Here is a 115,343-nt window from a genome sequence, read left to right as displayed (position 1 = left end):
GTTAATCTCGATCCTAAGGATCCTATTGAAGTGAGTTACCGCAAGAAAGTGGGAGACAGGCCTACAGGAAAAGATCATCCTGAATTGCTGAAGATGATGTGGTCTCATGGCCATAACCATACCATTGTCAATGGAGTGAGCCGTATTGGTTATATGTCGGGAGGAGAATCTGCGCTATGGAGAGATGAGGATTTTGCACAAACTTTTGTGGATAAGGCCAGTGCTTTTATCAAGCAGGATTCTGATAAGCCGTTTTTTATGTATTTTGCCACTCATGATATTCATGTGCCACGAATTGCCAATGAACGCTTTCAAGGAGCGACTGAGTTTGGTCCGCGAGGCGATGTAATTGTTCAGTTGGATTGGACAATCGGAGAATTGGTGAAATTATTGAAAGCAGAAGGGATGGATAAAAACACCATGATTATTTTCTCTAGTGATAATGGTCCTGTATTGGACGATGGTTATGTAGATCAGGCCAGAGAGCTGGTGGGGGACCATCAGCCAGGTGGTGAGCTGCGGGGTGGTAAGTATAGTGCATTTGAGGCAGGAACTCGTGTTCCTTTTATTGTGAAATGGCCTGCAGAAATTCAGCCAGGAACTATTTCAAATGCTTTATTCAGTCAAGTAGATTTATTAGGGTCTATGGCAGCCTATTTGGATGTGGTATACGATACCAGTCAGGCAGCAGACACAGAAAATGCATGGGAAAGTTTGGTTGGAAAGGATAAAGAAGGCAGATATGGCCTAGTACAGGAAGCCTTGTTCAGCAACCTGGCTTATGTGAGAAGAGATGGGTACAAATATATCCCAGCCAACAATGGCCCAGACATGGTGCCTTGGGGACCAATCATTGAAACTGGATTCTCCAAAGAGGATCAGCTGTTTGATGTAAAAATTGATCCAGCTGAAAACAATGAGGTTTCTGAAGAGTTTCCTGAGGTAATGGAGGAAATGAAAAAGGAGCTAAATGAGATAATTAATAAATGATATAAAAAGACCTGGTTTTTCCAGGTCTTTTTGTTGGTAGATGATAAAAAAGTATGCAATCAAGTAATTATTGATGGAACAAAAGGTAGAGGTTTTAGGTAAATTGCGCTAACTTCTTAAAATAATCAACCTAAAAAAATGGATATATTAAAGTGTAGGTTTTTTATGATAGTCTTGGTTTTTATTGCTACAAGCTGTAAAAATCAATCGACAGAAAGTGAGAAAGTAGAGGTTACTCCTCCGAACATCATTTATATTTTGGCAGATGATATGGGCTTTGGAGATTTGGGAGCCAATAACCCTGATAGTAAGATCCCAACTCCTCATCTTGACCAATTGGCAAAGGAAGGAATGCGTTTTACAGATGCACATACTTCTTCTGCTGTGTGTACCCCCACTCGGTACGGTATTTTGACAGGTAGATACAATTGGCGATCAACCTTGAAAAAAGGAGTGTTGGGTGGGTATAGTAAACCTTTGATTGATACAACCAGAGCAACGGTGGCTTCCATGCTCAGTGCGCATGGTTATCATACTGCATTTATAGGCAAGTGGCACCTTAGCTGGAACTGGGGGAAAGACACTGCTGGAAAAGTGGACTTCAGCTTGCCGGTGACCCATACCCCAAACGACAATGGCTTTGACTATGCTTACGGTCATGTGGCATCTTTGGATATCCCACCGTATGTTTATGTGGAAAATGGAAAAGTGACAGCAGTTCCGACAGATTCTACCCAAAGTAAGGATAAGTATGGTTGGTGGAGAAAAGGAATGACAGGGCCTGATTTTAAGCATGAGGATGTTACGCCTAATTTTTTCAGGAGAGGCATCCAATATGTCAAAGAAAGAGCACATGCTGGAAAGCCATTTTTCCTTTACTTGCCATTGCCTTCTCCGCATACCCCTATTTTACCTTCACAGGAGTACCAAGGCAAAAGTGGCTTAAACCCTTATGGGGATTTTGTCATGATGATCGATGATTATATGGGACAATTAATGGCTGCAGTAAAAGAAGCGGGCATTGAAGAAAATACCATGATTGTTTTTACCAGTGACAATGGCTGTTCTCCCGCTGCAAGAATTGAAGAGTTAACAGCAAAAGGACATTATCCAAATGGCATTTACAGAGGACATAAAGCGGACATTTTTGAAGGGGGACATCGCGTTCCTTTCATCGTAAAGTGGCCCAAAACAATCAAAGCTTCCTCTGTTAGTGATCAAACCATTTGTACGACAGACTTGATGGCCACGTGTGCTGACCTGATAGGGTATAAGCTAAAAGACAATGAAGGAGAAGACAGTTACAGCATGCTGCCATTGTTTCATGGTGAAACCTTGGAAGGGGATTTCCGAGAGGCAACAGTCCATCATTCCATTAACGGAAGCTTTGCCATTAGGAAAGGAGAATGGAAGCTGGCCATGACGGCAGGTTCCGGTGGTTGGAGTTTTCCGACACCGGCTCAAGTGGCCCAGCAGGACAGCTTACCGAAAGTGCAGCTGTTCAATCTGAAAGATGACCCGAAAGAAGAAAAGAACCTTCAGGCAGAGTTTCCGGAAAAGGTTGGTGAACTTCGAGCGCTTTTGACAAAATACATTGAGTCTGGAAGAAGTACGCCTGGCCAACCTCAATCCAATGATGGGGAGGAAGTTTGGGAACAACTGTGGTGGATGCAAGAATCTGAATAATTACCTATGAAATTTATATCCCTAGATCTTTTAAAAGCAGCTTTAATTAGCTCTTGTTTACTTCAATTTTCATGTGCTGAAAAAAGGCAGCAAGAAGAACCCAGACGCCCGAATATCATATATGTGTTGGCCGATGACATGGGCATTGGTGATATCCAAGCATTTTACCCCGAAGGGAAAATAGCCACGCCAAACCTTGATCAAATGGCTGCAGATGGGATGCGTTTTACAGATGCCCATACATCATCTGCTGTTTGTACGCCCACACGGTACAGCATTTTAACTGGACGTTATAACTGGCGCTCTAGATTAAAAGAAGGAGTCTTGTGGAGTGATGACAAAGGATTGATAGACACTTCAAGAACTACAGTACCCTCTCTGCTGAAGGACCATGGCTACCATACTGCTTATTTAGGGAAGTGGCATTTGGGTTGGAACTGGGGGCATGATGAGGAAGGAAATATAGACTTTACCAAAGAAGTAACCCATAACCCAAATGACAATGGTTTTGACTATGCTTATGGACATGTGGCTTCATTGGATATTCCACCTTATGTGTATGTGGAAAATGGAAAGGTGACAGCAATTCCCACCGACTCGACAGAAAGCAAAGACAAATATGGTTGGTGGAGAAAGGGTATGACAGCTCCTGATTTTGAGCATGAAGATGTAACGCCAAATTTCTTTAGAAGATCGATTGCCTATGTGAAGGAAAGAGCAAAGACAGATCAGCCCTTTTTTCTTTATTTGGCACTCCCTTCCCCACACTCTCCAATTCTTCCATCGGAAAAATGGCAAGGCAAAAGTGGGTTGAATCCTTATGGTGACTTTGTGATGATGATTGATGATTATATGGGACAGTTGATTTCCGCGGTAAATGAATCGGGAATAGAAGATGATACCATGATCATATTTGTGACGGATAATGGCTGTGCCCCAGCTTCTAAAATTGATGAACTGATAGAAGCAGGGCATCATCCAAGCGGGATTTACCGCGGTCATAAGGCAGATATCTACGAAGGAGGCCACCGTGTGCCGTTTATAGTCAAGTGGCCTAAGACGGTCAAAGCTGGAAGTGTCAGCGAACAGACCATCTGTACCACTGATTTATTGGCCACCTGTGCAGCCTTGGTTGGTTATGAATTGAAGGACAATGAGGGCGAGGACAGCTATAATATCCTGCCTCTGCTACAAGGTGAGACTTTAAAAGAAGAGTTTCGTGAAGCAACCGTCCATCACTCAGTGAATGGCTCCTTTGCGATTCGAAAAGGAGAATGGAAATTGATTATGTGTGGAGGATCAGGAGGATGGAGTTACCCAACTCCTCAAGAAGTTGCAGAAATGGATTCTTTACCACCAGTTCAGCTGTATAATATGAAAGAAGACCCTTCCGAAACCAAGAACCTTGAGGCGGAACATCCAGAAAAAGTACAGGAGCTTCAGGAACTTTTGACAAAATATGTTTTGGAGGGTAGAAGTACACCAGGAATTGCTCAGGAAAATGATGGGGAGAAGAAGTGGAAGCAACTTTGGTGGATTGACTAAAGCGAGTGGAATGGCGTTAACTCTAAAATTATTCAAATGACAGGAAAGTTATTTAAAATAAGTGTATTACATGTGTTGTGCATGATCATGAGCTGGGGAGGGCATGCCAAGGATTATTATGTCCATCCTACTAAGGGAAAGGATACCAATTCCGGTTCCAGCCAATCCACTGCACTCCAAAGTTTGGACAAGATCAATAGCTTGAGATTAGAAGCTGGCGACAGGGTTTTATTGGCCGCTGGTGAAGTATTTCAAGGCGCCATTAGCTTAAAAGGTGTAAAAGGTACAAAGCAATCTCCAATCGTTTTTCATTCCTTCCCTTGGGAGGGGTCAAAGAGTGATAAGGCCGTGATCAATGCGAAAAGCCAAGATGCAGGAATATTACTGAAGGACTGCTCTTGGATAAGCATTAAAGGTTTGGAAATCCAAGCAGATGGTTTTGATGAAGGTATTGAGCAAAATGCAAAAATGCGCTGTGGGATTTTGGTGACAAACCAAGAAGCTGAAAAAGTACAGGGTATCGAAATTGATAACGTTTTTATCCATGATGTATTTTTTGCTAATCCAGGAATTAGTCGCGGAGAGAATGAAATAAAAACAGCAAATGGTACCCAAGCATATGGCTGGGGGATCAGGGTCATCAATAGTAACCCAGATCTGATGATTCAGGAGGTGAAGATCAGTAACTGTAAGGTTGAAAATGTAGCGCACACAGGCATCAAACTAACCGGAAAAAATCACAATATCCAGCAAGTCAAAATCAGCAATAATGAGGTGAGCCGACCGGGAGGGCCCGGGATTCAAATGTCCGGGGTGCGCTTTGTTCATGTATTGAACAATATTGTGCAATACTCAGGAAGTCCAGATGATAGCAGAAAGTGGGGGCGAGGTAGCGGACTTTGGACTTGGGGATCTTCACAGGTGATGATCGAGCACAATCAGTTTATGCATGCCAATGGGCCCGCAGATTCTGCTGGGGCGCATATAGACTTCAATTGTGACAATGTGGTCATGCAATACAACTTCAGTGCTTTTAATGCTGGAGGTTTTTGTGAGATTTTAGGAAATAATTTTAATTGTTCCTACCGCTTTAATATCAGTGTCAATGATGGACACAGAGACAAAGGTGTGGCTGGAGCTTTTCAGGAAGGGAAAATATTTTGGCTAAGCGGCTATCAGGGTGAGAAAGCCAGAAAGGGGCCTATTAATTCCTATTTCTACAATAACACCATCTATGTAAGTAAAGACCATACGGCCAAAATAGCCATTGAGAATAACTCCAGTGGGATTTTGATCGCCAATAATATCTTCTGTATCGAAGGGGAAAGCAAATATGTATTGGGAGATCAGTACAACCCTGATGATGGGAAGGGTAATGTAAGCTTGGAAAATGTGACTTTTGAAAACAATCTCTTCTATGACAAGAACAATTGGCCAAAAGAAGCCATGATTTACGACCAATCTCCGATTTATGGAAATCCCCAATTTGCCAATGCAGGAGGAGAAAAACCATCAGATTATATCCCTTCCAACACGAATTTGGTAAAGCAAGGGATTGAAGTAAAAAGAATAGAAGGAGATCCTTTTGGTTTGGTTAGAGGCTTGCAAATGAAGACCGATTTTCTAGGACAAGAAATAAACGGGATCAATTTTATTGGTGCAATAAAGCCTGAGTGATATTATTGACATCTGTACTTGTTAATTATCCCCCTCCTTGTACTTGTAAGTTAAAGACTTTATAACTTTGAAAGGTTATTATTGCGGGGAGGTCGACACAGCTGCGGGGCGGGGGTGGCCTTGTGGGAAGAAGCTTTAGCTGTGTCTTGATTTTTCTTTGCTTCGTTTCTTTTCATCTAAGGAAAAGAAATGAAGAGTAAAGCCTAGGAAACAGACTTAATTGCTAGAAAAATCATTTTCAATTGCCAATATTTAAAAACAATAATTTTTCAAAATATACAACTAGTTTAAGAAGTAGTAACAACTAAAAATTAGATAGATTTGATCAATAAAGAACTAAAGATTACACTATTGAGCGTAACCCTTTTAACACTGTGTGTTTCCACAAGTAAAGGTCAAGACTCGCTGAGTTTATCAAAGTACATTCAGCCTGCTAGACAAGAAAATATTTTCAAGACAGAAGGATACTATAATTGGGGCGGATCAGTGGTGAAAGGAGAAGATGGCAAATACCATCTCTTTTATTCCAGATGGCCAAAGTCAACCCAATTTTCCGGTTGGATGGTTTATTCAGAAATAGCCCATGCAGTGTCCGACCAGCCTACTGGTCCTTGGGAATATAAAGAAACAGTGCTAGAAGGTAGGGGGAAAGGTTATTGGGATGCCATCACTGCTCATAACCCGAAAATTAAGTGTTTCGAAGGAAAGTTTTACTTATACTATATTTCGACCAATTTGGGAGAAAATGAGGATTATACAGAAGATGATTTAAGAGAGATCAGCCATTCTCGCATGAGTCATCCGGGCAGGAAAGCTGCCAGATCAAACCAACGAACCGGGGTTGCTGTGGCTACATCCTTGAACGGACCATGGATCAGACAAAACCAGCCATTGATAGAGCCATCAGGCCCAATCACTACTTTAACCGTCAACCCGGCTGTTGATCAAGGTAAGGATGATCGCTATTATATGATTGTCAAAGGGGACAAACCCAATGAAACCAGGTTTATTCGAAATCAAGCGATGGCCATTAGCGATCACCCTGATGGTCCATACGAGATTCAACCTGACCCAGTAATTGATTATATTGATACCGAGGATATGTCACTTTGGTTTGATGAAAGCAGGAGTAGGTATTACGGAATATTTCATACTCCTGAAGGATTTATTGGCCTGGTGAGTTCAGTGGATGGGGTGAAATGGAAGAAAGCTTCTGAATATCAGGTAATGCCAAAAGAGATCAAAATGGAAGACGGATCAATCCTTAAGCCTGATCGCCTTGAACGCCCTTTTGTCTATGAAGAAAATGGAAAAGTAATCATGTTGGGCTTGGCAGCCAAGCAAGGAAATGACTCTTTTGTGATAACTATTCCTTTAAAATATTAAACTTCCCATACTTAATTTGCCTCCTTAAGCTCGGAAATAAATTACGATTTTAGATTACGGAAGAAATTTGGATATCGTTTGAGTCAAAAAGCTTGAAGATAAGGATGAAATGCAAAAATAGTATGGATATTGGTTGAATAATATAGTGCATATGCCCTTATTTTTAACTTACTTGCCATCATCTAAATTATTGTAGGGTTAAAATTTTACAATCATTTAATGGGTTTTAATTAGGGTTTGTAAGGTAAAAATCCCCGAGATTTATGTCTCGGGGATTTTTTTGTGAAAACTTGAGTAGATCATTTTGGGGTAAACAATATATTGGTCCCAAGACGGATTGTTTGATCCCTTATTTTGTTGGTTTTATATGTATATCCTCAATTTTACCAGTAAAGATTAAAAGCGAAGTGAATAGGATTTTTTGATAAAAGTATCAACTGCTTTGGTCTTTAGACCACTTGAGCAAAGGATTTATGGTTTCTGGTATCATAGCGAGGAATCAGATGTCCAACAATATCTTATCTATATCCCTTAAGAATTCCTAAAATACATAGGTAGATTCGCCTTACAGATATTGAGCATCCGTTTTCCCGTCAGAATTGTTGACTTGGAAATATCCACTCACTAGGATCCTTCCTACTCCCGATAAAGTAGTAGCAAAGCTAGGGTAAAGCTATATCAAAGCTGGGGTAAAGCTGGGGTAAAGTTGGGGTAAAGCTGGGTTAAAGTAGACCTTAGAGCATATTTCTCAGAATTTGCAACCAAAAACCATCTCCCGTTGGCCCGTCAGTTGCACTGCGGGACTACTAGAACTGAGTCTCCGACTCACCATTTCTCGATATTATTGAAAATATTTAAAATATCGATTTAGCAATTTTATAAAATGTATTATTTTATAAAATACCATCAAATTGCTCTAATTTTTTGATTAAATGAGAGCTGTTGGTTATTATAATTACTATATTGCTCAGATAGTTATGGTAATTATTCGTGATGATTGCTAGGACTCAAATATTGCCTTTCTTGGGATTACCTTAGAAAAAAGAGACCTCAGGGTCTTTTTTTTGGGATCTAAATAGGCCTTTAGGCCTTTTGTGTGAGGCTTTTGAATTTTCAACAGTGGACTAACCTTAAACAATATACTATGAAATCTAAATTTTACCTTTTAGCGATTTCGCTAATCTGCTGGACGACCATGTCCTTTGGCCGCCAGCAAACTGATTTTGATTTAATCATTGATCAGGTCTTTGATGATTTTCAAGCTGGTACATCCACTTCTTCCCTAGACGCCAACGTGGGAAATTTGTTAAATACCCTGGATACAGCTGGGTACTGGTCGAACATTGATTATTCTTCGAACAGTCAAACGGCCTGGGAACCTGTTTATCATTTTAATAGATTGAGCGAGATGGCCAAGGCTTATTCTCGTGAAGGCAGTGCCTATTATGGTGATACTCTGCTTAAGTCCCGTATCATTAAAGCTTCGGAATACTGGTTGAACCTTAGTCCCCAGCCCAGTAGTACCAATTGGTTCTACAGAACAATTACTATACCCAATGCTGTGGGAAGGATGTTGGTATGCTTTAGAAAATCCCCTGAAGGAATTTCTCAATCTTTGGAAAATGACTTGATAAATCTTATGACCAAAGGAGTTTCACTTTATAATGCTCCATCAAAGAATGGATCCAACCGTACTGATGTAGGCCAGCACTATATCATTCGAGGATGTTTGACAGAGAATCAAACTTTACTACAAAATGCCATTGACTTTATTGGGGAATCAATAGTGATAGCTAATGGTGAAGGAATTCAGGCAGACGGGTCTTATGCGGCACACGGTCAGCAACTTTACATATATGGATATGGTCTTGAGTTTATTCAGGGAATCAGAAATATAGCCATTTATGTGGCGGGGACCCAATATCAGATCGCTCCGGAAAAAATAGCCATTTTCTCGAATTTTGTAAGAAATGGTTTTATTAAAACCTCAAGGGGCAAATATGTGGACTTTAATGTTTTTGGTAGAGGGGTTTCTAGACCTAATACAGGAAGGGCCAATACCTCTCAGGTAAGCAAGGTGAAGCTTTTCGACCTACCTGCCTATACCTCTTTTTACGATACCGTGATTAGTCGAATGAATGGAAGTGAAGATCCGTCTTTTGGGGTTCAAGCTGAACATTTTAACTATTGGAATACAGACTATGCCGTCCATCACCGACCTGGTTATATGTTTGGTCTCAGGACTGTTTCGACTCGAACAATGAAATCTGAGATGGGGAATGGAGAGAATTTGAAAGGTACCTATTTAACGGAAGGAGCTACCTACATTGCGGTGAACGGTGATGAGTATTACAATATTTTTCCAGCTTGGGAATGGAATAAAGTGCCAGGTACAACAGTTCCGGAAATAACCAATTATCCCACTAGGTCATCTTGGGGCACCAATCCAGGTAAGTCGGCCTTTGTGGGTGGAGTTTCTGACGGAAAGTATGGCGCCAATGTCTTTGCCATGGATGATTATAATACCCAAGCCAAAAAGGCATGGTTTTTCTTTGATGATGAGATCGTGTGTCTGGGAGCAGGGATTAGCTCTTCAGCAAGTCAAAAGATCAACACGACTATGAACCAATCCTTATTGGATGGAGATGTGGTGGTTTCTGAATCAGGATCAATACAAACTTTATCTGAAGGACTTCACAATTATAGTAGCGGTTTGGACTGGGTATGGCATGATTCTGTAGCATACCTGTTTCCTCAAGGTGGAAATATCCGCTTAAGTAATGATGTCCAGACAGGTAATTCCTATGATATCAACCATAGTTATTATTCTAGTAATGACCCGATCAGCAAAGATGTGTTTAAGTTATGGATCGATCATGGCCTGTCTCCATCGAATGACCATTATGAATATATAGTAGTACCAGGAATGAACAGTGCTGCTGCGATGTCCAGCTATGATGATAGCAATATCGTCGTTTTGGCCAATACCGACTCTGTTCAGGTGGTAAAACATGCTGCTTTGGATATCTGGCAGTTGGCCTTTTACAAAGCAGGGATTTTTGAAGCTGAAGGTGTAAAAGTGAAGGTGGACAAACCTTTGGTTTTGCAGCTTAAAGGAGTGTCTTCTGGGGAGGTTGAGGTGTTTGCTGCTGAACCAACCCAAAGTGCTGGCATATCTGCCCGTATTGGTCTGGAGGCAGATGGATTTGATGGCATGAAAATGTTGGACCTGGAATTTCCTTCAGGCTTAATGGCGGGAAGTACCGTGTCAGGAACCATTGATAATAATTCACCCGATTATGAAGAGATAGAAATTCCCCTTGGCTCAATCGCGATAGCGGATGCTTATGTGAGAGGAGGTTCATATGAATCGGATAATTTCCCCACGGGAACCCTAGTAGTAAAAAAAGGAAATAATGCCTATGACAGGGAATCCTATATTAAGTTTGATATCAGTGATCTTCCAAGCAATACAGACAGTGTTTGGGTGAGATTGTATGTGAAATTTGCCAATACCACAGTGACGGATACCAATTGGGAGTTTTATACGGTGGAAGACAGTACTTGGTCAGAAACAGGCATCACCTATTTGAACAAACCAGCAGGAATTACAAAGATCGGAGAAGTTCAGGGAATGCCAGCGGGCAGCTATGTTCAGCTAGATGCTTCAAGTGCGGTTATGGCTGCTAAGTCAGCAGGGAATAGTACTTTTTCTCTCAAAATAATCTCTACAGTGCTAGGGGGAGAAACTGATGGGCAGTTTGCTTCAAGAGAAGAAACCGATGTTTACAAAAAACCTCAACTGATCATTAAGGAAGCGGAAGAAGTAGTCATCCCTGCCGGAGTTGAAGCGGTTGCAGATGCTTTTGTACGGGGTGGTGAATATGAGAACAATAATTATCCAACACAGGACTTATACGTAAAGCACGGTAATGGAGCATATGATAGAGAATCTTATTTGAAGTTTGATTTAAGTGAGTTGCCTAGCGCATTGGACAGTGTACAGCTGAGGATGTATGTCACCACAGGGGGAACAGAAGTAACCTCTACAATTTGGGAAGTCTTTTCGGTGCTGGATACAACCTGGACTGAAACAGGTATAACGTACGCGACCAAGCCAGAATCTGGTGTCAAAATTGGGGAGATCCAAGGCGCTACCACTGGAAGTTATATCCATTTAACCATTACAGATTCATTGTTGCAAGAAATCGCTGTGGGTCAGTGGTTATCTCTAAAAATGACTTCAACCGTGTTAGGTGGGCAAACGGACGGTAGGTTTTCACCTAGAGAGGATGCAAATCCGGATTTTAGACCACAACTGATTCCTTATGGTACTGAACCAGAAGAAGAACCAGAAGAGCCAGAAGTAATACTTCCTTTAGGTGTAGAGGCTATAGCAGATGCATTTGTAAGAGGGGGTACTTATGAAAACACCAATTATCCTACTGAAAACCTGTATGTAAAACAAGCCAATGGGGCTTATGAAAGGGAGGCATACCTGAAGTTTGACTTAAGTGAATTGCCAAGCATGCTGGATAGTGTTCAATTGAGGATGTATGTGCAAAGTGCCAATACGGATGTGACCAATACCAATTGGGCGTTTCATGCGGTAAGTGATACTACTTGGACAGAAACTAGCCTTACTTATGCCACAAAGCCTAGTGGAAATGTATTGCTTGGGGAGGTTTCTGGTATTGGAGGAGGAAACTATGTTTACCTGACTATCAGTGACTCTTTATTGCAGGAAGTTTCTTTAGGTAATTGGCTTTCAGTAAAAGTCACCTCAACAGCTTTTGGAGGGAACATAGACGTAAGGTTTACGCCAAGGGAACATGAAACGGCAGAGTTTAGACCTCAACTGATTCCATTTGTTTCAGAAGAAGAGAGCGAAGTAGCCACTCCAAGTGAGGAGTTGACTGCAAAAAGTCCCAAAGGTTTGGTGGGAAAAGATTTACCTAATAACAAAGTGTTGCTCTATCCTAATCCTTTAGTAGGTATGGCCACTGTCAAAACTGAATTGCCTTTCCATTCCCTGGTTATCCGCGACCATAGAGGAGAAGTGATGTTGGAGGAAACTGGTCTAAATACCAATATTTATGAATTAAATCTCAGTGGATTCAAAAATGGGATGTATTACCTGATGATTATAGGAGAGGATTTCGTGGAAACCAAAAAGGCCATTAAAAGAAATTAAAGAGCAATAACTCGAGCATGGTTGAAATAAAGGAGGTTGATGTTTTCATCAACCTCTTTGCATTTATAATAACCAAAATCTATTTCCGCATATTAAAACGGAAAGATGGGACAATGCACCAAAATGATCATTTTGATTAAGAGATCAATTACTTAGATCCTCGGACTTCGTACATCATGCCACTTGAGCAAAGGGTTTTAGGTTATTGGAATAAAGGCAGGAAACAATATTTTCAAATCACCTTAGCCAATTACTTCCAAAAACGATATAATATCCCCAACTGTCTGGACCTTTGGCTACATCAACTCCCATTCTTAAGCCAAACTTTCTTGCCAAGAGATATCGAAATCCTGTTCCCACATTGTACACCAATTTTTCATCTCCAAATTCTTGAAATCCATCAAACGCTTTTGCTAGTCCTCCAAAGGCCATGATACTCCACCTTTGATTCAGGTCAAACCTGTTTTCCATTTCAGTAGTTGTGATTTGATTGTTCTGGTACCTGGCTGCTGGCACTCCCCTTAAATTTACGCTTGGCAACTCATAGAAAGGCGGATCGTTAAAAACCTGTTGGTACTCTGCCCGGATGCCCATGACCCATTTTGGATTGATGGGGAGGTATTTGTAGAGGCCTGCCTCCAGCTCCGTATAGTTAAAGTCGCTAAAGATAAATTCATTGGATACAGAAAACATCACCCTGGACATGGTGCCTTTATTTGGAGAAAACACATTGTCTCTGGTGTCATAAATTAGGACCGGAGAGAGTTTTGAGATATTGCCTTTAAAATCTTCAGGTTGGATGGACTCTGGTATCGACTCAAAATGGGGATTGACTTTTACACTGCTAAATCGGTAATTTAAGCCTACTGAAAAATCACTATCTCCTATTTTTTTAGTGGCTTCAATAAATACGGGCAGGGATTTAAAAGTGAAAGCAAACTCTTTTTCTCCAATCAATGGGACTTCCCTGTATAATGAAATATTGATATGGTAATAGAAAAGGCCATACCTGAGCTTTAGTCCTTTGTTGGTAATATTCTTGGTTTGTATTCCTCCCAGAATCCAGCTGTTGTTGGCGGTGTATCCCCCAAAGCCCGCGGTGATGTTAGGCGGAGCTCCCGCTACAGGAGTCAAGAAGGCCAAGCCCAATAAGCCACCAAAACCGCCCACAGCTGGTTCTGTGATCAAACTTGGAAAGGGAACAAAGCCGTGAGCGTTGATGACCCAATCACTTAGATCAAATTGGCCATCTAGTGAGTCCTTAAAGTAAGGCTTCATGTTCTCCTGCCCAAATAGCCTAGAGCTTAGAAGGAATAGGATAAACAGAAGAAAAATCGAGCGTTTCAAATTTCAATAACTTAAAAGAGCGACTGAATGGAAAAACTATTTTGAGGCAATGGGACTATTTGATTTCACCGATGAAGGGTAATTCCTCTTGCATGGCACTCCTAATGGTGGAATGGATGTAGTCGTCTAATTGTAAGAATTTTGCGGCATCAATGGCGGAGGTGGCTTTTTTGAATTTCTTGTAATAGCTGGCATGAAGCTTATCTCTTTTAAGGGTGTTTTGAAGGGTTCTTTTGGCCAGATCATCAGCGGTTTCTTCATCGAGGGATTCGTATTTTTCCAGGTACTCTTCCATCAGCAAAATACGTTCGCGTGCGATAGCCTTTCTGTTCTCTTCATAGGCTTGATAAACAGTCCAGAAAGATGGAGAAACAGATTCAGGAAGATCCATGTAGGCATCGATCAGTTTCTTTTTATCCATGCCAAATTCGGCCTGAATCAGTTGGAGTTCATCATCCTCTGATACTTGAGCTTGGGAGAAGAAAGGAGCAAATAGTACAAATGCGAATAGTAAGCGTTTAAGGTTTTTCATTTTTGATGTGGTTTTGTTTGAGGCAATTTACAAAGTGAGTGCAGTGAAGTAAGACCAGCCATTTTTAGGATTGCCAATAATGATGGAATGTTGGCAAATATTATGAGACTTCAATCTAAAAGGTAAGGGGATCAATCAGATGGGGTATTTTTTAGGACAAATGTATAGGATTCGAAAGACTGTGGGTTATATGAATACTATTTTAACGAATGACACGAAAATATTACCTTATATTGATTTCGTTTTGCTTCTTTTTGTTTTCGTTTTATATATTTCAAGATCATTGGAAACTTTGCAGTAATGATGATTTATTAATGCTCTTTGTCTTTTGTGACTTAAATATCCAGTAGATACATCTAAAACGAAATCAATGTCAAAGGGAAGTTCGCAAACTTATGAAAATCACCTAGCCAGATTCGAGGCTCGCTCAAATGTAGCGAAGGGCTTGAATGGTGCGGAGGATATCCTGATCTGGCAGAAGTTTAAAGATGGGGATGAGAGCGCATTCGTCTATATCTATAACACCTATTTTGAAGATTTGTGTCATTTTGGGGTCCAATATGCGCAATTGCCAATTGTCGAAGATTGTATTCAGGATATGTTCGTTAGCTTAAGGGGAAAAAGGGGACAATTACCCGATATCAAACATGCTATAAGGTTGTATTTATTTCAGGCATTAAAAAGAAGGATTCTCAATGTGCTCAAGAAAAAGAAACCTATGTTTTCTGATGATTTGTCCCAATACCCTTTTGAAGTGATTCCTCCTCATGAATCTCTATTGATCATCAATCAATCTCAGAAAGATAAGTTAAGCCGACTTGATCAAGCCTTAAGAGGGCTTAATGAGAAACAGCGAGAAGTGGTTTACTATTTTTTTTATAAGGGGATGAGTTATGAGGAGGTACAAAATATGATGGGCTATGATCATGTAAAGTCAGCAAGGAATATGGTGTACAGGATAATAAAAAGCCTACAAAAGGTTTTTGTAATGGTAGTTTTGTGCTGGCCTTTATAGACCTTCTTCTAGGTTGATTTAAACCTCACTTTTATTAGAATGTTAATTTATTTTTATTTTTTCACTTTCACGTGATGTCATTTTGGTGATAGGCTTGTCTATGGAGTAAAGGACAAGTAACATTGAAAGACAGTAATTACAATATCGATTATTTCTTATCTAATAAATACTTTGTGAGTTGGGTAAAAAAACCAACTGAAGAAAGTGATATTTTTTGGCAAAGATGGTTGAAGAACCATCCAGAAAGCCATGAGGAGTTTAAAAAAGCACAGGCAATTATATTGCGCATCAACTTCCAAGGAGATCAGCGAATAGGGGAGCGTAAGGAGGAATTGTTGGATTTAATACTTCGGGAAAGGAAAAGCCAACATTATGTAGAAGGAGAAAGTAAAAAGACTTTGGTTTTAAAACTTCTGCCAACACTCTTTCGCTTAGCAGCTGCTTGTGTGGTGGTTATTTTGATGGCGACCTATCTATTTTCTGAGTTTCCGGTTAAAAATTATCCCGGAGAAGTCCAAACAGTTGCTTTTAGAACGAAGAGCAATCCTAAGGGACAAAAAAGTATTTTTTTTCTCCCTGATAAAACAAAGGTGATTTTAAATGCCGCAAGTCAAATCAGTTTTCCAGAGGAATTTAATGCCAATTCACGCGAGGTGTTTTTGGAGGGAGAGGCCTTTTTTGATGTGACACATGATGCCAATAGAAAATTTTTGGTAAGGTCCGGAGAGGTGGTTACGGAGGTCCATGGCACCGCTTTCAATGTACAGGCCTATTCAGGAGAACCAGTAAGTATAGCGCTTCAGCGGGGTTTGGTTTCGGTATATCCGGCCTTAGCTGGTCAGCCAACCATTCCTCAATACTTGAAACCTGGAGAAATGATCACGGTATCGAAAGACTTCGAGACTGCGGTAATAAGTCAATTTGATTTTGAGGAAATGCTAGGATGGCAAGAAGGTAAGTTGGTGTTTAAAAGGGCCACCATGGAAACATTGATCAAAAGACTAGAGAGGTGGTTTGATGTTGAAATTGAAGTGGAAGGAAAGGTTAAAGATTCGTGGAAAATCAATGGCATATTTAAGAATGAGAATCTGGTAAATGTGCTAGAGGGAGTGAGGTATGCCAGAAACATCGACTATCAAATTAATGGAAATAAGGTGACTATTAGAATAAAAAACAATCAATAAATAATCATAAACCACTTACACTATGAAACAAAATGTACCAAAGGGCAAGAGCCTTTTTTGTAGAAGTGTGCTTATACTTCTGTTGATTACGATCACAGGGGGGAGCCATATGGTAAATGCTGCAGCCAGAGCCCAGGGAGGATTGGATATGGATGAGGTATTTATCTCTCTTCATAAGCAGAACAGTGCCTTGAAGGATGTCTTTGAGGAAATCGAATCAAAAACTGACTTTCATTTTTTCTATGATGAAAAAGTGATTGACATCACCAAAAAACTTAACCTTGATAAAGAGAATGGTTCCCTGACGGATGTTTTACGGGAGATATCAAAGGAAGCAGATTTAAAATTCCGTCAGATTAATTATGTCATCAATGTCAATAATAGAGCGGTTAATGAAAATCATGAATTGATTAAAATAGCCCAAACAGTCAAGGGACAGATTACCTCTACCAACGAGCCTCAGGGCATACCAGGGGTGACAGTTCGTGTGAAGGGAGGAAATACGGGAACAGTGACAGATATTGATGGAAAGTTTACCATTGAAGTGCCGGATGGAAGTGCCGTTTTAGTCATAAGTTCCATTGGTTATAAAACAACCGAAGTGACTGTAGGCGATCAAACTATAATTGATGTAAAACTTGAAGAGGACACCCAAGCACTGGATGAAGTGGTGGTAGTTGGATACGGTACCCAAAAGAAAGTAAATCTCACGGGAGCTGTGAGCCAGGTAACTTCTGAAATGCTTGAAAATCGTCCAGTGGCCAATATAGGGCAAGCCCTCCAAGGAACTATTGCAAATTTAAATGTAGGGATTTCAAATGGTAGCCCTAATACCGTACCCTCCTTTAATGTTCGTGGGGGAACTTCATTTTCAGGTGGCTCTTTTCAAACAGGAAGCCCACTTATATTGGTGGATGGGGTAGAAATGGACATCAATCAGCTCAATCCTGAGGATATTGAAAGTGTATCAGTTTTGAAGGATGCAGCGTCAGCAGCGATTTACGGGGCACGAGCTGCTTATGGGGTAATGCTCGTGACGACTAAGAAAGGTGCAAAAACAGAGGGAACCAAAATTACCTACAGCAATGCATTCCAATGGAACAAGCCTTCAGCTGTGCCTGATTTATTAGATGCCAGAACCATTCAGGAAGCGGCCATTAAATCAGTGGAGCTCCAGAACCAAACGCCTTCTTCTGATATGTATGAGAAGTTGGAAAATATTGAAAGGTACATGGCTAATCCTGATACTGAGCTGCCTTACTACATGGATGCAGGTGACAATATCATATGGGTTGGCAACACCCGCCCTTATGAGCAAGCCCTTAAAGATTACACACCAATGCAAAAGCATAACCTTAATCTGTCTGGAGGAACTAAGAAAAGCTCTTATTATGCTTCCTTGGGGTATCAAGGGCAAGAAGGTCTCTATAAGATCAATACCGATCAATTCAAACGTTATAACATGATGCTAAATGTGACCAATGAGGTTTCAGATTGGTTCTCTGTAGACTTTAGGTCATCATATAGCCAATCAAATTATACAGAGCCGGTCAGTCCTGCCGGAAAAGGTGGATGGTGGACGGCCATGTCTCAAGAGCCTGGAAGGAATGTAAATATGCCCATGTTGACTCCGGCATCGTCTCCAGTAGGAGAGATGTACACGGATAATATCCTATCATTTATGGACTACGGATCCAGAAATGACGAAACCAAAGAGCATATACTATTGGGGATTGCACCAACAGTACACTTGCTGAAAGGATGGGATTTAAAAGCCAATATTTCTTATAAATCATACAACTTCCGGAGAAAGCAAATTATTCCGGAATTAGAAAGAATTGAAAATAGATGGGATGCCCCTACCACAGTGCATACCAACCCCAGCTCTGTTCAGAGATGGAATCAGCACTCTGATCAATTTACGATCAATGTGTTTTCAGATTATTCTTTGGCCGTGGATAGACATGAATTTTATATCCTTGGAGGGTTTAATCAGGAATCTTACAAATATGAATATTTGGGAGGTAGGGGAGAACAATTGCTGACGCCAAATGTTCCAGTAATAAGCCAAACATTGGGCAATGAATACGCTTATGATAGTGAGTCTGACTGGGCAATCAGAGGAGCTTTCTACAGATTTACTTATAATTATGATAACCGATATCTTTTGGAATCAAATGGTCGGTATGATGGAACCTCACGTTTTCCAACTGACAGTCGGTTTAGGTTTTTTCCTTCTCTTTCAGGAGCATGGAGGATTTCGGAAGAGGATTGGGCTTCTGCCATCAAACCTGCGGTCAATGAGTTAAAACTAAGGGCTTCTTATGGTAGTCTTGGAAATCAAAATGTAAGTAATTACATCTATATCCCTTCTTATGGCACCACGGCTGAAGTGAGTTATCTTTTTGATGGAAATCGTCCGGTGGGGATTACTCCTCCTGGTTTAGTGGATGCAGATTTGACTTGGGAAACCGCCACTACTATAGATTTTGGGTTCGATGTATCCATGTTTAATAAGCTGGATGTCTCTTTTGATTGGTATCAAAGAACTACATCAGATATCTTGGTAGATGGAGATAAGTTTCCGGCGGTACTGGGAACGAGTGCGCCGACCAAAAATTCCGGAGAAATGAAGACGACTGGCTGGGAAGTGACGGCCAAGTGGAGAGACCAACTTCAGAATGGAATACGCTATGATATAGCTTTAAATCTTTCAGATTATTCCAGTGAAATAACGAAGTTTGATGGAAATCCCAATAATCTTTTAAGTGGACTTTATGTAGGCCAGTCCATGGGGGAAATTTGGGGATATCAGACGGTAGGTTTATTTCAGACGCAAGAACAAATTGATAATGCCCCCAGTCAAGAACTTATCAATTCTGGTTTATGGTATCCCGGTGATGTTCAATACACCGATCTCAACCAGGATGGAGAAGTAGGTCCTGGTGCAAGTACATTAGATGATTCAGGAGATCGAAAGATTATTGGTAATAGTACACCTAGTTACCAGTTTGGGTTGAATATGAACGCTTTTTGGAAGGGCTTTGACCTGAATATATTCTTCCAAGGTGTTGGTAAAAGGGATGTTTGGATCGGGAATAATCTTTTTTGGGGAGGTATCGCAGGAGGAACCGGAACATATGAGGTTTACAATGACTCATGGGCACCGGAAAGAACAGATGCATACTTTCCAGCATATCGTTCAAGCAGTTCCAACAGACAAACCCAAACGAGGTATTTACAAGACGCTTCTTACATCAGGCTAAAGAATTTAACACTAGGGTATACCTTGCCTACAAACCTGACGGATCAAATCAGTTTGGACAAAGTAAGGGTTTATACTTCTGCTTATAACATTTGGGAAGCAACCAGCGTGCCTGATACATTTGATCCAGAGGCATTGAGCGGGGCTTATCCTATGCTTCGTTCTATAGCTGCAGGATTACAAATCACATTTTAATCTTCAAAAGATCTATCATGAAAAAAATATATATAACAATAGCTTGTCTTATAGGACTTCTTTCCGGTTGTAACGATGAGTTTATGGAAAGATACCCTTTAGATCAAATTAGTGATGAAAACTTCTGGAAAACCGAACAGGATTTAGAATTGTATTGCAATAGTTTTTATTCAACCTATATTACAGGTTTTGGGTCTGGCTGGGGTACCAGTACCGTTTCTCCTTATGGTTACAATGAAGCGATTGCTTATGGAGATGTCATTTCCGATAACGGCGCTCCTCAGACCTATTCTAAGGTTGCCGCTGATCAATATAACGGCCATATTTCTGGTGGTAGTGGTAGTGGCGGATGGAACTGGAGTAATATCAGAGATTTGAATTATTTCTTGGATAATTACCAGAGAGGGGATGTAGCTACTGAGGTTCGCAATGTCTATGCTGGTGAGATCTATTTCTTTAAAGCATGGGACTATTTCAAAAAAGTCAAAACATTTGGAGATGTGCCTTGGTTGACACACGTCGTTCAAACTAACTCACCAGAGTTACTGGCACCAAGAACTCCTAGGGAAGAGGTAATGGATTCAGTGATCTATATCCTCGATAAAGCGATCAGTTATTTGCCAGAAAAAGGTGCTGAAAAAACAGATCGTTTGAATAAGGACATGGCATTACACCTTAAGAGTAGAATATGTCTTTATGAGGGAACTTATAGAAAGTACCATTCTGAGTTAGGGCTTGATGGAACGGAATTCCTAAAAGAAGCAGCGGCGGCATCTGAACAGTTAATGGATGGACGTTATAGTCTTTATAGTACGGGTGATATTGATAATGATTATAATGATTTTTTTGCTACCTATAGCTATGATGGGAATCCAGAGGTGATACTATGGAAGGAATACGCCGCAGATCTCAATCTTGGGGTGGCTTTTAGCAGATATTATGCCCAGAATTTGCGCCATCAGCATGGCGCAACCAGATCTTTGGTGGACGAGTACCTTTGTGTTGATGGTCAGCCCATTTCTGAAAGTGATTTGTTTTTGGGTAAAAGTTCCATTCAAACCGAAATGCAAAACCGAGATCCTCGCTTGAGCCAAACGATTGCCAACTTCGGTACTTATAATTTACAGGCCGGCGTTCAAGGAGCCAATAATGCCCCACTTCCTAATATTCCTGGACTTAGCGGAAATAAATGCCCAACAGGTTACCGGGTAGCAAAATGGTTCTTAAACGACCCAGCTGACTGGGATAGAGTAACCAATGGAATGCAAGCAGCCATTGTTTTTAGATACGCAGAAACGTTATTGAACTATGCTGAAGCCAAATATGAACTTGGTGAACTCAACCAGACAGTATTGGATGAAACCATAAACTTGATCAGGGCACGGGTAAATATGCCACCATTGGTCATGGGAGCTATTTCGGCAGATCCTATAATGGAGTCAAATTATGCCACTTATTGTAGCTACATGCCTGAGCCAGTATTGCGAGAAATTCGAAGAGAACGCCGTGTGGAACTGGCATTTGAGAGCTTTAGATGGGATGATTTGATGCGTTGGAAAGCAGGACGATTTTTGGAGATACCAGTAGAAGGAATCAAGTTTGTCCAAGAACAATTCCCGGGAGTGGAAATTGGTAAAGATGTTTTCTTGAGCGAAGAAGGGTATATCCTACCTTATTTTGAGACACTTCCAAATGGAAGGGCTTTTGATGAGGAAAAGCAATATTTGTTCCCCATTCCAATTGAAGATTTGGTGTTGAACCCCAATTTGGACCAAAACCCAGGCTGGGAGTCTAACTAAGATTTCTTCACTGAGCCAATTACTGAATTTTTGAATGGTAATTTCAAGAGAGGGGACTTTTTGCTCCCTCCCTTGAAATTATATGGCTAGTTATAAATGTCTAATCCATTGAATATTAGTGTGTATTGTGAAAAATAATTCAAATTTACTACTTAGGTTGCCAGCAGCGTTAATTCATTGTGTGAAATTCATTCCTTCAGTTTTGTTAATAAGCAGCATTAGAGTACTTGGATATAATTGGCTTCTTATAGCAACTCTACTATGCTGTTTTGCCAATCAAGGGTATGCACAAGGTAGAAATGAGATCTCTTTTAATGAAGGATGGCGATTCAAAAAGGGGGCGAATGATTATCAGAAAGATATAGGCTTTTTGGACGAAAAATGGGAAAAAGTCACTGTTCCTCATACCTATAATAGAGAGGATATGCAATTGGGCAAGGACTTTTATACTGGTGATGGTTTTTATAAAAAAGATTTTTTTGTAGCCGATTCTTTACGCAATAGGCGCTTGTTTATTCGGTTTGAAGGGGTAGGCTCAGTGGCAGAGGTTTATGTCAATGGTCGATTTTTGGGAGAGCACAAGGGCAGCTTTTCTGCTTTTGCATTGGAGCTGACCCATTCAGTCAATTATGGTGAAGAAAATAGCATTTTGGTCAAAGCAAATAATGTGGCCAGGCCAGATGTCATTCCGATTAATCATTTTTTGTTTCCATTATATGGAGGGATTTATAGACCTGTTTCTCTGATTGTCACAGATAAAGTGAATATAAAAGTTACTGACCACGCTTCACAAGGTATTTACATTACTCAAAACAATGTCTCCGCCAAGCAAGCCCATGTCAAGATCAAAGCTAAATTGGAAAACCAAGGCAAAGAGATAAGGTCAATGGAGTTGGTGACAGAAATTAAGGACGCAGAAGGAAAGTCAATAAAGAAGGCCTCAGAAAAGGTGCCAATTAGCCCTCAAGGGGAGACATTGAAAGAGCAGGAGCTTGTCCTCAAAAGACCGCATCTTTGGCAAGGGGTAAAAGATCCCTATCTCTATTCCGTAACCGTTTCTTTGGTTGATAATGGTAAAGTTCTAGATGACGTGACCCAGCCTTTAGGTCTAAGAAAAGTGGAAGTGAAAGCAGGAGAAGGGTTTTTTTTGAATGATCGACCCTATCCGATGTATGGAGTGACACGTCATCAGGATCGTTGGGCTTTTGGAAATGCTTTGACCCATGCCCAACATTTGGAAGATATGATGCTGATCAAGGAAATTGGTGCCACGACCATCAGACTGGCCCATTATCAGCAGGCAGAAGATATGTATGCTTTGGCAGATAGCCTGGGTTTTTTGATTTGGGCTGAAATTCCCTTTATCAATAGAAGTTCAGGTGAAGAGACTGAGAATGCCAAACAGCAAATGACCGAACTGATCCGACAAAACTTCAATCATCCCTCAATATATATATGGGGCATTCATAATGAGGTATATTCAAAGACACCTGATGAGCATGTAGCAGTTTTATCAAGAGAGCTGAATGATATTGCCAAAACCAATGACCCCGATCGACTTACAGGAGCGGTAAGTGGTTATGGGGAAATGGATCGGCCAGCCAATCTTGCCGGGGATGTGCAAGGTATGAACCGTTATTATGGTTGGTATGAGGGAGAGATAGGTGACCTGGAGCAATGGGTAAGTGGATTGGAAAATAAATATCCCGATCATATTGTGATGCTAACTGAATATGGGGCGGATGGTAATATGGATCAGGGAGCTGAAATGTTACCTGAGAACAGAAACCCTGTTAGTGGGAAGTTCTTTCCGGAAAATTACCAGACAGAAACGCATATCCAGCAATGGGCTATCATAGAAGATCACCCTTATATTACGGCCTCTTATTTATGGAACATGTTTGAGTTTGCGGTACCGATGTGGAATCGTGGAGGAGTCAATGCGAGAAATCTTAAAGGCTTGATCACCTTTGACAGGAAAAGGAAGAAGGATAGTTTCTATTGGTATAAGGCCAATTGGAACCCAGCGCCCATGATCTATCTGGCTAATAGAAGAGATAACAAACGTACAGCTTCAAGTACAGTAGTGCAGGTTTTTACCAATCTTGATGCAGTTAAACTTTATGTAAATGGAGCATTAGTGGAAAAGAAATTAGAAGGAGTAAATGAACACCATTGGCTTTACAATATACAGCTTACAAAAGGAGAAAACATCATCAAAGCGGAAGGAGTAAGCGAAACGGGTGAAGTACTCTTGGATGAAATAAGATGGAAATTAAATTAAATAGAATTTAAAGATATAAACACATGAAAAGCATTTTACGTGGTGCCGTATTGGCAGTAACATTGACTGGTGCAGGACTAGGTTCAGTAATAGCCCAAAAAGCACCGGACAATACACCTAGAACCTCAATAGCCTTGGAGCATGGATCTCATCGATTGGGAAAAAGAACTGATGAGATGATGCAGACATGGAGAAATTATGGTCTGGGGCAATTTATCCATTGGGGCTTATACGCCATTCCAGGTGGGCATTGGGAAGGGAAGTATTATGGAGGAGCAGCAGAGTGGATTCGTTCTTGGAAGGATATGCCCAATGAGGCATATGATGAATTGTACAAGGAATTTGACCCTCAAAATTTTGACCCAAGAGCTTGGGCAAAACAAGCCAAATCCTTGGGAGCAAAGTATATGATCATTACTACAAAACACCATGATGGATTTTGCTTATGGCCAAGTGAATACACCGATTATGACGTGACCAATTCACCCTATGGCAAGGACATCATTGGTCCGTTAGTGGAGGCCTATGATGCGGAAGGGATTGATGTGTACCTCTATTTTTCTGTAATGGACTGGAATCACCTTGGGTACAGGAGTAAATTGGAGACAGAGGAAGACAGGGAAGCATACGAGGGCTTCAAAGAGTTCACTAGAAATCAACTTTTGGAACTTTTGGATTTGTATCCCACCACAAAAGGCTTATGGTTTGATGGTACTTGGGATGCGGCATGGAAGGAACAGGCCGCTTTTGCAGATAAGCTGGAAACAGAAATGAGAGAAAAAATACCGGGCTTGATCATTGGAAGCCGCTTTCGCCCGGATGATTATGGTAATCGACATTTTGATAGCAATGGCGACCTGATGGGGGATTACGAACAAGGCTGGGAACGAAAACTGCCAGAAACCTTTGAAGATACCAAAGGAAATGATTGGGACTGTGTGATGACCGTGCCGGAAAACCAATGGGGATACCATTCCGATTGGAGAGGCCATGTGAAAACCAGTTTTGAACTGATTGAGATGTTGGTAAAGTCAGTTTCATTGAATGGAAACTTTGTGATGAACTTCGGCCCAGACGGACAAGGTTCGATTCGGGAAGAAGAAACCAAACTGGCAGCTGAAATAGGAGACTGGATGGACGTAAACCATGAAGCCATATATGGCTGTGGTTACCTTGATTGGAAAAAGCAGGATTGGGGATATTATACCAAAAATAGAGAAACCGGAAAGGTCTACATGGTTGTGTTTAATAGACCTTTGAATGGGGCTTTAAGGGTGAAAACACCTTCAAAAATTGGATTGGAAAAAGTATATTCTTTGAAGGAGCCTAGTGTTACTTATGAGCCAGAAGAAGTTCATAAAGATGAGTACTTCATCCATCTCAAAGAAAGTAAAACGTCTAAGGGCCCCGTAGTAATCGTCATTGAGCCGACAAAGGAAAAGCAGCAAGAGGGCACTGAATATCAGAAAGCGAAAACTTGATTGAAACTGGACATCAGCCTCAGTTTCGATTGAGGTTGATGTCATTGTTTTAGGTCAATTGGTCTTTTTTTGATTGACCCTAAGCGCAAAGAGGTAAGGATAATTGTATAATTTATATTTTTTTAAGTAATAATTGTTGGAGACACGTTTTTTTTAAGTAATTAACTTACTTAATTGCTTTATAAGCATTATTTTTCAAGATCATCTCCAGCTTTAATAAAGTAATCAGATTAGAATCTTTGCGGGTAAATTTCGACGATATTGAAATAATTGAAAAACTAAGGGGTGGAATCGTATCTGCTTACCGGGAGATTTTTGATAGGTATTACAGTGGACTTTGTCACTTTGCCCATAAATACCTAGGGGATAAAGATGATGCTGAGGACGTAGTACAGGAGACATTTATGGTCTTATGGGACAAAAGGGAAGAGTTTCAGTCTTTACCAACGGTGAAGAGTTTTCTCTACACGGTGACGAAAAATAAATGCATCAATCTCTTGAGTGTAAGCTCAAATAGAAAGCGGATTCTAGAAGGAGATTATTTGTTTTCCCAGCAATTTTTTGAAGAAAATGTAGTGGAGGAAGAAATGTATAGGGCATTATACAAATCCATAGAAAAGCTCCCAGAACAATCCCAGAAAATCGTCCGGCTTAACCTTAAAGGCATGAAGAACCAAGAAATAGCAGATCAGCTTGGGATTTCTTTGAATACCGTGAAAACATTAAAAAAGAGTGCTTATAAGGCTATTCGATCTGACATGCTGATCTGGTTTTTGGCAATAGTGATGAATCAAGTGGTAAGCTGATGGAAGTGTGTTGAAATGAAGTTATGAGCTTGCGTAAGATACTGCAAAATCAAATAATCACATTTTTTTAAAACTTTTTTAACAATTTGGTCACCCGTTTTTTTTGGTTACTTGTTTTATATACAAAATAAAGCAAAACTATGAAGGAACTTTTCGAGGTGGCTCGTATTGTCCTCAAACATAAGTTAGGTAATAACAATAAGCCCAATGATAAAGAGCTTTTGTTTTTGGAAGATTGGCTTAAAAAATCTGAAGAGAACAGGATCTTATATGCAAAGCTTCAGGAAAAGTCTGTCGAGGAACTCTTGGAAAGAGAGCAGTTGGCAATCAACCAGCAAAATGGGTGGGAAAGATTGGAAGCCTACGCTCGCAGCAGGAAGTCAACGAAGTCCCCGAAATCCCAGTGGGTTAAATGGGCGGCTGTTCTATTGATTCCCTTGGCTGTAGGTATTGTCCTCTTTTCATTACTTCGTCCCGATGCCGATGAAGTCATAAGCCCGGGAAGCAATGGGGCCATGTTGACCCTGAGCAATGGAGAGAAGGTAAACTTGGAAGAGCTTGATAATATAGCCGCACTTGAAGGGGGGGTGCTGTCTAAAGAGTCGGATAAGCTGGTTTATACAGATGATTACAGTGATAATAAAGAAAAGGTTTTTAACACTGTGGAAACTTCAATAGGAAAGGAGTTTGGGTTAAAGCTCTCTGATGGAACAGAAGTGTACCTTAATCCGCTAACCAAAATGACCTTTCCTATCGCTTTTGATAAAAAGGAACGGATGGTTGAGCTTTCTGGAGAGGCTTTTTTTAAAGTGAGTCATGATGCCTCTCGTCCCTTCTATGTGACGGTGGATGGTATGAAAGTCCAGGTTTTGGGAACCTCCTTTAGTGTAAGGTCATATGAGGATGAGGGATTTGCTGAGACGGTTTTGGTGGAAGGAAAAGTGAAAATTGTGGATGAAAGGGGAGTAGAGCAAGCATTGCTAACCCCAGACCACAAGGTGGTTTTGGATAAATCAATAGGCTCATTTGATGTCTCAGAAGTAGACGCCAAGCGCGCTACCTCATGGGTGGAAGGATTCTACTTTTTTGAGGATGCCACCTTAGAGGATATTTTGAAGGACCTCTCCAGGTGGTATGAGTTTGAAGTTGTATACGACCGCCCAGAACTAAGGGATCAACGCTTTGAAGGGTACATTAACAAATACGAGGAATTAGACCCCGTGTTAAAAATAATAGAACATACGAATCACATAAAAATAGAAAAGAATGGAAAAACCTTGATCGTGAAGTAAAAAAAGGGTGTCGATTGCGGCAACAATCTCCACCCTGAAATGTCAAACAACAGTTCAACAAACCACTAACAATTTATGAAGAAAAATTTAAAGAGATATCTCTTAAGGGGATATTTATGGCCAAAAGTCATGAAACTCACTGCAATCCTGACACTCGCCCTGTGTTTTAACTTGTCCGCTGCTTCCATTTCTCAGACCCTTAAGGATTTGAATTATGAGAAAGTAGAATTGAAAAAACTGATTAGGGAAATCGAGAAACAAACGAACTACAAATTCTTTTACAACCTGAATGATGTACGGACCATCAAAGACCTGACCGTAAAAGAGGAGGTTATCTCGGTAGAGGACCTTCTTGAGAAACAACTGAAACAAACACCCTTAACTTTTGAGATTATAGATGAAACAATTGTACTAAAGCACAAAACCAATCATTCACAAAACTCAACTTCACTTTCGAGCCAAAACGGTCTTACAATTTTTAGTCGTGACATGGAAGAAATCTCCGGCGTGGTAACCGATGAAGGTGGAGAACCCCTGCCGGGAGTAATTGTTCAGCTGAAAGGTGCCAGTCAAGCCAATGTGACGGATGCCGATGGTAGGTACAAAGTGCTGGTTCCGGATTCTGATGCCATTTTGGTCTTTCGACTATTGGGCTTTGAAACCCAAGAAATTCCAGTGGGCAACCAACAAAAGATCAATGTAAAGCTAAAGATCAGTGTAACGGGGATGGAAGAGTTCATCGTTACGGGGGTCGTAGAAAGGGACAAGGAGAGCTTTACAGGTGCAGCTTCTTCTTTTACTGGCGCTGACCTAAAGCAAATTACCAATGGAAACGCGGTAGAGGCTTTGAAAACATTGGATCCTTCCGTAGTGATCTTTGAAAACAACCAATTCGGTTCCAATCCCAATGTCATGCCCAATATCGAGGTGAGAGGGAAGACCAGTATTTCTACCAGTGAACTTCGTGATGAATTTGGTTCTGATCCCAACCAGCCGCTGTTTATCCTGGATGGATTTGAAACTACTTTACAGACTATCGTGGATTTGGATATTAATAGGATCAAGTCCATCACTATTCTGAAAGATGCTGCTTCCACTGCCCTTTACGGTTCTGTAGCGGCCAATGGTGTCATTGTGGTCGAAACCAAAAGACCGGAAGTGGGTAAGATCATGCTGTCTTACACGGGAGATTATCGTGTAAATGCTCCTGACTTGAGCGTTTATAATATGATGAATGCTGCTGAGAAGCTGGAGTTTGAAAGACTTTCTGGAAGGTATGACTATTACTCAATAGACCCTGAATTTCAATTGCCCCTTGATGAGTTATACAATCAGCGGCTTGCCGAAGTAAGAAGAGGGGTGGATACTTATTGGCTTTCTGAGCCGACCCAAGTAGGCTTCACCAATTCCCATACGCTTTATGCAGATGGCGGGTCTGATGAATTGCGCTTTGGAGTCTCTGCCAATTACAGAAATGTTCAGGGAGTGATGAAAGGCTCAGGACGTGAAACTTGGCAAGGATCCGTGGATATCAATTACCGAAAAGGAAAAATCAATATCAGCAACAAGCTTTTTGTCAATGGATATTTAGCTACTGAGTCACCTTATGGAAATTTCTCTACGTTTGTCAATGCAAACCCATATTTCAGAAAGTACAATGAAGATGGTGGGGTGGACAAATACCTGGAAGAGGGGCTTGTAAGTGGACTGGTTGTTTATCCTAAAACGGGTGTGCCCAATCCACTTTATAATGCCTTGTTGGAGAATCAATATGATGAAACACGCAACCTGAATGTGCAGAATAACCTGCAGTTAAGGTACAATATCAGCCCTTCTTTTAGAATCCAGGCCATGACGCAGATTCTGGGAGCTAAAAACGAAAGCGAGGCTTTTGCCAATCCACTGAATACGGAGTTTGATGGTGTAGATATATTGAAGAGAGGCCGATATAACAATAGCCAATCTTCTCAGTTTTTGTATCGAGGAAATGTGATGGCAGTATATTCCAAGGTGATTGGGAAGCACAGCATCACGGGGAACCTGAGGGGAGAAATACAAAATGAACAGAATGAAAGAAAAAGCTTTGTAGCAACAGGCTTTCCAATAGGAGCAGTCGGAAACCCTGCTTTTGCTTTTTCCTATCAGGAAAACAGTAAGCCTTCTGCGGCCTATAAAGATTATCGACGCGTAAATGGATTGGCCAGTGTCAACTATGCCTATGACCAGCGATTTTTATTCGATGCCACTTACCGCATCGATGGCTCTACGGCATTCGGAAGAAATAATCCCTTCTCACCGTTTTGGGCGGTAGGGGCTGGCTGGAATCTCCACAATGAACCAAGTTTGAAAAATAGCCCGGTTTTGAGTAGTCTTAGATTGAGGGGGAACGTGGGGATAACCGGTAATCAGAGCTTTGGTAACATCACTTCTGTTTCGGTTTACGATTACTTCCAGAATCTCAATATTTTCGGACAGGGAACTTCCCTATCTACCCTGGGCAATCCAAATTTGGAATGGCAAAGAACCAAGAATTACAGCGTGGGCATTGACTTCGGTTTCTTGAAAAACAGAATCTCAGGTTTTGTCAATGCTTATCGGAATATCACCAATCCGTTGATTGTGGTGTTGGATCAACCCTCCTCTACTGGAATTGTAGGACTTCCTTTGAATGTCGGCCTATTGGAAACCCGAGGTGTGGAAACAAATATCAGATATTCTCCTGTTTTTAAGCCTCAGCAAGGTGTAGTATGGACTATCGGATGGATGGGTAATTTCATCGTGGATCAGTATGATGAGTTCGATGATAAGCTCAGCAAATTAAATGAAGAGGAACAAGAAAGTAATAGCTTGGTCCGCTATAAGGATGGGTACAGTCCTTCAGATATTTGGGCTGTCCAGTCATTGGGAATTGACCCAGCCACGGGCGAAGAAATTTTCTTGAAGAAGAACGGAGAGAGAACTTTTGAGTATGATCCAGCGGATATCGTACGGGTAGGTAATACCAGACCATTTTCAGAAGGTGTTTTGAGCACAAACCTCTCTTACAAAGGATGGTTGATGAATGTTTACCTAAGGTACAGAATCGGTGCAGAGGTCTTTAATAGCGCCGTGTATAACAAAGTGGAGAACATAAATGCGCAAGGGATCACGCTTAACCAAGACAAAAGAGCCTTGACTGAAAGATGGAAACAACCTGGTGATATCAGTCAGTTTAAAGGGATCAGCTTAACTGAAAAAACCAATATGTCTTCCCGATTTGTACAGGAAGAAAATAGTTTGATTGGAGAATCCATTTCCGTGGGATACCAATGGAATGCCAACAGTCATTTCTTGAAAAGCATCGGCTTACAAAGATTAAGACTAAACGCGCTGATGAATGACATTTTCAGGTTGTCCTCTGTCCAAGTGGAGCGTGGGATTCAATATCCTTTTGCAAGAACGGTTTCTTTATCTGTAAACGCTACTTTCTAAATCCGAACAAAGATGAAAAAAACAATCATAAAATATATACTAGGGGTTTGTGCGGTGTGGATGACCAGTTCATGTGAAGACTATCTGGACGTAAAGCCCATGGATAAATTCTTGGAAAACCAGGTGTTCTCATCCCAGATAGGGATACAAAATGCGCTAAATGGAATTTACCTGGATTTGAATAACAACAGGTTATATGGTGAAGACCTTACCTTGGGAGCGGTGGAAGGACTGGCTCAACGGTATAACCAGCCAAATGATGATTATATTCTTTACTTTTTTCAGAACTACTCCTACAAAGAGGAAAGTGTAATGAATAGGTTTGAAGGAGTATGGACCAGAGCTTATGTGAATATTTTGAACATCAATGCACTGCTGGATGGTTTGGATAAATATCCGGGAGTTTTGCCGCAGGATGAAGAAGAAATCATTAGAGGGGAATGCCATGCTTTGAGGGCCTTTTTACACTTTGATATGTTGAGGTTATTTGGTGGTATTCCTGGTGAGAGCATGGACCAATATAAACTACCTTACTACGATGAAGTCAAAAGAGAAGCGGCTCCCCTGATTGCAGGTAGTCTGTTTTTGGATCAGGTGTTGGAGGATTTGGAAATGGCTGAAAGCTTTTTGGCGAACGATCCAATCGTAGAAAATGGTAAAATGCTTCCAGATCCTGATGACGGTGTGGTTACATTCTATATGTGCAGAAACTTTAGGATGAACCTATATGCAGTGAAAGCTTTGCAGGCCAGGGTGAACCAATATGGAGGCAATGACCAAGCGGCTCTGGAAGCGGCAGAATGGGTGATTGAAAATGGAAGTAAGTGGTTCCCTTGGACAGATCCTTTAGCAATACTGTCTACTCCAAATGCTCCGGATATGGTGTTCTCCTCTGAAATCCTTTTTGGTACTTACAATATGAGCTTGTATGGTAGACATAATAACCTTTTCAACAGTAGTTTAAATGAAAACAAGATCCTGTATGCAAGGCCTAGAAGATTGAATCAAACCTTTGAAAACAATGAAAACGATTACCGTTTCAATTCCTCTTGGGTATTGAGTAGCAACCATTCTTTCAAGACTTTCAACAAGTACAAAGAGCCCGGTAAAATCAATAATGTGACACCAACTTTTAAGTTTATACTGGGACTGATCAGGATGTCGGAGATGTATTATATCGCAGCTGAAGCTTTAGTAGATTCAGATCCAGGTAAGGCCTTGACCTATTTGAATACAGTACGGTATAACCGTGGGTTGCAAGACTTGGGCGAAGGGGTAGACCTCCATGCAGAGATCCTCAAAGAGTATAGGAAAGAGTTCTTCGGTGAGGGACAGCTGTTCTTCTACTATAAGCGGCACAATTTCAGTTCTATACCCAATGGGTCTTCCAATACAGCGAATATGACCATGGGAGAAAATACCTACGTGGTGCCATTACCACTATCAGAATTAGAGTTTAGAAACTAGAAATCCCTAACAACTATGAAAAATACAATTCGAAATATATTTCTATTTATAGTGATAGTGATGTGCTGGAGCTGTGTGGAGGATGAGTTGATGACCTATACCAGTAGCACAGACAGCATTTACTTTACCTTTTCAAAAAAAGAAGAGCCTGCAATACCCTTTGACAGTATATATTATTCAGTAGGTTTGGTGCCTGCTGATTTTACGGATTCCTTGGTCAGCATCCCGGTGAAGATTATGGGGAATAAAAAGGATTATGACCGAGCTTTTTCAGTGGAATTGTCAGAAAAGTCCACAGCGGTGGAAGGAACTAACTTTAAAATTGAAAATGAATTGGTGATTCCCGCTGGTGCTGTGGAATCAGCCATTCAGATCAGGTTGTTCAAGACCCCGGATATCGCAGAGGATACTGTGATGATAGGTTTTGATTTACTGCCCAATGAGTATTTCAATACCGAAATGAAAAACTATGTCAATGAGTTTGGTGAGATAGAGGTAAGCCATGTCAACTTTGAACTGTACTTGACTGGTACTGTTTCAGAACCACAGAATTGGTTTGCTCCATTTCTGGGACCGTTTTCTTTGAAAAAATTGATGTTGATGAATGAAGTTTTGGGTATAGATCCACTTACATTTTCAAAAGGGCGTCTTGAAATTTCCAAAATGATGTACTTTGGAAAGGCGATGAAGCGGTATCTGGATCTTCAAAGAGCTGCAGGGAATACGGTTTATGAGGAAGATGGAACGGAAATGGAAATGGGTGCTTACTTTTAATGAAACAAACGATGAAAAAAATATTAATATACATATGCTTGGGGTTACTCCCCATCTTGTTGCCGGCATGTATGGAGGATTTGGGCAACTACCAATATCAAGAAATCAATGAAATAGATTTTGAGGGCATTGATAGCAGTTATGTGGCTTATCAAGGAGAACAGTTCAAAATTGAACCTAATTTAGCCTTTACTCTGGATGAATCTGATAATCCAGAGAATTATGAATACGAGTGGTTTTTACAAAAGCCAGGGGCTTTGCCAAATGACAAAGAAAAATTCTTAAGTGACCAAAGGGTGCTGGATATTCAGCTTTCAGTTGCCCCAGGTATTTATAATGGTTATTATCGCGTGCGTGATATGACTACAGGGGTGCAGTTTGCTACAAAATTTGCTATGGAAGTCATCAGTTCGGTGTATGAAGGCTGGATGGTGATGAGTGATGTCAATGGTAAAGCGAGATTGGATATGGCTTCTAGAATAGAGGAAGATTATATGGTGATTCCAGATGTCTTGAACTATACTGGCTCTTCCTTGAAATTGGAAGGCGCTCCTGGTATGGTTTTCTGCTATGATTATGACCCTACCCTATACGGGATCTATGTGACCAGTGAGGGCACAGGAACTACTAAAATTGATCCGGATTCTTTTGGATGGTCAGAAGATTTAAGGTTGACTTATGAGGCTACTGGTACTTTTCCTGAAGATTGGAGAGCCGATCAAATCTACGATAGAGGAGGGAACTCATCCTTAATGCTAAGTGAAGGAAAGGTGTATTATTATTTTAGAACTTATGGAATAGCTTATGGTGTGCCGATCAATATGGTCAGTGGAGAGGCAGCACCCTATACACCTTCTCCTTTTATTAGTGTCAATCCTTTCTTTGTAGCTGATCAATCCATTTTATTTGATGAAGATAACAAACGTTTTCTTCGACATATGGGTGTCAATAAGGAAGAGTCTGACTTGATGCCTAACGGAACTTTGTTCGACTATAATATCGGTATGGACTTAGTATATATGGGGTATAACGAATATAATGGAGGGGAGGCCTTGGCAGTTCTTAATGATAATGGACAGTATTATATAGCCCGTATAGCGCAGACTTTTACCACATTACAGCAGGTGTATTTTGAAGCCATTAATGTAGATGGATTTGATCAAGCAGAAAACTTTGCGGTTCATCCAGATTTCGGCTTCCTGTTCTTTAATATTGGTTCAAAAGTCTATGAATATGATCTATCTACTAAGGTAGCTTATGAGATGCTGGATTATGGCTCCAAAGAAGTGACGCACCTTGAATTTTATAACTTGGCTTTTCCTAGAGCGCATACCGCTGATTTTGAAAAGCAGTTGATGGTGGCTTCTAATGATTCCTCATTGCCTGCTGAAAGTTCAGGAAAGCTGGAATTCTATAACGTGCCGCCGGTAAACGGTCAGATTACTTTGGATAGTGAGCTGGAAGGCTTCGGTAAAATTGTAAGTGTTGCTTATAGAGAGAGATAAGTATTGGTAATTAGAAAGCACCCTCCCCAATTTTTTTGATTGACATTTTCTTCACGGACGATGTTATGGGGAGGGGCTTTTTAAACTCACTGCCTTTTTTCTTTACTGATCAAACCTTGAGAATTGCCTAGAAGGGAAATATAAGTCCTTTCCTAATCTTGTATACCCTTTTGAGAATATAAAACCCAATTATGTAAGATGAAAAGATTTAGTTTAACGTTAATGGCCCTTATTCTGGTCATATTTTCTGGATATGCCCAGGATCCATTTTTCCAGGGAAGCTGGAAGGAAGTATTGGATGAAGCCAAGGAACAAAAGAAGCTTATTTTTGTGGACCTTTATTTTGAGGGATGCATGCCTTGTGAAAAAATGGCCAAAGAGGTTTTTCCACATCCTGAGGTAAGTAAATTGCTGGAATCTGATTTTATCAGTTTTAAGTCAGACGTATTCAAGGAAGAAGATGGAGCTTTGTTGAGCAGGAAATTCGGCGCGACAGGATTCCCCTCTTTTGTTTTTTTGAATCATGAAGGAAAAGTGCTTGATGTAGCATCCGGATACCTAAATGTCAATGGGATGGTGAGCGCTTTGAAAGAAATGATGGTCAAGGCGGAGGAAGGAGATTTTACAGCATTCGACCCTAGTTTGGACTTGGATTATCCTGCTTTTTACTCAGAATTTTTTATCAGTCAGAACCGTAAGCTTGATGGGGAGGAGATCAAGCAATATATGGCATCTCAAACTGACTGGAACCAGGAGGTTCCTTTTATGGTATTGAGCACCTTTGCAAGAGGTGGTCAATATGATCAGTACTATTGGACCAACGCAGAGTCGCTTGGAGAACAGTATGGCTATGGGATTGTGAGCAAAAGAATGTTTGGAATTGCCACCTCTCAAATAAATCAGTTTGCGGCGGCCAAACAAATCAAGCGTGCACAAGGCACCATAAATATTATCAAGGATTTTATGAATGAAAAGGATGTCAATCGCTTCACACCTTTTTTGCTGAACAGGTATTATAAAGAAGACCCCCAACACCTTTGGTACTTACAGGAATATAGAAAATTGGATATTGATAGCAGGGATCAGGTTTTTAATGTAATCAGCGGGGTTTTGCAGCATCTTCCTGAAGATGAAGCCACCCTAAATGCCATGAAGGAATGGTATGAAGAAAGTGTATTGACGGAGCAGCCTGATGCAGAACAACTATATAACTACAGTTTGATATTGGCCCTGATGGATAAAGCAAGTGGAGCACAATCGGAATTGGATAAAATCCAATTGAAAGATAATGATAGCAACTTAACTGCCCAGGATGTGGAGTTACTATCGAAGGCAATAGCCAGTGGAAGCATGGCCGGATACCAGCCTAAAGAATTGATCAAAGAGATCCCGGTTTTACAATGATGCGTTTTCAAAAGATTACAAAAATATTCCTCTTAGGCCTTTGCCTGGGATTCAGCGTGATTCCTTCCTTTGCGCAAAGTAAAAAGCAACTAGAGCAAGGGGTAGGAGCTTTCGAAAAGGCCATGATATCAAGAGATGCAGAAGCTGTAAAGGAACTGCTTGCTCCTGATTTTATGATTGGAGTGTATGATGGAGATGAAATGAATTACCTGTTGGAAGGCCTTGTAAAACAGTATTACGCCATTGAGTCGATTACTTTTCAAGGTAATAAGAAGCATGGGGAGCTGGTGCTGGCAAATGTGAAAATTCAACTTGAGAAAGGGGAAGAAATAACTACCAATTTGGCTTTTAACAAAGATGCGCAGCTTACTTATGTCGATCTTTTTGACGGTTTCTATGATTTGGACCGGTATTCTGATCATGGCCTCGTGGCCACCATACCTTTTGTAATGGAAAACAATAAGATCATCATTAAGGCCACAATGAATGATAGTGAAAAAGTCTTACGTTTCATTTTTGATACAGGGGCTGATGGAATGGCCCTGAGTCCAGAGGCGGCAGAAGAAGTGCAGGTAAAGCATATCAGAGACCATGAGACAGCTGTCGTAGGAGGGAAGACTACCGTGAAATTCTCCAGTGGCAATACGGTCCATCTAGCAGAAGAATTGTCTCTGGACAAGCAAAATCTGGTGATTTTTCCAGGTATGGACAGTCAGGTGGATGGGCTAATTGGAGGAGGAATTTTGCGGAAGTATACGACCCAATTCGACTTTGATAGAAAAGTGATAGAATTGTATGATTTTAATTCTTTTCAGCCCAATCCTGAGGCAGCAGTTTTGGATGTAGACTTCAGTTCGGGGGTGCCTGAGATACCGATCAGCTATTATTTGGCCAACAAAGAAGAGGAGTTGACAGCAGAGATGGTGTTTGATACAGGAGCTGGATACAGTATGATATTTTTTGGCCCCTACGTTGGGCAGGAACAATTGTCCGATGGGTTTGAGGCAGCCTTTCACTCCACCAATTACAGTATGGGCATGGCCACCCCCATCCAAATTGGATACATAGACTATGCGCGTATCGGAGACCATAAAATGGAAAATATCCTTGTGTCATTACAGCAATACGACCCTCAAAACAAGGATTGGATTACCAGTTCGGGTTCTTTTGGGATAGCATTGATCAAGAAGTTTCATGTGACGATAGATCGATTGCATAAGAAACTTTACATGGAACCCAATCAAGTTTTTGCCAAACCTTCGGATTTCGCTATTGGTGGAATGGTACTGCATTTTAATGAGGATGATGAACTGGAAATCAAACAGGTGATCCAGGGTTCTGCCGCAAACAGGGAAGGCTTGAAGGTGGGGAGCAAAATTACAATGATAGACGATTTTACATCGGAAGACTTATTGTCAGATGGTCTCGGTCAACTTTTGGATAAAGCGGCGGGAAGCATTACAGTAAGGGTATTGTATGGTGAACAGATGATGCAATTAGATTTAGAGATATAAAAATTATTGAACATAAAAATGAAATCAGAAATGAAGAAATTTTGTAAAGTACTGCTCGTATTGACGGTACTGACCCAAACAGCCTTAATGGCCAAAGGTATTGAAGGATACGCGATCATTAGTGGAAAAGTCGATTTTGAAAATCCATTTGGAGAGGTCAAACTTCAGCAAGTAGTAGATGGAGCACTGGAGACAGTGGCTACAAGTAGCACCAATGAGAAGGGAGAGTTTGCCTTTATGTATCCTGTGGATGAAGCAGCATTTTATCATCTAGAAATAGCGCCAAGAAGGTATAGTCACATGCTTCGCTTTTACTTGGAAAGTGGAGTGGAACTAAAAGTGACCATTCAGGAAGATGGTTATGTGTTGGCCGGTGAAGACTTAGGGCATAATGAGCTAGTGACTGATTGGAACAAGTCTGTTGAAAAGATGTTGGATATCAATAGAGTGGGTTCTGTGAAAACCTATAAGGAGTTTTTCCCGCTAGTTAAGAATGAAATGATTGATGAAGCCCAAGACTTTAAAAATCGCATCAATACGGGCGATGAGCAATTTGATGCCTTGATGAAGTTATCTGTGCAAACGGATTTGGAAGAACAGTCTTTTTCTTTTTTCAGGTTTCCAAGGACAATGCATGCCAGCCCTGAAGAATACCCTGATTTCTATCAACAATGGGAGAAGGATGTGAAATTTACCGATGCTGATCTTTTGAAGCTGTGGAATGGTAAATCTTATATGGATAATTATTTCATGACTTACTATCTGTTTTTAGAGAACCCAAAGCCAGTTAGCTCTAAACCTCTCTCAGGGATGATTCCAAGCTTTGATGATCCAGCCTTATTGGATGTTTTCCTTAGGGATTATTTCTCTACCAGAAGGTTTAAGGGGGGGCAATTTGAGAGAGAGATTGCTATAGCAAGACCCTATATGACTTCTGAGGAAAGCAAAGCTTTGATTGTAGAATTAGAAAAGAAATATTTTACTGAAGCCGGTCAACCAGGATTTAAATTTGAATATGAAGATGTTGAAGGCAATATGGTATCTTTTGATTCCTTTAAAGGTAAGGTCGTTTACTTGGACATTTGGGCAACTTGGTGTGGTCCATGTATCAAACAAATCCCTTCCTTGAAAAAATTGGAAGAAGAGCTTCATGGAGAAGATATTGTGTTCCTTAGTGTTTCTATCGATGCCTTAAAGGATAAACAAAAGTGGAAGAATTTTGTAAAAGAGAAAGACCTCAAAGGAGTGCAGTTGATGGCTGATAAGGCTTGGGAGTCTGGCTTGGTGAAGAACTATGAAATCAAAGGGATTCCAAGATTTATGATTTTTGATAAACAAGGGAATATTGTAACCACAGATGCCATGAGACCATCGCAAGAAGGCCTGAAGGAGCAATTGGTTGAATTGTTGAAAAAATAAAAGGCTGATAAGAGAAACGCTGTCTTTTATTTAATGAGTTCTCGGATTTCTAAAAAAGAATAATTTTTAAAATTATTTCAAAAGTTATCACCCCATTTGGGATAAAGTAGTTTTATAAAAACAGACTTTATGTTAAGAAAATCAAGGTCTCTATCTTAATGGCATAGCAACATCTTTTATTTATGATGTTAAAGTCCATCTCCCTGATTGTCTTAATAAGTAGAGTGGATGGTTTATAAGAAATTAAATGCGGTTTATTTGATTTATAAGCGTGGTCTAATGGACCACGCTTATTTGCTTAAATAAGTGTCACATAATTTTTTGACAATACCATATGTTTCAGTCATGATTATTGACTTTTTTTCTTGTGAGAAATGCAATTTTAGTCCAAACAACCTAATGATTTAATATTTTTCGATAATTATATTAGTGATGAAAAAATTCAATTATTTACGTATAGTGTTATAAATACAATATTTTATGCTTTAATAGTTAAGTTATTGGATTGTTTTTGAGTGATCAAGTTAGATTTGAAATTTTGTCTTAAATAAGTTCGGTTTTATTTATCTCTTTTTTGTCTTAATTTTCGAGGCTGTAATCAAATATAATATCCTTGAACTTCAATAAGTTAATTGAGATCATCCTATAGAGATAGTGGGTTAATAGAAAAGCTGAGAAAAGGAAATGTCGATGCTTACAGGACTTTTTTTGATGAGTTCTATGATAGCTTATGTCTTTTTGCCAATAAATACCTTAAGGATTTTGACAATGCAGAGGACATTGTCCAAGAAGTTTTCATTACTGTTTGGGATTACAGAAAGGACATGCTGTCCTATTCATCCCTGAAAAGTTTCCTCTACACCGTTACAAAAAACAAATGCCTTACCTTTTTAAAAAATGACGCTCGCAAAAACCAACTATTTGAGGGAAGTGATTTGTTTACGGAGATGTTTTATGATGCGAATGTGGTAGAGGAAGAAACTTACCGCTTATTGGAGAAGGGGATTAAGGAACTGCCTGATCAATCTAGAAAAATTATTCAGCTTCATTTGGATGGCTTAAAAAATCAGGAGATTGCCGATGAATTGAATGTTTCTATCAATACGGTGAAAACATTGAAGAAGAATGCCTACAAAAATCTTAGAGAGGCCATTGGGGTATTAGCAGTGCTGCTTTTGGAAATCTAAAATCGACAGATCGTTATTGGAAGAGGTAAATCATTTTGATACATGCAGTCGGAGTACCTGCCTTTCGGAGGACTGGGAGTCAAATGCTTGACATTACTTTTCGATTCCATAAATCATTTCACTCAATAAAAACCTTTAATTTTTTTAATATCATTGCTTCCTTTTTTTAGATGGATATCGATTTGTGTTATAGCGTTAAGCGTTCTGTAAATTCTATTTTTTTATTATTTGCATTATTATGTTTTAAAATATTGAATAATGTAAGTTAATTTAAAATTAAATTCTGTTGAATTTTGATACGATTCCTACAGGATTGGTGATAAATACATGAGATTCTTTAAGGAAATTAACAGTTTGGTAAAATTTTTTTAAAATATCATTCACCCACTTTTTGGGTTTTGAGTTTTAATAGGGCGAAGGGTCTAGAATGACTGCTTCCATAAAGTTTAAAACTAAAGGATGAAATCGATAAATCATTTATTTGATATTTCAAAGGTATTGGCCAAGAGCAAACTGAAAGGGGAAGATGCTCTTGAACCCAATGAATTAAAAATATTACATGCTTGGCGGGACAAGTCTGATATGAACCAACACTTGGTTTCCAAATTGGAGAAGGAGAGCTGGGAAGATATTCAAGCACACGCAAAAACTGGCTTGGACAAGGAAAAAGCATGGCAGAAAATAGAGAAGAGTATTCGGCCTAATAAAAGCATCAGTTTTCTAATGACCCTGAAATGGGCCGCTATCATCATAATCCCTTTGTCTCTAGGGGTGATTTTATATAGTCAATATTATGTGGGGAATGAGACTGGTTCGCTAATGCCTGGGGGGAATGGGGCAATGCTTACTTTAAGTGATGGCAGCCAGATCAATTTGGAAGAAAAGGATGATTTGCAGATTGAAGAAAAGTCTGGTGAGAAATTGATGCTTGTTCAGGATGAATTGATTTATCAGAACGAGGGTGAGGGTGCAGATAAAGAAATTTTTAATACCATCGAAACCCGAGTAGGGAATGAATACAAACTTCGACTTTCAGATGGTACCAAGGTTTTTTTAAATGCCCAATCCAAATTGGTTTTTCCTGTTGCATTTTCAGATAAATCCAGAACTGTAAAGCTAGAAGGGGAAGGATACTTTGAGGTAAGCCACGATCAGGAACGCCCTTTTTATGTGGAAGTAGAGGGGATGAAAGTGCAGGTTTTAGGGACTTCGTTTAATGTAAAAGCTTACGCCAATGAAGCTACTACAGAAACCGTTTTGGTAGAAGGAAAAGTTAAACTCATCAATGAAAGCTTGGTTGAAACCACGCTTAGCCCAGATGAAATAGGAGTATTAAACAAGCTATCCAAAGAAATTGAAGTGAGCGAAATTGACGCATCAAGAGCAACTGCTTGGGTAGATGGCAAATATTACTTCAACAATGCCAGGTTAGAAGACATCATGAAAGACCTCGCAAGGTGGTATGATTTCGAAGCAAAGTACAGCAGTCAAGGGCTCAAGGAGGTTCGTTTTGAAGGGTGGATTAACCGCTATGAGGAATTGGATCCCATACTTGAAATAATGGAAATCACTAACAAAATAAAAATAGAACGAAATGGTAAAAAACTAATTATCAGTTAAAAAGAAAGGGTGTTGATTGCTGCAACAATCCCCACCCCGTTTAATTAAATGTTCAATAACATTCCACTAACAATTTATGAAGAAAAATTTAAAGGATTATCCCTTAAAGGGGGATTTATGGCCAAAAGTTATGAAGTTAACTGCTATTCTAACCTTGGTGTTTTGTGTAAATGTGTCGGCAGCTGTGAATTCACAAGTGCTAAAAGACGTTCATTTCAAAAATATTGAGCTCAAATCTCTGATCAAGGAGATAGAAAAGAGAACGAATTACCAGTTCTTTTATAGCCCTGATGATATCGAAGCTGTAAAAGGGCTGAAAGTAGATGAAAAGTCGATTTCGGTAGAAGCACTACTGAACAAACAATTAAAGTCAACTGAATTAACATTTGAAATTGTAGATGAAACAATTGTACTCAAACCAAAAGTAAGTAATACTACCAATAGTGCAGCTCCTGTGATGACCGGTTTAACAAAAGTCGAGCGGGATATGGAAGAAATAACAGGAATTGTCAAAGATGAAACGGGTGCACGTCTTCCTGGAGTGATTGTTCAACTAAAAGGTACCTCTCAGGCCAATGTCACCGATGTCGATGGTAAATACAGGTTGCTGGTCCCGGATGGAGAGTCGGTTTTGGTTTTCCGTTTGCTAGGGTATGAAACACAAGAAATCCTTGTCGGAAACCAGACCAAAATCAATGTGTCTATGAAAGTCAGTGTGACAGGATTGGACGAAGTGGTGGTTACTGGGGTGGTTGAAAGACAAAAGGATAGCTTCACCGGTGCAGCAGCTACTTTCGACACAGATGACCTTAAGCAGGTTTCCAATGGAAATGCCATCACTGCCATCAGGTCTTTGGACCCTTCCATTGCGGTTTTGGAAAATAATGAGTTGGGTTCCAACCCAAATGTGCTTCCTAACATTGAAGTAAGAGGTAAAACCAGTATTTCAACCAGTGAGTTGCGTGATGAGTTTGGCTCTGATCCAAACCAGCCCTTATTTATTCTGGATGGTTTTGAGACAACGCTAAGAACAATTGTGGATTTGGATGTCAATAGAATCAATTCCATTACCATTTTGAAAGATGCTGCTTCTACGGCCCTTTATGGCTCAAATGCCGCCAACGGTGTGATTGTAGTAGAAACCAAAAAACCAGAAGCGGGTAAGATCCTACTTTCCTATACGGGTGATTTCAGAGTAGATGTACCAGATTTGAGCGATTATAATATGATGAATGCCGCTGAAAAACTGGAATTTGAAAGACTTTCTGGAAGATATGTCCCCTTCAATTCTGGTGGGGCACCCGATCCTACACAGGCCATTAATTTGGACAAACTCTATAGCCTTCGATTGGCAGAAGTAAGAAGAGGGGTGGATACGTATTGGCTGTCAGAACCGGTTCAAACTGGATTCACCAATTCCCACACCATTTATGCCAATGGTGGAACGGACGAATTGCGTTTCGGGGTTTCGGCCAATTACAGAAATGTGCAAGGAGTGATGAAGGGTTCAGGCCGTGAAACCTGGCAAGGAGCGATCGATTTGATCTATAGAAAGGGAAAGTTAAATATCAACAACAAGCTTTTTGTCAATGGTTCTTTAGCTAAGGAAACACCTTATGGCGAATTTTCGAACTTTGTTAACGCCAATCCTTATTTCAGAAAATACAATGAAGATGGGGGAGTGGACAGGTATTTAGAAGAAGGAAATGTCCAAGGACTTACTTCTGGTAACGTAATCAATCCTTTATACAATGCCCTCTTGGATAACCAGTTTGACTTGACCAAAGGCCTACAGGTTCAAAACAATATTCAGATGCGTTACAACATTAGCCCGAGCTTTAGGTTGCAAGCTATGGGGCAGTTGGTGGGAGGTAAAGATGAAGCGGAAGCTTTCGTCAGCCCGCTGAATACCACATTTGATAATACGGACTTTTTAGAGAAAGGCAGGTATAATAATAGTCAAAGTTCGTCTTTCACTTATCGAGGGAATTTGATGGCAATTTATTCCAAAGTGACTGGTAAGCATAGTATTACTGCAAATGGTCGTGTAGAAATTCAAAACCAAAGTAATGAGCGGAAATCATTTACGGCGGTAGGTTTCCCTATAGGTGCAGTGGGCAATCCAGCCTTTGCTTTTAATTATCAGCCAAATTCCAGCCCATCAGCGGCATACAGGGATTTTAGAAGGGTAAATGGTTTGGTAAGTGCCAACTATGCCTATGATCAGCGGTTTTTATTTGACGCTACCTACCGTATTGATGGCTCCACCACTTTTGGAAGGAACAATCCCTATTCCCCATTCTGGGCGGTAGGAGCTGGTTGGAACCTACATAATGAACCCTCTTTGAAAGCTAATTCGAAGATAAGTACCTTAAGATTGAGAGGTAATATTGGTGTGACAGGCAATCAAAGTTTTGGAAACATCACCTCAGTATCTGTATATAGTTTTGATAATGATAGAAATATTTTTGGTCAGGGCATTTCGCTCACTTCTTTGGGCAATCCTGATTTGGAATGGCAAAGAACGCAAAACATCAGTGTAGGGATCGATTTTGGTCTTTACAATAATAGACTTTCCGGGTATTTAAATGCCTACCAAAAAATCACCGATCCTTTGATCGTTGTGATTGACCAACCTGCTTCTACAGGAATCAAAGGTTATCCGATGAATATTGGTAAAATGGATGCCAAAGGTATTGAAACCAATATTCGCTATTCTCCAATTTTCAGACCAAGTGAAAGCGTAGTTTGGACGATTGCATGGATGGGAAGCTTTACCAATCAAAAGTATGCCGAATTTGATAACCAACTGGCGAGCTTGAATAATGAAGAATTGGAAAGCAATAGTCTCGTAAGGTATCGGGATGGATACAGTCCAACAGATATCTGGGCAGTGCAATCTTTAGGAATAGACCCTGCTACCGGAAAAGAAGTATTCTTGAAGCAAAATGGGGAAAGTACTTTTGAGTATGATCCTGCAGATATCGTAAGGGTAGGAAATACCCAACCATTCTCTCAAGGAATATTAAGTACCAATGTATCTTATAAGGGCTGGTTACTGAACGTATACATGAGGTACCGTTTAGGTGCAGATGTGTTCAATAGTGCCTTGTATAACAAAGTAGAGAACATTTCCAGAAATGGTATTTTACTAAACCAGGATAGACGAGCGCTTACCGATCGATGGAAACAGCCTGGTGATATCAGCCAATTTAAAAGTATCAGCTTAACGGGTAATTCTCCTATGTCTTCCAGATTTGTACAGGAAGAAAATAGCCTGACTGGTGAGTCCATTTCCTTAGGGTACCAATGGAATGCCAATAGTCATTTCCTAAAAACTATGGGGCTAAGCAGATTGAGGGTCAATGCGATCATGAACGATATCTTCAGGCTCTCTACGGTACAAGTAGAGCGTGGAACAACCTATCCGTTCGCTCGCACCGTTTCCTTTACCATTAATGCTACTTTCTAAATAAGTTATATCATGAAAAAAAGAATCATAAAATATATACTTGGGGTTTGTGCGGTATGGATGATCAGTTCATGCGACAGTTATTTGGATGTACAACCCATGGATAAATTCCTGGAAAGTCAGGTTTTTTCCTCCGAAATAGGGATACAAAACGCGCTAAATGGAATTTATCTGGAGCTGAATAACAATCGGTTATATGGTGAGGACCTTACCTTGGGAGTAATAGAAGGACTGGCGCAGCGCTATGACCAACCTAGCAGTGATCAAACACTTTACTTGTACCAGAACTACGCCTACGATGAAACGCCGGTGATGAACAGGTTTGAAAGTATGTGGACAGCTGCTTATGTGAACATGTTGAATATCAATGTGCTTTTGGATGGCCTGGATCAATATCCGGGAGTTTTGCCCCAGGATGAAGAAGATTTGGTAAAAGGAGAGTGTTATGCCTTGAGGGCTATGTTGCATTTTGATATGTTGAGGGTGTTTGGGGGAATTCCGGGTGTGAGCCTGGATGATTACCAGTTGCCTTATTATGATGAGGTCAAAAAAGAAGCGGCGCCGCTAATTGGAGGGAGTCTATTCTTGGAGAAAGTCTTGGCAGATTTGGAAATGGCAGAAAACTATTTGTCAAACGATCCAATCCTTGAAAATGGCAAGATGCTTCCAGATCCGGATGGTGGAATTGTTACCTTTTATATGTTCAGAAGCTTAAGGTTGAACCTATATGCGGTAAAAGCTTTGCAAGCCAGGGTTAACCAATATGCGGGCAATGAGCAGACCGCCTTGGAAGCGGCAGAATGGGTGATTGACAATGGCAGTAAATGGTTCCCTTGGACGGATCCTTTGGCAGTATTGTCTACTCCTAGTGCTCCTGATATGGTGTTTTCGTCCGAGATCCTATTCGGTACTTACAATATGGGTTTGTATGGAAGGTATAATAGCTTGTTCAATAATAACTTACAGGAAAATAAAATCCTTTATGCCCGCCCAAGAAGGCTGGACCAAACCTTCGAGGATAACGAAAATGACTACCGTTTCAATTCTTCATGGGTATTGGGCAGCAACCATTCCTTTAAAACTTTCAACAAGTACAAGGAGCCAGGGAAAATTAATAATGAAACACCAAGCTTCAAATATATGCTTGGACTGATCAGGATGTCAGAGATGTATTATATCGCTGCAGAAGCTTTAGCAGAGACAGACCCGGGAAAAGCCTTGGCCTACTTGAATACCGTTAGGTACAATAGGGGATTACAGGACTTAAGCGAAGGGGGGGATATTCAAGAGGAGATTCTGAAGGAGTATCGCAAGGAGTTCTTTGGAGAAGGCCAATTGTTTTTCTATTACAAGAGACACAATTTAAGTTCCATACCAAATGGCTCTTCCAATACGGCCAACAAGACCATGGATGAAAGTACCTATGTGGTTCCATTACCATTGTCAGAATTAGAGTTTAGAAACTAGAAATCCCTAACAACAATGAAAAAATCAATTCTAAATATATTCCTATTACTAACGGTTGTATTGTGTTGGAGCTGTGTGGAGGATGAGTTAAATACTTTTCAAAATGAGGACAGTATTTACTTTCCAATGTCCACCGAGGGGACTTCCCAAAATCCCAATATGGACAGCTTATTTTATTCAGTAGGTTTAGTCCCTACCACTTTTACCGATAGTTTAATCAGTATTCCTGTGAAAGTATTGGGAAGAGTTGCAGATGAAGACAGAAGTTTCACCGTCGAACTCGGCCAAGGGACTACTGCACAAGAGGGGACCGACTTTGAATTTGTAAACGAGCATGTTATTCCAGCAGGAGAAGTGTCTGCCACTATTGATATCAGATTGATCAAAACAGAGGAAATCGCTGAAGATACCGTCGTGATCAAATTGAAGCTGCTTGCAGATGAACATTTCAAAAGTGAAATGACCACTTATGTAGATCGTTACGGACAAGAACAACTGAGTCATGTGGGTCTTGATATTTACCTTTCAGGAGTGCTTCAACAACCCGAAGACTGGTTTGAACCTTATTTGGGTAAATTTTCTAGTAAGAAATTTTTCTTAATGGTAGATGTGTTGGGCTTTGACCCTTTGATCTATACGGGTGATGTCGCACTTTCTAAAAGTCAATATTTTGGTGTAGTGATGAAGAGATACCTAGATCAACAAAAGGCCTTGGGCAATACCATCTATGAGGAAGATGGGACAGAAATGGAAATGGGTGTTTATATCTAAAAGAAAATTAACATGAAAAGAGTAATTATATATTTATGCTTATTGGCCCTTCCCATTTTAATCACATCATGTTATGAGGATTTGGGAAACTATGAGTATGTGGACATCAATGAAGTAGGTGTCACAGGAATTGATAGCAGTTATGTAGCCTATCAAGGTGAAAATTTCAAAATCGAGCCTGATCTTGCTTTTACCTTGGACGAATCTGGGGATTTGGAAAGCTATGAGTATGAATGGGTGTTGATTAAACCTTTTACTACGGTTAAGGAGATTCTTAGCAATGGGAAAGACCTGGATGTAGATTTGAAAGTGCCTCCTGGTGAATATGATGCTTACTATAGGGTGTTGGACAAAACTTCGGGAGTGGAATTCATTACCGACTTCAAAGTAGAGGTCAAAAGTGCGGTTTATGAAGGTTGGATAGTGATGAGCGATGTGGGCGGTGAGGCTAGACTGGACATGGCATCTTTGATTGATGAAGAGTACATGGTGATTCCGGATGTTTTGAGATATACTGGTTCTAGCCTAGAATTAGAAGGAGCACCAGGTTTGGTGTATTGTTACGGTTATGATCCTTCCTTATATGGTATATATGTAACTAGCGAGGGAACGGGTACGACCAAGGTAGATCCTGAAAGTTTTGATTGGTCAGAGGATTTACGCTTGAGTTATGAGGGTATATCCGATTTTCCTGAAAAGATGAAAGCTGATAGAATTTATCAAAAGAGAGGGAGCCATGCTTATATGGTAAGTGATCATAATATCTATTACTACTATAGATCTTACCAAGTAAGCTATGGAGCACCCATCAACAAGGTGACAGGAGAAACAGAAACCTTTACCGCATCGGAATATATATCCGCAGAGCCCAACTCTACGGGCCACTCCATCTTTTTTGATGAAGACAATAAAAGATTTGTAAGGCACCTTAGCCTTAATAACCTTGAGTCAGCTACAATGCCTAATAATGCGACTTTGTTTGATTATAATATAGGAATGGACTTGGTGTATATGACCTATACCACCTATAATAACGGAGAGGCATTTGCGATCTTAAATGATGGAGCGACTTATCACATCGCCAAAATGCTTCAAAGGAATAGAAATATCAGGCAGGTTTATTTTGAGGAGATCTCAGTTCCTGGATTTGAGCAGGCAGAGAATTTTGCCATTCAGCCTGACTATGGCTACCTGTTTTTCAATATTGGCAATAAGGTCTATGAATATGATGTAGTGACGAAAACGGCCATTGAAATGCTGGACATGGCTGATAGGGAAATCACCCATATGGAATTTAACTCTGATTCTCCGGTGGGTAGCCAGTTGATTGTGGGAGTAAATGACCCTTCCAAGCCAGCAGGAAGTACTGGTAGTTTGGAATTCTATGAAGTGCCTTCTGTAAACGGACAAATTGTCTTTAACTCCAAATTGGAAGGTTTCGGAAAGATTACAGGCATTACTTTTAGAAGAAGGTAATAGATGATTAATAGCCCCTCTGTAAAAAATGGTTTTAGTTTCTTTCTTCATATGCGGAACTAAGGAGGGGCTTTCTTTAATCTTCAATGATATAAGCAGGATTAAACCAGAAGAAGTAGGATTACTAATGTGTCAACTTCTTCTGGTTATAAATTATGAATTATTGGCCCAAGTTTGCTTTGATGGATAAAACAGCGGATTGGATCAAATCATTTCTAAATAAACTGTATAAAAATGCTAAGCGATTTAGCCTTTATTTTTTGTGGAATTCAATCAAGTGTTTAAGGTAAATCGAGATTTCAATAAATGCTCTTTCAAACGTCCATGTTGACCAACGCAAGAATGATTAATACGACCAATATAAAGCCAATTGATGCACTGAAATTTATTGTAGGCAATAAATTTAAATATAATTTAACTAGAGTTATCTTTCTCTTTTTATGTGTTTTTCAATTTGGATACTCTGGAAATGCCCAGAGTAAAAAAGAAATTAAAAAATCGGTGGAGGCCTTTGAAGTTGCGATGAAGTCGCGTGACATAGAAGCAATGAAGGCCTTGATTGCACCTGATTTTATGATTGGGGTGTATGGGGGAGATACTCGCGATTACCTATTGGAGAGTATTGTGAAAGTGTACCCCAAAATCAATGACATTGTTTTTGTGAAAAAAGAGAGTCGGAAAGACATCACTTTGGCGGAGGTAATCCTAAAAGATAGTGATGGTGGAGAAGATCGAGGCAATTTTGCTTATGAAAAAAATGGCCTATTAATTTATACTGACTTTTTTGATCGACTTTACAAACTCGACCGCTACACTGACAGGGGATTGGTAGCTTCCATTCCATTTGAGTTGGCCGAAGGAAAGATTTTTATCAAGCTAAGGTTAAATGACAGCCCTGATTTGCTTACGATGATCTTTGATACTGGGGCAGATGGAATGGCATTGAGCCCAAGTGCTTCACAAAGAATTGGTATCAAAAATACCCAAGAGCGGGAAACCGCCGTGGTGGGCGGGAAAACCAGTGTGCAGTTTTCCAAGAACAATACCGTTCATATCAATGATAGCCTTGATTTGGATAATCAAAATTTGGTGATCTTTCCAGGTTTGGCAGGAAGAGCTGATGGTTTGATAGGAGGGGGAATCCTTCGGAGCTTTACGACCCGGATAGATTTTGATAAAGGAGTGATCGAACTGTATGATTTTAATTCCTACACCCCTTCAAAAGAAGTAGAAGTGGTTCCAGTAGATTTCAATTCTGGCTTACCGGTGATACCTGTGAATTATCATTTGGCCAATAAGGCTGAAGAGCTTACCGCTAATATGGTTTTTGATACGGGGGCAGGCTATAATATGATCTTTTTTGGACCTTATGTGGGCAAAGAAAATCTAGAAGAGGGCTTTAAGGCTGAGTTCTATTCCACCAATTACAGCATGGGCATGGCGACTCCCACCAAAATGGGATATATGGATTATGCCAAATTGGGAGATTTTGAATTGCAAAATATATTGGTTTCCCTGCAAGCACATGATCCTGATAAAGGGGAATGGAATAGTGATGCCGGCTCCTTTGGATTGGAACTTATCCAAAAGTTCAATGTGACCATAGACCGCTTACATCACAAGCTTTATTTGGAGGCTAATGAAAATTATGACAGGCCTACGGACTTCGTACTGGCAGGAATGATACTTCAATTCAATGATCAAAATGAATTGGAAGTAAAACAAGTGATCGGCGGTACGATGGCAAGTACAGAAGGAATCAAGCCGGGGTACAAAATTATGATGATCAATGATTATACCACCGATGAACTAATGCTTGTGGAGAATATAAATGATTTGATCAATGAAAAAGACCAAGATTTTCTTTTAAGGATTCTTACAGGAGATCAGATGAGACAGGTAACTCTCAGCAACTAAATAGAATATTCAACAATTTGTTAAAAGTAAATTTATGAAAAGACTGATTTGTATTTTCACCCTCCTTTATTTCATAGCGAGCTCTGTTGCTTGGTCCAATGAAATAGAGGGCTTCGCCATGATCAAAGGCAAAGTGGATTATGACCTTAAGTTCAAAGAAATTAATCTTCAAAAAGTAGTAGAAGGAAAACTTGAAACCGTTTCCATGACCAAAATGGATGAGAACGGGGAGTTTGGTTTTATTCTTCCCATAGAGGAGGCTGGTTTCTATCACCTCAGCATCACCGCCAATGCTAACATGTTGAGGTTCTACTTGGAGAATGGAGTGGAATTAGACTTGACCATTGATAAGACAAGCTATGACCTGGCTGGTGATCATTTAGGACATAATGAATTGGTTACTGAGTGGAATGAAACGGTTACCAAAATGTTGGAGATCAACAACAGAAGTAATATGAAAGGTTATAAGGATTTTTTTCCATTGATGGAAGATGAAGTGTTGGCGAAGGCTGGAGAGTTCAAAAAGAAGATCAATACGGGTGATGAGAAATTTGATGAATTGATGGAACTTTCAGTACAAACTGATGTGGAAGAGCAATCATTTAATTTTTTCAGAATTCCCAGAACCTATCACCCTACCAAGGAAGAATATCCTGATTTTTATCAAAACTGGAAAAAGGAAGAGAAGTTTACAAATCCTGATATTTTGAAACTATGGAATGGGCAATCTTACATGTCTAGCTATACTTTTGTATACGATTATTTGCTTTCTGAACCACAAGATAGAATTAGTGACCCATATGACTTGAGTCGAATTGTGACAAGAGTTCAAGACCCACAACTTAGGGATGTTTATTTCAGAAATTATTTCTCAACCACACGTTTCCAAAGTGGTCAGTATGAAAAGGCCATGTCTTACGCGAGACCTTACATGACTTCAGAGAAGAGCAAAGCACTTATCGTAGAATTAGAAAAAGACTTGTTCAGTGAAGTAGGACAGCCTGGGTTCCAGTTCGAATACGAGGATATTGATGGTAATTTGGTTTCATTTGATTCTTTTAAAGGAAAGATTGTTTATTTGGACATTTGGGCAACTTGGTGTGGACCATGTATCAAGCAAATTCCTTATTTAAAAGAGCTGGAAGAGGAGCTACATGGAGAGGATATTGTGTTTTTGAGCATCTCCATTGATGCGGAAAAAGACAAAGAGAAGTGGAAAAAATTTGTCAAAGACAAAGAGCTTAAAGGGGTTCAGTTGGTGGCTGATAAAGCTTGGCAGTCGGGCTTGGTAAAAAACTATGGAATCAAGGGAATCCCGAGATTTATGATCTTTGATAAGGACGGAAATATTGTTACCACAGACGCGGTAAGGCCTTCAAGCCCAGAATTAAAAGGGCAACTTCTAGAATTGCTTAAAAAGTAATACCTTTGCAACTTAATCAAAAATAGTCCGTTAGGACTATTTTTGATTTTCACAGAATATATACCCATGAATATAGCAGTAGAAGAATTTAATCAAACAGAATGCCTTCCATGTCTTAAGATCAGTGAGCTATGGGCAATGGTAGGAGACACGCCAATGATCGCCCTGAATTATAACTATAAGGGGAATGAAGGTACTGTTCATGTAAAATGTGAGCACTATAATCTTACAGGAAGCATTAAGGATAGGATGGCGCTTTATACCATCCAACGTGCATACGAAACAGGTAACATCAAAGCTGGAGATACCATAGTGGAAGCCACTTCAGGTAATACAGGTATTGCTTTTGCAGCCATAGGTAGAAGCCTTGGTCACCCGGTGAAGATTATCATGCCCAACTGGCTGAGTAAAGAGCGAGTGGATATCATCAGGTCTCTTGGAGCAGAGATCATCCTTGTGAGCAAAGAGGAAGGGGGCTTTTTGAGAAGCATCCAAATGGCGGAGGAAATGGGAGCTGCTGATCCGAATGTGTTTTTACCAAGACAGTTTGACAATCACTATAATCTGGAGGCTCATCAAAAGACTACTGCCCCGGAAATCATCAAACAACTTCAGAATATCAATAAAGAGGTAGATGCTTTTGTAGCCGGTGTGGGTACAGGTGGAACAGTCGGTGGAGTTGGGCGCTACCTCAAAGCAGTCAAACCATCGATCAAAATTCACCCTATGGAACCAGCTGAGTCTCCGACGTTGACTACAGGGTATAAGGTAGGGAGTCATAGAATCCAAGGGATTTCGGATGAGTTTATTCCAAGTATCGTGAAGTTGGAGGAGATGGATGAAATCATCCAGGTAAACGATGGTGATGCTATTTTAATGGCACAGAAGCTAGCGACAACTTTAGGTTTGGCCGTAGGAATTTCCTCTGGCGCCAACTTGATTGCGGCAATCAAACAGCAGCAAAAAATGGGTGGTGAGGCTACTGTAGTGACTGTATTTGCAGATAGTAATAAAAAATACTTGAGTACGGATTTGGTAAAGGAAGAACCTATCAAAGAAGGATATATCAGTCCAGATGTGTCACTCATAGATTTTAAGCCGATACCTAGAACGAAAAAAAGTTGATTCAATGAAGAAGATACAATTACTACTACTCCTGCTCTTTACAGCCTTCATCAGTGAAGCGCAGATCCTTGAACCTGTAAGCTGGAAAGTTGAGAGCCATGCGAAAGAAGGTGGTAAGGTGGAGCTGATCATCACAGCCAAAATCGATGCTGGATGGCACCTGTATTCCCAGCATATTGATGAGGGAGGTCCTGTACCAACTAGCTTTACTTTCAATGAAAGCCCTGCGTTTGAACTTGAAGGGGAGATGAAGGAAGTAACTGAACCTACTGAGAAATATGACGATATGTTCTTGATGGATGTTCGGTATTTCAGTGACAAGGCAATTTTCAAACAAGTGATCAAAGCCAAAGAGGCAAAAGGAAGTGTTGAAGGTACAGTAGCCTTTATGGTCTGTGACGATACTCAATGCCTTCCTCCCAATGAGGTAGAGTTGAGCATTCCTTTTGAAGCAAATCTTCCTGTCAAAAAAGAAGAAAAAAAGGTGGCTGAACCAGCAGCACAAAAACAGGTGGAGAAAAAGCCTATTGCTAAAGTGGAAACGGCAAAAACTGAGGTGAAAAATGCTCCTAAGAAACAGCCTGAACCACAAAAAGTCGCTGAAGAAGGAGCTCCTCTAGAGATAGTAATAAGTGAACCTGAAACAGAAAAGGTAGCAGAAGCTGTTGTCGTAAAACAAGAAGAAGTAAAGCCTGTCGTAAAAGAAACTGAGGAAAAGGAGGCGAGTTCTATATGGGGGATATTTATTGCTGGCCTTCTTGGGGGCTTTGCGGCATTGTTGATGCCATGTATTTTTCCCATGCTTCCTTTGACGATCAGCTATTTTACCAAGCAGTCAGAAAGCAGGGCTTCTGGTATCGGGAAAGCTGCTTTTTACGGTCTTTCCATCATCTTTATCTATGTGGGGCTGGGGATGATCATCACCATTATCTTCGGTGCTGATGCTTTGAATGCACTGTCGACAAACGGGATCTTTAACTTCCTGTTCTTTTTGCTTTTGGTGGTTTTTGCGGCTTCTTTCTTTGGGGCATTTGAATTGACACTTCCGCACAGCTGGTCCAACAAGCTGGACAGCAAATCTGATAAGGGAGGACTATTGGGACTTTTCTTTATGGCAGCTACCCTTTCATTGGTTTCCTTTTCCTGTACGGGGCCGATCATTGGAACCTTGTTGGTACAGGCAGCTAGTTCTGGAGCCTATTTAGGTCCAGCAGTAGGGATGTTGGGCTTTTCAATAGCACTTGCAATCCCGTTTACCTTGTTTGCAATTTTTCCTTCTTGGATGCAATCCCTTCCAAAATCTGGAGGTTGGTTGAACAGTGTAAAGGTGGTATTGGGCTTCTTGGAATTGGCTTTGGCGATGAAGTTCCTTTCCAATGTAGATTTGGCTTATCACTGGGATATTTTCGATCGGGAAGTATTCTTAACTTTGTGGATTGTGATCTTTGGTTTGATGGGACTTTACCTATTGGGCAAGATCAAGTTTGCGCATGACAGTGAGTTGAAATATTTGTCCACACCACGGGTTTTCTTGAGTGTGATTATCATTTCCTTTACCATTTATATGATTCCTGGACTTTGGGGAGCACCTTTGAAAGCAATTTCTGCCTTTTTGCCACCTCAGCATACCCAGGATTTTGATCTGTACACTGCAAGCCTAAATGGAGGTTTTTCTTCGCAGGATAAACATGAAAAGGCAAATAGAAAGTACGGTGAGCTATTTCATGCTCCTTTAAATCTAGAACCCTTCTTTGATTATGATGAGGGAATGGCCTATGCCAAAGAGGTAGGAAAGCCTGTGCTGATCGATTTTACAGGACATGCCTGCGTAAACTGCCGTAAGATGGAAGCAAGTATCTGGTCTGATCCTAAGGTGTTGGAGACATTGAAAAACGATTATGTATTGATCCAGCTGTATGTGGATGACAAGACTGAATTACCGGAATCTGAATGGGAAGTCTCAGATTATAGTGGGAAGACAATCAAAACAATCGGTAAAAAGTGGTCAGATTTTCAGGCAGCAAACTTCAATTCTAATTCCCAGCCATATTATGTGGTCTTGGGAGAAGAGGAGCAACCTTTGATTAAACCAGTAGGTGCCATTTACGATGTAGAAAAATATCACCAATATTTATTGGATGGAGTGAATGTTTTTAGGCATTAACTCGTTATAAGAATCGAATGGGTTTATTGTACATAAATTTAAGCGCGGTCTAATGGATCGCGCTTTTTTGCTTTTTATGGAATTGAAAGTGTCTATCCCCAATTTTTAACAGAATTCCACAGTTTGGGTAATAATGCTACAAGTTCATTCTGGAGTGTCCTCTCAAATGCCCTTTGAGGTTATTTTTTTCTAATGGCATGACTTGTGATCCAATATTAATCAAACAAGTAAGATTGAATGAGTGAGTTTAGAAAACTGATTTTGGTCATGTTAACGATTATCAGTTTTGTTATTTTGGTCTTAGTTGGGTTAGTAGGTTATAGTATCAAGAGCCAACTCGGAGAATCAAATTACAGAACGGCTATAGAAGCGAGACCAGCAAGTATCTTTTACCAACCTAAAAAGATAGATAAATGAAAATGAAGAAGCTATTGTATTTAATGATTGTTCCCGTCTGCATGATCACGTCTTGTGGAGGGCAACAAAGTGGAGAGGAAAAGGAAGATGATGCAGTGGCCAATGAAGTGATAGAACCGATGCCTGATATAGATGGAATGAGTGAATTGCAGACACCATCAGAAGAGGTTGAACAAATGGAGGTGTCTTTTGAAGAACTTCCTGAAGCAGTGACAAAGAAAGTTAAAGAAGATTCTTTACTGTCATTGATGGAGATGAAGAAAGCTTCTAAGGTTACCATTGGAGAAAAGGTTTACTATGACCTGACATTCAAAACAGAAGATAGTGAGGAGCTAATGGTGTCAATTGACAGTGATGGAAATGTTATTGAACATTAATGAGCACTAAACCACTATAACTATTATTATGAAAAAGTTAGCTTTAATATTCGCCCTATGTGCATTTACAGTGGCAGGGGCTCAGGCCTCTGTCCTGATGCCGCAGTTAAACGTGACTAAAGTAATTCAAGATAAGATCGAAATCGCTCCAGAGGATCTTCCTCAAGCAATTAAAGATACAATTGTGGAGAATGATGAGACCAAGGACTTAACCATTTCCAATGCCTACCAATTGACAGACGCGGAAGGTAATGTGACTTATAAAGTCAAATTTGGAATGGAAGAGGAAAGCATCACAAAAGAGTATGATGCAGAAGGAAACGAAATAGTAGAGGAGTAGTAGTTTCTTTTTATTCATGACGAAAAGCACCGGTTTTTAACTGGTGCTTTTTTTATACACTTTTTATAGATTTTTCTTAACCACCAACTCATAGAAGAAATCCTTATAGCTTTCTCCAATGGTGATGAAAACCTCCTTGTTGTCCAGTTTTACTTTATTCCTGCTGATATTTTCGATTTGATCAATGGAAACTACGTAGGATTTATGGATCCTGATAAAGCCTTTGGAAAAAAGACTCATTTCATAATGCTTGATGGAATTAAGTGTAAGAATAGGTTTTGCTTCATGGATGAGATGAATCTTCACATAGTCTTTGTATCCCTCAAAATAGGAAATTTCTTTTAGGTTAATTTTAACCGTACTGTGTTCTACTTTTACAAAAATAAACCCTTGGCTTTCCTTTATGGAAGTCTCTGTTTGTTGATTTGACTGAATGATGGCAGTGGATGAAGAGGCTACGTTGAAGGTTTTGCTTACTGCTTGGAAGAAGCGATCAAAGCTGATGGGCTTTAATAGGTAATCCACGGCATTGATCTCAAATCCTTTGACGGCATATTCACTATAAGCAGTAGTGAAAATAACCTTGGGTTTTATAGGCAGCCCCTCATAAAACTTGATGCCATTGATGTCAGGCATATTGATGTCGAGAAAAACCAAATCTACTTTTTCCCTCATAATACAATCCATGGCTTTAATGGCAGAGTCAAATTTCCCCACGAGTTCGAGCATGGGGATTTTGGAAATATAATCTTCTAAAATATCCAAGGCCAGGGCCTCATCGTCTATGATGATACAGTTGGATTTCATTTCTTGATGGTTAGGAAGCTCTTAAAAGTACTGTTTTCATAGAGCTGTTTGAAACTATGTCTGCTTGGGTACAAAAGCTCCATTCGTTTTCTTAAGTTGGCAATACCGACTCCTTCGGGATTGTTGTTGGTGAAAACCCCATCTTTTTGCCTTCCTACACTGTTGATGACGGAAAGCATGATTTCCTCATCATTTTCTTTAATGGCAATCATGATAAAGGAAGGGGATAAATAACTGATCCCGTGTTTGAAAGCATTTTCAATCAATGTTACAAATAATAAAGGTTCTATAGGGAATTTATCATTGGTAATGGAGAAAGAGGAACTGATCTTGGGGGCACTTTCTGGACTGTACTTTAATTTTTCCAAATTCACATAGTTTTTGATAAATTCCACTTCCTGCCCTAAAGTCACCTTATCCTTGCCTGATTCATAAAGTACATATCGAAGCATGTCTGAAAGCAAGAGAATAGCAGGCGTGGTGTCCTCTGATTTTTTTCTTGCAAGAGAATAAATATTATTCAAAGCATTAAACAAAAAGTGCGGATTGAGCTGGTTTTTAAGAAAGTTTAACTCCTTGATGATCTTTTGTTTTTCTAGCTCTTCGAATTTCTTTTTCTGCTCCTCAAACTGAAGGATCAATTCTATGGAAGTTCCCAGACCCATGATCATAAAAAACTTGAATAAGGAAGGGTTGAATATTAGGAAATGAATATTGGATCTGCCAAAACCCTTTCTCTCAGGAATATCAGCTAATTCAGGAGGTATTTCCTTGAAGTAATGTTGAAGCCCTATAAAAATGGCCATGAAAATCAGAAGAAATATTGTGTAGTGAAGGTATTTCCTTTTTAGGATGTAATAGGGGACAAGCCAAATTACATTGATCAGGTAAAAAAGAATGATACTAATATTGGTGATGCTGAAATAGAAGAGGGAAAAGGGGCTGCTGTGCTCATCAATGATAAAAGAAAAAGCTGGGGATAAAATTATCCCCAGTATTAAAATATGAATTGTAGTTTTTAAGAAATTCCGCTGTTTGATCTTTAGCATGCTGTTGTTACATTAATCCTCTTCATCATAGTCAACAAGCGGTTCCAATTCCCAAATATCATCAAACCTTAGGCTGGAGCTTTTGCCTAAAAGCACATAGGCTCTTTCATTGTTGACAGAGAAGGCTGAAGCCCCAGTTCTAAATGTGCCTTCAAAATCAGTTTTTTCGTGCCAAGTATCTGTGTTAGGTCTATATTCCCATGTGCTACCGATAATAGAACTTCGGTTACCCACTGTGAGATATCCATAAGCTCCAATCGTAAATGCGCAGGCATTGGATCTGTAAATCAGATAATCGTCATCATAGTCAAGGTCTTCTTTTTGGGTCCATTCTAAAGTGTTGCCATCAAGAGCCCAAAAGTCAAACTCATAGGAACCGTTGTTGATACCGGTGCCAATATACGCAATATCATCTATCACAAAAGCAGCAGCGCCTTGGCGTTTTGCACCACCCATACTAATAATCTGCACCCATGAGTTGTTATCAGGGTCATACTGCCAGAAGTCTTTTTGCTCACTGCCATCATAACCTGTTCCAATATAACCTTTGCCCACCAATGAGAACCCTACCGCGTCATATCGAGCTGTTCCACCAAAGGAGGCTACTTCTCTCCAAGTGTCAGAATCAGGGTCGTACTCCCAAAAATCCTTGAGCTTATCTGTGCCGTCATAGCCGGTTCCAACATATCCTTTTCCGTCAATGGAAAAAGCGACTGCATTGCTTCTGGCCTTACCTGGGAAGTCTCCTTTTTTCTCCCAATAATCGCCTTGGGCATTATATTCCCATACATCATTGAGGTAGTCGTCCCCTGTGTATCCTCCCATGATGAAAGCTCTGTCGCCAATGGAAAAAGAGGCTGCATTGGATCTGTTGTCACCATCAAAATAGGACCTTCTTACCCAGTTCCCTTCAGAAGTTTCTTCCTCATCGCTTACGCATGAGGCAATCAGTAATATCCCCATTAGGGAAAGGAAAATGTTTAATAATTTTACTCTAATCATTGTTCATTAATTTAATGGAAGAAATGTGATATCTATTTTTATTTTTTGTTCATCAGAGATACTCGAAAGCATCAGGCCACTTGTTGTGATTCCTGTAGAACTAGGGACACTTATCCATAGCGCATCTTCATTATGAATGTCTTGGGCAAGTTTATAATCAATAAATCCCTTTATAGGGATTTCATAGAATGTCTTTTCCTGAAATTGCTCGTCCCAAGAGGTGAGTGTGGCGCTGCCAAGGTTGTAGAGAAAGAGGTTCTTTTTATCTACAATCCAAACATTAACAGTTGTGATTGGTGTATTGAAATACCTGTCATAGGTGTTGGGTTTCAATGGGAGTCTCAAACTGGCTGAAGTGATAAAATAATCATCCGCTATTTCCAGTAGTTCATGGATATTGGGGAGCTCCATCCGAATGGAGGCTCCCATAATCTGATCAGCCATGATCACTCCATCGGATTCATCAATGGGGATGTTTTGATAGGTTTCAGGTGAAGTATAAAATTGAGAGTTTCTATCGATGTCCAGGTGGGTGAATTTTCCGGATCCATTTTCCACAGAGAGCTTTAGAATTTTGTTTCCTTCATCCAAATCACTCGGAATACGATAGTAGAAACCGATATAAGAAGATTCAGTAAAACTAACCAGAGGGCTGTTGTCCAAGGTTTGCAGAACCAAACCTTTGAAAACTTCCTCTAAATCATCAGTGGACTTGAAAATGGAGTTCTTTCCTTTCCCCTGCTCAAACAGCATTTGACTAAAATCTTGAGAGAGTGTGATGGTCAGTGAATCCCTATGAGGAACCACTCGCATCGCCTGAGTGCCAATAGGAGTAGCATTATAATCGAAGGATTGATAGCTGTAGATATTGTCATCATCATCTACTTCCAATTTTTCCAAAAGTTCGTACACATTTACATCAAAGCCTGGCAGCGTATCATAGTGGTAAGTTTCATAGAATAAGACCAAAACGGTCGAGTCCAGCTTGGCTTCATCTTCTACTTGGGTACTGCTGGTGATGCCAAATTGGAGATAAGGTGAAGCGTTGATTGTTCCTCGATAATTATCTTGGTGATGGCCCAGGGTGAATGTGCTGAGGGTATTGGTAACCAAAGAGTCATTGAAATAAGTGTACAGGTCTAAGTCTGTATATTCAAACAGCCTCAAGTCTAATGTCTCTCCATCTGTTACTATTTGAGGTTCTGTCAAGGTATCATTCTCGAAACAACCCGTAAGCAATGCAGAAATGAATAGAAACAACAATAGGTATTTATTTGGCATAAGTAAAAGGCGCTTCAAAACGCTAATTATGGTAATCAGATTGATTAAAATGTATATCCGCAATTGCACCAGTAAAGATTAAAAGCGAGTCGAAATGTTCGTTTTGATTAAAATATCAACTGCTTCAGGCTTCAAACTTCTGACCACTTAAAGCAAAGGATTTAAGGTTACTGGCATCATTGCGGATAATCAGATTGATTAATTATTATCGGTGATAAAACAAGCAAAAATGAGCTTCCCCAATTTTTAAAATAGATTTAACCAGCTTTTTTGTCGACGAACAAGCGCTATTGCTCTTTTTGTGCCTGAGAGTAGTGGGAGCTAGAAAAGCAGCTTTGGTCTATTGTTTTTTCAGCTTGTCGTGGAAATTTGACTGTTGGTCTATTAAATCATTGGCTGGTGTGTCTGCCTTATACCTTGCGGGAAAAAGTTAAAGATGCGTGCTATCATAAATATATTTTGTTGCAGTGTTTGTTTTCTAATTTTTAGTGGTGAGCTGTTTGCCCAAAGGGGGGACGGCTCACTTTATTCCTCCTATGGGATAGGATTATTGTCTGAAGATAACTTTGGACAATCGGCCAGGCTTGGAGGTGTTGGTACAGCGGTAAGATCACCTTATTTTCTCAACCAGCTTAACCCTGCTTCAGCCACCAGTGTGAGTGCCTATAATTTCATGGTGGATGCACAAGTGGATTACAGACTTATGAATATTAAAACCTCTTCGGAGGAGATTACCATCAATAGAACCAATTTAAGCTTAGTTTCATTTTGGTTCAGAACAGGAAGGAAATCGGCCATGACTCTTGGAATCATGCCCATGAGTAGTGTGGACTACAGTTTTGCAGAGAAAACTTACTTTGAGGGTTCTACTACTCCCTTCGATAAATATATCTCTGGTTATGGAGATATCAATAAGATCTACATGAATTTTGCTTTGGATTTGCTGCCTAGGGTGACATTGGGTGTAAGGCCTTTTTATGCTTTTGGCAATATCAATCACGAAACTTACTACAATACAGATTTAGTAACGGAAGGTATCATAGAAAGCTTCAAGATGAATGAGCGGGATAATTACAATGGGGTAGGAGCTGATCTTGGAATTCAGTTTGTCCCTTATAAAAAAGAAGGCAAACAACTTACCATTGGTGCCAGCTACCAGCTACCTTCCACCCTTAAATCGACAACCACTTCCCTCGCTTATCTCATTGATAGCGATTCGGTGCTTTATGAAATTCCGGAAAAGAACGATAATGTGCTGTTGGGATCAGCAATCAAGGGAGGGATTTCCTTTCAAAACAAAAACTTGCTGATTGCAGTGGACTTTAGCCACAAGATTTTTCCTTCTGAATGGGAGGATTATATCAATAGTCAAAGGTTCAGTCTCGGAGGAGAATATTTGCCCAATTTCTATGGCTTCAAGTTTCTGGAAAGAATGAACTTTTCAGCAGGCTTATTTTACGATACAGGATACATGCTGTCAAAGGGTTCTCCGGTTGAAACCAAAGGTGGGAGCATTGGTTTTGGCTTTCCTATCCATGGTTTTACAAGAATAAATCTGGCCTACCAATATGAGCAAAAAGGGACAGTCGCCCAACTGTCAAGGGAAGTCACCCATGGCATCACCCTCAACTTCAACTTAGCAGATATTTGGTTCCAAAAGTCTGGCTATCAGTAATCAACTTATTTAATTACCTTAATTGATCACCCATTAATAAAATTGGTATACTTAATTTATGGCCTTACTTTTCTAATGGAAGAAGCTAGTAATACTACCATTATTATCATAGGTAATCTTGACTTCGCTTTAGGAGGAAATGTTAAGGTTCCGGTTAATGATAAGGATATGCTGCATAAGGAAAATGCCAATCCTGTTTTTGAGAAACAGTACAAGTTTCAGAAAGTTGTTTACCCCTCAAGCTGGATAAACTTCCTGAGGGAAAGTAAATGATAGCTGTTTTACATGATACCAATGCGAACGGCAAGTTGGCTTACTCCTTTTTTGGGGAGCAGAAAGAAAGATATGGCTTTTAGGTAAATTTTCCTGTGGGCTTAAATCGGCAGGCCCTTCGCTCCATTATATAGAACTTGCTAGTGGACTAAATCATGCTCAGGCGCATTTGGACTATTAAAAAATAAAAGCCCTTGAAATGTTTCAAAGAGCTTTTATTGATGATTTATTTCTTTTTATGCTTTTCTTTGCCTGATGACCTCATAGATCAAAACACCGCAGGCTACTGAAACATTGAGACTATCGATATTTCCTCCCATTGGAATCCTAACAAACTCATTGCTCAGCTCCATCAGTTCATCTGAGATGCCATCTTCTTCTGATCCCATGATAATGGCTGTCGGTGCTTTAAAATCAGCTTCATACATATCCCTCTCAGTCTTTTCTGTACAGCTGACAATGTTCAATCCCATTTTTTTGAGATCTTTCACTGAATAGTATAGGTTTCTTACCCTACAAACAGGAAGGAAGTTAAGCGCTCCAGCAGAAGTTTTTACCGCATCAGAGTTAATTTGGGCTGCACCTTTTTCAGGAATAACAATAGCGTGCACACCTGCACAGTCGGCTGTTCTGGCAATGGCACCAAAATTTCTAACATCCGTAATCCTGTCCAATACCAAAATCAAAGGGTCTACACCTTTAGAATAGCATTCCTCAATAACATTGTCCAAAGAAGCATATTGAATGGCAGACATGTGAGCAACAACTCCCTGGTGGTTTTTTCGAGTGATCCTATTGAGCTTGGCATCAGGAACCCTTACCACGGGTACACGTTCTTGCTTGGCTACACTCAAAAGCTCCTTGATCAGGTCATTGTTCAGCTCTTTGTTCACAAGGATCTTATCAATGTCCTTGTGGGCATGAAGTGCCTCCATGACCGCTCTGGTGCCAAAGATAAAGTCTTTTTCGTGTGTTCCTTTCTCGATTAGAAAGCCATCTTTCCGCTTCTCCATAGTGTGATGCTTTGGAACCATTCAGGTTGATAGGACCTGGACCGGTTCAGCTTATAGTAATTCGGTGTGAAAATATTCTTGATTCTGGCAAAGGTAAAGCTAATTTTTGAATTACTGCCTAATTTGTCATAAATCCAGATTTCTTTGTCTGCATCAAAGAATACCCCTGTGGGAGGGCCCATGACGGTATAAATCATTCCTCGGTCTGTTTTCCAACCTTCCTTAAAATCAGTAAAGAGGATGTTGGCAAATTCTATTTGCCGGAAATATTCCCTGATGATATTTTGAGCCTTTTCAGTGTCTTTGGTGAGGTTGAGCCAATATTTATCCAAGGCCTTCTTTTTATCTGAAGCTTCTCTCAAGGCCTCATGCTCACTTCTGGTAGAAATATAAACTAACATGTCCACCATTTCTTGATAGTCTGCTACATTTGGAAATGCATCTGAGGTCGTTTTGACCATAAAGCCACTTTGTTCAGTTGTGTCAGCCTGAATGAAATAATATCCATTGTCATCAAATGGTTGGGGAACATTGATCAGGAAGTTACCGTTGTCCACTACCCTAATGTCTTTAGGAGTTGGGGCAGGGCGTGTTTCCATTGGAGGAAGCGGTATTTCAAACTCCATCGGATAATAATAGCTGTAAAGGTTTAAGGTCTTGTCACTTTTGAAAAGTAATGCCTCGCCTTTATTAATATAGTTTTGGTCAAAGGGAATACCATTGGCATAATAGCCTCCGAACGAAGGAATGTCAGTGATAAAGGGACTGATCAGATCAGCATGGTAAACATATTGGTCACCCTGTCTGGTGTCTTTGCATATGATGACAGCAAAAGCCATTTCCTGACGTTCGGGGATAGTGACCGTTTCTTCAAAATAAAAATGCCTGTCAGTGTCCGACTTTAATTTGTCTGTGGTGAGAGGGACAATGTTTTTCTCATTGATCTCTTCATTGAAGTCTTTAACAATGACATATGAAAAAGCATAGTCTTCAAAATTGGCATTCTCCTCGATTTTCTCAACAGGCATCTGCAATTTGAAAGATCTTTCTCCCGTTTTGATTGGGATAATTTTCGGAGAAATGCGAGAATACCGCGAATACCGAAGGTTTTGATTGATATTTTTAAGATTACTTTGGGCGGTTGCTGTCCATGATCCCAATATCATCAGGGTGAGGGCAGTGAGCAGTTTTAAATTTAGTGTCTTTATCGTTATCATCATTCGGTTTTAAAAATTAACCTTATTTTTGTTGAAAATAATAAAATTTTAAATGGCTACCTATACAACGGAAATTGCCTCTGATAAGTTGGTAAGTGACAACCCAATCCATCAACGATTATTAAAGGCATACATTGCAGCGAAGCCGCTGGTAAAAGGAGATTTATTGGAAATAGGATGCGGGGAAGGTCGTGGAGTGGAAGAGCTTCGAGGAAATGTAAATTCCTATCATGGCATAGATAAAATCGGTGAAGTAATCCAAAATCTAGAGAATAAATACCCTGATGTTCAATTTGAACAAGCAGTAATACCTCCCTTAAATACAGTCCCATCTGATCATTACGATACAGTAGTGAGTTTTCAGGTGATAGAACATATCGAAAATGATCGCTTGTTTTTGGAAGAAATCTACCGGGTGTTGAAGCCGGGTGGGCAAGCTATTATTTCCACACCCAATATTCGTCATACACTAAGCCGGAACCCTTGGCATGTTCGTGAATACACGGGCAAGGAACTGATAGATCTTTGTGAAAAGGTATTTGATAAAGTGCATGCCAAAGGAATTGGAGGAAATGAGAAAGTTTGGGACTATCACGAAGCCAATAGAAAGTCCGTGAATAAAATCATGCGTTTTGATATTTTTGACCTTCAGCATAAACTTCCTGCTGCAATTCTGAGAATGCCTTATGAGATCTTGAATCGCATGAACAGAAATAAGCTGCATAAGCAGGGTGGACAATCTGTCACCAACATTCATCATGAAGATTATTTGGTAGTAGATCATCCTGATCAGGGCTTGGATCTTTTTTATATCTTGGAAAAGAAAGCTTAGGTATCCATGTCTTTTGAAGTTGATCAGGTAGAGGTTTCAGAATATCCCGAATTGGTGTCGGTTTGGGAAGCATCTGTCAGGGCTACCCACGATTTTCTTTCCCAAGGGGATATCGAATACTTTAAACCTTTGATTCTTAATCAATACCTTGGTTTGGTAAAATTGGCTTGTGTAAGAAGTAAAGAGGAGAAGGCTATTTTAGGTTTTATAGGAATTGCCGACCAAAAAGTGGAAATGCTTTTTGTTCATCCCAAAGCTATGGGAAGAGGTATTGGAAAGCTCTTAATGAAATATGCGATAGAGAATGTAGAAGCTACCAAGGTAGATGTCAATGAGGATAATATGGCTGCCGTGGGCTTCTATAAGCACCTTGGGTTTGAGGTGAAAAGTAGGTCGGAGTTTGACCCTATGGGAAAGCCTTATCCCATTTTACATATGCAGCTTGGAAGGTAATCAAACAAAAAGAGCGGCCATTTGGCCGCTCTTTTTGTTATTTTCTATTTCTCAATATTCCGTTTGAGGAAGATCCTGGACCTAATACCTTGTCCAAATTGTTTTGGACTTTGGTAGCGAGCTCGTCGTACCCTCTTTCTTGCAGTAATGGGACAAAGAATCGCATCATTTCCAAAGAAATCATGGCTTCTCGATCCATTGCCCTTCCACGATCCCTATAGAACTCCAAAGTTTGGAAAGATTTCTCCGAAAGCTTCTCTATGATGTCTAATGCAAGGTCATCTTCACCCATTTCAAAGAGAAGGGGCACAGACTGTCCACTGGACAAGTCATAAGGAATGGCTTCATTAGGGAATTTTTCCAGGCTGAGCTTTTGGATGTCAGCAGCCATTTCCAATTTGTCTTCCATCAAAAGGGCAGTAGTCAAGCTGTTGAATACACTTCTGTGATTGGAAGTAAACCTTCTATATTCTTCGTCAAAATAATTGTCAGGATTATTCATGCCACGGAAAGCAAATTTTTCCATGACATTTTTGTAGGCTAGTTCAGTATTGACAAATTCCTCAACATTCTCCGGTTTTTGGATCGGAAGTAATCGATAAGTCAATCCTTCCATTACCACATGGTTTTTCAAGTCGAAGCCAATGGTTGATAATGAAGTGTTGTTAAAATAGATTGGACGTTCCCAATTGTTGTTGACTATTAGATCCAAAAGCATCAGGTTTCCTTTGGTCATGTAGCTACCCTTAACCCGCAGGTTCATCTGGCTGATGACTAAATCTTCCATACTAGCAGGAATGATACCCTTTTTGATTACCTCTGCAGAATCTATTTCCATAATCAGGTTTCTTGAAGGAACCTGGTAAACGGTTCCCTTGAAACCAGTTTCTATCTTTAGTAAATCACTTTCATTCTTCAATAGCCTTAAATATTCTTTGGCTGAAATGGCGTTTAACCCTTGTCTTTCGTTGACATACAGCACATCATTGGTGCCGCGTTTGAAATTCTTCTTTTCCAAAGAAAAAGGAAGGGCTGCTGATTCATTGATAGGTCTGGTCATTTGCTCTACATACCAGTCAGTATCAAAGTAACTCAATACGATGACCCTTACGTCGGTTCTGAATCCTTCCACTTCCTGTACGTACCAAAGCGGGAAAGTGTCATTGTCTCCTCCTGTAAATAGAATGGCATTTTCCTCGCAAGAAGCCAAGAAGTTTCTGGCTGAATCTACCGAGAAATACCGGTCAGACCTATTGTGGTCTCCCCAATTTTGACTGGCCATCAATAATGGAACAGGGAAGGCAATCAATGTGGCCATGATAGATGCCACCGCAAAATTCTTGTTCATTTTACCAATAGCATGTGCAATGGCCAGAACTCCCATGCCAATCCAAATGGCAAATGCATAGAAAGAACCCACATAAATGTAATCCCGTTCGCGAGGTTCTATTGGTGGGGAATTCAGGTAAAGCACCAAGACTACGCCCATCATCAGGAATAACATCATCGTCAGCCAAAAAGATTTTCCATCATATTTTGCCTGAAAGAAGAGACCGATAATCCCTAATATTAAAGGGAGCATCAGGTAGTTGTTATGTGCTTTGTTTTCCTTGATAAAGTCTGGGTAATCCCCAAAAAGATCAGTAATTCCCATCCAAGGAGCATCTGTATAGTCACTTTCTCTTCCAGAGAAGTTCCACATAAAATACCTCCAATACATATGTCCTAATTGGTGAGAAAGCATAAAGGAAATATTGTCCGCAAAAGTAGGTTCTTCGCCTTCTCGTAGTCCTAGTTTGGAGCGATAGATTTGCTTGTGATTGGGCTGAGTGGAATAAATTCTAGGAAGGATAGTGGTCTTTTCAGGATCATACTTGGTTTCGATTGCATAATCCACGATCTCGTATTTGTCTTCGCCTTTTGCATAAACAGGCGCTCCTTCTACTTGTGTTTCTACTTCTGCTGTAAAATATTGGCCTTTAAGTAAAGGTCTGTAGCCATATTGCTCACGCTTCAAATAGCTTACAAAACTAATGATGTCTTTAGGTGCATTTTCGTTGATTGGAGGGTTGGCATTTGATCTGACAATGATCAAAGCATATGAACCATAACCAATCAAAATAAATGTCAAGGAAAGCAAAACGGTATTTAAGATTGCCTTTTGCATTTTGATGGAGTACAAGATCGCTGCGACCAAACCACCAAGAATCAATATTATAAAAACGATAATGCCAGAACCAAATGGTAGGCCTAAGCTATTGACAAAAAAGATTTCTAAAGATCCCGCTAAGCTGGGCAAGCCCGGAATAATGATGTTATTAATGATTACAAGCGCTACACCGCCTAATAAGAAGGCAATAGCCGCTCCTTTAAGGTTAGGAGATTTGTACTTCTTAAAGTAAACTACCAGTGCTAGGGCCGGCAAGGTAACTAAGTTCAACAAGTGAACTCCAATGGAAAGCCCTACCAGATAAGCAATGAAAATCATATAGCGATTTTCATCTCTAGGATTTTCTATAACATCCCACTTAAGGAAAGCCCAAATAACGATGGCTGTAAAGAAGGATGACATGGCATACACCTCAGACTCAACTGCCGAAAACCAAAAACTGTCCGAAAAGGTATAGACAAGAGAGCCGATGATTCCGGCACCCATGATAGCAATGGTATGTCCTTTACTTTCTTTGTCCTTTTCCAATTTAAAAAGTTTACGACCCAACAAGGTAATGGACCAAAAAAGAAAGAGAATGGTGAATCCGGAAAATAAGGCACTTCCAGCATTCATCCAATAGGCGATTTCTAATGTGTCACCAAAGGCCAAAAATGAAAACATCCGGTAAGTTAGCAGAAAGAATGGTGCCCCCGGAGGGTGTGGTACCTGTAGTTTATATGCAACAGCTATGAATTCTCCCGGATCCCAAAAACTGGCTGTTTCTTCTATGGTCATCATATAGACCAGAGTAGCTATTAAAAATACAATCCACCCCGTGAGGTTATTGACTTTTCTGTAATTAATCATGTTATATCAGTACACTAATGTGAAAGGCGAAAATAAAAAAATATTCAGGAAATAAGGGGGATTTAACCAATTTTAAAAAATGAAGGTGGTTTATAATGAAAAAGGGGGATGTTTCATCCCCCTTTTATCCGATTCAGGAAGTTATTCCCTGTTTTTTGTTCATTTCATCAACCAACTGGCGCTTAAGCTTACGTTCCCTCTCTAGAGTGTTTTTACGATGGTTTTCAAACTCATCTTTGGTTTCTGTAAGGTCTTTTCTTGTTTGGGAAATAACTTTGTGACTTTTGGAATACTTGAAAATAAAAAATGCCAATGCTATTCCCAAGGCTATAATCACGCTCCACATGATTGTGCTATAAGTGGTCTTGTAAACCTGTAATCCCAATATTGGGAAGCTGTCCTTGGCTTCAAGAGCAGTATTCAGTTCGTTCTTTGTATTTTCAATTCCTGTATTCAGCTGTTTGATTTCAGCATTTTGCTCGTTGATTTTAGCATTTTTTTCAATGATCTGGTCTTTGAATACTTTCAGTGAATCAAGGATGTTTGATTTGATTTTGTCAAGATTTGTTTTCTTAACTACTTTATATTCCTGATAGTTGTTGGAGGCATCGTTTAAGTATTCGAATTGACTTTCGATAGTGCCTCCATTAAGGGAGTTTTTTGGAGCTTCCTGTTCTACTGTTTCCTGAGCGAAAGTGGTAGATACGGCAATAAAACAGGTGAAAAGTGCTATTAGGCTGATTCTCTTCATTTTAATCGGACTTTAGTTAAATCTAGTTGGTTTTTTAATTTAACACGAGAATACAGGAATTATTGCATTAATAAAAATTAAAGCCCCATTAAAAGCGGTTTTGAGCCGAAAAAATGACCATTTCTCCATTTTTGGATAAAAATATAGCGTATTTGGATAAACGCTAATTTTAGTTTATGAAAAACGTTTATGTGATTTTTTGTGTTTTTTAACAATTAATGGAAACTTAAATTACTATGTTTGGGTTTCCATTTACTTGCTGATTCACCACCACAAAAAAAAGTTTCTGTTAATAACAAGGAATCATAGTCTATGGCCGTTATAAACTATTGGCGATGGAAAGATTTGTCAAAGTTTTATAAGGAAAATGTGAATAGGTGGTAATTTTGCTGAAAAGAAATTTTATGCAGCTGTCAAAATGTTTAGTTTTTGTGTTGGTGCTCATGGCCAATGCAGTGTTTGGGAGTCAGGCTCAGGTAGATTCAGCTGATGTTTCCAAAAAATCAGGGTATTTACTGTTGGATAAAGGGCTTCAGTTTAGGATCACGGAAGCAATCAATAGTATGTATGATTTTGATTTTGAAACTGCTGAACATGGTTTTGCAGTGATGAGATATAGTTACCCTGAGCATCCTTTGCCTTATTTTCTGATGGGTTTGGCCCAATGGTGGAAGATTATCCCTGACATTGAAAATAAGAAACATGATGCCATTTTCTTAAGGTTTATGGAGGAGACCATTGAAAAGGCTGAAGTGATGTTTGACGAGGACCCAAATAATAAAGAAGCTGCCTTTTTTCTCGCGGCTGCCTATGGATTTAAAGGGAGATTGTTGAGTGAACGAGAGAGTTGGACAGCCACAGCTTTGGCAGGTAAGAATGCTTTGAAGTATATGGAAATGAGCAAAGGGGAGGAAGAGTTGAGTCCTGAGCTGCTTTTGGGGGATGCTTTATTTAATTATTTCTCCGTTTGGATTCCAGAAAATTACCCTTTAATGAAGCCTGTAATGGCTTTGTTTCCTAAAGGAGACAAGGTACTTGGTTTAAGACAATTGGAAGAAGTGGCCAATAATGCCTTTTATGCAAGAGTGGAAGCGCAGTATTTCTTGTTCAGACTGTATGCTTCCGAGGAACGAAAGCCTTATGAGGCATTGCAGATTACGGAATATTTGCATCACAAATATCCAAACAATCCTTATTTTCACCGTTTTTATGCCAGGCAGCTGTATGCTGTGGGCAGGGTAGAACAAGCTAAGGATGAGTCTTTGGAAATTCTCAAGAGAATAGATGATGGCCAGTTGGGGTATGAATCGAATAGCGGCCGGTACGCTGCGTTTTTCACAGCACAGTATTATAGCCGTATGAATAACTTGAATGAGGCCAAAAAATATTACAGGCAAACAATAGATTTCGGGGAAGAATCAGAAAGCCAAGAGAGTGGGTATTATTTGTATGCATTACTTCATTTGGGAAAAATAGCTGCTGCTGAAAATAACAAGAAAGAAGCGGAGGAATACCTGAAGAAAGTAAAGAAATATGCCAAAAGAAAGCACCCTGCTCATAAGGAAGCAAGAGATTTTTTGAAAAAGAATAAACTTTAACTTTGAATTGGTCGTTTCTTTAAGAACGATTCAGGAGAAAATTTGAATTTTTGTTGGTAAAGGCATCTAATCAGATGAAAAGTTCTAAATATTCAGTGGATGAATTAACAATATTTTGTATTAAAGGTCGTTTTTTGTTGTAAATAGTTTTAAAATAATTTGAAATTATATTACCTTTGCACGACATAAAATTTTGCAAATACTATATAACATGGATAATAGCATAAAAGTAAAATTCGACAAAATTGATCGCAAGATCTTAGAAATTCTTCAGGCTAACGCGAAAATCACGAATGCTCAACTTTCAAAAGATATAGGTCTTTCTCCTGCGCCTACTTTGGAGCGTGTAAAGAAATTGGAGCAATCAGGTATTATCAAAAGCTACCATGCAAAGCTTGACCCTGAAAGAATCGGTCTTGGCGTGAGTACTTTTGTCTTGGTAAGCCTTATTGGTCACAACAAAGCGAACATCGATGCATTCATGAAGGAAATCAATGCTGTTCCAGAAGTTATTGAGTGTCATCACATTACAGGTACGGGAGATTTTATTCTTAAGATTATTTCTAAGGATATTACTTCTTATCAAAAATTGATGCTTGAGAAAGTAAGTGAAATCAAAGAGGTAGACTCTATGCAGTCTATGGTTATTCTTTCTACATTTAAGGACAGCAAAGTATTGCCGATCCCTGTTTAAGAGATACTGAAGATAAATTCATCAAGGGTGGCTTAGACAGTCACCCTTTTTTTGTGTTAAGCATTATGTCAATGGAAAAGAATCCTTGGAAAACCAAATCAAAACGTCTCATTTATTCCAATCCATGGATAGAGCTGGAAGAACATAAAGTGATTACTCCAGCAGGTACAGATGGAATTTATGGAAAAGTAAAGTTCAAAAACAAAGCCATGGCCATTGTTCCGGTGGATAAGGAGCTGAACACCTGGTTGGTGGGGCAATATCGGTATACGATTGATGAGTACAGCTGGGAGATTCCTGAAGGGGGTGGCCCTATTGGAGAAGCACTTTTGGATAGTGCCAAACGGGAATTGAAGGAAGAGACAGGTCTGACAGCAGGAAAATGGACGAAGATCATGCGTTTCCATACATCAAATTCGGTTACGGATGAGGAGGGATTTGCTTTTTTAGCGGAGGATCTGGTGGAGGGTGAGACTGAGTTTGAGGATACTGAAGATATTAAAGTTGTTAAGCTGCCTTTAAGGGAGGCCATTCAAAAAGTATTGGATGGAGAAATCACAGATGTTATTAGTTCGGCTGTTTTGTTAAAAGTGGGCAGGGTTTTAGGTATTTAAGCTAGTAGGGGTAATTCCTACTAAAGTGTTATGTTGAAGCAATTAAATTTTAAGGAACATTTTTCACGTACTTTTCATTTGGCTTACCCTGTGATGTTAAGTCAGCTTGGGCAGGTGATGGTAGGTGTGGCCGATAGTATGATGGTTGGTCGGTTGGGGGCTGAACCCTTGGCAGCTGCGTCCTTGGCCAATAGTATCTTCTTTGTGGTGATGATGTTTGGAACAGGGATTTCTATGGCTATCACCCCTTTAGTGGCTGCGGCGGATGGTGAAGGCAAGCCAAGAAAGATCACCCGAATCTTTAACCATGGTTTTGCCATTAATGCTTTTACCGGCCTGATTTTGTTTTTACTAATCGTTTTTTCAGCGCCATTGTTAAGGCATATGCACCAACCTGAGGGAGTCGTTGAATCGGCCATTCCCTTTTTGGGAATCATAACCTTGTCTTTGATTCCTTTTATGTTCTTTCAAACATTTAAGCAGTTTGCTGAGGGATTGAGCCAAACCAAGCAGGCTATGATGATTACCGTGCTTTGTAATGGTCTTAATGTGTTTATGAACTGGGTGTTGATTTATGGAAATCTGGGTTTTGAACCCATGGGTTTGAATGGCGCAGGTTGGGCCACTTTGATTTCGAGGGTGCTGATGGCATTGATTATATGGTATTTTGTTTGGAATGCCAAAGTATTTAAACCTTACAAAATTCATTTTGACTTCAAGAAACTATATTTTCCCATGGTCAGCAAGATGTTGAAAATTGGTATTCCAACAGGTTTTCAGTTTATTTTTGAGGTGGGGGCTTTTAGCTCTGCTGCTATTATGATGGGATGGATTGGGGTGAATGCGCTTGCAGCTCATCAAATAGCCATCAATTTAGCCTCAATCAGTTATATGATGGCTTCTGGGCTTTCGGCTGCAGCGATGGTTCGAGTGGGAAACCAGCTGGGTAGAAATGATATTAAATCTCTTCGTGAAGCTGGTTTTACAGTCTTTGGTATGGTGGCGGTTTTTATGTTATTTTTTGCTATAATATTTCTAAGCTTAAGGAATTACCTTCCGCTGTTATATATCAATGAAGTTCAAGTTGTGGAAGTAACGGCTAGTTTATTGATTATAGCGGGTGTTTTTCAGCTTTCAGATGGTATTCAGGTTGTTGGTCTGGGGGCTCTGAGGGGAATGGCTGATGTGAAAATGCCTACTATTTTTACCTTGGTCGCTTATTGGGTTATTGCACTTCCGCTAGGGTACATGTTGGCCTTTCATTGGGGGCAAGGTGAGCAGGGTGTTTGGTATGGGCTTTTGATCGGATTGACTATTACAGGAGGTTTACTTTTGTACAGGTTCCACCGATTGAGTTTGAGATTGATGAATAAGAAGGAGCTAGCTGTTTCTTAATCAAGTTTCTAGGTAATAAAGAGAATGTAGAAAGGCGTGCAACAATGGATTGTATTGCCTTTTTGTTTTATATTCACTCAATATTTGCTGTTTTTAAAATAATAAACCATGAGTAAGGACCAAGAGCCGGCTAGAACCTCGGCCTTTTCGAGAACAACCATTACAGAATTGATGATCCCTAGTTACGCGAATTTTGGAGGGAAAATACATGGGGGAATATTACTTTCCCTAATGGATAAGGTGGCTTATGCCACGGCAAGCAAGCATAGCGGAGCTTATTGTGTAACAGTCTCTGTAGATACTGTTGATTTTCTTCAGCCTGTGGAAGTGGGAGAGCTCGTGTCGTTGAAAGCGTCAATAAATTATGTCGGAAATAGTTCTATGGTCGTCGGAATCAAAGTGGTTTCAGAAAATGTCAAAACCGCCCATACCAAACATACTAATACCTGTTATTTTACGATGGTGGCCAAAGGTGAGGATGATAAACCTACCAGGGTGCCTAAGTTGATTTTGGAGACAGCTACGGATGTTAGAAGGTTTGTGGAGGCCATTTATAGGAGGAAATTCAAGCAGAATTATGAGACGAACCTCAAGGAGATCAAAAACAATTGGGAAAAGCAGGATATAGATGCTTTACTCGAAAACCAGCGATGTATCAACAAGTTAAGCAAGGAAGCTTAGGTTTGGTCATAGGCTTCGGTTTTGCTTTTTTGGACAAAAAGGAAAAGCATGGCGATCAAAGCGCCAGTACAGCCTATCATAAAAGCTAAAGGAAAGTTTTGGTGCTCATTGGCATAGATCCAGCCAGATGAAAGTGCTCCTATACCAATTCCTGCTTCTAGGGCGATGTACATGGTGGCCAACCCTCTTCCTCGAAATTCTGGCAGAGAAAGGTCAATGGTCCAGGCAGCAATGGTAGGAGAAGTCATGCCGATGGCAAACCCAAAAAGAATGCCTGATAATAAAAGCATTTCTTTGGACTCACTCAGTGCAATAGCCATCATGGCCAAAGCCAAGCAAAGTGTAGCTGCTTTTAAAACAGGAATTCTTCCATATTTGTCGGAAGCTCTTCCTGCCAAAATTCTAATGATCAGTGAGCTCAATGTGAAAACAGCAAAGAAAATCCCTTTATTACTAATATTGAGGTGTTCTGAAAAGTCCGGAATAATGGTCAGGACTATGCCGAAAGAGAGGTAGCTGAAAAACAATACAAAACAAGGTGCAAATACCCTCCGTTCAAAGATTTCATCTTTTTTAAGCTTTATTTGGCTAAGGTGAAAGGCTTCCTTGTCCTCGACAGTTTCTTTTAATCTGACCAATAAAAGAATGGCGATAAGTGCCACCGCAGATGATCCATAAAATAATGGCATGATTCCATACAGGTCGGCAATGAATCCACCCATGGCAGGGCCTGCAGCCATTCCCAAAGAGCTAAATAGGGATTGTAGTCCCATGGCTTCTCCTCTTCTGTTAAAAGGAACAATATCGGCGACATAGGCGGAAATTCCTGTTGGGGTAAAACCAGTAGAAAATCCATGGAAGAACCTCAGACAAAGAAAGCCTGCAACTCCAGAGATCAAAGGGTAGAGTAAGCTTACAAAGAGGCAGACTGATGCGCCAAAGATCATGACTGGGACTCTGCCAATTTTATCTGCCAGTTTTCCGCTGAAGGGTCTTGAAAGCCCAGCTGTTAAGGTAAATAGTGAAATGATCAAACCTTTGTAGTCCTCTCCGCCAAGACTGCTCAAATATGCCGGTAATTCGGGTATGATCATATTGAAGCTGGCGAAGAATAAAAAAGAACTCAGACAAAGTTGTAGAAAACGCGATGTAAAAAAAGAGGGCAGGATGTTGGTGGTTCTCATGACTTACTTTGGTGAGAAAAGTAAAGCGCACCGATAAAAACTCAGTGCGCTTTGTTTGATCTTATAACAGATTAATTATCTCCAGCAGCTTCTTCGCTTTGCGCTAGAAGGTAGGCTTTGATAAACTCATTCAGGCCTCCATCCAGTACGGATTGGACATCTGATGTTTCAAATCCGGTTCTTGCATCTTTGATCAGTTTGTAAGGATGCAATACATAATTCCTTATTTGGGAACCAAAGTCGATCTTCATTTTTCCAGCTTCGATTTTAGCCCTTTCTGCATTTCTTTTTTCCATCTCCATCTGATAGAGTCGGGATTTAAGCATTTGCATGGCTTTTTCTCTGTTGGCCAATTGGGATCTTTCCACCTGACAGACTACTACAATGCCGGTTGGCTTGTGGGTTAACTGTACTTTGGTTTCTACTTTGTTTACATTCTGACCACCTGCACCTCCCGAACGGGATGTTTGCAGCTCGATATCAGAAGGGTTGATTTCAATCTCGATGGAGTCATCCACTACCGGGTATACATATACGGAAGCAAATGAAGTATGTCTTCTCCCACCGCTATCAAATGGAGAAATCCTTACCAAGCGGTGTACGCCTATTTCGGATTTTAGGAAACCATAAGCCAGGGGGCCGTCAAATTCCAAGGTGACAGATTTAATACCTGCTACTTCCCCCTCTTGAAGGTCAACTTCTTTTACTTTATAGCCATTTTTTTCTCCCCACATGATATACATCCTCATAAGGATAGAAGCCCAGTCATTACTTTCTGTTCCTCCAGCTCCTGGGTTGATCTCCAGCAAGGCGCTAAGCTGATCTTCCTCTTCGCTAAGCATTTTCTTAAGCTCTAGGTCTTCGATTTCGCTTAAGGCTTTTCCGTAATCGGATTTGATTTCGCTTTCTTCTACGTCTCCAGCAGTGTAAAATTCATAAAGAACCTCCAGGTCTTGTACATGTGTTTCAGCGTTTTCATATGCTGAGGTCCATGCTTTTCTCGCTTGGATTTGCTTCATGGTTTTTTCAGCTTCCTCTGGGTCGTTCCAAAAGTCAGGTTGGGCAGATACTGCCTCAAGGTCTTCTATTTCAGCTTTCTTACGATCGTAGTCAAAGATACCTCCTCAAGGCCGTGATACGCGCCTTCAAGTCTTTCAACTGGTCTGATGTCATAAAATATTTTCTTTAAATTGATTTTTGAATTGCGAATTTCGTGAAATTTTGTGTGTTTACCTAATTCCCATTTGAAGAGTGAAGATTAAAAGAAGTAGGCCAATAGGTCACCTGGGATTTTTCGGCTCACTGATGTCCAGGTAGATGATTTGGATTTTATTGCGGCCTTCATTTTTAAAATATTTCTTTTTTAGTTTTGAGATCACAAAACTGCTGACCAACAGGGAAGAAGAAATGATCAAGCCTCCTTTGGAGTAGGAGAGGGACTTTTCTTGATAGAGGCTGTTGATGGTTTCTGCAGTCAACAAAAGCAGCCCTGCGGCAGCTGTAAGGGTGCTCATCGCCCTGATGGTTCGGTTTCTTTCATCGGTGTTTTCGACATCCACTGCTAAAATGTTTTCCGGCCGGATGATGTTTTCGGATAGGACAAGGTATTCGCGGGTGATTTCTTTGATTTGATCAGTAATAAAGAAATCAAACTCTTTTTGCTTATAAGTGATCAAGTCTCCTTCATGGTAGGTGATTCTTGACTTTTGGTTTCCCCCTTTTTGTAGAATTAGGTATCGCTGGGCTTGAGCTTGATGGTTGGCCAAAAAGAGGAATATTACAATGAAAAACTTAATAATGGATGATCTCTTTTTATTCATATGGCTAAAAGTGTAAGGTCTTTGTGTTAATTCCATTATAAAAGTCCAATGGTAAAATAGTTTTAAACAAAAAAGCATTTCAAGTCACCAGTTTGTGCTTGAAATGCTTTTTATTTATGGCTTCACTAGGTTTAAACTTTGGTGATCCAACCATGCTGATCTTCTATTCGGCCATATTTGATGGCATCAAGAGTTTCAAGTACTTGATAGGAGAAAGCATCTTTTGGTTTTTCTGGCAATTCAAAATCTGTATCCCCTACATTTATTTTATAAATATGGGCAATGGTTGCGGCAGTACCTGTTCCAAAAGCCTCCTGAAGTTTTCCTGTTTCTAAGGCTTCTTTTAGCTCAGATACTTTAAGGAACCTCTCATCCACTTTCAAGCCCTTTTCTTTGGCCAAAGTCAAGACAGAATCCCTGGTGATCCCTTTTAGTATCGTACCTTTTGAAGTTGGGGCGGTGATCAATGTGTCTTCAATAATAAACATCACGTTCATGGTGCCGCTTTCTTCAATGTTCTCATGGCTCTTGCCATCTGTCCATAGGAGCTGATCGTAACCTTGCTTTTGGGCGATTTGAGCGGGATAAAGGGAGCCTGCATAGTTGCCTGCAGCCTTGGCTTGGCCTGTACCTCCTTCGGCTGCCCGGGTGTATTTTGTTTCTACCTTGACAGAAACAGGCTTGGCATAATAGTGACCTACGGGACAAGTGAAGATCATGAATTTATAAGTCAATGAAGGCCTGATGCCCAGGTAATCGTCCGTGGCAAAGATAAAAGGCCTAATGTAAAGTGAACAGCCTGGATTGCTCGGGATCCAATTCCTGTCTACCTCCAATAATTTGGCAAGACCTTCCATGAAAATTTCCTCAGGAACAGGAGGGATACACATGCGTTCGGCAGATTCATTTAATCTTCTTTGATTGGCATCTGCTCTAAAAATCAAAACCTCATCATTTTCATTTTTGTAAGCTTTTAGCCCTTCAAAAACCGATTGGCCGTAATGCAGAGTGGCATTGGCTGGGTTAAGCGCCAAAGGTGCATATGGTTCAATGCTAAAGTTTTGCCATTCACCGTTTTTATAATCAGCCACAAACATATGGTCACTCATCACCTGACCAAAGGAAAGGTTTTCAAAGTTTGTTCCAGGAAGCTTTGATTGGCTTGTTTGCTTTATTTGGATGTCTATTGTTGTGTTCATGGTGTTAAACTCTTGATTCCCACGTTATTTCTCCTACTTCTAATTCTTTTGAAATCATTCTTCCCAAAACAAATAGATAATCGGAAAGTCTATTTAGATATTTTATGATTAACTCTTCTACTGGCTCTTGATCATTCAGCTCAATCACCCTTCTTTCAGCTCTTCGGCAAACTGTTCTTGCGATATGGCTATACGAAACTTGGGGATGGCCTCCTGGTAAGATGAATTTTTTTAAGGGAGAAAGCGCTTCATCCATCAAATCAATTTCTTTTTCAAGCCCATTTATATCTGACTCAAGAATGTCTGGCTTTTTTACATTTTTGGCAGAAGGTGAAGTAGCAAGCTCTGCTCCAATTGTAAATAACCTATCCTGAATAGCTTTGAGAAAGTCCACCCTTGATTGTTCTTTTGCATGGTCACGAAGTAAGCCAATGTAGGCATTCAATTCATCAACCGTGCCATAAGCTTCTATTCTCAAGTTGGCTTTAGAGACCCTACTTCCCCCCAATAGAGAGGTTTCACCTTTGTCGCCACCTTTGGTATACAGCTTCATGTGCAAAATAATTACGGTTATACTTTTTTCTGCTCTTGTTTTGAAATATTCTTCTGTTATGGAAGAATATTTTATTTTTGAGCGCTTCAGCCAATAAATCAGGTTGCAAAATTAAGTATTAACTTTTAATTTTTATAGCATCATTCCGTGATTGCCTGAAAATTATTTGTTGTAGGATTTGGATTAATTTCGTCAGTCTCAACCAACCCATCCCGTAGTCTGACAATCCGGTGTGCATAATGGGCAATATCATCCTCATGGGTAACCATAATTATGGTATTCCCTTTTTGATGGAGCTCATGAAAGAGGCTCATGATATCGTAAGAAGTCTTGGTATCCAAGTTACCAGTAGGTTCATCGGCAAGGATAATACTGGGATCATTGACCAGCGCTCTGGCAATGGCCACCCTTTGCCGCTGTCCACCTGAAAGCTCATTGGGCTTGTGGTTTACCCTGTCTTCAAGACCGACGCTTTTGAGGGCCATAAAGGCTTTGTCTTCCCTGTCTGACTTATTGTAGCCCGCATAGATCAAGGGTAATGCAACATTTTCAAGGCAAGTTGCTCTTGGAAGCAAGTTAAAAGTCTGGAATACAAATCCAATTTCCTTATTTCGGATTTCTGCCAATTCGTTTTCAGACATGTCACTTACGTCTTTGTTGTTAAGGATATAAGTGCCCGCTGTAGGCGTATCAAGACAACCGATGATGTTCATCAAAGTGGATTTGCCTGAGCCTGAAGGCCCCATAAATGCAACGTATTCCCCTTTGTTGATCTCGATGGAGACAGACTTAAGCGCTTTTACTTCTTCAGCCCCCATCACATAAGTTTTCTTGATTTCACTAGTTTCTATGATCTTACCCATGATAAAAATAAACGGTTTACATTTCCTAAAGATACAGTTTTAGAGGAAAAAGTATAGGATTATAAACTTAATTTATCTAAAAGGGATTTAAAGTGTTTGAAGCTTGAGTTTTTCAAGCTTTTCCGGTTCGACCCATTTGGAAAGTTTCTTTAAGGCTTCCTGTCCATATTCGCTCAGGCCTATTTTTTGACTGTATCTGACCATTTCTATCCAAAGTAATGGGTCTTTATTGAAGTCAGAGGCGTTGCGGAGGATTTCATATTTATCCTCCTCGTTTTTAGCTTTCGAGACCGCCATGAAAACAAATGGTGTCAAATAAGGATTTCCGGTGACTGCCTGAGTTGATTGGAATTTTTGTCTGAGTTTATCTTCTGATGATATTTTTGAGAGATCCTTGGATATCAATAGGTCGGCAAGTTGGGAAATGTATTCCTTATCTACTTGGTCATGTTCAAGCAGGTAATGTTGGATTTCTTGGATTTCTTTTTCATTTAACCAATGGCTTTTTTTGATCAAGATTTCATGGCCCAACATAGCTTTAAGTGAACCGTCCTCCAATCCTTTGAAACTATTAAGGAAATCACTTTTGAAGGATTTATTTAATTGGGATAGCTGCTTAAAGTATTCGGCTTCAGGCTTTATTATTGCGCCCTCATCACTGTTTACCTTCATCCACTCTGGAAAATCAAGTTCAAACTTTTCCTTAATGTCAAAAGCGGCATCGATTTGGTTTCCGAAATAAAGGATGGGCAGGAGGGAAACAGTGAAGTTTCTGTATCCTTTTGATTCGGCCTGAATGAGTTCTATGGCTGCTTTTTCAAAGTCTCCTTGACCGATCATTATTTTAGCTGCTAAAGCATGGAAGTATCCAGCTGACCCTTCAAAATCCAATATCAAGCCGTTCAGTTGCTTCAAGGTTTCTGCAATTTGACCTTCCTGATAATTCCTGATGATTTTGGAAATCCGGAGCTCTTCCAATGATTTGGTGCTCAATATACCATTGCTCAAGGAATCTACTACTTGCAGGTCTTCAGAGAGTTTGTTTACTGGTTTATTGGTCCATTGGTTTCTGATTATTGCCTCTTTGATAGTAGGGCTTTGGGCATCATTTGGGCTAAGAGAAAAATGAGCAAATTCACCTTTTAGGTTTTTAAAGGCCAAGGTGTTTACACGGCCAATGAGGTTTTCGTCCACTTCTGGAGCTTCGTCCACATGGCTCTTATGCTTAACTTGAAGGCCAATTATATTGCTGTTTGCTACTTCTTTTTCCTGATCAATTTTGGCCAGTACTTCAAAGGCAGCTTCACTTCTATTCCCTTTACTGTGGAGTAAGGCCAAGTTATTTTGAAGAAAATCATTATCGGGGTATAGCTCTAAACCTTTCTCCAAGTAGAATAAGGCATCAAAATACTTATCCTGCTTATGTGCTAGATTAGCGGCCAAAAGGATTTCATGTACCGAAGGTTGCCATTCGAAAGCCTCTTGGATAATATTTTTTGCAGCAGTAGGCTGTTTGTCTTGCTGGTAGAGGTTCACAGTAGCTATCATGGCTTTTTCGTTTCTTCTATACCTGAACCAACTGTTTTCAAATAGTATTCTGGCTTCGGTGCGCTTATTGATGGCGTAATAATAATCCGCAGAATAGTTGGTGGAGCTCACGCTTAACTGGGGAGCGATCACGCCATCAGCGAATACGGTTAAGGACAATAAGGCAATAAGACTACCAATTCTCATGTGCAGATAAGCAAAAAACTTAGGTTGGAAAGTAACATCTGCAAGTGGCTTTCCCAAGTTCATAAAGCCGGAGAAATTCGCCAAGAGGTAAGCAAAGAAAAGTAGGGATAAGGCAATTTGCGTATAAACAAGCCAGTGATCCAAAAAGTCCAGCATAGGCCTGTTAAGTGAGAATTGACCTTTCCAAAATACCATGACAGTGATGCCAAAACCTATCCAGTAAAGGGACTGTCCGATTAAGTCCACCTCATAAGGTTGTTTGATCTGTTTGATTTTGGCCTTTACCTCAAACCAACCTACAAGTGATGCAAGTAAGAAAAGGAAAAATAGAGGAGGATAGCTGAAAGGCAAGGGAAAGTCACCTGTCAGGTCCAAGAGCACCAAGAAGAGTAAAACAATATAGATGACTGTAAATACAGTTAGGTGCCAAGATATTTTTAACCCAACCCCTTGGTTAAGCCTAGCGAGTAATAAGAAAAACCCTCCTACCAAAGCATGGCCAATGTAGAAAACAAAGAAGGAACTAATGGCAATGGCCATTAGTGTAATGTTTTCTGCCATCATCAGTTCAGGCTGGGTAATGTTGCTCTTAAGGACCAAGAATGCCATGGTTGCCACAGAAATAGGTGTGATGATCACCGTTCTTTTCATAAGAGAAAAGTGATCATAGAAGATGTGGATGACCATTGCAGGCACTGCCACGCCCAAGATCAAAATGATCAAAGCGAGGTTGCTACTGATACCGCCAATATTCAGGGAGTTGACACCAGAAATGGTGAGAAGAAAAATCACTACAGCCATGGCCGCAATGAAATAGTATCTTTTGAGGGTACTGATTAGGCTAAGGCCTAAGCTTACCAAAAGCCAAATAATTCCTCCAAAAAGTAAAGTTTTGCTGACTTGAGGCACAGGAGCCAAAGTCTCGAAGTTTTGGAAAAGCAGGTAATTTTCTACCTCAAGGCGGTAATGCTCAATTCCCCAGTTGTAGATGTCCAGTGGTACATCAGCCATTTCAGAAAATACTCCTGGCTCAATGGGCAGGGGGTCATTCCAAGCAAAAAAGTACTGATGGAGTAAAAGAAAACTGCCAATGACCGAAATGATGATTGGCAGTTTTTTAAATAAAACTTCGTCTTTGATATTCACGGAGAAAACGGGGCTTATTCAAGTACTTTAGGTACACGGAAATAGTCAGAATCTCTTTGAGGGGCATTTTTTAGTCCTTTTTCATGCTCAAGATGCTTGCCTACTTTGTCTTCTCTCAATACATTCACCTCAGATGACATCGTTGTGATCGGTTCCACTCCTTCCGTGTCCACTTGGTCCAAATGCTCCACCCAATCCAAGATTTGGGTCATGTCACGGGTCATCTTTTTGGCACTGTTTTCGTCGAACTCAAGACGGGCCAAGTGAGCGATTTTTTTTAAGGTATTGGTATCGATTTTCATTATATATCTTTTATGGGTAATGGGGTCAGCTTTTTATTGCTTGTTGATTGTCCTTCCATAGTTGTTGCTGAATGGTCTTGTGGCATTTGCTTTTCATTTCAGCAACCGCTTCTTTTTCAGGTCCATTCGGTACAATAGGAGGGTGGATCACCACCTTTACCGGTTTGTAATTCAATAAGAACTTATTGTCGTCGGGCAAAATTAAGTGATTATAGGATAAAGTTACAGGAATTACAGGGATTTGTTTCTCAAATGCCAAGTTAAACGCCCCATCCTTAAACTGAGCCATCTTTGGTGGATTGGTAGATCTGATTCCTCCTTCAGGAAAAAGAATGACACTACTGCCTTCATCTATGACTTCTTTGGTCTTTTTGAGTGTTTCACCACGGCTCCTGAAGCTTGATCTGTCCACGGCGATGTGTAGTTTCTTAAACATGTAACCAAACACAGGGACTTTTCCCAAAGAACTTTTTCCGATAAAAACAGCATCTTTTGACATTAACCCAATGACAGGAATATCCAAATAAGAAAAGTGATTGGCTACGATAATGTACTGAGGATGCTCCTTTAGGTACTTTTTGTTCTCGACTTTTACCCTGATGAAAAGCCCGGTAAAAAAGACTTTTGACCAAATCCCATTGAGTCTTCTTCCATATTTTTTCAACCCTGGGATTTCTATGGTAATTATAAAAAAGGGTAAAAGAATTAAAAAGGAGAGGATGAAAATAATGGTGCCGTAAATGGAATATATTCGCCTGAGTACTTTCATTTGAATTTATTGGTTAATCATATGGTTCGCTACTTTGACAAAATAGCTCATCATCAATTCCTTTACATTTTGGTCAACATCAATTTTATCCAAAGCAGTGAGCATATTGTTCAGCCAGTGATTTCTCATTTGCTCATCAATGGCCCAGTTGAGGTGCCTCATTCTAAGTCTCGGATGGCCACGTTCTTCCGAATAGGTAGTAGGACCGCCAAATACTTGTAGCAAGAAGAGGAAAAGCCGATCTTCTGCAGGCTTTAAGTCCTTGGGATAGAGAGATCTTAAAGGTTCATTTTTCTCTACACCCTCATAAAAGTACCTGGTGAGTTCCTTTATTTTTTCTTCACCTATGGCTTGATAGACCGTCTGGAATTCGTTCATGATTTATTTTTTGACGTTCCAAACTTAAAGAAAATTGCTTTAAGTTCAGGTGAATTGCTTCATTTAAGAATAAATCAGTCCCGTCAACCAATTCTTTTTACTTTAAGCGAAGTGCCTTCAGTACTGATGATTTTTATTTTCTCTCCTTTGTCTATAAACTCTCCTCTTGAGTGGGCGTCATACACTTCGTCATCAATAAGGATTTTACCACTTGGCATTAGGCGGGTATGCGTAACCCCTTCCTTGTTCAACAGTTCTTGGCTGTACCAATAAGAAGTATATCCATCTTGTTTATTTTGGGTGTCAGCTAGGGCTATTTTGCTAAAAGCCTTCCATTGATTGACCTTGGGAGCCAAAGCAAATATGCCAGCTACGGCAATGAGTGAAGCAAATACTACCGTTACCAAGGCTACAAATAGCTCTGCTGAGGCCACAAAAGTGAAATCAAAGAAGTCATTAGGAATCATGCCCAAGGTAAGACCGGTGAGGATGCCTGCAATGCCCAGCACTCCTGCCACACCAAAGCCTGGAATGACAAACAGTTCCAGGGCAAGAAGGACTAGGCCTAGAAAGAACACAATAATCTCCCAGTTGTCAGCAAGTCCGGTGAGGTAATAAGGAATAAAATAAAGGATTACTGCCACAATAGCAGCTGCTATGGGGAAACCAACTCCCGGTGTTTGGATTTCAAAATAAATTCCACCAATGATGATCAAGATCAAGAAGCCACTTACTGCCGGGTTCAAAAAGAAAGCGATAATCTGTTCTACCGTGTTTACCTCATAATAAATGGTTTCATATTCATCGATACCCTGTCTTTCGATGATGTCTTCGATGGTTTCTACCTTGGCTTCACAAAAGCCATTTTGAATGGCTTCGGATACTGAAAACGTGATGACGGAACCGGCTGCAGTAATGCCTTCAATTTCAAGCTTTTCATCTACCATGGCTTCTGCGATTTTAGGGTCTCTGCCATTGGCTTCCGCTGTGCTTCGCATCATGGAACGCATATAGGATTGGTATTTGTCAGGAGCGGCATCACCACCAGCACCCATCACCACCGTGGCAGCTCCGATACTGGCTCCAGGGGCCATGTAAATGCTGTCACAAGCAATGGAGATCAATGCGCCTGCAGATGCGGCATCCTTGTCTATAAAGACCATCGTTGGGGTTTTTGACTCTAACAGCATGGTTCGAATATCATCTGCATCATTGACAGCGCCACCATAGGTGTCCATATGGATCAAGATGTAGTCTGCCATTTTTTCTTGGGCATCCTCCAAGGCCAACTTGACTTTCCTGTTCATTCTAGGGTCAATATTGTCCTTGATTTCCAAAATATAAACTTTTTTTGTGCCAATGCTATCTTGAAAAGCCTTAGTTGGTAAAGCTATAAGAGTCAAAAGTATAATGAAGAGGTAGAGGGTTGATTTCATGGTTAATGTTAATTACCGGAACCAGAAAGTTCTTTTAAGAGTACTTGTTGAAAAAAACATGGATAAGTTTTACAATAGTTGACATTGCAAACGTATGTAAATATAGGAGTTTTGCTTAAATCACTATGAATTACTTTCTGATCTTTCGAAATGGAATTTTCTCCTTATTGAAAACTTTAGCAATATTTTTGTGGTAGTTTTGTGAAGCAAGTCAATGGTATAATTGAGCTTAACATCCAAGAAAATAATATTAATAGCAATTATGAGTTTTATAGAGTGTATGGAGCGTTTAATCAAAAAATCAAGTTTACTGATCCTAATTTTTTTAACATATGCTGGACTTGTCACAGCGAGAGAGGTGGCTATTGATTCGGTGGGAGTGGAGAAGATTGGTGATAAAACCTTTATTATTCATGAGGTAGCGCCCAAAGAAACATTGTTTGCTATTTCAAGAAGATATGAAACCCCTGTGGGAGATATTATCAGCAATAACAGTGACCTGAAACAAGGTTTAAAAATAGGCCAACGTATCAAAGTTCCCTATATACCAAAGGCTTCACTTCCAGAGGGAGCGGTGCTGCACAAGGTAGGCCCAGGAGAAACGCTGTTTTCAATTGCCAGCAAATACAGTGTTTCTGTCCAGGATGTAAAAGCTTGGAACGAACTACAAGGAAATGACCTTAGTATTGGTCAGGGCTTGGTGATTCAAGGAGTGAAAAAGAAGCAGCCAGAGGTGGTTGAGCGAGTGGCTCCTGAAGTTAGGACAACTCCAACTGAGGTAAAAGAAATGCCAAAGGAACGCAAAGAAGTGGTTGAGAAAAATAAGGAAGCAGGTAAGGAAAAGCAAGCAGAGGCGGTAGAGGTTTCAAAGAAAGAAACAGAAGCCAATGGTACGGTAGTAGAAGAAAGAATCGAAGATATTCCTGCAGGCGCAGAAGTAGGATGGATTACGCATACGGTTTCAGATGGGGAAACACTTTATTCCATTTCGAAAAGATACAATGCCAATATGGGCGATTTAATCGAATGGAACGCACTTTCTTCAAACAACCTTTCTCAAGGACAGAAGCTCAAAGTGGGTAGAAAAGAAGGGAAAGTAAACAATGCCACTCCTATGGTTACGGATACAGGTTCAAAAGAAAGCGCTGCTTCCACGCAACCTGTTGTTGCACCAGTGAAGAATACATCCAGCGAAAGTACAGCTTATAAAAACATCAAGGAGTCTGGTCAAGCGGAAGTTATTCAAGGTACCAGCAACCATAAGAAGTATTTGGTGCTGCATAAAACAGCTCCTGTAGGAACTATCATGAGAATAAGAAATGAGGAGAATGATGTCACCATTTTTGCCAGAGTGGTAGGCAAGCTTCCAGATACAGGAAACAATGACAAGTTGTTGATCAAAGTGTCTCAAGCAGCATTTGATCAATTGAGAGCGGTGAACAACCGCTTTAGAGTGGAAGTTTCTTACTAAAATAGTTTTCTGTATGTAACTTAATCCCGCTGTTGGCGGGATTTTTTGTTTCAAAATGAGTCGGTTACGGCTTTTTGTTAATTGCACATATTTGGACTATTTTTGCAAAGACGTTTGCACTATTGAATGAATAAAATCCAGCTTATATTTCACCATATCTTCAGGTTCATTTGGAACGTGATCTTTATTGTATCCTATCCTATCCTGGCTACTTTTGGCTTAGTGTTTATTGGATTGACCTATTTATTTTCAGGTGTTTCCAAATTGCTTACCAGAATAAAGACCAATGAATCCATCAAAGAAATCAATACACCAGAGTGGGAGCAAATCTCCAAGGAAATTGATTTGATCGAAGGTAAGCTCTTTAAACAGATCATGTTTGGCCCTTCTTGTTACCAAATGAGAAGAAAGGACGGTGTGCCATCTGTTTTGGAAGAACATTATTTCGGAAGAAAAATCCGTGTTATTGAGGAAGGGTTCTTGATGGAGAGGTGGAATACGGTAGATGCCAAGAAACTGCCCGACTTTGACGTTTGTCTTTACCAACCAGATGAGGATCGCCTGACCTCTTTGACCAACATAAAGTGTTTTGATTGGCATTTGGCAGAAAAGGAAGAAAATAAGCTTTACTTTAAATGGTTTGACGGTACCCAAGGAGGGGAAGTAAAAGTAGCATTGTAAGTAATGGATTTAAAAGATTTTTTAGAAGAGAAGACGCTTCATTACAACCAACCTGAATTTATTACCCTTGACCCTATTTCCATTCCACATCGCTTCAGGAAGAAGCAAGATATTGAGATAGCTGGTTTTTTTGCAGCCACATTGGCTTGGGGACAGCGAAAGACCATCATCAACAAGTGCCTTCAGTTGTTAGAGATGATGGACAATGCACCCCATGACTTTATCCTTCATCATGAAGAAAAGGACTTAAGACCATTTTTAAATTTTAAGCATAGGACTTTCAATGATATTGATACCTTGTGGTTTTTGGCTTTTTTTAAATCATTTTATCAAAAGCATGAAAGCCTGGAGGAGGCCTTCACGATAGGTTGGAGGGAAGAGGTGGATGTGATGGAGGTTTTATTGGTAAATTATCATGATCTATTCTTCAAAGATCCTGAAGCTCCTCAAAGAACAAGAAAACATGTGGCTACTCCAAAAAGGAAAGCAGCTTGTAAAAGAATAAACATGTTTCTACGGTGGATGGTGAGACAGGACGATAAGGGAGTGGATTTTGGTATTTGGCAAAAAATAAAACCCTATCAATTGATTTGCCCCTGTGACCTGCATGTGGACAGGGTAGGGAGAAAATTGGGTTTGATAGAAAGAAAGCAAACGGACTGGCGGACTGCTGTGGAACTGACAGAAAGGCTAAGGGAGTTTGATTCGGAAGATCCAGTCAAATATGACTTTGCCCTTTTTGGCTTGGGCGTAGAAGAGAAATTTTAAAAGTAAAGGCCCTGGAATTTTCCAGGGCCTTTACTTTTAAAAACTAATTGAGTTGAGCATTTGATCGACCAAGAGGATTTTTTCAGCTTTTAAACTGAATTTCAGTTTCCGCTTGGCTTTAAACCTTAAGGTAAATAGCGTATCATTTCCCTCTAGGGTGCCGTTTTGTCCCAAATTAACAAAGGTGGGGTACAATACCTGATCCCCGTTAGAGTGGAGGCGATTATTGGTCATATTTTCCATTTTGCCCATGTTCATGGCTTTTATTCCAATAAACTCAAAGTCTTCAGAACTGTACGGCAGAGCAAAACTGAGTGCATTTACCGAGTTTAAATCAACTCCTTTGACAATGACTTCCACGATTTCTTCTTTTTCGTAACTTGATTTATTAGAGCTGATTTCAAGCTTTCCGGCAAGTTCTTCGGGATTAGCGTCAGGAATGCCTCCTGCTAACTGTGTTGTCACGACAGAAATGTCGTAAGCATCAATCCATCCATTTTTGTTGACGTCTCCATCGCTTACATAGCCCTCAAAATCAGCATCACCTTTTCTTAGCCCTGTGTAATTAATATAGGAGGTCAAGTCATTTTGATCAATGATTCCATCGTTGTTAATGTCTCCTGGGATATAACTTTCTGTTCCGGGAACTTTAAAGATGTACATTTCTCGTCCGGAACCAAATCCTCCAACACCTTCGGTAATATTGAATTTGATGTATCGGGCTGTTGGGTGAGCGTCAAAGTTAAATGTTTTGACATCATTGTCTTTTTCCCACTCAAAATCTCCGGCAAGTTTCCAGTCATTTTTGTCCTGACTGTAATAAATGGTTCCTTTCAAAAGCATACCATTCGCCCCTGATCTTCTTGGTAAATATTCCAACTTATCCAATTGGTTGAAAGATTTCAAATCTATGATTACATCGAAAGGCAGGGCATTCTCTCCCCACTTGGTATGCCAAGTGTTTCCTTCATCGAAATCAAAAAGTTTAGAGATTTCATATCCTCCTTGGTTTTTCACACTTGTTGTTGCCTCAATGCCTTGAAGGGCAAATTCCAAAGGGTTGGACTTGGTAGTTGCATTGATCTCTACCCAGTCGGAAACCCCAGTTTGATTTACAGCTCGAAGTTGGAAAGTGTATTGGGTTTCTGCCTCAAGTCCTTCAAATAAGTAAGCGGTTTCTTTAATGGTGGTATAGTGCATTCCATTAAAGTCAATTTCATAATAATCCGCATTGGACACAGCTTCCCAGCTTGGTCTCAAGGTATAGGCTGTTGTGTTTTCCTCGGTAACTTTAGCATTTTGAGGTGAATTTAAAGGCCCTAAATGATTCTTTAGCTTATTCTTTGGTTCAAACTCGAACCCTTTGATATTTAATTGAATCTGCTGTGAAGTGATATCAGCCTTGTCGATCTTCACCAAAACCAGTGGGTTTTTGATGATAGCGACACTTTCAAATTCGCTATCGGGAGTAGGGAATTTGTTTAGGTTAGGTTTTTCCTGATAGAAATATACATTGGTGTTCTCTTGAAAGTCTTCCAAAGTATTTACTTGTTTCAGTTTTGTTTTTTTGATGCCAATTCTGGCAATGAGCTTTTTGGGCTCATCAGTAACATTGATTCTGAATTCTGTAGACTTATCCTTAATGAATCCATCAAAATCGCCTTCTGTTGGATGAACGGTGAGGGTCAAGGTGTTCTTTTGATCAACCAGGGATTCAATCAATGTATGGGTACCCATTCCATTTTTATAGGCTTCAGTAATCCCGTCATCATCATATTCCACAAAAGAGGATTGCCCATAAGGATATACTTCATAGCTTCGATGACTTTTATCGATCTCTGAAACATTGTTATTGGGATTGGTCATAGGGATTATCGCTCCCCTTTTTACGAAAACCGGAAGCTTCCAGATTGGACTGGCAAAGCTGTTAATGATTTGATCGCCTTCGTATTGCTCTCCTGAAAAATAATCCACCCATAGTCCCTCTGGTAAATAAATGCCATTTCGGATATCATTTCCCTCTCCGTCCATTTTGGTTTCCTGATAAATAGGAGCGACCAAAAAGCTTGGCCCATACATGAATTGGTATTGGGTGGCAATACCTTGGGTGTAATTGTTTTCTTCTTCCAGAAACATGGCCCTGATCATCGGTAAACCGCTGACAGCTTCCTTGGCAATGCTGTAGGTATAAGGCAGTAATTCAGACTTGAGCTTGAGATAATTTCTGTTGATGGAGGTCGCTGGCTCACCCAGCGCGTGCGGATATTTTTCGTTGGCTCCCCAACCATCCATATTGAGCTCCATTGGTGTGAAGGTTTTCCATTGAAAATCCCTGGCATTCACAATAGGGTTTTTACCTCCAAAAATCCCATCCATATCGGAGGTGATGTTGGGTTGTCCGGAAAGTCCAGACCCTATGTATGTAGGGATATGGAACCTGATATATTCCCAAACTCCGCCAGTCTGGTCACCAGACCAAATGCCAGCATATCGCTGGGTGCCTGCCCAGCCATCAAGAGAAATGATAAACGGCCTGGCGTCATTGCCGTACTCTGGCATGATTTGCCCTACATCGGCCACACCATTAAGCCCAAATGAATATCCTGCGCCTACCCAGGCCACATCGGTTTTAAGTACACGAACACCAGCATCCCTGACTTCCTTGATGATATCCCTTTGCAGCAGAGCACTGACTCCTTCTTTTGGGTGGAGGTCAGACTGTGTCCAAAGACCGATTTCAACACCGTGAGCTCGTGCATAGTCGCCAAAATCTTTCAGGTTTTGGATATTGCCATCTAAAGTTTCTGTTTGGCCATAGCCAGCTCCATAACCATCATTGGGTAATATCCAGCCCAAAGGCATATCATGGTCTTTATAACGATCTATGACCGCACGGGCAGAAAACTGGTAATTATCTTTTTCTCCATTAAGGGACTCTTTGGTGCCTTCTTCATCTTTTTGGCTTTCCTTATAGCGGTTTCCATCTTCAAAGAGAATTCCTTTTTCATCCTTTTTCCAATAGTCTCTATTGTAGGCATTGAGATGGCCCTCATAAAAACCAAATTTTGGCAAAAGGACAGGATTGCCAGTGAGTTGATAAAAATCACCAAGGAGCTGATCTGCTGCTTCATTGATCATAAAGAACACATCCAAGTAGTCCGTCATATGGGATAAGGTGACTTTTCCCTTTTCTTTGGCTCCGAAATCATACGTGCCTTTTTTAAAGGTATACCACATTAATCCATACCCTTTTGAGGACCAATAAAAAGGTGTGGGAGAGGCTACACCGCCATCTGTCCAGCTGTTTTGGTTTTCTATGGAAATCTTTTTGGCTTTGTGGGAAAACCTGCCGTTTTGTACACCACCTCCATAGAAATATTCATCAGGAGATTCTTTTAAACTCAAAGAGACCTGATCCTTGTCAAAAGTAATAGGGGAAAGCTCTTCTACTACTGTTTTTTGAGTTTCCAAATTGGTGATATGGAACAGTAAGGAGCTTTTGTCGAAGACTAAGCCGATTTTCTCAGTAAGAATTGAAATATGATTGTCATCTTGGGTGATGTCAAGTTTCGTAATAGGTTTCCTAGGGTTTTTTACTAGGATTTCTGCATAGGGTTCTGACTCCGGAGCACTCATCTCTTGGCCAGAATTGTCCTGGAAAAGTCTAAAGATATGGTCGCCATAAAAGTCAATGAACATTTGTTGTTCCGTGGAGAAAGTGATCTTGATAGTGGTTGAATTAACCTTTTTGACATCGACGATTTTTTGCTCTTGCCTGACTTCTTTTTTGACTTCCTGAGCGATGGCTGGTTGAAGTTCAAAAATTAATACAAAAGCAAATAAAATAATAATGTAAGTTTTACAAATGGTATTTAATTTCATTTTCTTTTATTATTGCTTATACAATGATATCTATTATTTTAAAATAAGCTTCATAGATTGTGTTAAAAGGTTGAAGTTTTTTCATGTGAGGTTTTGTTTGGATACTTGTGGTTGTCCCTATGGGCTAATGGGTAATGGCTAGGTCTATTTGGGGGGATGTGCTTCTGTTTTAGCGAAAAAATAAAGAGTGCTTAAGGAAGAGGTAATAAGTCTTTAACGCTAAATTAAAAAGTCTAGGAGATATAAATAGAGGTTCTATATGAAATAGTATTGCTCTAAACATTAATAACGAAAAACATCTTATCTAGGTCCTCATTGAACTCCTCACATGTATAGGTGATGAGGTGAAAGCCACACTGAAACTTGGCTAACAATTTAAAAAGTAATATGCAGTAAATCGTATCGAAACAAAATAAAACAGCCCAATGTAAAACTCATTGGGCTGTTTTTTTAGATATTATTGTTTCCAAGTGTCCGGGGAAGTTCTCCATTCTGCCAGGGATTTTAAATCTTCATCCGAAGCATAATTGTCAGCTACTGCTTGGGGAAGCATAGCTTCATAGTCACTCAAGCAAATCAACTTTACATTGGCACTATCAAAATTCTGACGGGCTACATCGAAGCCATAAGTAAAGATGGCTGCCATACCCAAAACCTCAAAACCACTGGCTTTAAGTGCTTCTACTGCTTTGAGTGAGCTGCCTCCTGTGGATACCAAGTCCTCAATGACCACAACCTTTTGGCCTTTGGTTACCTTGCCTTCAATCATGTTTTCCATGCCATGTCCTTTTGGTTTGGACCTGACATAGATGAATGGTAAGCCCATTTCTTCAGCGATAAGCGCTCCTTGAGGAATCCCGGCAGTAGCCACGCCAGCAATACCTTCAGCATCAGGGAAGTTTTTTTTGATTACTTCTACCAATAGGTTTTTGATATAAGTTCTTACCTCAGGAAATGAAAGAGATAATCTGTTGTCACAATAGATGGGAGATTTCCAGCCTGAAGCCCAGGTAAAAGGTTGGTTGGGCTGTAATCTAATGGCTTTGATATCGAGTAGTTTGCGGGCAACTTGTCCCGCGGTATCTTTGCTATATAATTCCATGCCCCAAAAATAATTCATAAAAATGTATTGGCGGTTGTGATGGCTGATAATTTTATGCATTTTTGGTTTGAAATGACAGTGATATGAGAATTTTCATCAATGACAAGCCATTAGACATTCTTTCACCTCTGCATTTGCCGCAGGACAGGACATTTGAATGTGTTTACGATAATCCAAAAGATTTACCGCCTTATGCTGATTTTCATGATGATGTATTGATCGCTCATCCTTCTCATGATATTATCATTAAACTTTTGTACTTGCTCAGGACAAGAAAACTAAAAGACCTTGATTCAATTACCATTGTTTCGGAGGATGAAAATGCTTTAAAAAAATTTATCAAAAGTAGATTCAATATTATTAAGGCAGCTGGAGGAGTGGTGACCAAAGGGGAAAAGGTGTTGTTTATTCACCGGTTAGGAAAGTGGGATTTGCCCAAGGGTAAATTTGAAAAAGGTGAATCTCCTGAAGAATGTGCTGTTCGTGAAGTGGAAGAGGAATGTGCGATTACGGTGAAGAGAGGCGAGGAAATTTGTAAAACTTGGCATACTTATACCCACAATAGGAAGAGCATACTAAAAAAAACCTATTGGTATGCAATGGAAGTGAAAGATGATAGCAAGATGAAGCCACAAACTGAGGAAGGTATTGATGATATAAAGTGGCTGACGCATCATGAGGCCAAGATAGCCTTGGTTAATTCTTATCCTTCTATGCGGTACCTTTATAAGAAGTTTTTGAAAATGGTGCCTAAGGTTCAGACTTCGTAAGGCAAGAACTCACTTACATTGCCACCATAGCGATGGACCTCCCTGATTACTGTCGAACTTACAGCGGCATACTGAGGGGAAGTGATCAGGAATACGGTTTCCAGGTTTTCGTTCAGAAATCTGTTCATTTGTGAAATGGTATTTTCATATTCAAAGTCAGTAGTATTCCTGAGCCCTCTAATCAAAAAGTTGGCTTCGTGTTTTTTGGCCAAGTTGGAGGTCAGTTCGTTGTAAACCACTACTTTGACATTAGGAGTGTCTTTATAAACACTTTCGATTTTTTCTACCATCAAGTCAATGTCAAAATACCTTGACTTTTTGGAGGAATTGTAGCCTATACTGATGATAATTTCGTCAAAGATGTCCAATCCTCTCATTACGATGTCATGGTGCCCATTGGTATATGGGTCAAATGATCCCGGGAAGATGGCGGTCTTTTTCATTCGGATAGGTTTTAGTTTGTCCAGTATGCGGACAGCTTTTGGGTTTCTTTGAAGCTTTCTGCTCCCAAGAGATAGTTTTGGTTTGTTTTTGGTGTGCTCAATGCCAAGTTTTTGAAGTACTGATGAAGTACTTCTTCTTGCACATTGATGTCAGTTAGATTGCCGAAGAGCGTGATTTTACAGTGCATCCGATCAAAAGCCAACTGATGGAGAACACTAAAAGTATATTTTAAGAATTCCTGATTGCTGGAAACCTCAAACCTATTGAAAAACTTCAATTCTTTATTGGAAAATCCAGCAACATAGATCTGATGGTCTTCAATGACTATGGAGATTTCCTGGTTGAGCATTTCGGATCTTTCATGAAGCAGGTAATCCAGTGCAATCACCGCACCGTGTGCCATGGTTAAATCAGCAATCCTTTTAGAGAAAATTTTGGCCATGCTTTTTTCAAGTCCTCCGACGACCACGGTTTTATTGTTGTCTACTCCGGCATGGAAAACTTCATGGTCTTCTATAGGAGTGCTGAAGTTAAGGTAAGTGTCCTTTTCATTGGGGTCGAAAAGCATGCCTGGTACCAGACAAAAGCATTCATTAAAGACAAAAAGTGTGGCTTTAGCCTTGGCGGTACTGATAAAAGGGTCTTTCTTTAAGCTAAATTCCAGCTCTTCCTGTTCTACAAATGGATAGGAGTTGACCCCCATGATTGAATCGTTTTGATTTTTGGCAATAACGATCAATTTTTCAGGGTATAATAAAAGCGATAAACTTGATGTAGCTGTTACATCAAGTTTATCGCTATGAAATTCTGTATGTGTATTTTTAACGGTAGTCGTCAAAATTATTCCCAGTTACCTGAAGTAGATGCGTCAGTTTTAGATCCTACTCTCAAAGCCTTTTCGTTGTTGTTGGCTCTTCTGGTTGGATTTACTGGAGCAGGGTCTCTGATCTCAAATACATCGATCAAGATTTTGTTGGCACCTCTTTCGATTTTGTCAGCATGGAATTCAAAAGTTTTTCCACCTGAACCCGGAACTACATTAAGTGCTTCTAAGTTAAATTCAGGATACTTTCTTTCGTTAAAAAGAGAGTCCATCACGTTTACTGAACCTAAAGTGTCATAAGTAACAGTGATTTCTTCCTTACCATAATCCAATAGTTTAACTTCTTCAGATTTTTGAACGATAAAAATTTGACCATCTTCAATGAACTTCTTCAATTCAGGCCAGCTTCCGGCATATTCTCCATTTGAAGCAAGATAAGCAATCTCTGCATCTCTTAGCATTTGTAGTTTTTCGATTACTCTTGCTTCGATACGTGCGATTCTCTTTTCTTCTTGCATGACATCGTCCACTCCTTTGTAGAGCTTATAACCTACTGCAAGAGCAGCCAGTAGAAAGACAACAGATAAGATTCTAGTCAAATTCATTTTTCAGTCGATTTATACTTCTTATATAAAGGTTGATGGTATATAATAAGATGCTATTTTATGCATTTATTTTCAAAATTAAAATATCCTTTCCATATTCTTATATCATTGACCGATTTTATCTTCCAAAAAAGATGATGTTTTTCTTCTTTTTTTATTTCAGATATTTCCTCCATACTCATAAACTTAACTTCCTCAATGAGTTGCTTGTTTTGGGAGAGCTCAGGGTCAATTCCCTTGATTAGATCCCCGGATTTTTTGCTTACCTCAAAATACAGTTCAATGGCATGAAGGGGAGGTTGTAGGAATTCCGAGACGGTCAGGAATTTTTTCACTTCAATTTCCAAACCTGTTTCTTCCAGAAATTCCCGCTTAAGGTTGTCTGTCGCATTGGTGTTGTAATCCATTCCTCCACCGGGGACGTTCCAGAAACTTTTATTGTGGCCCATCCGGTGCTTGATCATCAATATTTTATCATTTTCAATGAGGACACCATTTACCCGGGTGCGCAATCTACCTCCAAATTTCTCATTAATTTCTTTTTCTATATTCTGCATATTAGCTGTAGATTCGCTGTTGATGAATAAAGATAAGGAACATATTCCAAAGCCATCTGCCCTGATCAGGCAAAATTTCCCTCATGAACCGACGCAAGGCCAGCAGTATTTTTTTCAGCAAATGGATTTGTTTTTTGGTGAAGATGTTGATCAGAAACCTACTTTTATTTTGAGAGGATATGCGGGTACGGGAAAGACTTCGGTGATCGCGGCAGTGGTGAAATCCTTATCAAAACTTAATTTTAGGTCATTGTTGTTGGCACCGACAGGAAGGGCAGCCAAAGTGATGTCCACTTATTCTGGGAGGATGGGCTTTACCATCCATAAAATCATTTACCGTCCCAAGAATGAGGAAGGGATGATGGGTGCCGGATTTGACCTGCAAAAGAATTATTACAAAAACACTGTGTTTATAGTGGATGAAGCCTCCATGCTTGCTGATGACGCGATGGGCGGAAGTAACCTGTTGAGGGATTTGGTGCAGTTTGTCTTCCAACATCAATCGAACCGCTTGATTCTAATTGGAGACACGGCGCAATTGCCACCGGTCAGTAGCAAAAACAGTCCCGCCTTAGATAAGAATTATCTGGTACATCACTATGGATTGGACGTGTTGGAGTCCGAGCTGACGGAAGTGATGCGGCAGCAGCTGGATTCAGGGATCTTGTTTAATGCAACAGCCCTCAGGTGTGAGGTGGTCAAAAAAGATCCTGTCATTTCTTTCCAGGTCAAAGGCTATCCTGATTTTTACCGCATGACCAGTGAGCGCTTGGAAGATGGTCTTAGGTATGCTTATGATAAATATGGTGTGGAAAATACCATCGTCATTACCCGATCCAACAAGACAGCGGTGCAGTACAACCAATATATCCGACAGGCCATTCATTTTTATGAGGAGGAAATTTCCACGGGAGATATGTTGATGATCGTTAGAAACAATTATACTTATATGGCGGAGTCTGACAAGGTGAGTTTTCTGGCCAATGGTGATTTTGTGGAGGTGGTCAAGATCAGGTCATTTGAAGAGATGTACGGTTTGCGGTTTGCTACCTTGGAGTTAAGGTTGATTGATTATCCAGAGGAACCTTTTTTTGAAGCCAAGGTTATATTGGACACTTTGTACACTTCTTCCACTTCATTGGGTGCGGAAGAGTCGAGGGAGCTTTACCGTCAAGTGGTAGAGGATTATGCCGGGGTGGAGAATAAAAAGGAGCGAAGGGAGTATATCAAAAAGGATCCCTATTTGAATGCCCTGCAAGTTAAGTTTGCATACGCCCTGACTTGTCATAAAAGCCAAGGTGGGCAGTGGAGTGCCGTCTTTGTGGATCAAGGGTATGTAACCGAGGATCAGTTGGATACTGAATATATCCGCTGGTTGTACACAGCGCTGACCAGGGCCACGGATGAACTGTTTCTGGTGAATTTTAATCCGAAGTTTTTCGTTAATGCATAAAGTTTGACTAGAAAATTGGTCAGATAATTTCTCGTCAACTTGATTATTCATTAAAAAATCGAAACTTTTACAATTGGATTCGTTCTAAAGAGGGGGACAATATGCAAAAGTAAAGTCCCGTTTGGAATGGTAATTGAGAAAAGACTTAATAGTTAGCAATTAAATACAAACTAAGATGAAAAAGTTAATTCTAGTGTTTGTTGTAGCTTTTGCTGCAATAGCGGTGCAAGCACAGGCGCAAGGTGTGGCTGAAAAAGCCGAAGCCAAGAAAGAAGAGGTCAAAGGCCCCGTGATCACCTTTGAAGAAACCGAAAAGGATTTTGGTGAAATCACACAAGGAACCAAGGTGGAGCATACCTTTAAGTTTACGAACACAGGGACTGAGGTATTGAAGCTTTCCAATGTAGCGGCCACTTGTGGTTGTACGGTGCCTAAATGGCCAAAAGAGCCTATCGCACCAGGGAAGTCTGGTGAAATTAAAGTAACTTTTAATTCAGCTGGAAAGATGGGCAACCAAAGAAGTATCGTGAGAATTTACTCCAATGCTTCTGAACCCATCGAAAAAGTAGCATTGATTTCAAACGTCATTAAGAAAGGTTGATCAAGCCTTTCACCATACATTAACCAAAAGCAGGATCTTCAAAGTCCTGCTTTTTTTATGCCTGGATTATCATTAAACAGCCTGGTTTTTTTGTAGTTTCAGTTCTTCCCGACAGTGAACGGGACAGGCTATAACGATTCCTTATGTGGGTTAAAAGATGGTATTGGTAAAAGCTATCTTAACCTTCATCTGGAAGTTTTTGATCACTTTGAAGATCTCTATCAGGGTGACCTTTTCGATTTTGGTTAGGCTTTCTATGCCGACGAAGTTTTCTGGCTCGACCTTGTCCAGCATGATTTGTTTTGCCTGACGGTCTAACCTGAGCCCCATCAGGTAATAATAGGCTTGTTTAAGCTCTAAAAGCTCTTCTTCGGTGATGATATCATTCTCTGCCAAGGCTTCCAATCTTTTACCGGTATTGGTGAGGAATATCTTGTTTTTTAGGGCAAACACCCGGGTGATGTCCACTATTGGTGTCATGGCCTTCTTGATATCAAACACTTTTTGTTCTCCAACTGTAAAGGTCCTGATTCCGCGGAAAAAAGTCAGGGGTGGCTCATACTGCAAAGCATTGGTGGCCATGTTATAGAAAAACCTTTCCAAGGGAGCTTCCAATTGCTGGCCCATGTATTCATGGAGTTCATCCAAAATGCTAAAATCACCATAAATGGGCCTTTTGTCAAAAAAGGTGGAATACTTCATAACCGTCTCCTGGGTTGACTCCATCATCCAAGCGTCATAATTGCGCTTCCAGTGGGAGAGGGAATGGGTCCATTTAGGGTTTTTGGCCATAAAGCCTCCCTTGCAAAAGCTAAAGCCTATGGCATCAAGGTTTTCGGATACCTTATCTGCAAAATCCAAGAAATACTCCCTGACAAGTTCCCTTTGTTCATTGGCTTTGTCTTCATAAATGATGGCATTGTCCTGGTCGGTTTTAAGGGTTTGCTCCTTTCTGCCCTCACTGCCCAATGTCATAAAAACAAACTTGGATGGGGGAGGTCCCACCTGATGGATGACATCATCGATAACACGAAGGGCAATGGTGTCCGACACCGTGGTGACAACTTCATTTACCGTTTCGGATCTGACGCCCCTTTGCAGGAGTTGCTCCACAATGGCCGGGACCTGGGCCCACTTCTCCTTGAGTTCGGGGATGGAAGTGGCCTGTTTTACAGACTGGATAAACAGGAAAGGAGATTGGGACTGCTCACTCAATAGCTTGTTCCTGGAGATAAAACCGACATATTTCCCGTTTTTGGAAACCAAAAGGTACCTTGTTTTGGTCTGGAACATCAGGAGGAGTGATTCATAAATATAGGCTTCCGTATCTATGGAAACCATATCGCTTTTCATGACTTCCCGAATAGGCGCAGAAGTAGGCATATTTTTCCCGATCACCAGATCCCTCAAGGTGATATCTGTAGCGTAGCCAACGATCTGCCCAGCATCATCAGTGACAAAGATACAACTGGTCTTTTCCTCGGTCATTAGCTGGGCTGCCTCCCTAATGGGGGTATTTTCTGAACAGGTGACTAATTCCCTAGGGTTTAGCGCATCCACCTTGTGCGCATAAAAACTATCCGAGGTGATGTTGTTTTGCTGCGGATAGTAGGTTGCTCCTTTGATAAAGTGGACAAACTCCGGATCTAACATTCTTTCTCCAAACTCTCTGACGAAATGGTTTCTAAAAGAGGGCGCTTCCTCGCAGAGTTTGAAGAAGTCATCTTTTCCGATTCTCAGGACTTTGGTCTCCGGGAGGGTGTCCACCGTTTGAAGAGAAATGCCTTTATTATAGAGATAGGAGATGCCTCCGAACCACACGCCAGGCCCATAAATTTCCACCCTGCGTTTTTTTTGGTTTCGGTCGTAGAAATATCCCTCATAACCACCCTCTAAGACAAAGTCAAAACCCTCCATGCCAGAGTGGTTCTGGAGGTAAAGCCGATGCGCTTTGGAATAGACTACTTCCTTAAACAATGGCCTGAGCCATGCCTTGGTTTTATCGGGAAGTGACATAAAGGGAGCGGTGGAATCCAGCATGGATGCTTTTTTTAAAATTGATCTATTAAAAATGTGAATTACCTCAGTTTAAACTAAAATACTTGAGTTCCCCATAAAGTACAAAGCTTTTTGGCAGAATATCGGATAGTGGATGATAAAAATATAATTCGTGCCTTTGCCCAGAACCTTTTTTTGGGGCTGAATGTTTATTCAACTTATTCAAACCTACTGGAAAACCATTTTACAACCATGAGCAATAAAGAATTGACGTTTATTTTTGATATGAATGGGACGATCATTGATGACATGCATTTCCACACCAAGGCTTGGCATAAGCTGTTCAATGAAGATTTGGGCGCTACCATTTCCTGGGATGATGTGAAGTTGGAAATGTACGGCAAGAACCCGGAAGTATTGGATCGGGTATTTGGCAAAGGATATTTTTCTAAAAATGAGGCGGCCAAATGGTCCATGGAGAAGGAGAGAAGGTACCAAGAGGAATACTTGCCTCATTTGGCCTTGATCCAAGGCTTGGACACTTTCTTTGAAAAGGCACAGGCAGCAGGGATCAGAATGGCCATTGGATCTGCCGCGATTCCCTATAATGTAGATTTTGTGTTGGACAACCTGGATATCAGAAAGTACTTTTCTACCATCATTACAGCTGATGATGTAAAGGTGAGCAAACCTCATCCCGAAACCTTCCAACTTGGTGCGGAGGCTTTGGGTGTAGAACCAGAAGATTGTATCGTATTTGAGGATGCCCCCAAAGGAGTGGAGGCCGCCCAGAATGCCGGGATGAAAGCCGTGGTGCTGACCACCGCACATCCCAAAGAAGATTTTGAGCAGTATCACAATATCCTGGCCTTCATCGAAGATTATGAAGATCCATTTATCAAGGATTTGATCTAAGGTCGTTGAGAAAAATCGATAAATACCCCTAAGAAGTTGATGCAAAAGTTTACTTCTTAGGGGTATTTTAATATTTAGAGACTATTTTAATTACACCATGCGGAGGGTCAGCCAACCTCCAAAGGCCATGGTAGATTGAGCTGTTCCAGCCGTTTTGGATGTGTGGTTTTGGTGTGTTCGCACTTTTTAAAATTGCTTTTCAAATGTTTCCCCATTGAATTGATATACATTTCCATCCGCCATTCCAAACCATAATTCCTTATGTTTATCTTCGTAAATTGAGAGTACTAAATCATTTGTCAGCCCATCCTTTTTTGTGAAATTGTTCATAGTCTCCCCATCATATTTCCATATCCCAGCATCTCTATCTCCAAACCAAATGTTTCCTTTGCTATCTTCTGCAATTGTGAAAACGTGTTCAAGAGTACCTGGTAGCGATCGATCTCCCTTTTTTGTGCTATTGGGATGTATCAAGTTGTGCTTTTTAGAAAAATTAATTATCGAATCACCCTCTTTTAAGAGCACACCGATTCCGTTATTCCCAATCCAAAGCCTGCCATTGGAATCTTCTAGAATACTTCTTATATGAAGCGGTTCGATACTTCTATCAAACCCTAAGGTTTCATCATTAATGATGGTAAAATCACTTCCGTTATACCCAAAGACACCTGCATAAGTGCCAAACCAAATCATATTGTTTTTTCCTTTTGAAATGCAGGTCACAGCAAATAGGTTGTCGTAAGGATTAAGCGCTTTGTGGGGAGGAAAATCTAAATATTGTAATCCCTGACCATCGTATCTATAAACTCCTTCTTTAGTCCCAGCTTCAAACCATAGGTCATTACCCGTTTTCATCCATTTGCCTTGCATAGGCTCTTTGCTTTGATTTGGAAAAAGATTTTGAGAAGTCCCTTTGCGGGTAAGGGTTTGGTTTTTGATCTTTAGACCATCATAACTACTCACCCCATTTTGGGTGTCAAACCAAATAATGCCTTCTTTATCTTCTTGAATAGAGTGGATTTGATTGTCCGTCAGCCCGTCAATATTGGAAAAGTAGGTAAAGGATTTGCCGTTATAGAGAGCAACTCCTTCCTGAAGACTTCCAAACCAATAATTTCCTTTGCTGTCTTGAAAGATTGAGCGAATTCCTGAAGTAAACTGTAAGGTGTCTGTTTTAGCAGTGCTTGCTGATTCTGGTTTATTTGCGTCATTCTCTATTGATTTCTTTTCAGCACAAGAAAGGTGTAGAGAGAGTAGGAGGAAGAAGTGAATTAATTCTTGTTTATGGCTCATTTTAAGATTATCTAAGTAGCGCGGAACAGTTTGGGTATAAAAAGTAAGGTGTCTCAGCCTTGTGTAATTGTCCAAAGCGTAAGCTTGCTAAGAAACCGAAACATCACCTAAGATATTCATTGGTATTGATGTACACAAGAGGCAGTGGAGTGGGGATCAATTTAAATGGTCCACGAATCCTGTTGACCGGGCTCTGGGAAATGAGAGGAAGAATTATAATTAAATAAGTATCTCCTGTCAATGGTAGGCAGGAGGAATGGAAGCCGCTGTAGTTCCTTTTTCGATTAGTCCTATTCCCTTGCCAACCCTCAGTTTCTTTTAATGGAAGTTGTTTAACTTTTTTAATAGTAGTCATTTACCCTTTGTTTTGCCCCTAGTTAATCCGTGTTTAACCCGTGTTTCAATCGTATTGAACCTGCATAAAAGTTAATTTAATCAAGCAGTGCTCAACAGACATCCTAGATTTGTCAATTTCCCTAGGCAGAGGTCTACTGGGCGATGGAGTACCCTAAGAAAGGGACCAAACGGCCATTTAGGATTAGATCTGAATGGTGTCTTGGTAAGTACCTGTGGGAATTTTGCAGCTAGTAAGGGACGCTGGGAATACTAATAGTCTAGCAATGATTTTATTTCTTGATAGTAACTTCTTCCACTAGTTATTTTACTTTGGTTGTAATCGTCGAGAACCAATACGAAACGATTATTATAGTATTTGTTGATTTCCTTCAGGAGGTTTTTATTAATGAGGTAAGATTTGTGAACTCTTATAAAATAATCAGGCAACTTTTCTTCCAGTTTCTTGAGACTAGAGTCCAAAATATATGATTTGGCCTGTTTGGTGATAATACTTATATATTTTTCATCAGCTTGGAAGTAGGAAACATCTTCGAGTCGGACAAAGATAACGCGGTCGCCCACTTTTACAGGAATGGAGGAAGTTTCACTTTTCTTTATTTGTCGATTAAACTGTTCAATGAGCTGATCCATGTTGATATCCGAAGGCTTATCACTCAACTGTTCCATTTTTTCTATGGTCCTGGCAAACCTTTCCTTTGTGAGTGGCTTGACCAGGTAATCTATACAGTTGGTTTCAAAGGCCTTTAAAGCAAATTCATCGTAAGCCGTACAAAAAATCACTTTGGGTAAGTAATGAAGATGTTTCAGTACATCAAAGCCGTTGATTTCGGGCATTTGTATATCCAGACAAATAAGCTCCGGTTTCAGTTGATTGATTTTTTCAATGGCTTGTTCTCCGTTTTCTGCTTCTGCAATGATTTCAAACTTTTTAGGATAGTCTTCTAGCATTGACCGTAATCGAATACGGGCTAGGGGTTCATCGTCAACGATAATGGTTTTATAAGCTTGATTGGTGGTCATTGTTCAAATTGATTTTTCAAGGTTACCCTAAATTGTTTTTGTTCTCCGTTTTCCCAATTAATACTGGCCTTGTTCCCATAGATAATGTCCAGTTTATCATAGAGGTTTTGTAATCCGTAGCCGCTTACTGGTTCTTCTGGGAAATCGGGTCCATTGTCATATACTGAAAGGATCAGGTCTTTTCCTTTTTTTACTGTTTCAACTCGGACTTTGCCGGAATTCTTTATTTTCGAAAGTCCATGCTTAATGGCGTTTTCTACCAATGGTTGGATCAGAAATTTAGGGATCTGTTTGTCCAGGGTGTCTTTATTGGTGTTTATTTCATAGCTCAGTCGGTCACCAAAACGGGTTTTTTCTATTTCAAGGTATTTCTTTACCATATCTAATTCTTCTGCTACTGTGACAAAGGTTTTGTCCTCTTGATTGATGGAGTACCTGAAAAGTTCAGAAAGTCCAGTAGCCATGTTCTCTGTCTTATCAGCATTGATATGGGCCAAGCTAGCAATAGAATTGAGTGAGTTGTATAAAAAGTGAGGGTTGATGCGCGAATGCAGGGCGTTTAATTCTGCTTGGTTTTTTAGCGCTTTCATTCTTGCGATTTCAACGTCTTTTTGGTTGACCATGCTTTGGATGCGGTAGTTAACGATATTATAGAAAACCCTCAAGGTAGCCACAAATATGATTTTCAATAGAAAAGATGGATCATGGGTAAAGAAGGTAAGAGGACTAAATCCTGAAAGCAACGCTTTGTTCCAAAATAAAATATAGATAAAAAGTGAGGTGGTGGAAACCAGGAAGGGTATGATAATAGTACTTAAAAAGATAAATGCCTGTTTCCCTACGAAATTATCTATCCTCTTGAGAAATATGGGCTCGGTAAAATAGAAAACAATAAGGATAAATACTGCATAAGAAAAAGTGATGAGATAATTGATCCCAAAGTCAGTAGGACTGAATAGTAAAAGGGGATCATAATCAGAAGCTGTATAGGAAGTACGGTAAAAGGAAAAGATAAAAGGAAGTATAAAAAGGATGGTGGCCCTTTGCTTTATATATGAAAATAGTCCGGGGTTTTGTTTCCTTTTAGCTGCTTTGGAGAGAAAAAACATAAAGCCAAATAAGATTAAAATAGCTTTAAGTGCGTTTGGAATGATTTTCAACAGCTTATGAAATCTTAAATTAAGATAATAAGAATAGCCAAACTTTCTTACCGTATTTTCTTTAAGGTTTTCATAGAAACCAGTTGAATATAGCTTTCTAAGCAATTCTTTATCTATTTCCTTAAATTCAGCATCAGCGGCTTTGGGTGAATCAAATATACCTCCGTACCCAGTACTTGCATGTTGCGGGGAATAAATCTCGGTTAATTTGCGAAAGGTGTGATAATAAATATGTTTGATTGTTTCTTTTTCGTTGATTGTTCCTGGGATGCCAAGCTTTAAATCGACATAAATAATACTGGAACCAGAAGTTTGTCGTCTAGATGACGAGGACAGTCCTCCAGCTTCGTGAATAATGGTTAGTTTGAAGTTAGGGTCTGTTTCCACCATTTTAATTTGAATGGTTTCAAGCAGGTCATTTAATTCAGCAATCATTTGGATAAAGACCGCTGAATCCTGATGCGTATTTGCTCCGATTAACTGAAAACGGATGTCATCTTCAAAGCGATAGGCCTTAGCGTTTTCTCCATTAAACAACCTTTCCCGAATCACATTCCAAGTGGTCTCTTCAAAGGAACTTTGGCTTGGATGCGCTAGGGTTAAGTTTAGACCGGATAAAATTACTATGATAAAAAGTAATGTCTGTTTCATAATGACTTGATTTTATTTTAGCTCAAAGAAACAGCCTTATCATTTGGTAATACAGTCTTTTCCGATGAAGTGTGGAATTTGGGGGATATTCTGTTTATGTACTTTATGTTTTTCACGAAGGTTTATTCATTATGAGTTCCAAAAGGGGGCTGACCAATTGTTTCCATTATAAAATGTTTTTAAAAAGGTCTAAGTGATATCAATCACCGAAACAGAAATTGCACCCAAGATATTTATTGAAATTGATGTACACAAGAGGCAGTGGAGTGTGCGCAACCTTTTCAAGCATGCCCACCATATTATCTTCAATCAGTCTGCCCCAGCGGGAAACCCTAAGGACTTGCCTTGACCGCTTTTCCATAAAGCGTAAGTTTAGCGAATTTATAAGTCTACGTTGGTGGAGAGTTTGTAGTATTTGGCTTACAATAGTCCCCATGCAGTTAAGTGATTGTCTTATGCCAGTCAGGTGTATACCTTTCCCTGTATCTGGATTACTCAAGGAGCAATTCCAAATTATCTTCGGATTTCACTCGGGTATATCCGAGCTTGATCCGAAGGTGATCCGAAGGAGATCCCTGAGTGATCCGAAGATTATTCTGTTTTTCCCCAAATGGAAGTGAAGCCAGTGTAAGGACTATAAGGGAGTTGATGGTAATAAGAGGGGTAGATATAAGAAAAGCTTACAGAATGGGCAGATTCACGGGCGAGTTGCACAGAAGTATGAAATGACTCAGGTGGCCATTCGCTATATCGATTGTTAGTTTGCGTCTAGTTCAAACAGTTCGTTAATTTTAGCTCTTATTTCGAAAACTTTGGTCCTACTTCGTATCAATCCGACTAAGAATGAAATTCCGCCAATGGCAATGAAGTAGATTGCAAATTCACCATCTTTCATTTCTGTTGGATTACGTACCCAACTTATGTAAAGCGCGATAAAGAATGTTAACCACAGCACAGGAAATATGAAAACCCAATCCCGAAACCCAATCACTCCTTTTAATTGTGTTTTACCATCTGTTTCGGTTAGCTGTCCAATAAACCTTGGATAGTTGATTTGAAATGAATGATTGATCTGTCTTTTAAGTTCTTTTGAAAAATGAATTCGAAGTTTGTCCTTCGTTAAATGGAAGGCGAATTCTGATGTTAAATGTCGATACTCTTCAGGAAGTTTATAATATGGGTCTTTTCGTGTTCGCTCAAAGTTGGAGCTCAAAATTCCTCTAACCTCTGATATAGTCTTATCAAGTTTGATGTTCACTACCGAGTCTGAGCTCAAAAAGAATCTGTTCAAAAACATTTGCGATGTGGAAAAGTTGCGTGGTTTAGCGGTTAACTTTACAAGTACACACCAAGCTGAAAATCCATGAGGATTTTCAGAAGTAGGTGAGAACAAGCAATTACTTATAAGCCATTGAAGTTATGTGCTGGCTTTTATTCATTTCCTGTTTTAAATTCAATCAAATAAGGTTTTAATGGAATCCAATCGTTCGTTCTAAAGTTATTTTCTAATTGAATTTGATAATGCTTGTTGGGTTCTAGTTCTACATTTATTGTCCAACTTTTATTGTCTTCTGAAAAGACTCTGTTGTTTGGACTTATTTTGGGTAAATAGTCTTTTCCTAATGGACCAACATCTAGCCCTGTGTTGATGCCATTCAATGGTTCCGAAAATTCCACTGTAATTTGATTTATTTTTGGACTAACGTTGTTACTGTTGTTCTTGAATTGCTTTATTCCAATCACACTTGGTCTTTTATTATCAAACTTTTGATAAAGTTCTTCTAGTGAAGAAGAGAAAAATCCTGTTGATTCAACAAACTCTTCTATTTCGCTTTCATTATTGAAGTCCAATTCAATTAGTTTTTTGATGGCTTCTTTTTTATTTTCTGATTTTTCATAATGATTTTCTGCCATTTGATATCCGATGTAATATGCCAGATCTCGCACTCCAAATTCGTTGGACGAGCCTCTGTCCCATAACCATTTGAATCTATTGTTTGGGTAGAACATTTCCTTTTCAAATTTTTCTCTCACCACATCTGCGTTTTTCTTTCCAAATTCAATAGCAGGTGCAGCAGAAGGAACACCCATTGCTTTTACCGAAACAAATTCTGCAACTCCCTCATATATTGCTAAAGAAAGCATATTGTGAACCATAGGCTTTTGTTGTGTATGAACATACTCGTGAATGTTCAATAAGACTAGATTATCAATGGGATTGCTGTCAAAAAATGTCCGCCTATCTTCTCGCTCTTCTTCAGGAAATTCTTTTGAAACTGAGCTTTTATCTGTCAATGCCAATTCGCTGCCTATAAGCACTAAACTATCTAATGTAGTTCCTCCTGTTCTAAATGCTCCAATTGTAAAATATATTTTTGCAGGTTTAAGCTCAGGGTAGATTTCTCTGAATTTTTCAATTCCATCTTGTAATTCAGAACTAAATTGGTCTATTTTTAAGGTGTTTTCTCGAATCGATGTCCAAAACTTCGGATACGCGTTAATAACACGTATATAATCTTCTGGCGTGTAATTTCTAACCTGCCTTATTGCGTTTAATCCTTCTGTTCCTCTTTGCAGATAAAGACTATCCAAATATTTGTACTGTAGGATGGGATCTTGGGTTGAAGTGATCTTGTCATAAGCTTCCCAAAAGTGTGTTATGTCAATTGTGACAATGTTTTCAAAATGCTTTTTTTCGGTTTGACAACTCGCTAAAACTAATACTGCTGTCAGTAATGTAAAAAGTTTGTTCATATTTGTTTTAGTGTTTATTTCAGCTTCTGACTACCGTATCGAAAAATACAATTAATTACCTTTCAAAATTACAATTCCATAAAACTATTTCTAAGCTACAATAGGCTTTCAATCGTTAGCCCTAAAAGTAAATATTTTTAATATATGGAGGATGCCCTACAACGACACGTCTATGCGCAGTGTCCCGAAGGGCATTGCGTATAGGTTTCTTTGCACTAAACCTACGGTAGTTCTAAAAACATCCCGAAAAGGCTTATCTTTTATATTTAATTAAAATTTACATTGATCATGAAAAAAAGCAAACCTTATCGAGACAGCCTGTAGCAATGTAAAAGGATTCAAGGAACTTTACGAGAAGTTCCGCCAAAAAATCACTGTTGCAGGGAGGGGATAAAGTACCCAGCGCAATTATTCCCACCACCTGGCAAAGCTGGCCCTGCATTTCAACGAACTGCCCACTGAAGTTGATCCCGAACAGATCAACAATTACCTCTATCTGGTCAAACAACGGCACAGCACCCCATCGGATTCCTATTTTAAATTCACCGTCTATGCCCTGTGCTTTGCCTACCGTATGGAGGGGCTTAAGGATAAACGTATTGAGCTGCCTTCCATTAAGCGCGACAGGAGGCTCCTTGTCGTCCTGAGCTAGGAAGAGGTCAGAAGACTGCTCAAAGCCCCAAAGCTTCTCAAGCACAAGGTCCTTTTGGGCCTACTGGAAGGCTGTGGCCTCCGCTGTTTTGAAGTCCGCAATATTGCCCCTGCTGCCAGAAGGAAAGCATGGTCAGCATCCAGCGCCTGCCCAAGCGTGGCCCGCCAAAAGCTGTTTTTCCTACAGCCACTACCCATTCTGATTCCTGATTTTGATCGGGCTGGGAAAGCTATACCCCTCCCACAAAAAAAAACTTCCGAAACGGGTCTGGAAGGTTTTTGAATAATACATCTTTTTATTCGATGCTGAATCTGCCAGCAGAATTTACTTTTCAATCTAAGTAAGCACTTGGTTTGCCTCCAACAATACCGACTCAACCCCCATAAGAACTTCACCGGTTTCGTGCAACAGCGGTTTCATGTTTGGCTTTGCAAGCCGCACGAAAACCTAGTTGTTGGCATTAGTTTATTTTTTCAAATAATATATCTTTCACAGTTCCCTCAGAAGCAACTTTAAAAGAAATCACCTTTCCGTTATTGCCACGGTTGAATGTGTACTTTGTTCTTCTGTTCGCTCCAAAGGTATCTTTAACGCCTTCTTTAATTTGGATGCCTTCATTATTGGGGTAACTTAAAATTAGATTGTTGTTTTCAATTGAAATAGAATAAGTGACATTGAGTTCTTCTGAGTAATAGTTTCCAACAATCTCATTTAAATTTTGATTGGGAGATGGGGCAAGTTCAATACGTTCAAAGTAGAAGATAGCACCTCCGAAATCAACCAATAAATCTGCATCTGTACTTTCTTTTGTTTGAAATGTATATACAATTGAAGGGTTGTCTAATCGAACTAAAGAATTAGCACTTTTTGATATCAAGGGAGTTGCATTTCTACCAAAACTACTTATAGCTTTTAATGTGTCATTTTCAACGAAAATTTCCATTCTTAAATCACTGTTTAGTTCTTGATAGATGCCTTCAAATCTCTTCTTTTGAGTGATAGAATGCTCGTGTTTGTTTTGTTTTTGATTCTCAACAGATGTTTCGTCCATAAACAGATTTAATATTTCATAGGAGATATTTACTGCGTTAATGTCTTCTGAATTCGTGTAAATAATAACAGCCAAACTTTTCTTTGGAACACATATAAATTGAGAACGCATGCCTAAATCACGACCGCTGTGATTATATGTTGTAAATCCTTTGTAAGGAGAAACAAACATTCCTCGAGCATGCTTCATCAGTTGGCCGTTGTTTAAAGTGTCTAATTCAGTTATAAATTCTGCTAGATAGCTAAAGTCATGATTCGGGTTTAAAAATATATTAGACCATTTTGCTAAATCTTGAACTGTGCTTGCCATTCCTCCTGCACCAATACAATGCGTTAAGGATTTGGGTTGTTGGTACTTGCCACTTTCTTGGTAATAGGGATATGCTCTATTTTTAATAACATCTTCTATGTTCTTGCTGTAAAATGTTTTATGCATTTTCAATGGTTCAAAAATTTCTTGCTTAGCAAATTCTTCAATTTTCATTCCTGAAACTCTTTCAATGATTAATGCAAGCAATACGTAGTTAGTATTAGAGTAAAGCATTTTTTCTCCTGGTAAATTATTGACACCTTTTTGCTTAAACATAAGCTCTTGAATCATTTTATTCGTATAGCCACGATGTTTGTAATCAAAGCCTTGAAGGTCAAGTAGCACGTTATGGTTTCTAATACCGCTTGTGTGATTTAGAAGATGTTTAATTTGTATGATCTCTTTATAATTTGCTAATTCTGGAATATATTTTCTTACATCATCACTAATGGACAATTTCCCTTGTTTTTCCAAAATACCTATGCATGCTGATGTAAATTGCTTTGTGACAGAAGCAAGTCCAAAGACCGTTGAATCATTAAAAGAAAGTTCATACTCCAAATTCATAGAACCTTTGCTAGTATGATAAATAAGTTCTCCATTTTGTACAACTCCAACGGTTATGCCTGGTTCAGATTCAGAGGCAACATTGGAGTTCAAAATTCGACTTATATCCTTATCAAAATTAGTTTGAGAAAACGCAACCGCACTAGTAAGAACAGAAATGATAGTTATTATGAGTTTCATATTTTTTAATGATGTGATTTTGGTAATTAATGCCAACGTTCCGGCTAAAAAGCGTTGTGAGTCCTGCGTTACTCAAGGATACAATATAATGAATGTTTCCCGTATCGAGTACGGGACAGGCATTAGAAAAGGGTAACAAAACTGCAGAAGAGATGAGCGATTCCGATAGCTACGGAAGACCTCTCGGCAAGGACTGGTTAGACAGACTTGTCAAACCACCTAGAGGTGCTGTGTATTCAGTGCATGGTATTGAGCGTCTAGGAAAAGGTAGTGGGATTTTGCTGAGAAGCAGGATTGACCTTATCAGGTATGAGTACAAGGAGATGAACACAAGTGAACCTTTAGAGGTCTCGATAATCACGTATGATATGTCAAAATCGAAGGTACAGCGAGTCTGAGAGAAAGAGATAAGCGACAGTCCTAAAGTTGGTTTATTGGCATACGGGATAAAGAAGGCATGACCTGTACTCGGGCTCTTTTACGGAATAGGAGAAGCTATCGAAATGAAGCAAAGAGAGACGGACAAAAACCTTTGGGCAAGTCCCAGAGTATCGAAGCCTTTTGATAGTGGCGGATTAACCCGTAGTAGGGGATTTAGCCAAAATAGTAGCGCCGAAATTACGCGGGTGGATAAACTATTACGGAAGGTTCATTAAAGTAGGCTTGAAACGAGCGATGCGACTTCTGAATTTGAGGTTGCTGAAATGGGTAATAAACAAGTATCGAAGGTTCAGGCAAAAGCCAAGAAAGTTAGCGTGGGATTGGTTACGAAAAGTGTGTAAACACTATCCGAATCTATTCCTACATTGGCAATATGGTTTTCGCCCTTAGTGGGTCTAACTCCGAAGAGCCGTATGATGGGAGACTATCACGTACGGTTCTGTGGGAGGTTTAGGTGTGAGATTCCCCTTTACCTACTCGACTATGTGCCGGCTTTATTTTTCCATTTTTATTTAGGTTCTCAAGAATTCTGTGCATCAGTGTTCTAGCTCTGTCAATTTGGTTAATGTCTTCTGGTTGAACTCCTGTTGAAATTTCCATTACTTTGGTGTCTGGAGATATTTCTTCGTTTTGCAATCTACCATATTCTGAGACTCTAATTTCTAAGTCTGGAAAGTCTTTGGTTAGTGATTCAATTGACTCCAGTGGAATTAGATTTTCAAAGTTGCCAAGGTTTGTGTCAATTTTTAATTTCTCAGTCGAGCTGAAAAGCCTTTTCCAAAACGAAGTCGTTCTTATTTTTAAAGTCCAAGTGGAGTCAGTAGATACAGGTGTTGTAATTGAAAATGAATTCGCCTTATGTGCAAAAGCAGTGGCTTCAGCAGATTTATTGAATTTGTTCTTATAGAAAATTCGAAATCCTTGAAAATCTTCTTTTGCTTGATAGATTTCCTGTTTCCCGTAGAAGTAATTGTTCTCCTTAGAATTGTCCTTTAGTCCGTTTTCCAGGGTAAAGGTTTTCCAATTTTCCGATATTTTCTTCCAATTCACAGGTTGTCTTTTTTAGCTTCTGACTAACGTCTTGAAAAATACAATTAATTACCTTTTAAAATTACAATTCCATAAAACTATTTCTAAGCTATTTTAGGCTATCAACCGTTAGCCCTGAAAGTAAATATTTTTAATATATGAGGGATTGGCTACAACGTCTATATAAATATTTTTTTAAAAAAGCCCTTTGAAATTGTTCTAAGGCCATTTATCCATTTACAAACACTTCAAACTATTTGTAAGCATTTAAAAATGGATATATCCTTTAAATCTAAACAACTCCAAACTCAAAAAAAATACCCCACTGGGGGTAAATTGATGCTTATATCCTAAAATCTGATTTCCTCCCTAACCAGGTCGGCCAGTCGCTCTGCCCAGGAACTGTATATCCTCCCACTGGGGTGGAGCCCGTCGGCGGCCTGGTTCTCGGGATAGGCGCCGATCTGGCGGTACTCTTGGGTGATGTCCAAATAATGTACCCCCTTGGAATGGCTGATTTGCTGCTTGGCGGTGTTATAAGCGGTGATTTCCTCGGCTACTTTTTGTTGGTCGACATTTTGCTGGCTGGCAAATGCAGTCACTCCCCAGTCAGGGATCGAAATGACAATGACCCTTGTTTTGTCCCCACCCGCAAAGACGATGGCCTGGTCCAGAAGTTCTGAAAATTCTTCCTTGAAATTATCCACGCTGCGTCCCCTGTACTGGTTGTTTACTCCGATCAGCAAGGTGACCAAGTCATAGGTATTGCCTTCTATCTTGGCGGCACTGATCCCTTTTTGGAGTTCGTCCGTCGTCCAGCCGGTGGTGGCGATGATCTTTGGGCTGTCAAAGTCATATTCGTATTGCTCCATAATGGAGACCAGCTGATGGGGATAGTTTTCACTGGGCTGCACTCCTTCTCCAATGGTATAGGAGTCACCCAAGGCCAGGTAAGTAAGTTCGTTTTTATTCATGTTTTTGGAAAGTGTCTTTTTGGATGGTGACACATTAGCGGGTTGAGTGGATTGGTGAGTGGTACAAGAAAATAAGATGGAAGCCCATAGAAGTGACCAAAGAAAATGA

89 protein-coding genes (1 of these 89 cut by a window edge) are annotated in these 115,343 nt (G+C 40.0%); 52 read left to right on the top strand and 37 right to left on the bottom strand.

Going from position 1 to position 115,343, the window contains the following annotated elements:
• The 6 genes from IFO69_RS03335 to IFO69_RS03310 all read left to right on the top strand — a co-directional run.
• Positions 1-990: the 3' portion of a sulfatase family protein gene (locus tag IFO69_RS03335; RefSeq protein WP_192008256.1), read on the top strand. It extends 552 nt beyond the left edge of the window; only the last 990 of its 1,542 coding nucleotides appear in the window; its start codon lies beyond the left edge, outside the window; the stop codon is at positions 988-990.
• 138 nt (positions 991-1,128) lie between these two features.
• On the top strand, positions 1,129-2,676 hold the full coding sequence (locus tag IFO69_RS03330; protein WP_225443963.1) for a sulfatase family protein: 1,548 nt from the start codon (positions 1,129-1,131) through the stop codon (positions 2,674-2,676).
• A 6-nt stretch (positions 2,677-2,682) separates the two neighbouring features.
• A complete protein-coding gene (locus tag IFO69_RS03325) occupies positions 2,683-4,221 on the top strand; it encodes a sulfatase family protein (RefSeq protein WP_192008255.1) in 1,539 nt (512 codons plus the stop codon).
• A 36-nt stretch (positions 4,222-4,257) separates the two neighbouring features.
• A complete protein-coding gene (locus IFO69_RS03320) occupies positions 4,258-5,898 on the top strand; it encodes a right-handed parallel beta-helix repeat-containing protein (protein WP_192008254.1) in 1,641 nt (546 codons plus the stop codon).
• A gap of 321 nt (positions 5,899-6,219) precedes the next feature.
• Positions 6,220-7,284: a glycoside hydrolase family protein gene (locus IFO69_RS03315; protein WP_225443962.1), complete on the top strand. Its 1,065-nt coding sequence runs from the start codon at positions 6,220-6,222 to the stop codon at positions 7,282-7,284.
• Between the two features lie 1,144 nt (positions 7,285-8,428).
• Entirely contained in the window at positions 8,429-12,478 is a 4,050-nt protein-coding gene (locus IFO69_RS03310; protein WP_192008252.1) for a CBM96 family carbohydrate-binding protein, read from the top strand.
• Between the two features lie 237 nt (positions 12,479-12,715).
• Here IFO69_RS03310 and IFO69_RS03305 read toward each other — a convergent pair whose 3' ends face one another.
• Positions 12,716-13,756 carry a BamA/TamA family outer membrane protein gene (locus IFO69_RS03305; RefSeq protein WP_192008248.1) on the bottom strand — a complete coding sequence of 347 codons (1,041 nt, stop codon included), beginning with the start codon at positions 13,754-13,756 and terminating at the stop codon, positions 12,716-12,718.
• Between the two features lie 124 nt (positions 13,757-13,880).
• The gene (locus IFO69_RS03300) at positions 13,881-14,357 is read right to left on the bottom strand and encodes a hypothetical protein (RefSeq protein WP_192008243.1); all 477 of its coding nucleotides are present in this window, start codon (positions 14,355-14,357) and stop codon (positions 13,881-13,883) included.
• 370 nt (positions 14,358-14,727) lie between these two features.
• Between IFO69_RS03300 and IFO69_RS03295 the strand changes: the two genes are divergently transcribed.
• The 27 genes from IFO69_RS03295 to IFO69_RS03165 all read left to right on the top strand — a co-directional run bounded on the left by IFO69_RS03295 (position 14,728) and on the right by IFO69_RS03165 (position 56,988).
• A complete protein-coding gene (locus IFO69_RS03295; RefSeq protein ID WP_192008242.1) occupies positions 14,728-15,372 on the top strand; it encodes an RNA polymerase sigma factor in 645 nt (214 codons plus the stop codon).
• A gap of 173 nt (positions 15,373-15,545) precedes the next feature.
• Entirely contained in the window at positions 15,546-16,556 is a 1,011-nt protein-coding gene (locus IFO69_RS03290; protein ID WP_192008241.1) for a FecR family protein, read from the top strand.
• Between the two features lie 22 nt (positions 16,557-16,578).
• Complete coding sequence (locus tag IFO69_RS03285; protein ID WP_192008239.1) at positions 16,579-20,016, top strand: SusC/RagA family TonB-linked outer membrane protein; 3,438 nt, start codon at positions 16,579-16,581, stop codon at positions 20,014-20,016.
• 17 nt (positions 20,017-20,033) lie between these two features.
• Positions 20,034-21,815 carry a RagB/SusD family nutrient uptake outer membrane protein gene (locus IFO69_RS03280; protein ID WP_192008237.1) on the top strand — a complete coding sequence of 594 codons (1,782 nt, stop codon included), beginning with the start codon at positions 20,034-20,036 and terminating at the stop codon, positions 21,813-21,815.
• 181 nt (positions 21,816-21,996) lie between these two features.
• The gene (locus tag IFO69_RS03275; RefSeq protein ID WP_317173413.1) at positions 21,997-24,099 is read left to right on the top strand and encodes a glycoside hydrolase family 2 protein; all 2,103 of its coding nucleotides are present in this window, start codon (positions 21,997-21,999) and stop codon (positions 24,097-24,099) included.
• Positions 24,100-24,122: 23 nt separating this feature from the next.
• Entirely contained in the window at positions 24,123-25,580 is a 1,458-nt protein-coding gene (locus IFO69_RS03270) for an alpha-L-fucosidase (RefSeq protein WP_192008229.1), read from the top strand.
• 239 nt (positions 25,581-25,819) lie between these two features.
• Positions 25,820-26,386, top strand: a complete 567-nt coding sequence (locus IFO69_RS03265) for an RNA polymerase sigma-70 factor (protein ID WP_192008227.1) — start codon at positions 25,820-25,822, stop codon at positions 26,384-26,386.
• Between the two features lie 140 nt (positions 26,387-26,526).
• A complete protein-coding gene (locus IFO69_RS03260; protein WP_192008225.1) occupies positions 26,527-27,678 on the top strand; it encodes a FecR family protein in 1,152 nt (383 codons plus the stop codon).
• Between the two features lie 75 nt (positions 27,679-27,753).
• Positions 27,754-31,149 (top strand): SusC/RagA family TonB-linked outer membrane protein, encoded by a 3,396-nt coding sequence (locus tag IFO69_RS03255; RefSeq protein WP_192008223.1) that lies wholly within the window; start codon positions 27,754-27,756, stop codon positions 31,147-31,149.
• Positions 31,150-31,161: 12 nt separating this feature from the next.
• A complete protein-coding gene (locus tag IFO69_RS03250) occupies positions 31,162-32,616 on the top strand; it encodes a RagB/SusD family nutrient uptake outer membrane protein (RefSeq protein ID WP_192008218.1) in 1,455 nt (484 codons plus the stop codon).
• Positions 32,617-32,631: 15 nt separating this feature from the next.
• On the top strand, positions 32,632-33,390 hold the full coding sequence (locus IFO69_RS03245; RefSeq protein WP_192008213.1) for a DUF4843 domain-containing protein: 759 nt from the start codon (positions 32,632-32,634) through the stop codon (positions 33,388-33,390).
• Positions 33,391-33,401: 11 nt separating this feature from the next.
• Positions 33,402-34,895, top strand: a complete 1,494-nt coding sequence (locus tag IFO69_RS03240; protein ID WP_192008211.1) for a PKD-like family lipoprotein — start codon at positions 33,402-33,404, stop codon at positions 34,893-34,895.
• Positions 34,896-35,093: 198 nt separating this feature from the next.
• Positions 35,094-36,299, top strand: coding sequence for a thioredoxin family protein (locus IFO69_RS03235; protein WP_192008209.1), 1,206 nt, complete (start codon positions 35,094-35,096; stop codon positions 36,297-36,299).
• Positions 36,296-37,813, top strand: a complete 1,518-nt coding sequence (locus IFO69_RS03230) for an aspartyl protease family protein (protein WP_192008207.1) — start codon at positions 36,296-36,298, stop codon at positions 37,811-37,813. Before IFO69_RS03235 ends, IFO69_RS03230 begins: the two co-directional genes overlap by 4 nt.
• Positions 37,814-37,843: 30 nt before the next feature.
• Complete coding sequence (locus IFO69_RS03225) at positions 37,844-39,232, top strand: TlpA family protein disulfide reductase (protein ID WP_192008205.1); 1,389 nt, start codon at positions 37,844-37,846, stop codon at positions 39,230-39,232.
• A gap of 632 nt (positions 39,233-39,864) precedes the next feature.
• Positions 39,865-40,419 carry an RNA polymerase sigma-70 factor gene (locus IFO69_RS03220; RefSeq protein ID WP_192008203.1) on the top strand — a complete coding sequence of 185 codons (555 nt, stop codon included), beginning with the start codon at positions 39,865-39,867 and terminating at the stop codon, positions 40,417-40,419.
• A gap of 459 nt (positions 40,420-40,878) precedes the next feature.
• Entirely contained in the window at positions 40,879-42,039 is a 1,161-nt protein-coding gene (locus tag IFO69_RS03215; RefSeq protein WP_192008201.1) for a FecR family protein, read from the top strand.
• Between the two features lie 76 nt (positions 42,040-42,115).
• Positions 42,116-45,511: a SusC/RagA family TonB-linked outer membrane protein gene (locus IFO69_RS03210; protein WP_192008198.1), complete on the top strand. Its 3,396-nt coding sequence runs from the start codon at positions 42,116-42,118 to the stop codon at positions 45,509-45,511.
• 12 nt (positions 45,512-45,523) lie between these two features.
• The gene (locus tag IFO69_RS03205) at positions 45,524-46,978 is read left to right on the top strand and encodes a RagB/SusD family nutrient uptake outer membrane protein (protein ID WP_192008187.1); all 1,455 of its coding nucleotides are present in this window, start codon (positions 45,524-45,526) and stop codon (positions 46,976-46,978) included.
• A 15-nt stretch (positions 46,979-46,993) separates the two neighbouring features.
• Positions 46,994-47,749, top strand: coding sequence for a DUF4843 domain-containing protein (locus tag IFO69_RS03200; protein ID WP_192008183.1), 756 nt, complete (start codon positions 46,994-46,996; stop codon positions 47,747-47,749).
• Between the two features lie 12 nt (positions 47,750-47,761).
• Entirely contained in the window at positions 47,762-49,225 is a 1,464-nt protein-coding gene (locus IFO69_RS03195) for a PKD-like family lipoprotein (protein ID WP_192008181.1), read from the top strand.
• Positions 49,226-49,549: 324 nt separating this feature from the next.
• On the top strand, positions 49,550-51,142 hold the full coding sequence (locus tag IFO69_RS03190; RefSeq protein WP_192008179.1) for an aspartyl protease family protein: 1,593 nt from the start codon (positions 49,550-49,552) through the stop codon (positions 51,140-51,142).
• A 34-nt stretch (positions 51,143-51,176) separates the two neighbouring features.
• A complete protein-coding gene (locus IFO69_RS03185) occupies positions 51,177-52,565 on the top strand; it encodes a TlpA family protein disulfide reductase (protein ID WP_225443961.1) in 1,389 nt (462 codons plus the stop codon).
• Between the two features lie 66 nt (positions 52,566-52,631).
• Positions 52,632-53,690 carry a PLP-dependent cysteine synthase family protein gene (locus IFO69_RS03180; protein ID WP_192008177.1) on the top strand — a complete coding sequence of 353 codons (1,059 nt, stop codon included), beginning with the start codon at positions 52,632-52,634 and terminating at the stop codon, positions 53,688-53,690.
• A 4-nt stretch (positions 53,691-53,694) separates the two neighbouring features.
• Positions 53,695-55,854 (top strand): protein-disulfide reductase DsbD family protein, encoded by a 2,160-nt coding sequence (locus tag IFO69_RS03175; protein ID WP_192008175.1) that lies wholly within the window; start codon positions 53,695-53,697, stop codon positions 55,852-55,854.
• 413 nt (positions 55,855-56,267) lie between these two features.
• Positions 56,268-56,648 (top strand): hypothetical protein, encoded by a 381-nt coding sequence (locus IFO69_RS03170; protein WP_192008172.1) that lies wholly within the window; start codon positions 56,268-56,270, stop codon positions 56,646-56,648.
• A gap of 28 nt (positions 56,649-56,676) precedes the next feature.
• Positions 56,677-56,988: a hypothetical protein gene (locus IFO69_RS03165; RefSeq protein WP_192008170.1), complete on the top strand. Its 312-nt coding sequence runs from the start codon at positions 56,677-56,679 to the stop codon at positions 56,986-56,988.
• Positions 56,989-57,051: 63 nt separating this feature from the next.
• Here the strand turns inward: IFO69_RS03165 and IFO69_RS03160 are convergent, their stop codons facing one another.
• From IFO69_RS03160 to IFO69_RS03145, 4 genes are read right to left on the bottom strand one after another with little or no spacing between them, the layout of a single operon-like run.
• Entirely contained in the window at positions 57,052-57,795 is a 744-nt protein-coding gene (locus IFO69_RS03160) for a LytR/AlgR family response regulator transcription factor (protein ID WP_192008168.1), read from the bottom strand.
• Positions 57,792-58,844: a sensor histidine kinase gene (locus tag IFO69_RS03155; protein WP_192008166.1), complete on the bottom strand. Its 1,053-nt coding sequence runs from the start codon at positions 58,842-58,844 to the stop codon at positions 57,792-57,794. Before IFO69_RS03155 ends, IFO69_RS03160 begins: the two co-directional genes overlap by 4 nt.
• A 12-nt stretch (positions 58,845-58,856) precedes the next feature.
• On the bottom strand, positions 58,857-59,846 hold the full coding sequence (locus tag IFO69_RS03150; protein ID WP_192008164.1) for a Kelch repeat-containing protein: 990 nt from the start codon (positions 59,844-59,846) through the stop codon (positions 58,857-58,859).
• A 6-nt stretch (positions 59,847-59,852) separates the two neighbouring features.
• Positions 59,853-61,127: a DUF4270 family protein gene (locus IFO69_RS03145; protein ID WP_192008162.1), complete on the bottom strand. Its 1,275-nt coding sequence runs from the start codon at positions 61,125-61,127 to the stop codon at positions 59,853-59,855.
• Between the two features lie 436 nt (positions 61,128-61,563).
• On the opposite strand from IFO69_RS03145, the gene IFO69_RS03140 reads away from it, so the two are divergent.
• The 3 genes from IFO69_RS03140 (at position 61,564) to IFO69_RS21835 (ending at position 63,158) form a co-directional block, all read left to right on the top strand.
• Positions 61,564-62,802: a hypothetical protein gene (locus IFO69_RS03140; RefSeq protein WP_192008160.1), complete on the top strand. Its 1,239-nt coding sequence runs from the start codon at positions 61,564-61,566 to the stop codon at positions 62,800-62,802.
• Positions 62,803-62,877: 75 nt separating this feature from the next.
• A complete protein-coding gene (locus tag IFO69_RS03135) occupies positions 62,878-63,075 on the top strand; it encodes a hypothetical protein (RefSeq protein WP_192008158.1) in 198 nt (65 codons plus the stop codon).
• On the top strand, positions 63,072-63,158 hold the full coding sequence (locus IFO69_RS21835) for a DUF2141 domain-containing protein (protein ID WP_192008961.1): 87 nt from the start codon (positions 63,072-63,074) through the stop codon (positions 63,156-63,158). Before IFO69_RS03135 ends, IFO69_RS21835 begins: the two co-directional genes overlap by 4 nt.
• Before the next feature lie 153 nt (positions 63,159-63,311).
• Here the strand turns inward: IFO69_RS21835 and rlmB are convergent, their stop codons facing one another.
• Together rlmB and IFO69_RS03120 are read right to left on the bottom strand one after the other, a co-directional pair.
• Positions 63,312-64,088, bottom strand: coding sequence for a 23S rRNA (guanosine(2251)-2'-O)-methyltransferase RlmB (gene rlmB / locus IFO69_RS03125; protein ID WP_192008156.1), 777 nt, complete (start codon positions 64,086-64,088; stop codon positions 63,312-63,314).
• Positions 64,061-65,308 carry a GWxTD domain-containing protein gene (locus IFO69_RS03120; protein ID WP_192008154.1) on the bottom strand — a complete coding sequence of 416 codons (1,248 nt, stop codon included), beginning with the start codon at positions 65,306-65,308 and terminating at the stop codon, positions 64,061-64,063. Before IFO69_RS03120 ends, rlmB begins: the two co-directional genes overlap by 28 nt.
• Positions 65,309-65,357: 49 nt before the next feature.
• On the opposite strand from IFO69_RS03120, the gene IFO69_RS03115 reads away from it, so the two are divergent.
• Together IFO69_RS03115 and IFO69_RS03110 are read left to right on the top strand one after the other, a co-directional pair.
• Positions 65,358-66,137 (top strand): class I SAM-dependent methyltransferase, encoded by a 780-nt coding sequence (locus tag IFO69_RS03115; RefSeq protein ID WP_192008152.1) that lies wholly within the window; start codon positions 65,358-65,360, stop codon positions 66,135-66,137.
• A 6-nt stretch (positions 66,138-66,143) separates the two neighbouring features.
• Complete coding sequence (locus IFO69_RS03110) at positions 66,144-66,590, top strand: GNAT family N-acetyltransferase (RefSeq protein ID WP_192008150.1); 447 nt, start codon at positions 66,144-66,146, stop codon at positions 66,588-66,590.
• Between the two features lie 37 nt (positions 66,591-66,627).
• Here IFO69_RS03110 and IFO69_RS03105 read toward each other — a convergent pair whose 3' ends face one another.
• Together IFO69_RS03105 and IFO69_RS03100 are read right to left on the bottom strand one after the other, a co-directional pair.
• Complete coding sequence (locus IFO69_RS03105) at positions 66,628-69,609, bottom strand: glycosyltransferase family 117 protein (RefSeq protein ID WP_192008148.1); 2,982 nt, start codon at positions 69,607-69,609, stop codon at positions 66,628-66,630.
• 133 nt (positions 69,610-69,742) lie between these two features.
• On the bottom strand, positions 69,743-70,360 hold the full coding sequence (locus tag IFO69_RS03100) for a hypothetical protein (RefSeq protein WP_192008146.1): 618 nt from the start codon (positions 70,358-70,360) through the stop codon (positions 69,743-69,745).
• A 443-nt stretch (positions 70,361-70,803) separates the two neighbouring features.
• Between IFO69_RS03100 and IFO69_RS03095 the strand changes: the two genes are divergently transcribed.
• From IFO69_RS03095 to IFO69_RS03075, 5 genes are all read left to right on the top strand, one after another.
• Positions 70,804-71,958 (top strand): tetratricopeptide repeat protein, encoded by a 1,155-nt coding sequence (locus IFO69_RS03095; RefSeq protein WP_394354458.1) that lies wholly within the window; start codon positions 70,804-70,806, stop codon positions 71,956-71,958.
• A gap of 211 nt (positions 71,959-72,169) precedes the next feature.
• Positions 72,170-72,652 (top strand): Lrp/AsnC family transcriptional regulator, encoded by a 483-nt coding sequence (locus tag IFO69_RS03090; protein ID WP_192008142.1) that lies wholly within the window; start codon positions 72,170-72,172, stop codon positions 72,650-72,652.
• A 71-nt stretch (positions 72,653-72,723) separates the two neighbouring features.
• The gene (locus IFO69_RS03085) at positions 72,724-73,266 is read left to right on the top strand and encodes an NUDIX domain-containing protein (RefSeq protein WP_192008140.1); all 543 of its coding nucleotides are present in this window, start codon (positions 72,724-72,726) and stop codon (positions 73,264-73,266) included.
• A 30-nt stretch (positions 73,267-73,296) separates the two neighbouring features.
• Positions 73,297-74,661 (top strand): MATE family efflux transporter, encoded by a 1,365-nt coding sequence (locus IFO69_RS03080; RefSeq protein WP_192008138.1) that lies wholly within the window; start codon positions 73,297-73,299, stop codon positions 74,659-74,661.
• Between the two features lie 108 nt (positions 74,662-74,769).
• A complete protein-coding gene (locus IFO69_RS03075; RefSeq protein WP_192008136.1) occupies positions 74,770-75,342 on the top strand; it encodes an acyl-CoA thioesterase in 573 nt (190 codons plus the stop codon).
• Here IFO69_RS03075 and IFO69_RS03070 read toward each other — a convergent pair.
• From IFO69_RS03070 to IFO69_RS03020, 11 genes are all read right to left on the bottom strand, one after another.
• Positions 75,339-76,526 (bottom strand): MFS transporter, encoded by a 1,188-nt coding sequence (locus tag IFO69_RS03070; RefSeq protein ID WP_192008134.1) that lies wholly within the window; start codon positions 76,524-76,526, stop codon positions 75,339-75,341. The genes IFO69_RS03075 and IFO69_RS03070 overlap by 4 nt on opposite strands.
• Positions 76,527-76,597: 71 nt before the next feature.
• Positions 76,598-77,699 (bottom strand): peptide chain release factor 2 gene (gene prfB / locus IFO69_RS03065; protein WP_192008132.1). Its coding sequence is split into 2 segments (ribosomal slippage): positions 76,598-77,638 and positions 77,640-77,699, totalling 1,101 coding nucleotides; the frame shifts between segments, so codons are not numbered across the junction.
• Positions 77,700-77,806: 107 nt separating this feature from the next.
• Positions 77,807-78,346 (bottom strand): O-methyltransferase, encoded by a 540-nt coding sequence (locus tag IFO69_RS03060; RefSeq protein ID WP_225443960.1) that lies wholly within the window; start codon positions 78,344-78,346, stop codon positions 77,807-77,809.
• A gap of 131 nt (positions 78,347-78,477) precedes the next feature.
• Positions 78,478-79,545: a branched-chain amino acid aminotransferase gene (locus tag IFO69_RS03055; RefSeq protein WP_192008129.1), complete on the bottom strand. Its 1,068-nt coding sequence runs from the start codon at positions 79,543-79,545 to the stop codon at positions 78,478-78,480.
• Positions 79,546-79,549: 4 nt separating this feature from the next.
• Positions 79,550-80,098, bottom strand: coding sequence for a cob(I)yrinic acid a,c-diamide adenosyltransferase (locus tag IFO69_RS03050; protein WP_192008127.1), 549 nt, complete (start codon positions 80,096-80,098; stop codon positions 79,550-79,552).
• Between the two features lie 140 nt (positions 80,099-80,238).
• The gene (locus IFO69_RS03045) at positions 80,239-80,961 is read right to left on the bottom strand and encodes an ABC transporter ATP-binding protein (protein WP_192008125.1); all 723 of its coding nucleotides are present in this window, start codon (positions 80,959-80,961) and stop codon (positions 80,239-80,241) included.
• An 87-nt stretch (positions 80,962-81,048) separates the two neighbouring features.
• On the bottom strand, positions 81,049-83,841 hold the full coding sequence (locus IFO69_RS03040) for a tetratricopeptide repeat protein (protein ID WP_192008123.1): 2,793 nt from the start codon (positions 83,839-83,841) through the stop codon (positions 81,049-81,051).
• Positions 83,842-83,855: 14 nt separating this feature from the next.
• The gene (gene gatC, locus IFO69_RS03035; RefSeq protein ID WP_192008121.1) at positions 83,856-84,143 is read right to left on the bottom strand and encodes an Asp-tRNA(Asn)/Glu-tRNA(Gln) amidotransferase subunit GatC; all 288 of its coding nucleotides are present in this window, start codon (positions 84,141-84,143) and stop codon (positions 83,856-83,858) included.
• 25 nt (positions 84,144-84,168) lie between these two features.
• The gene (locus IFO69_RS03030; protein WP_192008119.1) at positions 84,169-84,912 is read right to left on the bottom strand and encodes a lysophospholipid acyltransferase family protein; all 744 of its coding nucleotides are present in this window, start codon (positions 84,910-84,912) and stop codon (positions 84,169-84,171) included.
• A 6-nt stretch (positions 84,913-84,918) separates the two neighbouring features.
• Entirely contained in the window at positions 84,919-85,290 is a 372-nt protein-coding gene (locus tag IFO69_RS03025; protein ID WP_192008117.1) for a globin domain-containing protein, read from the bottom strand.
• 83 nt (positions 85,291-85,373) lie between these two features.
• Positions 85,374-86,726: an NfeD family protein gene (locus IFO69_RS03020; RefSeq protein WP_192008115.1), complete on the bottom strand. Its 1,353-nt coding sequence runs from the start codon at positions 86,724-86,726 to the stop codon at positions 85,374-85,376.
• Between the two features lie 262 nt (positions 86,727-86,988).
• Between IFO69_RS03020 and IFO69_RS03015 the strand changes: the two genes are divergently transcribed.
• The 3 genes from IFO69_RS03015 (at position 86,989) to IFO69_RS03005 (ending at position 89,646) form a co-directional block, all read left to right on the top strand.
• On the top strand, positions 86,989-88,197 hold the full coding sequence (locus IFO69_RS03015; protein WP_192008113.1) for a LysM peptidoglycan-binding domain-containing protein: 1,209 nt from the start codon (positions 86,989-86,991) through the stop codon (positions 88,195-88,197).
• A gap of 126 nt (positions 88,198-88,323) precedes the next feature.
• Positions 88,324-88,878, top strand: a complete 555-nt coding sequence (locus IFO69_RS03010) for a hypothetical protein (RefSeq protein WP_192008104.1) — start codon at positions 88,324-88,326, stop codon at positions 88,876-88,878.
• A 3-nt stretch (positions 88,879-88,881) separates the two neighbouring features.
• Complete coding sequence (locus tag IFO69_RS03005) at positions 88,882-89,646, top strand: TIGR02757 family protein (protein WP_192008101.1); 765 nt, start codon at positions 88,882-88,884, stop codon at positions 89,644-89,646.
• A 36-nt stretch (positions 89,647-89,682) separates the two neighbouring features.
• Here the strand turns inward: IFO69_RS03005 and IFO69_RS03000 are convergent, their stop codons facing one another.
• Positions 89,683-93,528 carry a TIM-barrel domain-containing protein gene (locus IFO69_RS03000; protein WP_192008099.1) on the bottom strand — a complete coding sequence of 1,282 codons (3,846 nt, stop codon included), beginning with the start codon at positions 93,526-93,528 and terminating at the stop codon, positions 89,683-89,685.
• Positions 93,529-93,985: 457 nt separating this feature from the next.
• Positions 93,986-94,630 carry an orotate phosphoribosyltransferase gene (gene pyrE / locus IFO69_RS02995; RefSeq protein WP_192008960.1) on the bottom strand — a complete coding sequence of 215 codons (645 nt, stop codon included), beginning with the start codon at positions 94,628-94,630 and terminating at the stop codon, positions 93,986-93,988.
• 83 nt (positions 94,631-94,713) lie between these two features.
• On the opposite strand from pyrE, the gene IFO69_RS02990 reads away from it, so the two are divergent.
• On the top strand, positions 94,714-95,400 hold the full coding sequence (locus IFO69_RS02990) for an NUDIX hydrolase (RefSeq protein ID WP_192008097.1): 687 nt from the start codon (positions 94,714-94,716) through the stop codon (positions 95,398-95,400).
• Here IFO69_RS02990 and coaD read toward each other — a convergent pair.
• Genes coaD through IFO69_RS02970 form a run of 4 tightly spaced genes read right to left on the bottom strand, consistent with a single transcriptional unit; the run spans position 95,388 to position 97,829 of the window.
• Positions 95,388-95,843, bottom strand: a complete 456-nt coding sequence (gene coaD, locus IFO69_RS02985) for a pantetheine-phosphate adenylyltransferase (protein ID WP_192008095.1) — start codon at positions 95,841-95,843, stop codon at positions 95,388-95,390. The genes IFO69_RS02990 and coaD overlap by 13 nt on opposite strands.
• Positions 95,844-95,854: 11 nt before the next feature.
• Positions 95,855-96,682 carry a DUF3822 family protein gene (locus tag IFO69_RS02980; protein WP_192008093.1) on the bottom strand — a complete coding sequence of 276 codons (828 nt, stop codon included), beginning with the start codon at positions 96,680-96,682 and terminating at the stop codon, positions 95,855-95,857.
• Between the two features lie 2 nt (positions 96,683-96,684).
• Positions 96,685-97,272, bottom strand: a complete 588-nt coding sequence (locus IFO69_RS02975; protein WP_192008091.1) for a hypothetical protein — start codon at positions 97,270-97,272, stop codon at positions 96,685-96,687.
• Positions 97,273-97,325: 53 nt separating this feature from the next.
• Positions 97,326-97,829: an NUDIX domain-containing protein gene (locus IFO69_RS02970; protein ID WP_192008089.1), complete on the bottom strand. Its 504-nt coding sequence runs from the start codon at positions 97,827-97,829 to the stop codon at positions 97,326-97,328.
• A gap of 22 nt (positions 97,830-97,851) precedes the next feature.
• Here IFO69_RS02970 and IFO69_RS02965 point away from each other — a divergent pair, with 22 nt between their 5' ends.
• Positions 97,852-99,282, top strand: coding sequence for an ATP-dependent DNA helicase (locus IFO69_RS02965; protein ID WP_192008087.1), 1,431 nt, complete (start codon positions 97,852-97,854; stop codon positions 99,280-99,282).
• Between the two features lie 175 nt (positions 99,283-99,457).
• Positions 99,458-99,883, top strand: coding sequence for a DUF1573 domain-containing protein (locus IFO69_RS02960; RefSeq protein WP_192008085.1), 426 nt, complete (start codon positions 99,458-99,460; stop codon positions 99,881-99,883).
• A 150-nt stretch (positions 99,884-100,033) separates the two neighbouring features.
• Here the strand turns inward: IFO69_RS02960 and IFO69_RS02955 are convergent, their stop codons facing one another.
• A complete protein-coding gene (locus IFO69_RS02955) occupies positions 100,034-101,923 on the bottom strand; it encodes a DUF294 nucleotidyltransferase-like domain-containing protein (protein WP_192008083.1) in 1,890 nt (629 codons plus the stop codon).
• Between the two features lie 210 nt (positions 101,924-102,133).
• On the opposite strand from IFO69_RS02955, the gene IFO69_RS02950 reads away from it, so the two are divergent.
• A complete protein-coding gene (locus IFO69_RS02950) occupies positions 102,134-102,796 on the top strand; it encodes an HAD family hydrolase (protein WP_192008075.1) in 663 nt (220 codons plus the stop codon).
• 186 nt (positions 102,797-102,982) lie between these two features.
• Here the strand turns inward: IFO69_RS02950 and IFO69_RS02945 are convergent, their stop codons facing one another.
• The 3 genes from IFO69_RS02945 to IFO69_RS02935 form a co-directional block, all read right to left on the bottom strand.
• Positions 102,983-104,089 carry a ligand-binding sensor domain-containing protein gene (locus IFO69_RS02945; protein ID WP_192008073.1) on the bottom strand — a complete coding sequence of 369 codons (1,107 nt, stop codon included), beginning with the start codon at positions 104,087-104,089 and terminating at the stop codon, positions 102,983-102,985.
• A 606-nt stretch (positions 104,090-104,695) separates the two neighbouring features.
• Positions 104,696-105,466, bottom strand: coding sequence for a LytR/AlgR family response regulator transcription factor (locus tag IFO69_RS02940; RefSeq protein WP_192008071.1), 771 nt, complete (start codon positions 105,464-105,466; stop codon positions 104,696-104,698).
• Positions 105,463-107,277, bottom strand: coding sequence for a sensor histidine kinase (locus IFO69_RS02935; RefSeq protein WP_192008069.1), 1,815 nt, complete (start codon positions 107,275-107,277; stop codon positions 105,463-105,465). The genes IFO69_RS02940 and IFO69_RS02935 overlap by 4 nt, the downstream gene beginning before the upstream one ends.
• A gap of 193 nt (positions 107,278-107,470) precedes the next feature.
• On the opposite strand from IFO69_RS02935, the gene IFO69_RS02930 reads away from it, so the two are divergent.
• On the top strand, positions 107,471-107,626 hold the full coding sequence (locus tag IFO69_RS02930; protein WP_192008068.1) for a hypothetical protein: 156 nt from the start codon (positions 107,471-107,473) through the stop codon (positions 107,624-107,626).
• Between the two features lie 408 nt (positions 107,627-108,034).
• Here the strand turns inward: IFO69_RS02930 and IFO69_RS02925 are convergent, their stop codons facing one another.
• The 4 genes from IFO69_RS02925 to IFO69_RS02910 all read right to left on the bottom strand — a co-directional run bounded on the left by IFO69_RS02925 (position 108,035) and on the right by IFO69_RS02910 (position 112,790).
• Positions 108,035-108,535 (bottom strand): hypothetical protein, encoded by a 501-nt coding sequence (locus IFO69_RS02925; RefSeq protein WP_192008067.1) that lies wholly within the window; start codon positions 108,533-108,535, stop codon positions 108,035-108,037.
• Positions 108,536-108,708: 173 nt separating this feature from the next.
• Positions 108,709-110,031, bottom strand: a complete 1,323-nt coding sequence (locus IFO69_RS02920) for an Ig-like domain-containing protein (RefSeq protein WP_192008066.1) — start codon at positions 110,029-110,031, stop codon at positions 108,709-108,711.
• Positions 110,032-110,317: 286 nt separating this feature from the next.
• A complete protein-coding gene (locus IFO69_RS02915; RefSeq protein WP_192008064.1) occupies positions 110,318-110,728 on the bottom strand; it encodes a hypothetical protein in 411 nt (136 codons plus the stop codon).
• 415 nt (positions 110,729-111,143) lie between these two features.
• A complete protein-coding gene (locus IFO69_RS02910) occupies positions 111,144-112,790 on the bottom strand; it encodes a serine hydrolase domain-containing protein (protein WP_192008063.1) in 1,647 nt (548 codons plus the stop codon).
• A 603-nt stretch (positions 112,791-113,393) separates the two neighbouring features.
• Here IFO69_RS02910 and IFO69_RS21830 point away from each other — a divergent pair.
• A complete protein-coding gene (locus IFO69_RS21830; RefSeq protein WP_192008959.1) occupies positions 113,394-113,621 on the top strand; it encodes a group II intron maturase-specific domain-containing protein in 228 nt (75 codons plus the stop codon).
• Positions 113,622-113,681: 60 nt separating this feature from the next.
• On the opposite strand, the gene IFO69_RS02900 is transcribed toward IFO69_RS21830, so the two are convergent.
• Both IFO69_RS02900 and IFO69_RS02895 read right to left on the bottom strand, forming a co-directional pair.
• Positions 113,682-114,281, bottom strand: a complete 600-nt coding sequence (locus IFO69_RS02900) for a hypothetical protein (protein ID WP_192008062.1) — start codon at positions 114,279-114,281, stop codon at positions 113,682-113,684.
• Between the two features lie 329 nt (positions 114,282-114,610).
• Positions 114,611-115,267, bottom strand: coding sequence for an SGNH/GDSL hydrolase family protein (locus tag IFO69_RS02895; RefSeq protein ID WP_317173412.1), 657 nt, complete (start codon positions 115,265-115,267; stop codon positions 114,611-114,613).
• Positions 115,268-115,343 lie beyond the last annotated feature (76 nt).

Source organism: Echinicola arenosa (assembly GCF_014841125.1).
GTDB classification, from domain to species: Bacteria; Bacteroidota; Bacteroidia; order Cytophagales; family Cyclobacteriaceae; genus Echinicola; species Echinicola arenosa.
Note: the sequence above shows the minus strand (reverse complement) of the source record. Positions and strands in the feature narration are given on the sequence as shown.

Bases quoted from the DNA above. Each gene is read 5' to 3' on its own strand.
- IFO69_RS03140 (WP_192008160.1), top strand. From the start codon at position 61,564: ATGCGTGCTATCATAAATATATTTTGTTGCAGTGTTTGTTTTCTAATT.
- IFO69_RS03000 (WP_192008099.1), bottom strand. From the start codon at position 93,528: ATGAAATTAAATACCATTTGTAAAACTTACATTATTATTTTATTTGCT.
- IFO69_RS02910 (WP_192008063.1), bottom strand. From the start codon at position 112,790: ATGAAACTCATAATAACTATCATTTCTGTTCTTACTAGTGCGGTTGCG.
- IFO69_RS03050 (WP_192008127.1), bottom strand. From the start codon at position 80,098: ATGAAGCTGTATACCAAAGGTGGCGACAAAGGTGAAACCTCTCTATTG.
- IFO69_RS03170 (WP_192008172.1), top strand. From the start codon at position 56,268: ATGAAAATGAAGAAGCTATTGTATTTAATGATTGTTCCCGTCTGCATG.
- IFO69_RS03330 (WP_225443963.1), top strand. From the start codon at position 1,129: ATGGATATATTAAAGTGTAGGTTTTTTATGATAGTCTTGGTTTTTATT.
- IFO69_RS03210 (WP_192008198.1), top strand. From the start codon at position 42,116: ATGAAGAAAAATTTAAAGGATTATCCCTTAAAGGGGGATTTATGGCCA.
- IFO69_RS03240 (WP_192008211.1), top strand. From the start codon at position 33,402: ATGAAAAAAATATTAATATACATATGCTTGGGGTTACTCCCCATCTTG.
- IFO69_RS03190 (WP_192008179.1), top strand. From the start codon at position 49,550: ATGTTGACCAACGCAAGAATGATTAATACGACCAATATAAAGCCAATT.
- IFO69_RS02960 (WP_192008085.1), top strand. From the start codon at position 99,458: ATGAAAAAGTTAATTCTAGTGTTTGTTGTAGCTTTTGCTGCAATAGCG.
- IFO69_RS03270 (WP_192008229.1), top strand. From the start codon at position 24,123: ATGAAAAGCATTTTACGTGGTGCCGTATTGGCAGTAACATTGACTGGT.
- IFO69_RS03200 (WP_192008183.1), top strand. From the start codon at position 46,994: ATGAAAAAATCAATTCTAAATATATTCCTATTACTAACGGTTGTATTG.
- IFO69_RS03080 (WP_192008138.1), top strand. From the start codon at position 73,297: ATGTTGAAGCAATTAAATTTTAAGGAACATTTTTCACGTACTTTTCAT.
- IFO69_RS03180 (WP_192008177.1), top strand. From the start codon at position 52,632: ATGAATATAGCAGTAGAAGAATTTAATCAAACAGAATGCCTTCCATGT.
- IFO69_RS02920 (WP_192008066.1), bottom strand. From the start codon at position 110,031: ATGAACAAACTTTTTACATTACTGACAGCAGTATTAGTTTTAGCGAGT.
- IFO69_RS03135 (WP_192008158.1), top strand. From the start codon at position 62,878: ATGGAAGAAGCTAGTAATACTACCATTATTATCATAGGTAATCTTGAC.
- IFO69_RS03030 (WP_192008119.1), bottom strand. From the start codon at position 84,912: ATGAAAGTACTCAGGCGAATATATTCCATTTACGGCACCATTATTTTC.
- IFO69_RS03160 (WP_192008168.1), bottom strand. From the start codon at position 57,795: ATGAAATCCAACTGTATCATCATAGACGATGAGGCCCTGGCCTTGGAT.
- IFO69_RS03105 (WP_192008148.1), bottom strand. From the start codon at position 69,609: ATGATTAATTACAGAAAAGTCAATAACCTCACGGGGTGGATTGTATTT.
- rlmB (WP_192008156.1), bottom strand. From the start codon at position 64,088: ATGGAGAAGCGGAAAGATGGCTTTCTAATCGAGAAAGGAACACACGAA.
- IFO69_RS03195 (WP_192008181.1), top strand. From the start codon at position 47,762: ATGAAAAGAGTAATTATATATTTATGCTTATTGGCCCTTCCCATTTTA.
- IFO69_RS03230 (WP_192008207.1), top strand. From the start codon at position 36,296: ATGATGCGTTTTCAAAAGATTACAAAAATATTCCTCTTAGGCCTTTGC.
- IFO69_RS03255 (WP_192008223.1), top strand. From the start codon at position 27,754: ATGAAGAAAAATTTAAAGAGATATCTCTTAAGGGGATATTTATGGCCA.
- IFO69_RS02990 (WP_192008097.1), top strand. From the start codon at position 94,714: ATGAGAATTTTCATCAATGACAAGCCATTAGACATTCTTTCACCTCTG.
- IFO69_RS03215 (WP_192008201.1), top strand. From the start codon at position 40,879: ATGAAATCGATAAATCATTTATTTGATATTTCAAAGGTATTGGCCAAG.
- IFO69_RS03070 (WP_192008134.1), bottom strand. From the start codon at position 76,526: ATGAGAACCACCAACATCCTGCCCTCTTTTTTTACATCGCGTTTTCTA.
- IFO69_RS03120 (WP_192008154.1), bottom strand. From the start codon at position 65,308: ATGATGATAACGATAAAGACACTAAATTTAAAACTGCTCACTGCCCTC.
- IFO69_RS03015 (WP_192008113.1), top strand. From the start codon at position 86,989: ATGAGTTTTATAGAGTGTATGGAGCGTTTAATCAAAAAATCAAGTTTA.
- IFO69_RS02955 (WP_192008083.1), bottom strand. From the start codon at position 101,923: ATGCTGGATTCCACCGCTCCCTTTATGTCACTTCCCGATAAAACCAAG.
- gatC (WP_192008121.1), bottom strand. From the start codon at position 84,143: ATGAAAATCGATACCAATACCTTAAAAAAAATCGCTCACTTGGCCCGT.
- coaD (WP_192008095.1), bottom strand. From the start codon at position 95,843: ATGAAAAAGACCGCCATCTTCCCGGGATCATTTGACCCATATACCAAT.
- IFO69_RS03175 (WP_192008175.1), top strand. From the start codon at position 53,695: ATGAAGAAGATACAATTACTACTACTCCTGCTCTTTACAGCCTTCATC.
- IFO69_RS03245 (WP_192008213.1), top strand. From the start codon at position 32,632: ATGAAAAATACAATTCGAAATATATTTCTATTTATAGTGATAGTGATG.
- IFO69_RS03145 (WP_192008162.1), bottom strand. From the start codon at position 61,127: ATGCCAAATAAATACCTATTGTTGTTTCTATTCATTTCTGCATTGCTT.
- IFO69_RS03300 (WP_192008243.1), bottom strand. From the start codon at position 14,357: ATGAAAAACCTTAAACGCTTACTATTCGCATTTGTACTATTTGCTCCT.
- IFO69_RS03060 (WP_225443960.1), bottom strand. From the start codon at position 78,346: ATGAATAAAAAGAGATCATCCATTATTAAGTTTTTCATTGTAATATTC.
- IFO69_RS03095 (WP_394354458.1), top strand. From the start codon at position 70,804: ATGGCCAATGCAGTGTTTGGGAGTCAGGCTCAGGTAGATTCAGCTGAT.
- IFO69_RS02935 (WP_192008069.1), bottom strand. From the start codon at position 107,277: ATGAAACAGACATTACTTTTTATCATAGTAATTTTATCCGGTCTAAAC.
- IFO69_RS03185 (WP_225443961.1), top strand. From the start codon at position 51,177: ATGAAAAGACTGATTTGTATTTTCACCCTCCTTTATTTCATAGCGAGC.
- IFO69_RS03250 (WP_192008218.1), top strand. From the start codon at position 31,162: ATGAAAAAAACAATCATAAAATATATACTAGGGGTTTGTGCGGTGTGG.
- IFO69_RS03155 (WP_192008166.1), bottom strand. From the start codon at position 58,844: ATGCTAAAGATCAAACAGCGGAATTTCTTAAAAACTACAATTCATATT.
- pyrE (WP_192008960.1), bottom strand. From the start codon at position 94,630: ATGGAATTATATAGCAAAGATACCGCGGGACAAGTTGCCCGCAAACTA.
- IFO69_RS03150 (WP_192008164.1), bottom strand. From the start codon at position 59,846: ATGATTAGAGTAAAATTATTAAACATTTTCCTTTCCCTAATGGGGATA.
- IFO69_RS03025 (WP_192008117.1), bottom strand. From the start codon at position 85,290: ATGAACGAATTCCAGACGGTCTATCAAGCCATAGGTGAAGAAAAAATA.
- IFO69_RS03280 (WP_192008237.1), top strand. From the start codon at position 20,034: ATGAAAAAAATATATATAACAATAGCTTGTCTTATAGGACTTCTTTCC.
- IFO69_RS03305 (WP_192008248.1), bottom strand. From the start codon at position 13,756: ATGAAGCCTTACTTTAAGGACTCACTAGATGGCCAATTTGATCTAAGT.
- IFO69_RS21835 (WP_192008961.1), top strand. From the start codon at position 63,072: ATGATAGCTGTTTTACATGATACCAATGCGAACGGCAAGTTGGCTTAC.
- IFO69_RS03115 (WP_192008152.1), top strand. From the start codon at position 65,358: ATGGCTACCTATACAACGGAAATTGCCTCTGATAAGTTGGTAAGTGAC.
- IFO69_RS03225 (WP_192008205.1), top strand. From the start codon at position 37,844: ATGAAGAAATTTTGTAAAGTACTGCTCGTATTGACGGTACTGACCCAA.
- IFO69_RS03100 (WP_192008146.1), bottom strand. From the start codon at position 70,360: ATGAAGAGAATCAGCCTAATAGCACTTTTCACCTGTTTTATTGCCGTA.
- IFO69_RS03005 (WP_192008101.1), top strand. From the start codon at position 88,882: ATGGATTTAAAAGATTTTTTAGAAGAGAAGACGCTTCATTACAACCAA.
- IFO69_RS03110 (WP_192008150.1), top strand. From the start codon at position 66,144: ATGTCTTTTGAAGTTGATCAGGTAGAGGTTTCAGAATATCCCGAATTG.
- IFO69_RS03310 (WP_192008252.1), top strand. From the start codon at position 8,429: ATGAAATCTAAATTTTACCTTTTAGCGATTTCGCTAATCTGCTGGACG.
- IFO69_RS03055 (WP_192008129.1), bottom strand. From the start codon at position 79,545: ATGAACACAACAATAGACATCCAAATAAAGCAAACAAGCCAATCAAAG.
- IFO69_RS03020 (WP_192008115.1), bottom strand. From the start codon at position 86,726: ATGAAATCAACCCTCTACCTCTTCATTATACTTTTGACTCTTATAGCT.
- IFO69_RS02965 (WP_192008087.1), top strand. From the start codon at position 97,852: ATGAATAAAGATAAGGAACATATTCCAAAGCCATCTGCCCTGATCAGG.
- IFO69_RS02940 (WP_192008071.1), bottom strand. From the start codon at position 105,466: ATGACCACCAATCAAGCTTATAAAACCATTATCGTTGACGATGAACCC.
- IFO69_RS03075 (WP_192008136.1), top strand. From the start codon at position 74,770: ATGAGTAAGGACCAAGAGCCGGCTAGAACCTCGGCCTTTTCGAGAACA.
- IFO69_RS03165 (WP_192008170.1), top strand. From the start codon at position 56,677: ATGAAAAAGTTAGCTTTAATATTCGCCCTATGTGCATTTACAGTGGCA.
- IFO69_RS03045 (WP_192008125.1), bottom strand. From the start codon at position 80,961: ATGGGTAAGATCATAGAAACTAGTGAAATCAAGAAAACTTATGTGATG.
- IFO69_RS02950 (WP_192008075.1), top strand. From the start codon at position 102,134: ATGAGCAATAAAGAATTGACGTTTATTTTTGATATGAATGGGACGATC.
- IFO69_RS02970 (WP_192008089.1), bottom strand. From the start codon at position 97,829: ATGCAGAATATAGAAAAAGAAATTAATGAGAAATTTGGAGGTAGATTG.
- IFO69_RS03295 (WP_192008242.1), top strand. From the start codon at position 14,728: ATGTCAAAGGGAAGTTCGCAAACTTATGAAAATCACCTAGCCAGATTC.
- IFO69_RS03085 (WP_192008140.1), top strand. From the start codon at position 72,724: ATGGAAAAGAATCCTTGGAAAACCAAATCAAAACGTCTCATTTATTCC.
- IFO69_RS03320 (WP_192008254.1), top strand. From the start codon at position 4,258: ATGACAGGAAAGTTATTTAAAATAAGTGTATTACATGTGTTGTGCATG.
- IFO69_RS02945 (WP_192008073.1), bottom strand. From the start codon at position 104,089: ATGAGCCATAAACAAGAATTAATTCACTTCTTCCTCCTACTCTCTCTA.
- IFO69_RS03260 (WP_192008225.1), top strand. From the start codon at position 26,527: ATGAAGGAACTTTTCGAGGTGGCTCGTATTGTCCTCAAACATAAGTTA.
- IFO69_RS03010 (WP_192008104.1), top strand. From the start codon at position 88,324: ATGAATAAAATCCAGCTTATATTTCACCATATCTTCAGGTTCATTTGG.
- IFO69_RS03285 (WP_192008239.1), top strand. From the start codon at position 16,579: ATGAAACAAAATGTACCAAAGGGCAAGAGCCTTTTTTGTAGAAGTGTG.
- IFO69_RS03235 (WP_192008209.1), top strand. From the start codon at position 35,094: ATGAAAAGATTTAGTTTAACGTTAATGGCCCTTATTCTGGTCATATTT.
- IFO69_RS03090 (WP_192008142.1), top strand. From the start codon at position 72,170: ATGGATAATAGCATAAAAGTAAAATTCGACAAAATTGATCGCAAGATC.
- IFO69_RS03205 (WP_192008187.1), top strand. From the start codon at position 45,524: ATGAAAAAAAGAATCATAAAATATATACTTGGGGTTTGTGCGGTATGG.
- IFO69_RS03325 (WP_192008255.1), top strand. From the start codon at position 2,683: ATGAAATTTATATCCCTAGATCTTTTAAAAGCAGCTTTAATTAGCTCT.
- IFO69_RS02975 (WP_192008091.1), bottom strand. From the start codon at position 97,272: ATGAATTTGACTAGAATCTTATCTGTTGTCTTTCTACTGGCTGCTCTT.